At 43.6% G+C, this 99,058-nt stretch carries 72 protein-coding genes and 1 pseudogene (1 of these 73 only partly in view); 23 read left to right on the top strand and 50 right to left on the bottom strand.

Annotation, left to right across the window (positions count from 1 at the left end; genetic code table 11):
• Positions 1 to 522: 522 nt before the first annotated feature.
• Positions 523 to 705, bottom strand: a complete 183-nt coding sequence (locus J3P37_RS15380; protein WP_256012237.1) for a hypothetical protein — start codon at positions 703 to 705, stop codon at positions 523 to 525.
• A gap of 130 nt (positions 706 to 835) precedes the next feature.
• Between J3P37_RS15380 and J3P37_RS15375 the strand changes: the two genes are divergently transcribed.
• On the top strand, positions 836 to 1,423 hold the full coding sequence (locus J3P37_RS15375) for a YdeI/OmpD-associated family protein (RefSeq protein ID WP_256012236.1): 588 nt from the start codon (positions 836 to 838) through the stop codon (positions 1,421 to 1,423).
• Positions 1,424 to 1,426: 3 nt separating this feature from the next.
• Here the strand turns inward: J3P37_RS15375 and map are convergent, their stop codons facing one another.
• Complete coding sequence (gene map / locus J3P37_RS15370) at positions 1,427 to 2,194, bottom strand: type I methionyl aminopeptidase (protein ID WP_256012235.1); 768 nt, start codon at positions 2,192 to 2,194, stop codon at positions 1,427 to 1,429.
• 98 nt (positions 2,195 to 2,292) lie between these two features.
• Between map and J3P37_RS15365 the strand changes: the two genes are divergently transcribed.
• Entirely contained in the window at positions 2,293 to 3,123 is an 831-nt protein-coding gene (locus J3P37_RS15365) for a helix-turn-helix domain-containing protein (RefSeq protein ID WP_256012234.1), read from the top strand.
• Between the two features lie 100 nt (positions 3,124 to 3,223).
• Here J3P37_RS15365 and J3P37_RS15360 read toward each other — a convergent pair whose 3' ends face one another.
• The 3 genes from J3P37_RS15360 to J3P37_RS15350 all read right to left on the bottom strand — a co-directional run bounded on the left by J3P37_RS15360 (position 3,224) and on the right by J3P37_RS15350 (position 6,715).
• Positions 3,224 to 4,216, bottom strand: coding sequence for an alpha/beta fold hydrolase (locus J3P37_RS15360; protein ID WP_256012233.1), 993 nt, complete (start codon positions 4,214 to 4,216; stop codon positions 3,224 to 3,226).
• 9 nt (positions 4,217 to 4,225) lie between these two features.
• Positions 4,226 to 6,016, bottom strand: coding sequence for a mechanosensitive ion channel family protein (locus J3P37_RS15355; RefSeq protein WP_256012232.1), 1,791 nt, complete (start codon positions 6,014 to 6,016; stop codon positions 4,226 to 4,228).
• 132 nt (positions 6,017 to 6,148) lie between these two features.
• Positions 6,149 to 6,715, bottom strand: a complete 567-nt coding sequence (locus tag J3P37_RS15350; protein ID WP_256012231.1) for a dihydrofolate reductase family protein — start codon at positions 6,713 to 6,715, stop codon at positions 6,149 to 6,151.
• A gap of 234 nt (positions 6,716 to 6,949) precedes the next feature.
• Between J3P37_RS15350 and J3P37_RS15345 the strand changes: the two genes are divergently transcribed.
• Complete coding sequence (locus J3P37_RS15345; RefSeq protein ID WP_256012230.1) at positions 6,950 to 7,927, top strand: GlxA family transcriptional regulator; 978 nt, start codon at positions 6,950 to 6,952, stop codon at positions 7,925 to 7,927.
• A 14-nt stretch (positions 7,928 to 7,941) separates the two neighbouring features.
• On the opposite strand, the gene J3P37_RS15340 is transcribed toward J3P37_RS15345, so the two are convergent.
• The 12 genes from J3P37_RS15340 to J3P37_RS15285 all read right to left on the bottom strand — a co-directional run bounded on the left by J3P37_RS15340 (position 7,942) and on the right by J3P37_RS15285 (position 25,419).
• On the bottom strand, positions 7,942 to 9,120 hold the full coding sequence (locus J3P37_RS15340) for a hypothetical protein (protein ID WP_256012229.1): 1,179 nt from the start codon (positions 9,118 to 9,120) through the stop codon (positions 7,942 to 7,944).
• Positions 9,104 to 10,093 carry a DUF2157 domain-containing protein gene (locus J3P37_RS15335; RefSeq protein ID WP_256012228.1) on the bottom strand — a complete coding sequence of 330 codons (990 nt, stop codon included), beginning with the start codon at positions 10,091 to 10,093 and terminating at the stop codon, positions 9,104 to 9,106. Before J3P37_RS15335 ends, J3P37_RS15340 begins: the two co-directional genes overlap by 17 nt.
• An 82-nt stretch (positions 10,094 to 10,175) precedes the next feature.
• Positions 10,176 to 10,931, bottom strand: coding sequence for an OBAP family protein (locus J3P37_RS15330; protein ID WP_256012227.1), 756 nt, complete (start codon positions 10,929 to 10,931; stop codon positions 10,176 to 10,178).
• Between the two features lie 75 nt (positions 10,932 to 11,006).
• Complete coding sequence (locus J3P37_RS15325) at positions 11,007 to 12,056, bottom strand: SDR family NAD(P)-dependent oxidoreductase (RefSeq protein ID WP_256012226.1); 1,050 nt, start codon at positions 12,054 to 12,056, stop codon at positions 11,007 to 11,009.
• Between the two features lie 23 nt (positions 12,057 to 12,079).
• Positions 12,080 to 13,417, bottom strand: coding sequence for a nucleotide sugar dehydrogenase (locus J3P37_RS15320; RefSeq protein ID WP_256012225.1), 1,338 nt, complete (start codon positions 13,415 to 13,417; stop codon positions 12,080 to 12,082).
• A 265-nt stretch (positions 13,418 to 13,682) separates the two neighbouring features.
• Positions 13,683 to 14,438, bottom strand: a complete 756-nt coding sequence (locus tag J3P37_RS15315) for a hypothetical protein (RefSeq protein WP_256012224.1) — start codon at positions 14,436 to 14,438, stop codon at positions 13,683 to 13,685.
• 77 nt (positions 14,439 to 14,515) lie between these two features.
• Complete coding sequence (locus tag J3P37_RS15310; RefSeq protein WP_256012223.1) at positions 14,516 to 16,168, bottom strand: beta-N-acetylhexosaminidase; 1,653 nt, start codon at positions 16,166 to 16,168, stop codon at positions 14,516 to 14,518.
• A 4-nt stretch (positions 16,169 to 16,172) separates the two neighbouring features.
• Entirely contained in the window at positions 16,173 to 18,695 is a 2,523-nt protein-coding gene (locus J3P37_RS15305) for a family 20 glycosylhydrolase (RefSeq protein WP_256012222.1), read from the bottom strand.
• A gap of 26 nt (positions 18,696 to 18,721) precedes the next feature.
• On the bottom strand, positions 18,722 to 20,188 hold the full coding sequence (locus J3P37_RS15300) for a RagB/SusD family nutrient uptake outer membrane protein (protein WP_256012221.1): 1,467 nt from the start codon (positions 20,186 to 20,188) through the stop codon (positions 18,722 to 18,724).
• A gap of 10 nt (positions 20,189 to 20,198) precedes the next feature.
• Complete coding sequence (locus J3P37_RS15295) at positions 20,199 to 23,372, bottom strand: TonB-dependent receptor (RefSeq protein ID WP_256012220.1); 3,174 nt, start codon at positions 23,370 to 23,372, stop codon at positions 20,199 to 20,201.
• 200 nt (positions 23,373 to 23,572) lie between these two features.
• On the bottom strand, positions 23,573 to 24,700 hold the full coding sequence (locus tag J3P37_RS15290) for a FecR family protein (RefSeq protein ID WP_256012219.1): 1,128 nt from the start codon (positions 24,698 to 24,700) through the stop codon (positions 23,573 to 23,575).
• Between the two features lie 128 nt (positions 24,701 to 24,828).
• The gene (locus tag J3P37_RS15285; protein WP_256012218.1) at positions 24,829 to 25,419 is read right to left on the bottom strand and encodes an RNA polymerase sigma-70 factor; all 591 of its coding nucleotides are present in this window, start codon (positions 25,417 to 25,419) and stop codon (positions 24,829 to 24,831) included.
• 229 nt (positions 25,420 to 25,648) lie between these two features.
• Between J3P37_RS15285 and J3P37_RS15280 the strand changes: the two genes are divergently transcribed.
• Entirely contained in the window at positions 25,649 to 26,557 is a 909-nt protein-coding gene (locus J3P37_RS15280) for an NAD(P)/FAD-dependent oxidoreductase (RefSeq protein ID WP_256012217.1), read from the top strand.
• A 118-nt stretch (positions 26,558 to 26,675) separates the two neighbouring features.
• Here J3P37_RS15280 and J3P37_RS15275 read toward each other — a convergent pair whose 3' ends face one another.
• The 16 genes from J3P37_RS15275 to J3P37_RS23150 form a co-directional block, all read right to left on the bottom strand.
• The gene (locus tag J3P37_RS15275; protein WP_256012216.1) at positions 26,676 to 27,107 is read right to left on the bottom strand and encodes a response regulator; all 432 of its coding nucleotides are present in this window, start codon (positions 27,105 to 27,107) and stop codon (positions 26,676 to 26,678) included.
• Position 27,108: 1 nt separating this feature from the next.
• A complete protein-coding gene (locus J3P37_RS15270; protein WP_256012215.1) occupies positions 27,109 to 28,215 on the bottom strand; it encodes a sensor histidine kinase in 1,107 nt (368 codons plus the stop codon).
• A 246-nt stretch (positions 28,216 to 28,461) separates the two neighbouring features.
• Positions 28,462 to 29,463: an FAD:protein FMN transferase gene (locus J3P37_RS15265; protein WP_256012214.1), complete on the bottom strand. Its 1,002-nt coding sequence runs from the start codon at positions 29,461 to 29,463 to the stop codon at positions 28,462 to 28,464.
• Positions 29,464 to 29,695: 232 nt separating this feature from the next.
• Positions 29,696 to 30,739 (bottom strand): hypothetical protein, encoded by a 1,044-nt coding sequence (locus J3P37_RS15260; RefSeq protein ID WP_256012213.1) that lies wholly within the window; start codon positions 30,737 to 30,739, stop codon positions 29,696 to 29,698.
• A 39-nt stretch (positions 30,740 to 30,778) separates the two neighbouring features.
• Positions 30,779 to 31,627, bottom strand: a complete 849-nt coding sequence (locus tag J3P37_RS15255) for an endonuclease/exonuclease/phosphatase family protein (RefSeq protein ID WP_256012212.1) — start codon at positions 31,625 to 31,627, stop codon at positions 30,779 to 30,781.
• Between the two features lie 65 nt (positions 31,628 to 31,692).
• Positions 31,693 to 33,852, bottom strand: a complete 2,160-nt coding sequence (locus J3P37_RS15250) for a DUF5689 domain-containing protein (protein WP_256012211.1) — start codon at positions 33,850 to 33,852, stop codon at positions 31,693 to 31,695.
• Positions 33,853 to 33,936: 84 nt separating this feature from the next.
• Positions 33,937 to 36,375 (bottom strand): DUF5689 domain-containing protein, encoded by a 2,439-nt coding sequence (locus J3P37_RS15245; protein WP_256012210.1) that lies wholly within the window; start codon positions 36,373 to 36,375, stop codon positions 33,937 to 33,939.
• A 3-nt stretch (positions 36,376 to 36,378) separates the two neighbouring features.
• The gene (locus J3P37_RS15240; RefSeq protein ID WP_256012209.1) at positions 36,379 to 37,347 is read right to left on the bottom strand and encodes an endonuclease/exonuclease/phosphatase family protein; all 969 of its coding nucleotides are present in this window, start codon (positions 37,345 to 37,347) and stop codon (positions 36,379 to 36,381) included.
• Entirely contained in the window at positions 37,337 to 38,812 is a 1,476-nt protein-coding gene (locus J3P37_RS15235; RefSeq protein WP_256012208.1) for a RagB/SusD family nutrient uptake outer membrane protein, read from the bottom strand. The genes J3P37_RS15240 and J3P37_RS15235 overlap by 11 nt, the downstream gene beginning before the upstream one ends.
• A 38-nt stretch (positions 38,813 to 38,850) precedes the next feature.
• Positions 38,851 to 42,198, bottom strand: coding sequence for a SusC/RagA family TonB-linked outer membrane protein (locus tag J3P37_RS15230; RefSeq protein WP_256012207.1), 3,348 nt, complete (start codon positions 42,196 to 42,198; stop codon positions 38,851 to 38,853).
• A gap of 244 nt (positions 42,199 to 42,442) precedes the next feature.
• A complete protein-coding gene (locus J3P37_RS15225) occupies positions 42,443 to 43,426 on the bottom strand; it encodes a FecR family protein (protein WP_256012206.1) in 984 nt (327 codons plus the stop codon).
• Between the two features lie 98 nt (positions 43,427 to 43,524).
• Complete coding sequence (locus tag J3P37_RS15220; RefSeq protein WP_256012205.1) at positions 43,525 to 44,109, bottom strand: RNA polymerase sigma factor; 585 nt, start codon at positions 44,107 to 44,109, stop codon at positions 43,525 to 43,527.
• Positions 44,110 to 44,530: 421 nt separating this feature from the next.
• On the bottom strand, positions 44,531 to 45,085 hold the full coding sequence (locus J3P37_RS15215; protein ID WP_256012204.1) for a hypothetical protein: 555 nt from the start codon (positions 45,083 to 45,085) through the stop codon (positions 44,531 to 44,533).
• Positions 45,086 to 45,200: 115 nt separating this feature from the next.
• Entirely contained in the window at positions 45,201 to 47,099 is a 1,899-nt protein-coding gene (locus tag J3P37_RS15210) for a hypothetical protein (protein ID WP_256012203.1), read from the bottom strand.
• 23 nt (positions 47,100 to 47,122) lie between these two features.
• Positions 47,123 to 47,635: a DUF4221 family protein gene (locus J3P37_RS15205; protein ID WP_256012202.1), complete on the bottom strand. Its 513-nt coding sequence runs from the start codon at positions 47,633 to 47,635 to the stop codon at positions 47,123 to 47,125.
• A gap of 280 nt (positions 47,636 to 47,915) precedes the next feature.
• Positions 47,916 to 48,170, bottom strand: coding sequence for a Riean_0653 family protein (locus J3P37_RS23150; RefSeq protein WP_369414084.1), 255 nt, complete (start codon positions 48,168 to 48,170; stop codon positions 47,916 to 47,918).
• A gap of 363 nt (positions 48,171 to 48,533) precedes the next feature.
• On the opposite strand from J3P37_RS23150, the gene J3P37_RS15200 reads away from it, so the two are divergent.
• Entirely contained in the window at positions 48,534 to 50,009 is a 1,476-nt protein-coding gene (locus J3P37_RS15200; protein ID WP_256012201.1) for an aminotransferase-like domain-containing protein, read from the top strand.
• Positions 50,010 to 50,051: 42 nt separating this feature from the next.
• On the opposite strand, the gene J3P37_RS15195 is transcribed toward J3P37_RS15200, so the two are convergent.
• From J3P37_RS15195 to J3P37_RS15180, 4 genes are all read right to left on the bottom strand, one after another.
• Complete coding sequence (locus tag J3P37_RS15195; RefSeq protein ID WP_256012200.1) at positions 50,052 to 50,819, bottom strand: SDR family oxidoreductase; 768 nt, start codon at positions 50,817 to 50,819, stop codon at positions 50,052 to 50,054.
• Between the two features lie 130 nt (positions 50,820 to 50,949).
• Positions 50,950 to 51,828 carry a DUF6624 domain-containing protein gene (locus J3P37_RS15190; RefSeq protein ID WP_256012199.1) on the bottom strand — a complete coding sequence of 293 codons (879 nt, stop codon included), beginning with the start codon at positions 51,826 to 51,828 and terminating at the stop codon, positions 50,950 to 50,952.
• Positions 51,829 to 51,959: 131 nt separating this feature from the next.
• Entirely contained in the window at positions 51,960 to 54,191 is a 2,232-nt protein-coding gene (locus tag J3P37_RS15185; RefSeq protein WP_256012198.1) for a S41 family peptidase, read from the bottom strand.
• A gap of 134 nt (positions 54,192 to 54,325) precedes the next feature.
• The gene (locus J3P37_RS15180) at positions 54,326 to 54,559 is read right to left on the bottom strand and encodes a hypothetical protein (protein WP_256012197.1); all 234 of its coding nucleotides are present in this window, start codon (positions 54,557 to 54,559) and stop codon (positions 54,326 to 54,328) included.
• A gap of 607 nt (positions 54,560 to 55,166) precedes the next feature.
• On the opposite strand from J3P37_RS15180, the gene J3P37_RS15175 reads away from it, so the two are divergent.
• Together J3P37_RS15175 and J3P37_RS15170 are read left to right on the top strand one after the other, a co-directional pair.
• A complete protein-coding gene (locus J3P37_RS15175; RefSeq protein ID WP_256012196.1) occupies positions 55,167 to 55,328 on the top strand; it encodes a hypothetical protein in 162 nt (53 codons plus the stop codon).
• Between the two features lie 57 nt (positions 55,329 to 55,385).
• Positions 55,386 to 56,279: a glycerophosphodiester phosphodiesterase family protein gene (locus tag J3P37_RS15170; RefSeq protein ID WP_256012195.1), complete on the top strand. Its 894-nt coding sequence runs from the start codon at positions 55,386 to 55,388 to the stop codon at positions 56,277 to 56,279.
• Between the two features lie 194 nt (positions 56,280 to 56,473).
• Here J3P37_RS15170 and J3P37_RS15165 read toward each other — a convergent pair whose 3' ends face one another.
• From J3P37_RS15165 to J3P37_RS15135, 7 genes are all read right to left on the bottom strand, one after another.
• A complete protein-coding gene (locus J3P37_RS15165) occupies positions 56,474 to 57,412 on the bottom strand; it encodes a PorP/SprF family type IX secretion system membrane protein (RefSeq protein ID WP_256012194.1) in 939 nt (312 codons plus the stop codon).
• Between the two features lie 32 nt (positions 57,413 to 57,444).
• Positions 57,445 to 69,261, bottom strand: coding sequence for a YDG domain-containing protein (locus J3P37_RS15160; RefSeq protein WP_256012193.1), 11,817 nt, complete (start codon positions 69,259 to 69,261; stop codon positions 57,445 to 57,447).
• A 531-nt stretch (positions 69,262 to 69,792) separates the two neighbouring features.
• Entirely contained in the window at positions 69,793 to 71,274 is a 1,482-nt protein-coding gene (locus J3P37_RS15155; protein ID WP_256012192.1) for a PAS domain-containing protein, read from the bottom strand.
• Between the two features lie 5 nt (positions 71,275 to 71,279).
• Positions 71,280 to 71,618 carry an alpha/beta fold hydrolase gene (locus J3P37_RS15150; RefSeq protein ID WP_256012191.1) on the bottom strand — a complete coding sequence of 113 codons (339 nt, stop codon included), beginning with the start codon at positions 71,616 to 71,618 and terminating at the stop codon, positions 71,280 to 71,282.
• A gap of 215 nt (positions 71,619 to 71,833) precedes the next feature.
• Positions 71,834 to 73,081, bottom strand: coding sequence for a helix-turn-helix domain-containing protein (locus J3P37_RS15145; RefSeq protein ID WP_256012190.1), 1,248 nt, complete (start codon positions 73,079 to 73,081; stop codon positions 71,834 to 71,836).
• A 380-nt stretch (positions 73,082 to 73,461) separates the two neighbouring features.
• Positions 73,462 to 74,538 (bottom strand): spore photoproduct lyase family protein, encoded by a 1,077-nt coding sequence (locus J3P37_RS15140; RefSeq protein WP_256012189.1) that lies wholly within the window; start codon positions 74,536 to 74,538, stop codon positions 73,462 to 73,464.
• Positions 74,539 to 74,701: 163 nt separating this feature from the next.
• Positions 74,702 to 76,636, bottom strand: a complete 1,935-nt coding sequence (locus J3P37_RS15135; protein ID WP_256012188.1) for a T9SS type A sorting domain-containing protein — start codon at positions 76,634 to 76,636, stop codon at positions 74,702 to 74,704.
• A 194-nt stretch (positions 76,637 to 76,830) separates the two neighbouring features.
• Between J3P37_RS15135 and J3P37_RS15130 the strand changes: the two genes are divergently transcribed.
• Complete coding sequence (locus J3P37_RS15130) at positions 76,831 to 78,129, top strand: PQQ-dependent sugar dehydrogenase (RefSeq protein ID WP_256012187.1); 1,299 nt, start codon at positions 76,831 to 76,833, stop codon at positions 78,127 to 78,129.
• A gap of 101 nt (positions 78,130 to 78,230) precedes the next feature.
• On the opposite strand, the gene J3P37_RS15125 is transcribed toward J3P37_RS15130, so the two are convergent.
• A complete protein-coding gene (locus J3P37_RS15125; RefSeq protein WP_256012186.1) occupies positions 78,231 to 79,298 on the bottom strand; it encodes an SDR family oxidoreductase in 1,068 nt (355 codons plus the stop codon).
• Positions 79,299 to 79,605: 307 nt separating this feature from the next.
• Here J3P37_RS15125 and J3P37_RS23145 point away from each other — a divergent pair.
• The 6 genes and pseudogenes from J3P37_RS23145 to J3P37_RS15095 form a co-directional block, all read left to right on the top strand.
• Positions 79,606 to 79,779 (top strand): annotated as a pseudogene (locus J3P37_RS23145) (class I SAM-dependent methyltransferase); the annotation flags it as partial.
• Positions 79,780 to 79,803: 24 nt separating this feature from the next.
• Positions 79,804 to 80,196 (top strand): hypothetical protein, encoded by a 393-nt coding sequence (locus J3P37_RS15115; protein WP_256012185.1) that lies wholly within the window; start codon positions 79,804 to 79,806, stop codon positions 80,194 to 80,196.
• A gap of 218 nt (positions 80,197 to 80,414) precedes the next feature.
• Positions 80,415 to 81,254, top strand: a complete 840-nt coding sequence (locus tag J3P37_RS15110) for a universal stress protein (RefSeq protein ID WP_256012184.1) — start codon at positions 80,415 to 80,417, stop codon at positions 81,252 to 81,254.
• Between the two features lie 134 nt (positions 81,255 to 81,388).
• A complete protein-coding gene (gene dinB / locus J3P37_RS15105) occupies positions 81,389 to 82,558 on the top strand; it encodes a DNA polymerase IV (RefSeq protein ID WP_256012183.1) in 1,170 nt (389 codons plus the stop codon).
• 4 nt (positions 82,559 to 82,562) lie between these two features.
• Positions 82,563 to 85,514, top strand: a complete 2,952-nt coding sequence (locus J3P37_RS15100) for a DNA polymerase III subunit alpha (RefSeq protein ID WP_256012182.1) — start codon at positions 82,563 to 82,565, stop codon at positions 85,512 to 85,514.
• Between the two features lie 122 nt (positions 85,515 to 85,636).
• On the top strand, positions 85,637 to 86,599 hold the full coding sequence (locus J3P37_RS15095; RefSeq protein ID WP_256012181.1) for a TIGR03885 family FMN-dependent LLM class oxidoreductase: 963 nt from the start codon (positions 85,637 to 85,639) through the stop codon (positions 86,597 to 86,599).
• Positions 86,600 to 86,625: 26 nt separating this feature from the next.
• Here the strand turns inward: J3P37_RS15095 and J3P37_RS15090 are convergent, their stop codons facing one another.
• The gene (locus J3P37_RS15090) at positions 86,626 to 86,913 is read right to left on the bottom strand and encodes a hypothetical protein (RefSeq protein WP_256012180.1); all 288 of its coding nucleotides are present in this window, start codon (positions 86,911 to 86,913) and stop codon (positions 86,626 to 86,628) included.
• A 177-nt stretch (positions 86,914 to 87,090) separates the two neighbouring features.
• On the opposite strand from J3P37_RS15090, the gene J3P37_RS15085 reads away from it, so the two are divergent.
• The 4 genes from J3P37_RS15085 (at position 87,091) to J3P37_RS15070 (ending at position 91,192) form a co-directional block, all read left to right on the top strand.
• Positions 87,091 to 87,354 carry a hypothetical protein gene (locus J3P37_RS15085; RefSeq protein ID WP_256012179.1) on the top strand — a complete coding sequence of 88 codons (264 nt, stop codon included), beginning with the start codon at positions 87,091 to 87,093 and terminating at the stop codon, positions 87,352 to 87,354.
• A 68-nt stretch (positions 87,355 to 87,422) separates the two neighbouring features.
• Positions 87,423 to 87,899 carry a (2Fe-2S)-binding protein gene (locus tag J3P37_RS15080; RefSeq protein ID WP_256012178.1) on the top strand — a complete coding sequence of 159 codons (477 nt, stop codon included), beginning with the start codon at positions 87,423 to 87,425 and terminating at the stop codon, positions 87,897 to 87,899.
• Positions 87,886 to 88,905: an FAD binding domain-containing protein gene (locus J3P37_RS15075; RefSeq protein ID WP_256012177.1), complete on the top strand. Its 1,020-nt coding sequence runs from the start codon at positions 87,886 to 87,888 to the stop codon at positions 88,903 to 88,905. The genes J3P37_RS15080 and J3P37_RS15075 overlap by 14 nt, the downstream gene beginning before the upstream one ends.
• Before the next feature lie 49 nt (positions 88,906 to 88,954).
• The gene (locus tag J3P37_RS15070) at positions 88,955 to 91,192 is read left to right on the top strand and encodes a xanthine dehydrogenase family protein molybdopterin-binding subunit (protein WP_256012176.1); all 2,238 of its coding nucleotides are present in this window, start codon (positions 88,955 to 88,957) and stop codon (positions 91,190 to 91,192) included.
• Between the two features lie 40 nt (positions 91,193 to 91,232).
• On the opposite strand, the gene J3P37_RS15065 is transcribed toward J3P37_RS15070, so the two are convergent.
• From J3P37_RS15065 to J3P37_RS15055, 3 genes are all read right to left on the bottom strand, one after another.
• Positions 91,233 to 92,129 (bottom strand): polysaccharide deacetylase family protein, encoded by an 897-nt coding sequence (locus J3P37_RS15065; RefSeq protein WP_256012175.1) that lies wholly within the window; start codon positions 92,127 to 92,129, stop codon positions 91,233 to 91,235.
• A gap of 69 nt (positions 92,130 to 92,198) precedes the next feature.
• Entirely contained in the window at positions 92,199 to 93,023 is an 825-nt protein-coding gene (gene murI, locus J3P37_RS15060) for a glutamate racemase (protein ID WP_256012174.1), read from the bottom strand.
• A 108-nt stretch (positions 93,024 to 93,131) separates the two neighbouring features.
• A complete protein-coding gene (locus J3P37_RS15055) occupies positions 93,132 to 93,425 on the bottom strand; it encodes a DUF3817 domain-containing protein (protein WP_256012173.1) in 294 nt (97 codons plus the stop codon).
• A gap of 164 nt (positions 93,426 to 93,589) precedes the next feature.
• Here J3P37_RS15055 and J3P37_RS15050 point away from each other — a divergent pair, with 164 nt between their 5' ends.
• The 4 genes from J3P37_RS15050 to J3P37_RS15035 all read left to right on the top strand — a co-directional run bounded on the left by J3P37_RS15050 (position 93,590) and on the right by J3P37_RS15035 (position 98,124).
• The gene (locus tag J3P37_RS15050; RefSeq protein ID WP_256012172.1) at positions 93,590 to 93,958 is read left to right on the top strand and encodes a hypothetical protein; all 369 of its coding nucleotides are present in this window, start codon (positions 93,590 to 93,592) and stop codon (positions 93,956 to 93,958) included.
• 81 nt (positions 93,959 to 94,039) lie between these two features.
• A complete protein-coding gene (locus tag J3P37_RS15045) occupies positions 94,040 to 96,373 on the top strand; it encodes a TonB-dependent receptor (protein WP_256012171.1) in 2,334 nt (777 codons plus the stop codon).
• Positions 96,360 to 97,673 carry a hypothetical protein gene (locus tag J3P37_RS15040; RefSeq protein WP_256012170.1) on the top strand — a complete coding sequence of 438 codons (1,314 nt, stop codon included), beginning with the start codon at positions 96,360 to 96,362 and terminating at the stop codon, positions 97,671 to 97,673. The genes J3P37_RS15045 and J3P37_RS15040 overlap by 14 nt, the downstream gene beginning before the upstream one ends.
• Before the next feature lie 58 nt (positions 97,674 to 97,731).
• Positions 97,732 to 98,124 carry a hypothetical protein gene (locus J3P37_RS15035; protein ID WP_256012169.1) on the top strand — a complete coding sequence of 131 codons (393 nt, stop codon included), beginning with the start codon at positions 97,732 to 97,734 and terminating at the stop codon, positions 98,122 to 98,124.
• 27 nt (positions 98,125 to 98,151) lie between these two features.
• On the opposite strand, the gene J3P37_RS15030 is transcribed toward J3P37_RS15035, so the two are convergent.
• A complete protein-coding gene (locus J3P37_RS15030; protein ID WP_256012168.1) occupies positions 98,152 to 98,622 on the bottom strand; it encodes a free L-methionine (R)-S-oxide reductase MsrC in 471 nt (156 codons plus the stop codon).
• Between the two features lie 207 nt (positions 98,623 to 98,829).
• On the opposite strand from J3P37_RS15030, the gene J3P37_RS15025 reads away from it, so the two are divergent.
• A protein-coding gene (locus J3P37_RS15025; RefSeq protein WP_256012167.1) for a hypothetical protein crosses the window boundary here: on the top strand, positions 98,830 to 99,058 show its 5' portion. It continues 149 nt past the right edge of the window; only the first 229 of its 378 coding nucleotides appear in the window; the start codon lies at positions 98,830 to 98,832; its stop codon lies beyond the right edge, outside the window.

The raw sequence follows: 99,058 nt of genomic DNA, 5'->3' as shown, positions 1-99,058 counted from the left end.
GTATAGCTACTTTAGAAATAACAAATCAAGCTGTATAGCTCAATTACTATTAATCCCCTAACCTGTATAGCCTAATTAGGACGAGACAAAGAACCCCCATCGTATTTTATAGACCGTGACTAAACCGTATATGAACCGTACCAAGACCGTGAAAACGACAGTCTAAGTACGGCGGAAACACCCTCATAAATCAAGTTTGAACATAAGCGAATAAGACGATGATAGAGACCTGGGATTAAGTTAGGCTACAGCTAGTATTTTAATAATTGTAGATGGTAATGTATCGGAATGCTCTAAGAACAGGATGTCAGGACGAGTTAACATCTCTGTTGTAAAGATAGAAAATTCGTCAAAAAAATATGGCGACTGGCGGGTTATTTTTTTCAAAAAAAAGTCTCCGACTCACTAACGCGCCGTCTTTCTGACGCTCAGCTCTGGTGGTTGTCCGGTTTTACTGAATTACCGCTTAGATATTTATTCAAATCTGGCCAAAGTGCCGGAAACCTAAACCTGTTAAAATTCTTACAAATTTTCCCCTGCAGGCCCCTTTTGCTTATTTGAACTATCAGAATTTTCTTGCTGGTGCTGATCCGTCTTGATTTCGCGCGACAATTCAGTGTCATGACCGGTGTTTTCACCAATTTGGTCGCGATGCTCATTACCATCGTCGTTAGTTTTTTTTTGTGTATTTTCTTCGTCTATCATGGCTTGATGTTTTTTTAATAACAGAAATAAGATGTTTTGGTTTAGTCCTGCAGACATAAGGCTGTCATTGCAGGTTCTAAATTTGCAGGACAAACTGATGTATGGATCATTTTAATCAAATAAATTAGTGATGATAGATTCAAAAAAGGGCCAAGAAGGCTTCTGCCCTGCTACCCGGCAAGACTGGCGTGAATGGCTAGAAGAAAATCACGACAAGCAACAATCTGTATGGCTTATTTATTATAAAAGGAACTCTGAGGTTCGGTCAATAACTTATAATGAGGCTGTTGAAGAGGCCTTATGTTTTGGCTGGATAGACAGCACGAGAAAATCTTTGGATGATAACAGGTTTACTCAGTTCTTTTGTAAACGCAAGCCCAATAGTGTTTGGTCTAAAGTCAACAAGGAAAAAGTTCAGCGTTTGATCGAAGAAGGACTCATGACTGAAGCGGGCTGTAAAAGTATTGAAACAGCAAAGCAAAATGGCTCGTGGTCCATTTTAGATGAGGTTGAAGAATTAATAATCCCCAAAGATCTGGAAGCAGTATTCAATTCCCATCCAGGTTCAAGGGACTATTTTCTAAGCCTAAGCAGGTCTGTCAGAAAAGGTATCCTGCAGTGGTTAGTTCTCGCGAAACAGGAGCAAACGAGGCAAAGAAGAATTATGGAAATTGCGGAGCTGGCAGCTCAGAAGCTGAAACCTAAACAATTCAGGTAACACTTAGAAGTCCCATATGCCATTTTCCGTTGTTAATATTACAGGGCGACTCTCTGTAATCATAATAGTATGTTCATGCTGGGCAACATATCCTCCCCTGTTTCCCAGCATCGTGAAACCATCGGTTTGTTCAACGGCAAGTGTCGACGCTGTTGAAATGAAAGTTTCAACTGCCACTATGGTGTTTTTTCGGAACCTCCGCTGATCCAGTCGATCTTTATAATTGAGAATATCGTGGGGCTGCTCATGCAATCCACGCCCGATACCATGGCCTCCGAGATTTTTGATAACTGTAAAGCCATTGCGTTTTGCTTCCTTTTCTATAAACTCGCCGATAGCATTAATTTTTACGCCCCCGCTTATTCGCGCGATAGCTTCTTTAAGAATAAGCTGGGAAGTCGCTACCAGTTTTTTATGTCCGAATATATCTTCACCAACAACAAATGAACCTCCGTTATCGGACCAATATCCCTCCAATTCGGCCGAAACGTCAATATTCAGCAAGTCACCTTCTTTCAGGATCCGCTCAGAGGAGGGAATTCCATGTGCCACCTCTTCATTCAAACTGATACAGCTATGCCCGGGAAACTTATAGGTTAGATATGGTGCAGACCTCGCACCGAAACTCCCTAGAATTTGTCCCCCATATTCGTCCAGGTCTTTTGTTGACATTCCTGGTGCTGCAAAATTTCGCATCATTTTTAGGGTCGTGGCTACAGCTTCACTCGCCCGCTGCATTCCTTCAAGTTCCTTGTCGTTCGTAATGATCATCTTTATTTGTTACCTGACAAAACTATCGAAGCCTGAGTAGTTCCTATAGTATAATTTAGACATATTACAGCTCGATAACAAAATGTTATATTTGCGCCGTGCCTATCAGTTTTTTAAAGGATATAAAATCGAAGCAGAATCAGGAAATTGTTAAGCTCCTGTTTAGGAGCAATCTTGATGAGCATATACAAGGTCTGTATTTGTTCAATAGTAAGTTAGTACAGTCACGCCACTTGCTCTTTAACGACGGTTTTCCTGCATTGATTTTAATGCCCTCGGCAGAACACAGAAGCAATGTACAGATAGATGATGAGAATTTTCCGGTTGGAGCAGCATGGCTTTGCGGAGGCCTGATGAAAAGGGTTTTCTGGGAACCCGGAGCTACCTCTGGAGAAATACTGATCATCCAGTTTCAGCCATTCTCCTTTTTTGACCTCTTTAATCTAAACCCAGAGATATTTACTTCCAAACCTGTTCATGATTTCTGTGAAATCACAGGAAACGTATTTAAAAGCTTTATTACGGCTTTCTATAACTGCGTTGATCTTAAACAAAAAGTAAATCTTATCGAATCCTTTATTTCAAACCGGCGACCCAACCAGACATACCCACATTTATTAAAAGAAGGCATTCGGTACATCCAGGATAAGCAAGGAGACCTTAGTGTGAAAGAACTTAGCTTTGCCCTTGGATTAAATTTGAGCTATAAATGGTGGGAAAGGACTTTCAAAAGACACCTGGGAATGTCCCCTCAACGGTATATACAATCGCAACGTTTCCTCTACACTTATATCGAACTTGATACTAGTCCTAAAAAAGAGCTGATAGAAGTTGCGCTTAACAATGGATATTGTGATATGAACCATTTGGTGAAGAACTTTCGCGAGTACACCGGCGAGCCTCCCAGAACTTTTTTCAGGAAATATTAAACCAGACGGATCATCACCTGGTTCGGTGTACCGGTAGCTGTTTATAATGAATAGGATAGCTGTGCCAATGCTGTATGAATTTATGGGTAAGCAGGTAACATTAGTTGATTGTGCCCAAAAATTCAGATACAGCCTCGTTCAGTTCAGAATTTTTCTCCAACAAGTTCTGATGCCCTCCACTTAGTAGTTTCAACTCTGAACCTGCAATTTTTTCACTCAGGGCTTTGCTTGCATCCGGTCTTACTAACCTGTCGTCCTTAGCTCCTACTATAAGTGCGGGCACGTCTCTAATTGCGCTGGCATCCACTTCAAACTTAAAGAGCTCCAGAAGCCCCTCGGCCGTAATATGTGGCGGACAGCCAAGGCTGATGCGACTTAGAAATAAAAGCTGTGCAGCACTTTGCCTGCCGGTAAAAAAGACATACCTGAAAAACAGCGCATGCAAGCCCGTTAAATATGCCACAATATTAAACAGCCAGATCAACCTGCTATACTTTTTCGCCATACGCAGTGCGGGTGCGAGCACTGGCTTCTGAAGCGGATAGAGAAAGCTGCTTCCGAAACAAGTCTTTAAAGCATTGGTATAGGGGCTTTGTTGTATAATAATAGCGTGTAACAAGGTATCATTTCGATTTTCCTTGCAGTACTTCAGTATGACACTACCGCCCATACTATGCCCCCATAATACATAGTCTTCCATTTTCAAAAAGCCAAGCAACTCTTTCAGATCTCTCGACAAGGTGTCGACCGAAAGGTCAGATGCAGGGCCTGAATTACCATGTCCGGGCAGATCGATCAGGACCAAATGATATTTCCCCTCAAAAAACCGACGTTGATAAAACCATTGCTGTAAATCAGAATTTAACCCATGTATCAATACCAAAGGAGGAAGCTGATCACTACCCTCCCTCACTATGTGATAGCGGTTACCACTTGAGGCCTCGATAACCATGCTGTTTTCTGCAGAGAGCCGTTTGGGATTCTCAGCATCTTTTATACGAGACGACAGAAGCTGCGACACCACATATCGTCCGAACAATAGCGCTAATACAGCAGCCGACAGCATCCAATCTTGTCTATTACGTTTTGTCATCTGAATAAATTACGAGTTGTTTTTAAATACAGACCCTTCGGGGGGATATGGTATCGTATTTCTTAAGCTATCGATCCGTTCGGAACTAAAGTTTGGAAGCTGCATATCCCCTGCTTCGCGCCAGCGCTTAACCTGTTCTCCTGCCTCGGCTGTCCTCTCTGGTGATACGCCAGGGTCACGTGTTATATAAAGTCTTTGTGACGGCATGGCCAGGCCGGTACCGCTGGCAGTAATTACGTCCAACATCCGCAAATACAGATCCTCCTGGATCTCGAGATACTCGTCGTTATTTAATGTATTTATATATGCAAAAACTTCGAGCTTCAAAGCTTCAGTTCCAACTTCAATGAATCGTACACGTGCGGGTGATGGATCTACTTTTGGATGAGCATATAGAATACTGCGAAGCTCTACCAGTAAATAACGTATTTGATCAGTAGTAGTTTCGATTCGGAGGTTAAAGATTGGATGAAACCAAAAGCGGTCGCGATGCGCAAAGTTTTCTATTTTCTGAGAGGAGAATTCACCATTGGGGATCGTAACAATAGTGCGGTCAAGTGTCCTTATCCGGGTTGAGCGCATTCCGATCTGCTCAACCGTACCCATCACATCCCCAACCTTGCAAAAGTCGCCGACCCTTACAGGCTGGTCAGCAATCAGCGTTACACTCCCCACAAAATTCTCCATTGTTTTCTGTGCCCCCAGCGCCAGCGCGATACCACCAATTCCTAGTGCGGCTAATCCGGTGGTAACATCAAATCCAAAATTGTCAAGGATCAGAATAATACCGAGGATAATAAGGGCAACTTTCGCAGAGCGACGCAGAAAAAGAATTGCAGACACCCCGGCCTGGTTACCATGATGCACCAGCCTTCGCTCAAAAAATCGGGTACTAACCTCAAGCAGCTGCCAGAACAAAAGCATCACAGCAACAATAGCTACCATTACTGTTAGCGAGCTGAAGCGCTGGCGAAGTATAATAGAAATGCCCGCCTCCTGCATGGCTATAGTAAAAAGCCATATAGTAATGTATAAACGTATAGGTAAAGCAAATGCCTTTACAATTCCCAAGGTAGGTTCGGTTTTCGCTTTACGATAACCAAAAGGAATCAGTAAGAGGATGAAGTTGGTAATACCCCAGGCAATAAAGTAAGTTATGATCAAAAGACAGATTGCCCCAAACCAATGCGGCACTGGTACTCCTCCCCACTTCTTCCCTTCAAGCGACTTAGGCGATAATTTGTCGATGAGTGGTGCGATTGGTGCTTTTTCCACTAAAATTGGAACCCTTTGTATCGTTTCAGAAGAAAACAACCACAGAGGTCCGCCGTCCGGTCCCTCAGTCCTTTCAAGGATCAAATCGAATTCTTCGCTATTTATGGAAGCTGTTCCAATCTTTTCCAGATTTGGTCCGAGGTTATCATCCAGTATACCCGAGGCGTCATCACTGATCATAGGGTATGGAAGTATATTTCCATCCTTATCCAGTAATTGCTGCAGCGACCGGGCCAGGTTCTCTTTTTTCTGGTTTTTTTTCAGGGCAGAATCCAGCCGCAGGTACATTCCGGCTTTGACGTAATTTTCATCCGCAACGGCAGCAATGAAGCCTTCAATGGTCCCCCGAGGATTCCTTCTACCGAGCGAATCCGGAGCCCAAACAGGCTCCTGGGCCTGACCGGCATTCTGACTGGTATCATTAGGCAGTAATTCAGTTTGCGCAATCGTCTTTTCTGGCGAAAGTATCAAGAATGAAGCTAAAAGTATAAAAACGTATAAGGCAGTGTGTGAAATTCTTTTCATAGCTATTCCACTACTGAACCATTTAGAGATATGATGGTTTTGACATATCGTTAAAAAGCTTATCAGGTATTGCAACAATTGACGTATTAAAGCGTCTTGAGCACGCAAATGCCGGGGTTCTTTAAACTTTAGCTATCGATAGCTAAACCGGCTAACCCCACTGGTTAGAACCTCAACCTCTGCCGGTTTTAAGTTTATTTTAATGTCCTGAAGGTTCGGAAAAGCGGTACCTTTCCTTAGTATTACCGGATGCACCCAAAGATGGTACTGATCTATAAGATCATGCTTTATCAGGTAAGCAACCAGCGTGCTGCTGCCCAACACCACAATGTCCTTCCCTGGCTTCTGCTTTAATTCGACTATTCCTTTAATTAGCTCTCCTCCTAAAGGCCTGGAGTTTATCCAATTAAAACAACTTAATGTTTTCGAAACAACCACTTTGGTGTAACGGTTCATTATTTCTGAAAGGACAATATCCTCTCCGGATAAAGCGAAATCAATTGCTTTTGTGGTCCAGTATCCCGCCATGGCACTGTAAGTTTTTCTGCCTAGCAGAATCGTGTCAGCAGAACTTAGCAGTTTGGATAAAGCTTCGCACATTTCAAAATCCCAGTAAGGAAAGTGCCAATCTAACTCGCCATTAGGGCCGGCCATAAACCCGTCTTCCGTAATGTTCATAGATAAAATCACTTTCCTCATCACATCTTAATTTTAAAATTAAGTAAAGATAGCCGCATTGACAGGTCTGCATGCTGTGCAAATCTGACTTAAACAGGGTGCTTTTGCGACCTTTCTAAAAAATCATGGTGCGCTAAAAATATTAAAGCCGGAATGGAGGAGGATCTTTGCGCATGACAGCCTTATTGCCGTCAAAAACAAATCACCTGAATGAAAGAATATTTCTTTAAATTTGATTAATCTTCAGAGGTAATCATGAAACACGTAGCGATAATTATCCCGTTCGAAGCAGTTCCATCTGCCATTGTGGATCCGAGGTATATGTTCACAGCTGTTAACCAGTTTTTACTAAACGCAGGAAAAGAACCCGCGTTTGACGTCAAGCTTGTAGGAATATCAAAGCAGGTATTGCTCAATAACGGCGCCTTCTCTGTTAACACCGATATCACCATCGACGAATTGGAGAAAACCGACCTTGTGGTGATTCCCGCCTTGTCAGGCGATATGAAGAGTATGGTCGAATTAAATGCAGACTTCATTCCCTGGATTGTCAGGCAATATAAGAACGGTGCAGAGGTTGCGTCCTTATGCTTAGGAGCCTTCCTTCTGGCATCCACAGGTTTACTAAACGGAAAGTCGTGTTCAACACACTGGTTATTTGCAAACGAGTTCAGGTCAATGTTCCCTGAAGTAACCTTGACGGAAGGAACCATTATAACAGAGGAAGAAGGCCTCTATTCAAGTGGCGGCGCCAGCTCTTATTGGAATCTATTGCTTCATATAATTGAAAAATATGCCGGCCGTGAAATGTCGATTATGGCTGCTAAGTTTTTTGCGATTGAAATAGACCGCAAAAGCCAGTCGCCTTTTGTGATGTTCAATGGCCAGAAAAAACACGAAGATGAGCCTATAAAGCAGGCGCAGGAATTCATCGAGAAAAACTATACAGATAAATTATCTGTGGACGATCTGGCGGACAAGTTTGCCATGGGCAGGCGCCATTTCGAAAGACGCTTTAAAAAAGCAACAAGTAATTCGCCCGCCGAATATGTTCAAAGGGTTAAAATCGAAGCAGCAAAAAAACAGCTTGAAAATACAGCAAAAAACATAAATGAGGTGATGTATGAAGTAGGCTATTCCGATGCAAAAGCTTTCCGGATTGCTTTTAAAAAGATCACCGGCATGTCGCCAATAGATTATAAGCATAAATATAACAGGCAAGCTGCTGCGTAAATAATAGCATCATTTTAATAGCTACCCGAAGAGCCTCCACCACCGAAGTTTCCCCCGCCAAAAACATTGCTTTTTTCCGGCTGGGGATGCCCGCTACCGGAAAAGGATTCAGATATGATCAGAGACTCGGCGTTTAACCAATCTTCGTCGCCTGATTTCTGTGTTTCCCAGGACGTAAAACCGTTTCTAGGTTGTCGAAGATATTGACTGACCAGGTAAGAAAAGGCCAGTGTTATGGTACCGGCTATGATCAATGCCACTTCGACAGGAATCAAATGATAGTAGTTTCTGAAGGTGAGAACGGCAGCTGCTATCAGCAACAAACCTGTGCGCAGAAGAATCCTGTTCTTTTGTTTTATGCCGAATATGATATAGAGCAAGGGTATAGTCATCGTCCACATCCAAAAAAGCCAGTCTAATGGTATTGAAACAGACTCCGTACCACGAAGCATGTCTCCCAATTCTTTAACAACAAAGTAATTACCACATACATAAAGCGATATCAAACTTAATACCTGAAGCAAAGTTATACTGCCCGAATAAAAGTAAATAGCCGGGTTATGGATATTTTTTCTTAACAGCCAATACACCACAGCTGAAAAACTCATCATAACAAAAGGCATAGTATCCAGGCTGAAGGACCCGGTACTTTCCCAGGTAAAAAATATGAGGGCAAAACAGGACAAATATGCGAAAAGGGACATAAGCCTGTCGATGAAGCGAATGCTAAGGAAGGTGCTCAATATAAATAAAATGGCCGATACCGCATGATAATTTTCACCCGGGTTTCCAGTAAGGGAAGCCAGCGCCCAAATAAAAGCAAAAACTGATAAGGCCGCCGTGATCCATAGCAGGACATCGTCAATGCCAGACCGGAAATGGTGTTTTTGCCGGACCATCAATTCCAATACAATGTAGTGGAGCACAGCCAGGAAGACAAACCAACCGTAAGACTCCATTACATGTGCATCGGCAGCTATCAGGGTCAGAAAGCCGCACCCAAATAAGGAAATAATTACAGTGAGTATACCCAGTCCGATCCGGATAAAAATATTTGGTGAGTAAAAGTTCACCGGGTATTTTTTCTTAATGTCATTTAGCTCAGTATCCGAAATTAGGTTATCGCTATGCTTCTCTTCTACCTGTTCAACAAGAAATAAATTTGACAGCCAAACTTTATTGTAAATGATCATCACGTTGCATTTTTTTATTAGTGTTTATTAAAAACAGGATTACCCCAATTCCTGAAAGGATGAAATAGGAGAAGCCGAGAAATAACACAGCATCGTCTTTTAACATGAAAAGGCTTCGCATGGTAAAGCTGCTAATGCCGATATAACCGTAAATAACAGCAAGCATTGCAAAATAGAAGGATCCCCTGGTTAGAGCCTGACGATAGATCAGCCAACTGATGATCAGTAATAATACCAGCCAGACCAGGGCTGGGCCGTAATCATAAAAAAAGAATCCTGATAACAAAGCAATAAAGGTTAGGTGCACGCCAAAATGAAAATAACTAAAAGAGAAATGTCTCTTGATATCCAGCCTGATGGTACAATATCCGCTTGTCAGGAGTAAAACTCCGAGCCCCAGATAAGTATAGATCAATCTTTCGTCGGAGACATCTACACTTCTTATAAGATCTTTAGGAGTAAGCGCCACTCCCATCCATACAGCCAGGTTGGTAATTGCAAGGGTTAAAATTCCAATATGGTCAAAATAGTAAGCAATAAAGAAAAGTACAAGCATCGGTAAGAAGGTTGCTAAACCATACCTGTTGCCAAAAACTTCGTACTGGAATTGCAAGTATCCAACAAAACTTAGAAAACTAAGAGTTCCCAGCAAAAGTATATAGTCAAAAAAGGAACCTGGCGACTCTACTTTTTCAAAACTAAATGGTGCTTTTATTTTATCACACCAGGTGAAACAGCCCGCAGTAAGGGCAGCGATAAACAATAATACAACCTGGTGACTTATTGAATCAATGTTCTTGTATACGATTATACCGAGGCCTGTACTCAAAAGCAGTATTCCCAGATACAATACCGTTTTTAATTCCCAATGAACCGAAAACAATGGAGATTTCTGGCTGTCCCTGATTTTTTGGAAACTTCTGTCGCTCAATACACCTTCGTTATACAGTTTATCAAAGATGGAATTGATCATTGTTTAGGAAAGAAAAGATACATGAGGCAATATATCTTTTCTTGGGGAATTAAAAAAGTATTCGACACGCATGAAAGATACATCAATGCTTATGCAAAGCACTGTCCGGCTTATTAGTGATAGTGAACTGGCGAATTTCGCCTTTTTCCCAGGCATTTGCAAGTGGATCGACAGCCGGCATCGGGATATCTTCCCTTTGTTTCCTTTTTTCACTTACCGACACATTAAAGCGTTTATCTCTCTGTGTCAAAAGCTCTTGGTCTATTTGTCCGTCTTTTGTAAAGCCCATCATGATCATTGGCGAACCAAGGGGAAGCTTCCTGTGCTGATCAGTATGCCAGGTATGGATAGTTTTTCCATAAGTTGAAACCAGTTTTTCCATAAGTTCATGCTCGGCTACATCAGGTAAGCCAGGAGCAATCAGTTCACCAGACTTTACCTCATAGTGATGTGAATGCCAAAGTTTTTTCTCTTCCGGGGCTAAGGTTTTAAACAAACGCTCTGAAATAATATATTCAATGCCCATAATTTTGGCGTCCTCCTGGTTTCCGTCATAGATGATCGCCTGATGAACGTCTTCGTTTAATTGCGATACGTAATGGTGGGCTTCCATCTGTGCTCCCGGATTACCATTATAAAAGTGAAAGCCATTGAGATAGGCGCTTATCCTTTTTAACGGTGATTTTGATTGCAAAATGTGCGCACCAAGTTCAAGAGTTTTTGATTTAGCATCCTTTTTCTGACCGGGCGCATCGACATTTGAATCGGTGTTGTTTCCGCCACAGCTGTACAACAAAACAGTGCCCGTTAAAAGAAATACAGAAATAATTTGTTTCATAACAGCCCTTGGTTTATTCAGTTACCAACTGATAAGAGCTGCTATTGTTTTAGAACGAAACTTTTCTGGCTGTACCTATTTTAGATTTTGCCAATACCAGCTGGTGGCATCCTTCAATCCTTCTTTGACCGGATAAAGCGGATGGTATCCAAAAAGTAATTTTCCTTTCGAGATGTCTGCTAAAGAATGCGGGACATCACCCTTACGATTAACCGCGAAATGTGGTTGCAGTTGAGCGATGGCTGCATCATAAACAGAAAGGTTCTCTTTTAGATAATTGAACAATTGTAGCAGGCTTGTTTGCTCGCCACAGGCAACGTTAAAAATTTCACACACAGCATTAGCCTTTGGACGCGTTTTATTTATCGTCTCGTAATAAGCATCTTGCCTTTCCCGTAATTTTTCCGATGGTGTAATTGCAGCAAGCTGGTTCGCCAGAATCACATTGTCAATATAAGTAAAATCGCGGCTGTATGAACCATCCCCATTAATAACTGGTTCTTCATGTCTTATTAACTGGGATACAAATTTGGGTATTACAGCGGCATAGGCTCCAAAAGGATCCTGTTTCTTTCCAAATACATTGAAATATCGTAAGCCGATCGTTTCGATGCCATAAATTGCCGAGAAATTCTCAGCGAATAATTCATCAACATATTTTGTAATGGCATATGGGCTTAATGATTTACCGATAATGTGCTCTTGTTTTGGCAGGTCCGGATGATCACCATACGTAGAAGAACTAGCTGCATAAACAAATCGTTTTACTTTTGCTTCCGAGGCAGCATGCAGCATTTTCACAAATCCACCTATATTAACATCAGTAGTCGTCATAGGGTCCTGAATACTACGGGGAACCGAGCCAAGGGCTGCCTGATGAAGTACAATATCACAACCGTCCACTGCGTTTTTACAATCTTCGTAATTTCGGATATCGCCTTCAATGAGCTTAAAATTAGGTTCTGACAATAGTGCCTCAATATTCTCCTTTTTTCCTGTAGAAAAATTGTCGAGGCATATAACCTCATTGTTTTGAGCTACGAGGACTTCACAAAGATTTGAACCTATAAAACCGGCCCCACCGGTAACCAGTACCTTCGAATTATTTATTGTTTGATCTGTCAATTTAATGATCTTTACCTTATAAATTATAATCTCGCGTCAACCAGGTCTTTAGCCAAAATACCTTTTACATCATACACCACACAGGCATCGCTTTTCTTAATGGCAAGGTTTGCAAATTCTTTATGTGCCACAGCCAGTATTATTCCAGAATACTGGCTTAAATCCGGTTCTTGCAACCCTGGTAAGACCTCAAGGCCGTATTCATGCTTTACTTCAGATGCGTCTGCCCAGGGATCATGTATATCAACATCAATATCAAATGCTTTTAGCTCTTCTACAATTGATATAACCTTTGTGTTACGTATGTCTGGGCAATTCTCTTTAAAAGTAAATCCAAGTACGAGTACCTTCGATTCCATCACCTTGATGTTCTTTCTCATCATGTGCTTTATAAGCTCCATGGCGACATGCTTCCCCATGCTGTCATTAAGGCGACGGCCTGCGAGTATGATCTCAGGATGATAACCTACTTCCTGGGCCTTCTGTGCCAGGTAATAAGGATCTACACCGATACAATGCCCCCCTACCAAACCAGGTTTAAAAGTAAGGAAATTCCACTTTGTCGATGCGGCTTCCAGTACCTCCTTAGTATCTATGTTAAGCAAGTTGAAAATTTTTGCCAGCTCATTAACAAATGCAATATTGATATCTCTCTGGGAATTTTCTATAACCTTTGCGGCTTCGGCGACACGGATACTTGAAGCTTTAAATGTTCCTGCTGTAATAACAGAACGGTACAGCTGATCAATGTATTCGGCGGCTTCAGGCGTACTGCCTGAGGTTACTTTTAATATCTTGGTTACTGTATGCTCTTTATCACCCGGATTGATTCTCTCGGGTGAATATCCAACGTAAAAGTCTTCATTGAATTTGAGGCCAGAGATTTTTTCCAGGACAGGTACACATTCGTCTTCAGTAACGCCCGGATAAACCGTACTTTCGTAGATAACTACATCTCCTTGCTTTAACACAGCTCCTAAAGTCTCACTTGCTTTTAACATTGGAGTCAATACCGGTCTGTTATGCTTGTCAGTTGGAGTTGGCACCGTCACAATAAATATATTGCAGGATGCAATGGATGAAACATCTGCAGAAGGGAAAAAGCCGGTTTTCCGACTTTCTAATGCCTCTGAAGAAGCGACCAGAACATCTTTAAGATCTTCATCCTCAACTTCCAGGGTACTGTCATGGCCTTCAAGAAGTTCAGCTACTCTGACCTTATTTATATCAAAGCCGGTTACTCTATACTTTTTCGACATTGCGACTGCCAAAGGAAGTCCGACATAGCCCAGCCCAATGATCGCTATACGGGAGGCTTGCAAGGGTTTAAAAGTATTTGAAAAATTTGACTCTATACTCATTAAATATGTAATAACCAGATGTATTTTAAGATTTATATCCTGGGGCTACTTATACACGTTTAAGCCCGGACAAACACTTTTATAAAAAAGGCTGCAATGTATTGAAATTTGATGAAATAAATTTGGTTTTTAACAGAAAGGCAAGATGAGGGACTCTATTAAAACTGAAAAGCTTTCTTCCTTTTAGGGAAGAAGGCTTTCTTTAAATAAAGATTAACTAAAAGTCGTTATAACAGGCTCCCAGTTCTTATAGGTAAAGCATATATTATTGCTTAGTGAAAGAATAGGTGCCTTGTGCAAGACTATTATTCAGGGTAATACTTACTTTATAGTTAGCAGCCTCCTTAACCGCAACTATATCTTTTCCGCCAGCCAGGGTCAAAGTGCCAGTCAGACTATTCTCATCACTGCCGCCCCACTCGTACCAATCGGGGTTTACTGAGTAGAACTTCAGGTTGTTATTTGCCGGAAGGGCCAGAACTTTTTCAAATGTAAGCGGATGTTTGTAACTTAGCTGTACTTCCGTTCTCTGCTCCCAGTTCGTATAGTAAAAGAGCTTAATGTTGTAGTATTGCCAGCTTACCTGGGCTTTACTGAAATCGAGAGACAGCTTATAAGCCTGAGATCTCGCTACATTAAATTTACCCTTTCCCTGAACAACTTCCAGTAAAGGGTCTTCCCAAGCAACTTTATCATCGTTGGCATACTCATAAGCAGACAGTGGTTCCTTTATACAATAGGTGGTGCCACTACCATCCGCCTTAGTATTAAAAGAATAGTCTTTACTGTCCTCTAAAGGAACATAAACAGGTGTGCTGAACACACTGCCTTCTTTAATTAGTTCTACGCTGGAACCTGCAGAAAGAATTAAATAAAGGGATGCTGGTGCAACAGTTGGCGCTTTAGTCAACAGTTCTTTTTCCTGTTCTTCTTCCGGTTCTTCAGCCTTATCCTTTTTACAGGAAATTAATACAGAGTGCATCAGGAATAGCATCACTAGAAACTTTGTGGTTTTTTTCATAATTATATTGGATTGATTAACGATTTCTTATCAGTAAACAAATGCTCAAATACCATTTAGCATTCGTGTAACCTTCATTACTTTAGCGAACCAGGCATCCTGTATCTCAACCCTTCCCTATCCATCGCCTGGATATGCGAATTTAAACGCCTGGTAAAAGAGCTAAGATCTCTTCTATTATTTGCCCAAACAAACTCTGCGAAGGCTTGTAACCTGGGAAATACATAGTATTCTAGTGCAGCTTCGGAAGGTATATTCTCTGTAAACACCGAGGCCTGGTAGCCATCTATGTTGTTATTGAAGGCTGTACCGAACCTTTGACTGGGGTTAAAATTGTACAGCGTGGTTATGCTTTCATCTGTCGAAGAGCTGCTCAGGTAAAACCAGGTCCAGGGAGTCATCACAAACCTGTTCCCATTAGCCAGGGCATTCGTGGGAGTAACCCAATCTCTCCAATAGGTGATCACCGCATTAGCATTCACGCCAACCTCTGTAGCGTCGTCCCACACGATTGCTTTTCTGCCTTTGCTCGCAAGGTAAGACTGCAGCTCAGTGATGAACGTCTTTTGAATTTCTTTAACATTGCTGAGATTGTTATCCGCCATATATTGCTGGCAAACCGGCGACGATTCCCAGGTCGTTTTATCGACTTCGTCATTTCCGATATGAATATACTCAGAGGGAAAGATTGCCATCAATTCATCCAGTATAGCTAATGCGAACTGTTTAACGTTTGGTTTGCATGGGCAAATGGGATATGAAAACTCTTCCCCCCAACCTGCGGTTCCCGTTGCGGATAGCCATGGATACGCTTTAATTGCCGAGAACATATGTCCTGGCATGTCTACTTCCGGTATTACCTCGATATAATTTTTACCAGCGTAAGCCACAATTTCCTGTAGCTCAGCTTTGGTATAAGACGCTTTATAGATCTTCTCACCATCTTTGGTCGATACGAACCTGTTGTCTATCGCATAAATAGGGTTAGATTTCGCCCTTTCTACGTTTTCCAGATCATACTTATTAAAAACACGCCAGCTGCCTTGTTCTATCAGCTCCGGATAGCCCGGAATAGGAATACGCCATCCCTGGTCGTCTGTCAGATGCAAATGCAGTTTGTTTAGTTTATAAAGCGCCATCCAATCGATCAGTTTTTTCAAGTAATCCTTTGTATAGAAGTTCCTGGCAACATCGATGTGAAAAACCCTCCAGTCGTAAGAGGCCTTGTCTTGGATCAGCACTCCCTTCATTGTAATTTCAGCCGCACTCTTGTCTTGTCTGGCGTCCCACAGATACTGCCTGAACGTCTGTATGGCATGAAAGACTGATATTGCATCTTTACCGGAAATATCAATCTTATTCTTGTTGATTTTGATTTCGGAGGAGACTGCGTTTAAACTGCTGTTCTCGGAGATGGTAATTGTCTTAGGATCCGAGGCACTACCGTTATTCAAGGTAATGCCCAGTTTGTTTAAATCTTTATTTAGTAGTTCTACGCCAGCAGAATGCTGCCCGGCCGCCACTATTTTTACCGAGTTATCTAATACAAACTCATCCTCACTGAACAATACCGATTGAGGTAAAGGAATAATTGAATGCGTGGCCGACAAAGGAGGCTTGGTTGGCTCGCCGCCCTCGTCGCTTTTCGATTTCTTGCACGAAAAGCCAGGCATCGAAAATAATAGCGAAAGCAAGATCATAGCCTGCTTGTTAATCCTGATTGCTAACATAATCTTATTGGTTAAATTTTAATGAGACAGTATCCCCGCTTCTTCCACCGCCGGTTACTATATTGAACTTGTATGTTTTTGTCGTATCTGGTAAAAAGGGTCTGGAATATTTATTAGAACTTAATCCAGGCTGTGTACCATCAGTAGTGTAATAGATGTCAAACCCGGGATACTCTGTATTGCATAACACAAGTCCTTCCTGAATTTTAAGTCCCAAAGCCGGAAGCCTATAGGAGTAGCCGCCATTTAAGATGTCCAGTTTTGGAAGGTCAGCTGAACTCAATTGTTTCATAAAGCGTGCATAATCCATCGTTGCATCTTCATGATTGAACGTCGCACCAGATTCCCATGCCGGTTTTACTGCCCAGGCCCTTTCGGCTAATGCAATTAAGCGAGGCAATAACATGTATTCGAGCCTTTCCTGATCCTGGATCTTCTCTGTCCAAACCGCACCCTTGATTCCTATAAGGTTGCGTTTGCCCTCTTCAGTAAGCGCTTCTTTTTTATTAAAATATCCCTCAGCCAGTTTGTTTTCGGCATTGGTGTAAGAAATATTCAAGAAATAGTTTTCCGGAAGGAAAGAATAGGATTTTCTGAGGTTTGTGAAACCAGCCCATGTATGCCCGGGCTCATCAAAGGTATCCTTCCAGGCCAAATCAAAATAGAAATTATTTGCGCTGGTAAAAACTACTTTATAACCAGCGTTTGCAAGCTTGTATGCCAGGTCTTCCTGCCCCCCACCCGCCAAATTGTTCCATACATCCAACTGAATACCTGCATCAACTAATTGGGGATTAGTGGTCATGCCTTTTCCATTATTGACCATTCCCATCTCTTCCCACCCTGCCAGCTCCAAATCCTTAGCCTTACACAGATCTGCTATTTTCCTGATATAATATGGCCAAACCTCATGAACGGATTCAAGCTTTAAACTATCACAAAGCCGGGCAATTTCCGGAGACTTCTCCCATACGCCCCTGGGCACTTCGTCGCCACCAAGATGTACTTTTTTTAATGGAATACCGGCCTCCTCGCAGATGCTTTTTATATCATCAAGAACAGTGGAAATAAACCGGTAAACAGAAGGCAAAGCAACATTCATCACGTTGTCGTTCCAGCGTTGTGCCGATACATATTCGGATTTGTCCTTTATGTCGTGTAAAAGGTACTTTTCAGCTTCCTGCTTGTTCCCAAGTAACATATATTTATTATACCTGGCCTCCATTGATTTGATAGCTGCCCTCGCGTGCCCTGGTGTTTCCAGCTCTGTAATCACCTGTATGTGTCTCTCTGCTGCATATTTCAATACTTCTTTAAAGTCGCTGACGCTGTAATACGCTTTTTCAGTAGCATCAGCACCGGAGCCATATGAGGGTTGTAAAGATTTCCCATCCGGATACGACCCGCTTCTAACGCTTCCGACCTCTGTCAACTCCGGCAATGACGGAATTTCTAGTCTCCAGCCTTCATCATCGTTCAAGTGCCAATGGAGGGTATTTAATTTATACAGGGCCATCACATCAATGATGCGTTTTACAGATTCTTTGGTCTGAAAATTACGGGCCACGTCCAGCATCAGGCCCCGGTATCCAAACCTGGGTTTGTCTCTTATTGTGACAGAAGGAATCTCAAGCTTCTTAGAGTTTAGCTTCCAGTTTCCCGCTGTAGATAAAGACATAATTGTCTGCACTGCATAAAACGCACCTTTTGCTGTTCCGGCCTTAATCGAAATTCCATTTCTATTTACTAATAGCTCGTATTCCTCTTCTCCCAGAGCCGGGTTGTTAAGGATCTTTATATGCGAACCGTCTTTTCGGCTAGCTTTTTCAGGTAACTGGACGCCTGCAGTCTGATTTAAAAACTTTCTTAAATACGTCTCTTCTTTTCTAAAAACAGGATCAGCCCATAAAAGGGTCCGGGACGTAATAATGTATGATCCCTCTCCCTGCTGCAGAGCTAAAGGAGAGGGGGTAACTTGTTGCCTCGCCGCAGTCTCAGCCAATTGATTAGCGTCGTACTGCTCAGCCAGTCTGCTCAAAGCATATCCCATAGAGTTTTTGCCAGATTCTGAGGAGTATTTTACCTTATAGGCTTTTTTCTCCTCTGCACCATCGTAAGTAACATATAACCCGGAGGGTGCGTCTGTGAAATTCGGCAAGATGCCGTTCGTTGTAAAGCTAATTGTGATAGAGTCTTTTGCAGGGATTACAAGTTTTTTATCAATAAAGCTGAGTTGATACAGATCACCATTGCTGTGCCTTATTTTGAATCTTTCATCCACAGAGCCAATAGCTATAGCCCGCATAAAATTGAACCACAAGCTCCAGTTCTCACAGGAAATGGTTTCGTCAGATCGATTGTAAAGTGTTAAACTTGATACAGTGTCGGGTTTACCAGGATCCCCTTTTACTACCTGCCATCTTACTTCCATCTTTTCATGAACATCCTGGGCAAGGGAAGATAAAGAGAAAAGCATAGCCAACAACACCATCAGCTTGTGACGATTACTGGTAAAAGAATATAACATAAAACTATTTGTTATAATAACTAGGATCATGGATTCAGAGCCGGATTTCTGTTCAATTCGCTTTGCGGAATGGGCATCAGCGTCTTTTCCTGACTCATCCTATAGTTCATTTGGGTACTGCCACCGCCACAGGTCAATTTAAATTCCTGCAAACTATTCATCTTACTCACAGCCTTTCCTGCCCGCACCAGGTCATCCCAGCGATATCCTTCAAAGGCTAATTCCAAACGTCTTTCGTTTAAGATGATCTCCTTTAATGCCTCTTTATCAGTCGTAGTAATAGCCTGAAGATCAACCCGGTCTCTAACATAATTTAAAGGAGTAAGAGCATCAGAACCTCGGTTAAGCTCATTTAATGCTTCTGCTTTAAGCAAAAGGATATCATCATACCTTAAGATGTAAACATTGTCGCCACTTGCCCAGGCGTTTGCATGTCTGAATTTGTATGGAAAAGGTACAGAGCCTGAACTTGCACAAGGTTTCCAAAACTCGTCGGCCCACTCAACATTCTCAACCAAAACTGAAGCAGATTTCCTTTGGGTGTCACCAGCTGCATCGTAGGCAGCAAGCAGATCTTTTGAGGGAGTTACGTACTTTCTCCAGTCATCACCTGATAAAGAGGGCGGTAATAGTAACTGCGGCCCCCAGTTAGCTTCCGGCGTACCAGCAATGTATTGCACTAAAAGAATAGTTTCCGGATTATTATAATTCAGGCCATCGAATAACTGGTCGTAACTGCCATGCAGATCATAGCCCAGTTTACCTACTTCATTGCAGTATTCAAGCACCTTATTGTAGTCCCTGTCTGGCTTTTGCGCATATACTTTAGCCAGTAAAGCATAGACTGCTCCTCTAGTAACCTTCGATTTATTTAATGAAAGACTTCCATACTCAGTTGGAAGGATCAATGCAGCGTCAAGGTCTTCGATGATGAACTTATAGATATCTGCTACCGACGATTTAGGGACATTGGCTTCCGATGGGTTGATCTTGCCGAATTCTTTTACAATTGGAATTTCTCCAAAGGTTTTAACCAGTTCAAAGTAGAAGAGTGCCCTTAAAAATCTGGCTTCAGCTATAATTTTATTTCTTTTATTGTCAGTATCAAGCTTAATATCACTTACCTGTGGGGCTTTCTCTATTACCAGGTTTGCGTTAGCAATACCATTATAGAGTTGTCTCCAGGTTAGCAGGATCCTTGAATTCATGGACGATACAGCAAGATTATCATATTGATAGATCTCGGGGTCATCGCCGCCCGCATAAGCATTATCCGATCTGACGTCCGACATCACAAAGTTTTCCCAGATAAAGTAATCAGTGTACAGTGTCCTGTAGGTACCAATTAAAGCGGCCTCCAGATCGGCAGCACTTTTATAGGCATTCCCTGTAGTTAAATCTGACTGGGGTTCTAGATCAAGGAAGGAAGTACAGGAACTTATATTTATTGAAATGATCAAGGTAATGATCAGAATTTTCATTTTCGTTTTCATAACAATTAAATTAAAATGATACGTTTAAACCCAATATTACTTGACGGGGTTGAGGATAGCTGCCAAAGTCGATTCCGAAGGCGCCATTTCCGGTGAATGCGCTCGATTCAGGGTCATAACCCGTATAATCAGTTATCGTAAACAGATTTTCCCCTGTTACATATAGTCCTGCATTACTTAGCCCCAGTTTGCTTAAAAATCTTTTTGGAAGTGCATAACCCAGGGTTACGGACTTTAACCTCACATAAGAACCATCTTCTACAAAGCGAGATGAGATGTCGGAGTTAGATACGTCACCATAAATAGCTTTTGGAATATCTGTGACTTGGCCGGGAGCTTTCCACCTGTTTAACACGGTTACTGACTGGTTCCTGAAATCGTTCATGGCCTCAGTCTCTATCCTTGTGGCGTTAAAAACATCATTTCCCTGTACCCCCTGTATGAAAACAGTGAGACTCCAGTCTTTAAAACTTAAGTTATTATTCAGTCCATAGATGAATTTCGGATTAGGATCACCAATGACTGCCTTATCTGCATTATCAATAGTATTATCGTCATTAAGATCGTCGTAAACCATCATTCCGGTTTGTGGATCCACTCCTTTGGCAATATAACCGTAGAAAACACCCATAGGCAAGCCTTCTCTAATCAGGGAAGCTTCCTGGCGCAGGTCAATAAATCCGCCCAGAATATCCTGATCGCCCACAAAGCCAACTTTATTCCTGTTAAGAGAAAAATTAAGATCAGTGCTCCATTTCAAAACCTTTACTGTATTCCTTGAACTCACTAAAAATTCAAGTCCTTTATTTTCAAGACTTCCGATGTTTTGCAGGGCGCCCGAAAAGCCTGTTGAATATGGTACCGGTTTATCCAGCAAGAGATGCGTCGTTTTCTTTTTGTAAGCATCTACAGTTACGTTTAGCCTGTTGTCCAGCAAAGCAACATCCAAGCCGATATTATTCTGAATAGTAGATTCCCATTGTAGGTTTTTGTTTTCTGGAGTGGAAGGTGTTGTACCGGAAACAACCTGCCCGCCCTGCACATAGTTCACACCTGTACTCACCAGCCCAAATGAACCGTAAGGCGAAATTCCCTCGTTCCCTACACTTCCCCAGGAATACCGGATCTTGATATCATTTATCTTATCTATGTCTTTAAGAAAGTTTTCCTGGGAGATCCTCCATCCTACAGAGAAAGAAGGAAAATATCCCCATTTATGATCCGCTCCAAAAGGCGATGCGCCATCTGCCCTGAAATTACTCGACAATAAATATTTGTTATCATAGGTGTACCTTACTCTTGCCAGTACGGAAACGTTGTTTCGCTGAGTTCTTCTGCCACTTGGATTACTAAAAACTGAGCCTCCGTTCACTGTTTTTACCCCGGTATTACTAAAGCCTTTGGACTCCATTGCGCCCGATTCACCGTATTTTGACTGAGCAATAAAGCCCCCCAGAGCTTCGAAAGCGTGTACTTCTTTGAATATGGTTTTATATTCCAGGGTATTCTCAGACATCCAGTATTCGCTCTGGTCCGTATTAAACGTCGCAATGCCCCTATTTACACGGCCCCAATCTGTTTTAAACGGATCGAGGAAATAATTGTACTTGCTGTTATAGTTATCATACCCAAGCAAGGTCCTGAATTTTAAACCCTTGAGGATATTTACATTAACGTAGGCGTTCCCGTAAAAGCGGCTGTTATGGTAACCGTTCTCTGAGCCGTCTATGTACGCAACCGGATTATTAAAAGACAACCTTAAAGGATTAGCGGTGAATGTTCCATCTTCATTATAGATGCCAATAACAGGTGAGGCCGTCAGCACATTCATGATCACACCAGAATTGCCTGAACCTACATTATCAGCGATATTTCTGTCGAACCAGCGGGCATAACTTAAACTAGCTCCAATGGTAACCCGCTCATTAATCTTTTGATCTATATTGGTTCTGAAGGTTCCCCTTTTTACGTCATTTGATTTAACTACTCCCTGCTCCGCTGTATAAGCGCCGGAAACATAATACTTGGTTTGTTCGTTTCCTCCATCTACAGACAACTGGTAATTCTGCAGATTAGCCGTCCTGAACACTTCATCATGCCAATTGGTATTTGCGGTAAAGTTATTCCAGTTTGCCACCTGACCTAGTTCGTCCATTAAGGACAAATATTCTGTTCGGTTTAATACATCCAGCTTGTTTGCAGTAGTACTTATCCCGCTGTAAGCACTTAGATTCAATCTCGTTTTTCCAGTTTTACCCCTTTTTGTCGTTATTAAAACTACTCCGTTTGCACCCGATGCTCCATAAATCGCGGCTGATGCTGCATCCTTCAAGACAGTCATGCTTTCTATGTCATTCGGGTTTATATCATAGAGTAATTGCGTTGGAACTCCATCAATAACATATAAAGGCTCACTTCCGGCAGTAATAGAGTTTGTTCCCCGAACCCGTAAACTGAAACCACCCTGTGGTTTTCCTGATGGCCTGGTGACCTGAACCCCCGCAGCTTTTCCTTGTATTGAATAACCTAAATTTGTTGAGGGCCTGTCTTCAAAATCCTCTGAAGTGATAACGCTTACTGCACCAAGAATATCTTTCTTTTTTTGTGCACCATAACCTACCACCACAACGTCTTTCAACACTTCAACAGCTTCTTCCAGCACAATAGCTAAATTTTGCCCGGTACTCACTTTTAGGGTTTGGGTATTGAATCCAAGATGACTGATTATCAATTCATCCGATTGGTCTGGAATCTCGACAGAAAACGCTCCATTTCCTGAAGTCAATGTGGTTTTGCCGGTAGACTTAACTTTCACCGCCACGCTCGGCAAGGGTACTTTATTAAGGTCAGTGACGATTCCCTTAACAGCATTTATCTGGGCGGATACCTCACTTTTTCTCATTATGATAATATTCTTAGAATTGATCATAAACGTTAAAGGCAAACCACTCAGGCACTCCTGCAGGGCTTTTTCAACACTGGCTTCTTTTACATTCACATAAACTGAATACCCCTTTTTTATAATCGAGGCATCACAGATCACATTATACTGGGTTTGCTTCCTTATTTCCCGGAAAACTGATGCAAGTGGCACTCCGCTTTTTGACAGGGAAATCTTTTGTGCATACCCTTCGGCATTCACTTCAATGATAAACAGGGTCATTAAAAAAAACACTAGCCTCATAATTAGGAAATTACGCCTGTTAAATATTACAGAAAGTCCTGTAACGAAAGGAGAAAAAAACATATTTTTGTATGGTTTGGATTATACAATAGGATTGATTAACGACTATTACTAAGTATTTCTAAGCTAATTTTTATAATGCTGGGGACACTGGAACTGTCCTCAGCTTATTAAAAAAAGCTACATCATTTTCATTAAGATCAGCGCATTACCAGCACCCTCCTTCCTTCTATTTTAAATGTAGCTACTCCTGTAGCCTCAAGGGTTTTGAAAAGACTATTTATATCTTCATTCCTGGATACCGTACCCCAGATCTCTTTATCCTGAAAATCTCCTTTGTAAACGACGTCTACATCATACCATCTGGAAATCTTATTCATTGCCAGATATAAGTCCTCATTATTAAATACAAACAGGCCCTCTTTCCATGCAATTGCCTCCTCCACTTCTGTGGTGTACACATTTAGCTGACTGGAAGCTTTGTCTAAAGAAGCTTCCTGACCGGGTTTTAGAATAACTGTTTCCTGGGAGTTTTTATTAAGCACTCTGACCTTACCTTCCAGCAAGGCAGTTTTGACAAAACCATCTTCCTGGTAGGCGCTTATGTTAAATTTAGTACCTAACACCTGCACTTCCTGGTGAAGAGTACTAACTATAAACGGCCAGGTTCTATTAGAATAACTCGTTACTTCAAAATAAGCCTCACCTTTCAACTCAACCTTACGTGTGGCGTCATCAAAGGATGTAGGGAATTTCAATTCCGAATCGGAGTTTAACCAGGCTATAGTACCGTCGGGCAAAACCACCCGGTACTCACCACCTTTGGGAGTTCTCAGGATGTTGATTCCTGAAGTTTTTGATGCGCCTGCGGCATCTTTATTATAAACCAGTTCGCCTTCTGTAATAGATTTAATGGTAGGATTTAAAGCAAATACTTCGTTGGCCTTTAAATTCTTATCTAATTCTATTGTCTCACCATTCTCCATCACTAATACTGCCTTGCTTTCGCCGGGTCTGATGTTTGATGATGCGATCTGTTTAGGTTGCCTTAGTGTATTAATATAAAAATAAGCTCCAATACCAAGGATCACCACAATGGCAGCCGCTGAAATATAACGGTAAAGCGGGCGGAAGCTGCGGACTCTGGCTACAGGTTTGTCTGCAGAAATTGCAGCAGACACGAAATTTGTCCATTCCTCTAGAGACACATTTTCCCTGTCTCCCGACTCAATAAGTTCGGAGATAATCTCACTGAACTTTTCTTCAGGTTCATGTTCGATCAGTTCAAGCAACTCCTGCTGTTCCTCAAGACTTATCGTCTTGTTCATGAAACTTTGAAATAGATATCTTATTCTCTGCTTTTCCATTTTGCATGTATACAAAGGCCGGAATGATCAGGCTTTTTATGGTAAGAAGCAGCTGAAGAATGAAAGTACTATTGAATAATAAAATAAAATTAACTTAGTATTAGGGCAATAAAAACAAAAGAAGAATAACCGTAGGCTTTGAGATAATCACGAATGAATTTCAGAGCAGTGACTAACGTGTTTTTTACCGTGCTTTGGGAAATATTCAACTGCTCGCTGATTTCGAGAATGGTCAAACCTTCTGTCCGGCTAAGATTAAAGATCTTTCTCCTCTGCTCAGGCATGGAATTTACGGCCTGAGCCACAATATCTTTCAGCTCATTAGCATTTACGGTCTGTTCGATATCATTATAAGATATGCTTGCCTTGCTTTGGAAATGAAGCTGAGTTTTAGCCCTTGTCGTCTTCTTACGAATATAGGCCAGGCTCTCATTTGCCACAAATTTATAAAGCCAGCTTTTTATGTTATCAATTTCTGGCAGTTTGTCCCGGTGTAACCATACTCTCAGGAAAACATTTTGCAGAATTTCCTCTGCTTCGTCAGAATTATGGGTAAACTTTTTGGCAAAAGACATTAAAGCTGGACTGTATTTATAAAAAAGACTTGCAAAGGCCCTCTCATTTCCCTCTGAGGCACTTAAAAGAAGCAATATATAGTCATCTTCAGCTATTTGCCGCATAAAACAAGGTCTTTAAACACATTTACTCTATGATTTATTTGATATTCCCCCACTTGGTATACAATTCTAAAATAAATAAAAAGAATTAGCAAGTATAATGTCTGTGAACACCAAAATACTTACCTGGATTTGTTTTTAAGCTTATATTCAGGAAAAGCTCAACTAATGCAATATAGTTGCAATAACACTACAATTGTCTATATTTGTAATGTAAACATTAACCACCAGCATGGCACAGGATAACATTTTCGATGTAATAATAATTGGAGGCAGCTATGCAGGTCTTTCAGCGGGAATGGCGCTCGGCCGTTCGCTGCGAAACGTCTTAATAATTGACAGCGGTCAGCCGTGTAACAGCCAGACACCTTACTCCCACAACTTTTTAACCCAGGATGGAAGTACACCGGCAGACATTTCATCACTTGCAAGAGAGCAAGTTAGTAAATATAACACGGTAACTTTTCACAAAGGAATTGCAATAGAAGGTGCAAAGACCCATATGGGCTTTGAAATTGGGACACAGTGTGGAGAGCGGTTTAGCTCGAGGAAATTGATACTGGCCATAGGCATCAAAGACTTACTACCAGACATACCGGGTTTTTCTGAATGCTGGGGTATTTCAGTGGTGCATTGCCCGTATTGCCATGGCTATGAGATCAGGGATCTGGAAACGGGTATTCTCGCTGATGGTGATACGGCCATGCACTATGCTCCGCTGGTCAACAATCTAACGAAGTCGCTGACTGTTTTCACAAACGGGAGATCGGTATTAACGAGTGAACAAAGGCTGAAACTCGAAAACAGAAATATTAAAATACTTGAGACTGAGATCGACCGCCTTGAGCAAAGCAGTGGTCAGATTGAAAGGGTTATTTTTAAAGACGGAACCACTGTTCCGTTAATAGCCCTCTATGCCAGGGTTCCATTTATACAACATAGCGACATCGCTCAACAACTAGGCTGTGAGATGACAGAGCAGGGCTTTATAAGAACAAATGAGTTTCAGCAAACAACTGTAAGTGGGGTGTTTGCCTGCGGCGATATTACAACGCCTATGCGTTCTGTAGCCAACGCCGTAGCCTCAGGAAACTTTGCAGGTGCTGCAACTAATAGAGAACTATGTGAAGAGCAATTTTGAATGCCTGATCCGGCGATTTTTGCCCAGTCTTTTTGCGCTTTTTCATGAAGACACAGGCTCGGAGCCGGCCCTTTCATGCCAGCTTCCTTTTTAAGTTCACCGGACAGTCACCTCGTAGTTATTTAGTTGTAAAAAATTTTTCAGCTAGTTCTTCCAGCACCTCCGGTTTAAGCGGTTTGTTTAAAAAAGTGGTTATGTTTTTATTTGAAAATGCACGAGCTTCATCATCAGGATTTAACGACGTGGTTAGCATAACCACAACGATTTCTGCTTTTTGTTCATCTTTCAGTTTATCATATTCTTCCAGAAATTCCCAGCCATTCATTTCCGGCATATTGATGTCAAGGAAAATGATTCCCGGCCTTGGAATTTCGGGCGTATTCTGATACGCACTTAACTCACATAAAAAATCGAGTGCGTCCCTTCCTGAAGTGGTCGTTTGAACATGCACCTCGATCCCTGTAGTTTGCACTACTTTTCGATGAAGAAAATTAGTAGCTAAATCATCGTCTATCAGGAGAATACAATTAAGATCCTTATATTTTGTCATGTTAGTTTAATACGTCAGGAATTGTAAACCAGAACGTGCTGCCTTTTCCGGGTACAGAATCAAAGTCCAGCTGGCCTTTATGAACTTCTGCAATCTTTCTGCAATGGGCGAGCCCGATGCCGTTACCCTCATATTCGTTCCTATTGTGCAGCCGCTGAAAAATAAGAAATATTTTTTCCCGGTGCTCAGCCTTGATACCTATCCCATTGTCGGATACCATGATCTTCCACTGAGATTCCAGCCTGCAGGCCGAAATCTCAATCTTTGGTGGTACACCTTGTCTGCTGAATTTAATTCCATTTTTCAGCAGGTTCATAAGAAGCTGGGTAATGTCTGTTTTATAGCCTTTAACTACCGGAAGTTCAGAAACGCTTGTATCGGCATTTTTTTCCTTTATAACAGAGTGAAGATCCATCAGGAGCGATGAAACCAGGTCATTCAAATTAATATCTTCAAGACACTTATTTTGTCCGATCCTGGAGTAGTCGAGCAAAGATTTAATGAGCGACCTCATCCGTTGGGATGCACCTGTAATGAAGTCCATATACATCCTGCCTTCCTCATCCAGGACGCTTTCGTACTCTGTTTTTAACAGATCAATAAAGCTGATAACAGTTTGGAGAGGCTCCTGTAAATCATGGGAGGCAATATAAACAAACTGCTCCAACTCCTTGTTTTTAGTACTTAGTTGTGCTGAGTACTCCCGCAAAGCTGATTCAGCTCTCATCTTCTCTGTGAGATCCCGGGTCACTTTGGTAAAGCCTAATAAATGTCCGTGCTGATCATGAATGGCTGTTATACTTACGCTTCCCCAAAACAAATCCCCATTTTTTTTCACCCGCCATCCTTCATCAGCCGCTTTGCCTTCTTTAATTGCCGTTTGGATCAAACGTTCAGGCAGATGGACCTCTCTGTCTGAAGAGGTATAAAACAGCCGAAAATTGCATCCTATTATTTCCCGGGACTTATATCCTTTAACCTTCTCTGCTCCTTTGTTCCAGGTCATGATGTTTCCATCTACATCCAGAAAGAGAATCGCATAATCTTCAATCTCGTCGATCATACTCTCTAATTGCAATACTGGTTTAATACTATTTCCCTTGTTCATAGAATGGGCTATTAGTGAACAAAGTTCAAGCCAATAAAAAACTTAAGCTAAATTTAAAACAATTGATGATCAACGTAGAAAATGAAGAAAAAGTTTTCTCATGAAAACGCTCGTATGGGGAATTTTATACTCTTCAACAAGCGACTGAAAGCCGCATGCTCTTGGCTGCCAAACGATTGAAATTTCCTGCGTGCAAAAGCCCAGAGCTTTATGGCAGAATTTACTTAAACCGAATTTTCTAAAAATTCAATTTCTTATAAAAGTATAGAAGCCAGTGGTTGCTGTATCGGTAATTTGTTTCTTAGAATTATAATAGATGAAATAAGCCTCCAATTTATGATCCTTTGCAAATTGCATGGCCTTTTTTAAGCCCATTCCCATCAAAGCATTATCATATGCATCGGCTGAAATTGCATCGTCTGCAATTACAGTTACACTGATAAGTTCATTATCCAGTGGATAGCCGGTTTTAGGATCTATCAGGTGTGATAATTTCTTGTTGCCGTTTTTAACGTACTTTCTGTAATTGCCAGAAGTGGTTACTGCCCCTTTATTGATTTGGATTACTTTTTGAATAACTTGTTCGTCTGTACTCGATTTTGCCGGAGCTTCGATGCCAATAGACATTGGTTGATTTTCAGGAAACTTGCGTCCTTTTACACGGATCTCACCGCCAATTTCAACAAGGTAATTGTTTATCTTTTTGCGTTCCAGGTAATCAGCCAGCTTATCAACCGAATAGCCCTGTGCAATCCCATTTACATCGATCTTCACACAAGGATTGGTTTTAATAAGCCTTCCCTGGTCCAAATAGATCTTATCAGAGCCTACACAAGGAAGGATTGATTTGATAGTATCTGCATTAGGAAGGATAGAAACGCTCTTCGTTCCGAATCCCCAGGCACGAACCAGGGGAAAAACAGTAATGTCAAAGGCGCCTCCTGTTTCTTTATAAACTTCCAGAGATTTATTCACTACTGCTTTTAAATGTTTATCGGCCTCCCCACCCCTTTCTGAATTATTAATTGTATTGATAAGAGAGTAGCTTTTATAAATGGAGAGCGAGCTGTCAATCCCATTCAAAATATCATCCACTTCGCTTCTGCTAACCAAACTGTCTTCTGCATAATAGGTAATACTATAAGTAGTTCCCTGTGCATACCCGGTGATCCGCCAGCGACTTATTTCAGCTTTTTTGTTAAAACTGAGCAAGGCAATTATGATGATACTTAAAAGGTATTTTAACATGGTTAAAATTGAGTTTTTTTTCGAATATCTGACGTAAAACTTTGAATTATATTACTATTATTTTTGAAATTTCCGGAAGTTAATTTTGAATTATCAACTCAAGAACTTTGAAATATCTGGAGATGCGAAAGCCCGCTATTGATTAATTACCTGCAAAAAAGGGTGCCCAAATTTGGACACCCTTCTAAAACATATTTTAAGACACCAGTCAGATCAAAACAGAAGCCCGCGGCTACCTGATCAAGATATTCCCTTCTCCAAACTGGTGCACTACATGTATATTTACATTGTCAATAAAGATCCTGTTTGAAGCAGCTGACTGCCCATCTCCCCCCGTATTAAAGCGGATCTTTATAGTTGACGCATTCGGATCGATATCCGGCTTTTTGATGTAAAGCACATGCAGAGAATTATCCCACATCTTAGTATCTGCCATCGAAGACTGGTGATCTAAATAAACGGCCTCTACCACTGCTGATCTGCCGCCCGACACAAAGTCCCCTCCTTCTGTGATACTCACCGTCAGCTTATTCAAATCCTTTTCACCCGCGCGCGATACCTGTGCAACAGCGTTAAATGTCAAAAGCAGGATACTGTCCTTTACAATTCCTCCAATTCTTGGAGAAATCAGGTCGGCACCAGCCAGATCAGAACCCAATTTAACATGCTCATTACGCCCGAAAGCATATGCCAGGCCTCCGCCATCAGCCGTTGAGGTCCAGCCATACTGTTTCTGTGCGGTACTCCAGCTTTGGATAGCAACCTCCCTGCTAGCATCAAAAGGATCGAATGTCCCATACTTTAACCAGGAGAAAGTTTCGGCAAATCGAGCTGTATAACCCTGCGATAAGCGCACAAAGTGTCCCAGGTATTTCGATTTATTAGAAACTGACAACATCCCTGAACGCAAGTTATAGCTGCCTTGCAGTGGTGCAATGCTTAGAATAAGCCGTGAGGTTCCGGTGCCCGGAAGCTGTTCCAGACTTTCAACCTTAATCCACTCCTCTTTGTCGTCCGTTTCAAAAGCAACATTAAATTCCAGACCGGAATGTATATACAGGGTGTCTTTCCCTCCTTCCAGGGGCATCGCCAGTTGAGTTAGTACGCCGGTCTTCTCTGTGGTTTCTGTTACCAGGATCACGTCAGACCTTCCATCCAGCAATTCGTCCTTACTGCAGCTGCTAAGTATGGGTAAACATACCAGCAAAGCATACATGGTAACCTTATGGATTGTAAGGCTATGGTATTTAAAACTTATCTTAAAACTTTTCTTCATCTTATTATCATTAGCTAATGCGCTTCTCACTACAATTTTCTAAAGGCCCGTTATGATGAGATCTGCAAGAACCGGCAAATGATCGAAATCATTCACCCCGGTATGCGGAGCAGTAACATTCATGATCTTAATGTTCTTACTGGTGATGATGTTGTCGATGTTGGAATCAACTTTACCCTGTCTGCCTTCCAGTATCAATCCTCCTCCGGCGGTTCCGAACCATCCCTGGTAGCCGCCGTTGGCCATATTAAACCCAGCCTCCCTGAAAAGCATTTGCTCCTTATCCATGGCGTTTATATCGCCAAAACAAATGAAGTGTTCATATTTTTTTAGATCTGCAATTAGTTCATCCAGGGCTGGCTTGTGCCAGTCTTTTTGCCAGGGAATATGCGTGGAGATGACGGTAATGGTTTTCTTACCGACACGCAGATCACCAATAAGGGCGTAGTAATCGCCGTACGAATACTTTTTGCGCAGGTTTGTCAGCTTGTAATTGGTAGCGATGCCGTTGAATATCCATTTGTGTTCATTGCCAAAATAAATATTGTTGTAGTATGGCTTCAGCAGTTCGTCTTCTGCATTAAAGTTACTGTCGGCATCGAAGTACCGGTTCCATTCCTGAACACAAAGAAAATCCAGCCCTTGTGCCCCTATCCACTGACGCCATGCGGCTACCTGTTTTTCTGTAGTACTCTTTCTTTGCTCTTTGGAATACGCCGGGTCGCCATTAAATCGAAACCCGCCAGACCAGCCCTGGTTAAAATGTCCAACATTATAAGTACCCACCCTCATTCTCAGGGGAGCGTTATCTGGCAACTGAGCCACCACGTTCAATGTACACAGCACACTAAACACAATAAATAAGGAACAAAATATATTTCTTTTCATAAACTTTTTACTTAAAACTTTCTACTCTGAACTTAACACTATTACTTATATTTTACAACTCCCAATTATTTATTATACCGGATCGCCACATACCCCAACGCACTGCCCAGCGACCTTTCAATAGGTTCAGAAGCATAAGTAGTTCCGCTGCTGGCCTTGTTTTGATCTACGATCAGGCGGATGTATACCCGCGGTTTTCCCAACATATCAAGCGGAAGCGGTACATTCACATTTTTAAATGCCGGTAACTGGTGCATCAGGGTGTTCGACCAGTTTGACGCATCTGGCACAGTGTAAGAAGTTATCGTGTTCCAGTTGCCCTCCATATTGCCGTGTTCAGACCATTCCACTTTCCAGTACCTCGGTGTTCCGGCACCTGCCGAAGCCCAGTTCAGGGCAGTAAATTGCAGGGAAAGCTTATTGGTGCTGATACTGGCTGTTGAAACTTCTATGATCCATGCCTCACCACGGTTCCTTTCCGAATTCCACCAAACGCAGCTGCCGTTCAGGGCACTGCCTGACACGCCGCCTTTACCGTCGGAGTTGGTTGCTGTAGCCACATTTTGCTTGCTGCTGCCAATCATTACACCATTGCCATACTGATTAGTGTTGCCCAGGAAGCTTGCACCCACAGGTCCCAGGTAAGTATAGTCTGAAGTGGCTGTAACTGAAACGGGGGCAGAAAGGGTGATCCGTCCATTGTTACCTTCGGTAGGTAAAGCAGCACCTGATGATAAAATTGGATAACGGTATTCCGTTAACAGCGCTGAGAAACTATTTGAAAAATCATTTGCCAGTTTAATGTCGCTGCGACCTACATGCCTGATCTGGTAGCGGCCAATATTGCCGTACTCCTCCTCACTGGCTGCATCTTCATAGCTGAAACGTGTGAACTTCTCATGCACCACAATACCGGAAACCGTACCAGAACCGTAAGGAAGCATAGCTCCATCCCTGCGATAAGGAACATTCATATTAGTAAGAAGGAACATGCTGTTCCCCATAATATCGCGCATAAGTAAAGGGTACTTGGAGATACGGTTTGCATTGAACAAAGGCGAGTATCCTTCATTTACCGGGGTAAAGGAACCTTTTCTAACCGGAAACTCACAGTCTTTCAAGGTCACATAAGTATAAATATCATCATCTGTCAACTCCGACATATATTTTTCTTTAAGCGGCAGTGCTGAAGCCGTTCCCTGCTCCAGGTTCATCACCATCCCCGAAGTCACCCCGGTGATATTATAGGAATGGGGGTTGTTGTTCTGCCCAACCGTGGTGCCTTTAAGCAGCAGCTGTACCTTGCTGTAGCGGGTAAAAATGTTGTCGGCAGCAGTGGCTGTCTCTATCCTGAAACCATAGCGGCCGTCGAGACTTTCTATGTACACGGTTTTATCGTTACGGGAATAATCGATTGCCGTAGGGGTTGTCTGTACATTGTCTCCCATGTTCTTGTTCATGGCATCACTTACTACATACCCTTCAATAAAGATATCCGAAGTGATCTTGTCTCCGGCCCAAAGCCTGACTTCCGGAAATTCCGCTTTGCTGCCAAAAAGGTTCTGCGCATTTGCCTGAAGCAGGTAAAGCGTAGTTATATGATCCACACCCCAGCCGTCGGTATACGACAAACGCAGTTGGGCATTTCTTAATGCTACCTGGTCCGGGTTGGGTTTTACGGAAAAAGCAAATTGCTGATTCTCTGATTTGAACGTGAAGTCATTGTTCACCCAATCGCCTTCGCCCCCGTTCGGATAAATAACATCTACCCGGATATCTTTCAGCTCTAAATTGGTTTCGATAGCACTCAAAACCTCACCTCCGTCTCCCAGGACAGTGGTGTTTGTTTTGGGAAATGCGAGCTCAGGCACAAGCGTTCCCTCCTGTTTGATAACAATGGTATCATGCCTGTTGCTCCCCGGAGAGAACAGATCAAGCATGGCCCTGCGCGGAAAACCGGCATTGCCATCGTAGCTGACATCGAACTTTGCATCCCCCTGAAGTTCGGCTGCATTAACCTTCACCCAGTCAGCATTATCGACAACAGATACCTTGTATTTTTCGTTAGAAAGTACTTCCACAGCTACTGATCCGGCTTCCTTAGAAACCGTATATTCACCGTTCACGGCTCCCAGTTCTGACATACTTACCAGGTCGCCATCGTCTTTTTTACATGCCCCCAGTCCGAGCAGCAAAATAAAAAAAAGTCTTATATTGATTTTCATAATGATCTTTTCATTAATTAAAGTTGCACTGATTATAACTAAACTTTTGCTAGCGCACGCGTGCCGCGTGTGCTTTTCAACATACTACTGATTATAAGTGAACGATACTACTCCAAGACGGACAGTAACTGCAGCATTGTTAGCCGTAGCAGTGATCGTTCCCGACTCCGCTCCATTCGGCGAATTGGTGCCAAAGATATTTTGCTTTGCTTTCAACTTTACGTACACATTCTGCTGATCGAGCAATGAGGCCGGCAGAACAAAACTGTGGGTGCTAAGACCCAGCGCAGCGTAGTTCAGATTCAATCCCCAACCAGCAAGCGGACGAACTGCATAGTCTGAATTAGCAAGGCTCGTATAATTCTGCCCATCCAGGGAGTATTCAACACCCCAGTATACCGGCACATTAAGTGTTGCAGCAGAACCAGATCCTCCACCCTGCGAAAAGTTTATGCTGAGATTCCTGCCCGTAATCCCCGAAGTAGAAAAACGAAACACTAAGCCTTCGCCTGAATTTGTTGTGGTATTCCACCACCTCGTATTGTACTGTAAAGAGCTGCTTGGAACTGCTTTAGACGCCGGGTCTGTCTGGTACACCGGATGCGCACCAAGTGAAGGCGTCAGGCCGGGAACAGTACAGGAAAGCTCGCCGTTGCCTGTGACCGGAAGTACATTGCCAGCTGCATTTCTTACAATGCTAGCCGCAGCACTTACATCGGTTCCGTTTCTCAACCAGTTCCATAAAGCAATTACCTTTCCTTTGGCAGCCCCACCCAGTTCAATATCATCCTCATTCAGCGGGCGTACAGCATACCGTCCGATATCGCCGGATCCTGCACCAAAGCGGATTAGCTTAGAGTGTACAATAACGCCCGAAATAGTTCCCGAACCAGCAGGGAGGGCATTCCGGCTCCAGGGAGCCATAGTATTAACAAGCAGGTTCATCTTTCCGCCGTTATCATCGCGGATCACAGAAGGGATCGCATCCGTGTAGGGGGTGCTTGCTCCTGCCTGGTTCCAGTTAGATTTCATGGTATAACCGGCATTTACATTGGCGTAACTGCCATAAGGAACTGCGAATTCAGTATTCTGGAATGTTACCCAGGTGTACATATCAGCATCGCTGAGCGCATTTATAGTTTTGACCTTAGATACAAGGCCTGCGGCTGTTCCAGGAGTGGTCTTAACGATATTTCCCCCGGTAATCCCTTTAATGGTATACCGCTCAGGATTAGATTCTTTCACCATGGTTAAGCCGTTGAGTGCAATTGAAACTTTGCTGTAGCGGATAAAATTATTGTCAGCATCACTGCTTGTTTTCAATCTGAAGCCATAACTCCCGTCACTTGCCTGGATGTAAGCGGTGCGGTTGGTTTCAGTCAGGTCCATAGAATTAAACGTGATGTTCGGATTCGTCTCCATGTTCGGATTCGCCTTATCACTGATCACCACACCTTCTAAAGCTTTCAGGGGATCATTGAGGGCCAGTTCGCCGGAAGCTCCCGGGATCAGGCGGCGAAGCTCACTGAAAGTATAGTACTCAAAGTCCTCTGCCGACTGGAAGATACGATGGTTAAGGGTAGCGATTGCAGCCCCTTTACTCATAAGTCTGAGCTGAACAGTTGCCGCACGATCTAAGCCTGTATCGTTAGCCCGGAGATTTACGATCAGCATATTGTCGTTCGCTAAAGCTACCTGCTCAATCCATCCGGCACCCGACTCATACACCACATTTGTTTCTACATAAGCCAGACTCGCACCTGTGTTTCCTGAAAGGAGCACGGTATCTTTCACTGCCCGTTTAGTATATTTAGATTCTTCCTGTTCCTGTGTAAACGAGGCATTTTGCTGCGTTTGCTGAACATCGGCGTAGAAGGTCAGCGTTTCACCAAATCCATCTTTGAGGCTAAGTGTTATTCGGACAGCGCGGTCCCTTCCGCTGTTATTTTCACGGGTCTGAAAGGTAAAGGCAGTTCTGGTGATCACTGGCTCAGCTATCCACTTTTCAGAAGTCTCATCATCGTACAGGTAATCGATCTTAACATCGCTTACATTATATTTGAGGTCACCTACCAGCGAAAGACTTACAGGCAGGGAAGTCCGGGGAACCGTGTACTTCGTTTTAGAAAAGTGCAGTGCCACGTTCAGTCCTTCCTGTATGATCTTTATTTCCTGGGTTTCGGCACCTTTTGTCAGAATAAGTGTAGCGCTTCTTGGTACGCCGAAATTCCGTGCATACGTTACGGTAATGTCCGTATTGCCCTGGCCTTCAAGTTTACTGAGAGAAAGCCAGTCGGCCTCTTCGCTTAAGCGGGCAGTCCATTTTCCGGTAGAATATATCATTATATGCGTATTCCCTTCGGTTGCTGCCAGGTGCAGCTCATTAGAATTCACGGCAAGTGACAGATCCATTTCAAACTCGCGCTTACAGGCACTAAAAGCCCACAGGAACAAGAATAGCAGGCAGGCAATACCCCTGAACTTTATACAGCCGTATTTTTTATAGTAGTTATAAGTTTCCATACCTTAGTATTTGAATTTAGCTATGTTGCGGGTGTCAATATCCATTATCATAGGCGGATGATCCGAGTATTGCCTCGTAAAATCATCGTAAATAGGCTGTGCCGCGAATGTGCCCTGAAGCACAGCTGGTGTAGCATAAACAAAGTCAATCCTTCGTCCCGGATAGGTAAAAGGGTAAGTAAAAGAATTATTTACAGAATTAGGAGACGTTCCTTTTTGCTTGTAACCATGCAGAAAGTGAATGGCATCGGTAAAGCCGGCACTCTCAATAGCATCTGTTACTACATAACTGTTGGCGGTATTTCCTGCTTCATAGTCTTTTGCTGCGACAGCATTGAAATCACCGGCAAGGATCCAGTTTGATTCCTGCGGAAACTTGCGGATGGTACTGTCAAGTACCGTATTTATCTCCTGCAGACGGTAATCATTTCCCAATCCGTCACCCTGCTGATGCCAGTAGTTTTGTGGCCACAAATGAGTAACTACCAGGTTTAAGTTACGATTGCTAAGCTTGGCGAAGATCGCTCCATGAGAGACATTCAGGGTAACCCTCCTGCGTGATTCCAGGGGAAACCTGGAGGTGATAGCCACTGGATAATTATCCGTTGCCTTTAAATTGGTCAGCACGTAAGGGTGGTCAAACCTGGCCGCCAGGCCTTGCAGGGATTCCTGTGTGAAACCATTGGCTTCCTGCAAGAGCAAAATATCAGGATCGTAAGACTTTACCCAGGCAACAAAGTTGTCATAGTTTTTAGCCCTATCGTTCTTCATTCCTTCCAGTATATTATAGCTGATCACCCTGAGCGTGTCATCGTTTAATTCCCCTGTTTCAGGGGCAGCCACTGTTTCATCGGTTTTCTTGCAGCCTGTGATACCTGTAATACCAGTCAGCAAAAAAGCAACAAGTGCAAGAAGAGCGAAAGATCTAATATGAGCTCTGAAGTTTAGCAAGCTTGTTTTATTATTTTCCATATGCTTCATAAGCTTTATTGTCAAGGTTATAATCTGATTTTACCACTTCCATATCCGGGATTGGATAATACTCATGACATGGCAGAATCCTGTTCTTCACTGTAGCATAGTCGGTATAGTCGTAGGTCATCTGGTACCAGTTGCCCCAGCGAACCATATCATATTTCCGTTGATATTCACCCAGCAGCTCCCGTCCACGTTCCCTCTGGATCTCATCAAGAAGCGCTTCCCGGTTTCTGAAAGTATAAGACCCGGTACCTGCCCGCTGACGTACTTTATCCAAATATTCAACTGATCTGGTAGTATTGCCCAGTTCCAGATAATTCTCAGCCTGCATCAGCAAGGCATCAGCATAACGGAACACCCGCTGGTTATTACCGTCTGCAACGTTAAACATGTTAAAACTCCAGAATTTTGGTCCGGGCCATGGAACATTCGTTGCAGTTCTGAAAGCCTGACCATTGTATTCCCAGGCCATATTCAAAGTAGTTCTTAAGTCAGCACTGTTCCTGCGCTGAAGCGACTGGAAGAAATAGTTGGTGGGCCTTAGCGGCGTCCAGGTTGTAGCGTTCGCCCCCAGTTCCGGAATGTTCACACCATCGTAAGTGGAACCCGAATTTCTCGGCGGCATACAGATCGCTGCCGAATTGGTGGTAACCTGCAGACCGGTAGCATCATACAGGTACTGGATCTCAAATATCGACTCCCTGATATTTTTATTCTTCAGCATAATATCCGTCAAAGGATACTGGCTAAGGTCGCCATAGATGGCTTCCAGCTTATCCATAGCGTCCCTGGCCACATCCCAGCGTTTATTCCATTGCGCCAGCTTGCCGATCATCATCCAGCCCATGGCGGCTCCGCTTCTGTTACCGGCCACATCATTGGTACGCACCTGCGGCAGATGCGGCACATACCTGATCAGTTCCTCGATCAGGTAATTCCGGGTTCCCACGGCATCCATACGTCCCAGCTTTGAAACCCGTTCCAAAACCTCTACATTAACAATGTCTTCAGTATAAAAAGGTACATCACCAAAGGTGCAGGTAAGGAACCAGTAATAATAGGCCCTCATCACCATCCCTTCGGCCAGGAGCCTGTTCTTTACCTCCTCTTCTACAGGAGCACGTTTTATCGCCTCAATAATGGAATTGCAGTACATCACTCCGCGGTAGCCCTGCGTCCACATGGTTTGCCCGAAGCGTGGCTGGGCGGGAGAAATATCAAGCTGGGCATCCAGAGTTCCCGAAGCTATCCACATCAGATCGGTTATACCTTCTGTAGCTATGAGGTAAGTATAATTATAAATAGACCGTAAAGGAATATAGCAGGAATTTAGCCCTGTAACCAGCTGCGACTCGGTTTGATAGTAATTGCCTGTGTTCACAAAGGATGACGGAACCTCATCTAAAGAGCAGCCCGTAACCAGTCCGAACATCATGAATGTAAAAACTAAACGTTTCATTGATTTATCTTCAAGATTTATCTAATACTTCTTTTAAATTAATATCTGATCTGCACGCTGGCGGTGATCGTCCTTGGTTTAGGGTAAGCCCCTATGTCGAGCCTGCGCAAGGTAGAAGTACCGCTTTCCGATGATACATCCGGATCAAAACCATTGTACTTTTTCCATAGAAGGAGATTTTCTCCCGTCAGCACAAACTGTACATCCCTTAGCGTATTGCGGGTTAGTTTATGAATATCGAAGGTATAGCCGAGTGAAACAGTCTTCAGGCGCAGGAAAGAAGCATCGTATACCATCCTGTCTGAGGCAATGGCATCGGCACTTCCTGCACGGGGAAGATCAGAACCGGGATTTCGAACCGGGTGCCATGCATCCAGCATAAAGCGGTACTGGTTGGTATTGATCGAGCCGTTGCCCATCCATTGCTCAGAAATATTATAGATCTTACCGCCCAGCGAATAGGCAATAAATACCCCAAGCGACAATTTCTTATAACGGAAGTTATTCTGCAGACCACCGTACAGATACGGATCTGCATTCCCCAGATACACAAGATCCTGCTCATTAAACACTCCATCGTGATTGGTATCCAGGTAACGGGCGGAGCCAGGCGTATACTGCGGATTTGAGGCCGAAACGTAAGCTTTCGTTATTTTATTCCGGTTTATTTCCTCCTGAGATTTCCAGGTTCCGCCATATTTGAATCCCCATAAGGCATTCAGCGGATAATCCTGCACATAGCCGTACATCATATAGCTGTTGTTGCCATATGCGCCATACACGTTCACATAATCAAGCGTACCAATATCCTCTACCTTCTGCGCATTATGCGATACAGAAAAAGAACTGGACCAGCTGAAATTGCGTTTTTCAATATTTCTCGTTTCGATACTAAATTCAACTCCTTTATTGGAGGTCTTTCCCACATTTGCAAAACGGGTACTGTAACCGGTTTGTGTAGGAACCTGTACATCGAGCAAGAGATCGCTGGTATACGATACATAGCCCTCTAACACCATGTTCACACGGTTCTTGAACAAGGAGATATCGGTGGCTATGTTATACATATCGGTCTTTTCCCAGGATAGGTTCTGACTCGCCAAACGGGAAGGATAAAACGCCACGGGCTGAGAGCCATTGAACAGGTATCCTCCGGTAGTGGACGCCAGGGCAGAAAGTGAGCGGTACGAGCTGATACCGTCATTTCCGGTACGCCCGGCCGATAGTCTAAGTGAAAGATCATTGATCCAATCCACTTTCTTCATGAAGTTTTCATTGCTGATACTCCATTTCAAAGCCGCTGAAGGGAAAAATGCCCATTTCTGGTTAGCTGCAAAGTTGGAGGCACCGTCGCGGCGACCGGTAACCGTCAGATAGTATTTGCTCTTGTAGTTGTAGTTGGCTCTTGCCAGGAATGACATAGCTACCTTTTCTGTATTTGAAGAAGAGGCTGAATAATTCTCCTTGTCGGGAATAGCATTCATGTTATTCCAGGTCACATCATCAGACTGGTAACCCTCGCCCTGTAAGGTTAAGTTATCCGACCCTCTTTTCTGAGCGATAAAGCCAGCCGTCATATCCACATGATGCGTACGGTTCCAGTCTTTTAGCCAGGCAAGCGTGGTCTGACTCATCAGGTTAGATTCATTAAACTCGCCCCGGTAAGCCGTTCCGCCTTCATTTACCGATTTCGCAGGAAGTGTTCCCGGTTCATAGCGGAAGGTGCGGAGCTGGTACTGGTAATATGTTAACTGTGAGTTTAGTTTAAGTCCTTTTAATGGCTCAATATCAACGTATCCGGTATGCGTATTACCATTTCTTTTTGCATTGCGGATCACACCGTAGTCAAGCACGGCGCGCGGCGAATTAAAACGCTGCCCGGAGTACCAGAGGTCGTTAAAGTTATCCCTCAGCTGGATCAGCGGGTTCAGGTAAATGGCTGCGCTCCACCAGTTGGTTCCCCCGATCGTCACCAGGTTCTGATCGTCGTCGCGCCCGGTATAATTGTACTTATACCCGGTTTTCATCCAGGGAAACAGCTGGTAATCCAGGTTTAAACGACCTGTAAAACGCTTTACGCCGCTTTTGTCAATAATACCCTGCGTATTATCATAGGCAAAAGATGCGTAATAATTGGTTTTTTTGGCTCCCCCCGATAAAGATACGAGATGATTATGGTAGTGTGCCGTCCTGGAGATCTGCTCTACCCAGTCGGTTCCTTTGCCTCGCGATAGCGGGTCAGGGTATGGGTAAGCGGATTGGGGTGTTTCTGATCCGATCTCTCCGTAATTATCAGAAGTTGAAAAGAAAGCCACATCATTACGATACTGCGCAAATTCGGCGGCGTTCATAATATCCAGCCTTCTCGGCAACTGAGAAATTCCGGCAACGCTTTTTACGGTGATGTCATCTTTTCCTTTCCGGCCCTGTTTGGTGGTAATGATGATCACCCCGTTACTTCCCCTGGTACCGTAGATCGCGGTAGCCGAGGCATCTTTCAATACACTTACCGAAGCGATGTCTGCCATATTGATGTCGGCAAGGTTGCTGATACCGTCGATCACACCATCGACCACTATAAGCGGCTCGTTGGTGGCCGATATAGACCTTGTTCCGCGGATCCTGATGGAAGCCGGCGCCCCCGGTTCACCCGTAGAAGCCATAATATCCGCACCCGGAATCCGGCCCTGCAAGGCCAGGTCGACAGAAAGAACAGGCGTATCTTTGATCTTATCGATGTCTATACTGACCACAGAACCTGTCAGATCCTTCTTCTTAACTTCACCATAGCCAATTACCACCACCTCATTTAGAGCACTTCCCTGCGGCGTGAGAGAGAAAACGGCTTCTACCGTTTTTCCCGCCTGTACTTCAAGCTTCCGCTCCTGTGTCCCAAAAGAAATGAAGTGAACTTCCAGCGTATAAGTACCCGGATTTACAGCCACAGAATATCGCCCTTCTGAATCAGTGGTAAAACTCCTGCTGAGTTCTTTAATACGTAAACTGGCTCCGGCCAGCGGCTCCCCCTTGTTGTCGGTAACGCGGCCGGCGATACGGCCCGGCTGCTGTTTGCGGTTCAGGATAACCGTTCCGTTGCTCTCCGTGAATTCCACATTGTGCCTGCTAAAAAGGTCCTTCAGGACATCCTCCAGGCGCTCATTGTTAAATTCAGCTTTCGGAACCTTTATCTTTTCCAGTCCGAGTCCCTGGGTAAAGCCGAAATCGAGCTGTGCCCTGTCCTGAAGATCTAAAATTATCTCGTAGAGATTCTTCTGTGTATAACTTACTGTAATTCTTTTATTCAGGGCCTGTGCCTTGCCCGTAGAGGCTTGCAGGATATTGGCACTGATTGCCAGAATAAAATAAAGTAAACCTGATACTCTCATAAACCACTTCCAATGAAGTAAAAAGCGCATAACATTATAAAAACTAGTACCACCCTAAACCAGGAAAAAAGCATTTGTACAAAATATAATACCTGATAATGCCTGTTATTTTCCCTAGATTTGGGGGTATGGTGACATTAATTTGTTGCTAAAAAGAAGAATTGCAGGCTTAGGGTCCAATCTATTACTGCCAATTCTGATATATTGAGCAGGTGCCGCTCTTTGCGGCCCTGTTTATTGAGATCTAATAGAAAACTACCCTATCCCCCTCCTTCCTGTATTTTTTGCCAACAACTTCAGAAAACTGTTCCAGCGTTTGTTCCAGGGGACGCGTTGAGCGAACGGTATAGTTGAACCGGGTCGCAGGTTCTGCATCAGCATACCCTACATGTACACCGTAGGTGTTCAGCATTGCCTGCTGAAAGTCCCTGAACGTTGCATGGTTTAACTGGATAATACCCTCCCGCCAGGAGGAAACCGAGCCGGCGTTCATATTCTTTACAGAATACCCATGGGTTTCTTTATTATAAGCCAGCATTTTATTGGGTTTTAGGTTAGAAAGTACTTTATGTTGATCCGCTACCTGTACCAGGCCCGTATTCACGGCAACCCTTACATCAGGTAAAGCATCGTATGCACTAACGTTAAAAGAAGTTCCTAATACTTTTACCTTTAGGCCAGAAGCTGCAATGATAAAAGGCTTTTCCGGATTCCTTTTTACGTCAAAAAAAGCTTCACCGCTAAGGGACACTTCGCGCCGAACCTTGCCAAAGCTTGCGGAGATCTTCAATGTTGAATTAGAGTTTAAGAATACCGTGGTACTATCTGGCAGGATGACCCGTTTAACTTGCCTGATGCCTGTTTCAATCTGGTCAAAAGCCTTATGCTGAGCAGCTATATCCTGATCTGCATTTTTATTCAGTCTTCCCGTTGTCAGCCAGACAGCACCGCCGATTACAGCAGCAAACGACGCAGCAGCCATATAGCGGAAACCCTTTGTTCTGAACCAGGAAACTTTTTTAGGCTCCGGTATGGCTATCAGCTCCCGTATCCGGCTGTCAAGCTCTTCCCGTAATTCCTCTGAAGAAGCCTCATCTTCCAGACCCGGCACTCCGGTTGTTGATTCCCCGAAGGAAGCGTACCAACGCTGTAGCAGCTCCTCATCAGGTTTGGAAAGGTCGCCTTGGAGATACCCTTCCATTAATTGCTTAAACTTATTTTTATCCATTTATCAGCAGATCGCGCCAAACATCTGATGCGCTTCTATGGATAAGTAGAGGACCTCTGCGATCCGTCCCGATAAAATCGATTAAGAAATCTTAACTGTTAGGTTAACAGAATGTAAAGTACAAAAAAGAGTGTAGAGTAATCCTCCGGGGATTCTTTTGAAAGCGCTGTGCGTAATTGCTGCAGGCCCCTGGTGATGTTGTTCCGAACAGTTTTCTCAGCCAGATTGAGGTTCTCTGCTATTTCGTTCACCGAATAATCCCGGCTTCGTAATTTAAATATCTCGCGCATGGTGTCGGGCATCTGCTCAAATTCTTTGTCGAGCATTCTGCCCAGATCCTGTGCGGCAAGGTTATCCTTAATACTGGCTTCCACTTCAACCATACGATCGTAGAGGTAAGTAAAAGCACGGTCTTCCACATCGAGTTTCCGGAAGTGCGCAATAAGGCGGTATTGCAGGGCAGAACGTAAATAAGCTTCGATGGAAGTGTTTATCCGGATAGTTTCGCGCTGCTGCCAGCAGTAAACAAACAGGTCCTGCACAATGTCTTTTGCCAGGTCGGCATCACGCAAACGACGATAGGCAATAGCATACAGTCCCTTCCAGTACGTATTGAAAAGGATGGTATAATTGGTTTCCGAAAACTCAAAAGTTGCTGTCCCACTACCCGTTAGATTAACCATACCATGTAATACGTTATTGTGCGTGTGTAATACAGTGGCAAAGCTATGAAATATCGGGCCGAGGGGACTAAAGAGGTGTATTAAGTTTATATTAAATTAAAATTAGAAGCCTACGTTCAATATCACAATGACTCGTTTTTTCATTTGAGTCTTCCACGATTAAAACATACTGACTAAGATTCTGTGTGAACTAATCCTGGATCTGCAAATGCCGTTTCTTCGCTTTCTTTCCCCTTTTCCCCCATTTACGGTTATACCAGATTATGTATCCGGTTACAGGCAAAGACGCTCCCATCAGCGAAGCACATCGTGCGGTTTATCCCCACTCTGATCTGTAGAAGCATTTATTAAACTTTCAAAAAGTTTGAAAGTTTAATCTTTCGTCAATCAGGCGCATTAAGAAGCAATTGGTTGATGAAAATTATTTCTGTACTGTAAACTCAATATCTTTCTTCCCTAACAATCCTTCAGCACATAAGCCCTCTATCCTGCACACAAAACCTGATACCAGGTCAGAGCTATAAAAATCAATTACCGCTTCCCCCCTTTTGTCTGTAATTAAATCAGACTTCCAATACAGGGTATTTCTAAAATCAGGTAAAGGATCCAGGCGAGACGTATTATTTTCATAATCCGGATGAAAAAACTCCCTCGGTAAACTATACCCCCGTAATCTCGCCATATTTCTTTTTTTCAGGAGTTCCTCCTCGGTGAATTGCGGATAATGGTAGACCACTTGTTTGAAATCTCCTGATCCAAACGAATAGGGATGAGAGATAACCTGGCTACGTTTAGGTTCAATTAAGGTGGAATATTGTTTGCCTTCAATTGGCTTAGGGCCGCCAGATTCAGCGGGGCAATTTAACCACCCGCATGTTCCCACATAGTCTTTTATAAGATCGGCTTTGGTTAGACTATCCAGATAGCCCAAATACTTATCACGAAATTGCCGATTGCCCGTTTCTTTAATTGTCACTTCTTTTAAGGTAATGCCTCTTCCCCACATGGAGGTCACTGGAATTTCCTTGTTTGTTCTGTTTATATTATTTATTTCGTGTATTGGGTAGCTAATTTTCTTTGCTTGAATTTCATTATATTAGCTCAAAAGGGTCAACGATTTTAATATCAGTCTTGGTTTCCTCTGCAACCATGGCTCTTAAATAGAGGTAACCATTGTTGGCTGATGCCAGGTCATAGGGGGCAATGGTAAACGAGCCCAGGGAATCGAGCACGGTAAATCTTCCATATCCCTTATTGTCGGGGGCAAAAAGTTGTACAGGGAATTGTCCTGATGTTCCTTTTTTTTGCTTCACTACACTCACATTTCCGTGTATGCTATTTGTAAGAATGGATGGCGTGTCGGACATTTTCGGGGTGTTATGATTCCAGACGTATCTTCGCCATCCTTGTGTAAGCATCAGAACATCCAATGCTGCTACACGTTGCAAATTTTCGTCTTCGAAGTAATAAGCAGGATTGTATATATCTCCCTTAAGTTGATTGTCCAGGTAAAAATGTGTCAGAATATTTTTGCAGTTAGATGGGTCTTTATACAAGCGGTCAAAAATGCTTACGCCTAAATGTGCCACTACAGGATTATTAAGTTCGTCAGTAACTTTAATTTTAATGGATCCCTTTTCACGTAAACCTAGTACCGGTTTAAGTAATTTGGATGTGATATACAACTTGCTTTTCGTATTTACGTAGACCAATCTTTCCGCTAAGGGCATCATATCTTCTCCAAATAGTGTTACTTCGGCCACTCCCTGAGTAAATTCTTTTGCCGGCAATTCTATGGTTAGACTGTCTTTTAAGATAGCCTTAGCCATACTGTATACTTTGCCACGAATTTGTGCTCTTAAATAAATGGTTCCAGGAATGCTGGCTGAAGATTTGTAAAGTTTAAAAACCAGATCTTTTGTACTCTCTCCGATATAATGCAGCACAATACCTTTGGGTAATATTTCCCCTACAGGGTAGATTGAATCGGAGTAAGGCGCATCAAGTCGCAGGCGGTACTGTTTGCCTGCTATCGGTCTTAACTCAATTTTTCCCATTCCATCATGCAATGACTTGAAACGTGATAAAGTCTTGTTCTCTTCTAATAAGGTACCGCTAACTTCTACAGGAATACCTTTCACATCAACGGCTTTAAAGGCTAAAATATTGGGAAGCCCTGCAACAAGGTAACCACCTTCCGGAAAAACATAGAAATGAACTTTATTTCTGTTATAAGGTACTGGCATGATCCCGACAGCCGATTTACCTTCTTTTTGATTGAAAGCTTCTATCATGACCTGAGAGCCTGCGACCGGAATACCTGCCTTGAACGTTATTTTTGCCCTCCCCGCGTAGTCTGTTTGCAGTTTCAGAGTTTCCAAAAGCTGGCCGTCATTGTTCAGTACAGCATTTATATTTGTTAAAGGAAGCAGAGCTCCGGAGGAGGAAGATAATTTCAGTGCTAAAGATATCTGCTGACCATCTACATAGACCTTTTTGTCAAATTGTGCCTCGATTTTAAGTTGAGGGATAATGCTTTTTCTGATATTGATCCGCCTTAAATTTTTAAAATCATTTTGACCTTTGAAGAAGCTACTGGTGCTGAATGCTTTGAGATCGTAGTCCCCTTCCTCAAGCGTGTCGGGAAGGTATAAACGACCCTCCGAGAAGCCATCCATTATCACAAATTTTTCCTCTATCACCGCTCCAGGCTTATCTACCGGAGTAAGCTGGATATAAAGCGTGGTATCGATAGCAAATGGCTTCAAGCTCTGTGCATCTGCAAAATATGCCTTAAACCACAGGTCTTCTCCGGTTTCGTAAATATCTTTGTTAGGCTGGAGGTAAATTACAGCATTTTTTCGTGCTAACGACGTTTCTAAACTATCAATTAACTGTCTTGTTACCTTTGTGTCCAGTTGAGAGAATGAATCCACCGGAAACACAAACCAAAACAAAAAAGCCAAACATAAAAACTTATTTATCATCATTAATTTTACTGATTGAAACTTCACTACTTTAACTGCCTCTTATTGATTCTGCTTCTTTTTTCTAATGTAAATATCTTATAGATCAGATAGTCTTCATTTAAATTATCAGGGATATATTCAATATTTAATCCTTCTTCTGTAACAAATGCATTTTGCAGGTACCAATTCTTAATTGTTCCAATATTCGTTTCTCCCAAATAGTTTAAGCTTTCATCTAAAATAATTATGGAAACGGACTTATCTGTCCATTGGCTAGACTCCGTATAGTTATTAACCCGATGCCTTAAAAATCGATAATATACCTTCCTGAATTTATCATACTTTATAGCTGCATACTCGTCATTTTCTAAAACATGTTTTACAAAAGTTTTGACTGACATTTCACTAGGTTGGGTTTGAATTGACCGGATCGTATTGGCAAAATTACTTCCTCCATAAGTCACTTTGTAATCTGGCTGCTTTAGTTTAGCAGTATATAAGTCATGAGAAATCGGAAAGCTGAATACTAAAATTCCCTTTTCATCATTGTAATCCATAAACACTTCTGTAACTTTTCTCCACTCCAGTTATAGTTATTCCAATACAGTGAATCAGGATATGTATGATAAAAATTAACTTTGTCCGTCAGACAATCAGTATAGGAAACAAAGTTAAAATTACTTATAAGGCTATCTTTTAATGTGTCAAATGATTGGCCGACAAACAATAACTGGTCGTCAACTCTGATAATCGGATTTGAGTATTGGACTAAGCCTCAAGCTTTTTTATCTTTCCTATTTGATAAATAGAAAACGTATTTCTTCAGAATTGACGCGCTTATTGAATCTTTAAATCGAATCTTCCCTCAGTGGCATTAATGCTTTGACACCCCTGTTTATCAAGTTTAAATTCGAAAGTGCAAGAAATGAAATGATTGACCAGGTCTATCTTAGTAATATTCAACGAACCCGATACGATCCTATCCTCATAATAATAACACCTTGATTTCGAGTCATAGTAGATCACTCCGTTATTATCAAAAGTATATGTTCCTGTCTTATTGACCCCTGTCAACCCAATTCTTAACTCCATCTGATTTTCGGAGGATAAAAACCGAAAGTATGTGATCCAGATTGTGTAATGGCAGGCAGTTTTTCTTTATGTATAATCAAGGTACTGTCCTTTTTACATTTCATACCTGTCAAGGATAAAAAGCATACATAAAGAATTAACGGGAGTAGTTTGTTGAATTTCATGTATTTTAGGTTACTACAACAAAAATTATCTAAGAATTGCTAACATTGTCATTTCGAATATTGTGTTATTGTTAATTGATTAGTTTTCGGAAAACGAAAAACAGATACGGTTCCCCAACAGGGAAATCAGAAAAAATAAGGTTTTTTTCGTAAAATTACAGCGCAGCTGGCTGGCCTTACTTATCCAGAGTTTTTTACGATGACAGTCCAAACCTTACCATTTAAGAATCTTATAGACATAGATAGGAGCTCAGCTATTCCAGTTTTCCGCCAGGTAGCGAATGGGGTCATCGACTTAATCAGAAATGGTAAAATAAGACCAGGTTACCAATTACCGGCAAGTCGCGAAATGGCGACTATAATGAAACTTAATCGAACGACAGTAGTCGCAGCCTATGATGAACTGCGGGTACAAGGCTGGGTAGAAGTTGTTGGTAAAAGAGGAATGTTTATTTCCAGGCAGTTGCCGGTGATTAAACCCAAAGTGTTATACACAGATCATCTGGAGGACACACAGGCTTTTAATCAGACGAGTTTCTACCGGGAGATTGGCTTTAGCCGCCCACCCTCCCTTGATTTAAAACCTTACCAACTACTAATCAACGATGGCTATCCGGACCAGCGCATAGCACCTCTGGAGTCGATCCTTAATCGTTACAAAGCCTTATTGTATAGATCTTCTTTACATGGGATGCTTATGAAAGAGAGCTCCTCCGGAAGCTCGGCATTGAGAAGTGAGCTCGCCGTTTTTTTGTCTGCAACAAGAGCGCTGAATATTGAAAAAGAAAATGTACTAGTTACGCATGGTGCGCAGTTTGCCATTTTCATTGCTGCAAGCATGATATTGAAACTAGGCAGTACAGTGATTGTTGGAGATCTGAATTACATTCTGGCAGATAAGGTGTTCGAACAACTGGGCGCAAACTTGATTAAGGTGAAGGTTGATGAGAATGGTATAGATGTAGATGCAATTGAAACGATCTGCAACACCTCTCCACCAGATCTATTATACATTATTCCTCATCATCACCATCCAACTACAGTAACACTCAGCGCAGAAAGAAGACTTAAGCTGTTAGACTTGATCCGGCGTTATAAATTTCCCGTCATCGAAGATGATTACGATTACGACTTCCATTACGAAAACAGTCCGATCTTACCATTAGCAAGCGCCGACCACAAGGGCTATGTGCTTTACATCGGTTCAATATCAAAAACATTGGCACCAACTATCAGAATAGGCTATATGGTAGGTAATGCCGATTTTATATCGCAGGCATCGAAGTTTAAACAACTGGTAGAGATCCGTGGTGATGTAGTGTTTGAAGAATCCGTAGCCCATCTGTTCAATACAGGAGAAATGCAGAGGCATATCCGGAGGTCTGTAAAATTATACCATCAAAGGCGAAATCAGTTTTGCAATTTACTCAAGGCTTCCATGGGTGATATATCACATTTTACGACTCCGCAAGGCGGGATGGCTGTATGGGTTACCTTCGATAAGGACTATTCAATTCCCGACCTGGCAAAGCGCCTGGCTTCAAAAGGTATTTATATGAATGATGGTAGCCTTTATAAATATTCTGATAGTGTCAATGGCATGAGGCTTGGCTTTGCTTCGCTTAATGACGAAGAGATGTTGAAGTTCGCCCGGGCGCTGGGAGAAGTGAAATAGTGGCGGGTTATCAGACCCGCCAAAAAATTATGATATATTAGACTAGTACTTAGAATGAGAAATTGGCTTTTGAGTCTTCACCCAATCCTCGAAGTTAATAGCACCTTTGTAGTAATTTTCTAGTGGGACTAGAAGATCTTTTGGAATATCCAGATACATGTATTTATTCTCATCGTTAAAGACCATCACTTTACTGTCACCTGTTGTGTCCAAATATCTTTGTACAAACTGTGTCATTGAACCACGTTCTGGGCCGGCAATCTCAACAGTACCATTTTTTGGCTCTTCCAAAGCAAACTTTGACAGGTAATTCACAACATCTTCTGCTGCTATAGGCTGATAGTCAACAGTAGAGACCTTAACTTCGTTCTCGTTACCCTGAACAGCAATAATTGTGGTAACGTGCTCGTGAAATTGGGTAGAGCGAACAATGGTATAAGGAATACCTGAGCCTTTAATATTATCCTCTTGTTCTTTCTTTGCCTTTAGGTAACCGATATATTGAGCGCGATCTGTTCCCACGATTGACAAGACCAAATGATGTTTTATTCCAGCTTCTTTTTCATAAGCTCTTAAATTCTTGCCTGCTGAACGAAAAAAGTTCAAAGCGGTTTCATCATCAGGTGATGAAGAATTTGAGAGATCGATCACCACGTCGGTACCTTTCAGCGCTTCTTCCAGACCTTCGCCCGAAACAATATTAACACCGTGAGAGGGTGCACCAATGATAACTTCGTGACCTTCCCTACTTAATTTGGCGCTGACATCTTTACCTATCAGCCCGGTTCCTCCAATTACTAAAATCTTCATACGTAAAATTAATTTAAATATTATTCCTTTTGGTGGAACAAAGTAAGCAGTTTAGAGGATGGCTTTCATCATCCAACATTCACAAGGGTGGCAGTCCAGGGTAGTCGCGTTGCGATTTGTTCTGTAATAGTTACTTATCAGCAAAAGAATATTCAATTCCGAAAAGTTTACAATACTCTTCAATCGGCTGCAAGTCCATTTCCTTCCGTCGTAAATTTAAATTTTTTTCGTCCTCTATTGGAGCTAAGAAATATGAATTTGTTTTTGGATCAACAAAGACCTGAGAGCCATATAATTGTTTTCTACCGTTACTTATTGCAACCCTGTCTTCTAATAAAGCTAAGTTTGCCAAGATTGCGTTGCCTTTCATTGCTGCTGAACGCATAAGGGGTAAATATTTTTCTTGAACTTCTGCATTCGAATGCTGTATTACGAGAAAAATAGCTAACCCACCTTTGTTTCCCACTTCGTAAGGGCCAGGCCAACCAATGCTGTCGATAATCGGACGTACCTTAAGAAGGTTAAGAGAATCAAGCTCGTGCATCTTTTGGTAATACTCTTTCGTCTTTGGTGAACCTGCTCCAAATTCTTTTGTTACGCTGTCAAGATTGCTCCGGTAATTTTGATCCATTTCTAGTATTGAATCCAATAATGCAGATAACCTGTTTTTATTCAGCTCATTTACTCTGACATGTTCTGCCAACAATCCCCACTCTCTTTTTTTTCTTAAAGATTTAAAATCTGGATCCGATAGGATGTGTGTGTAATTTGAATATTTTCCATCCATTATTGCTTTAGACAAGTTTCGAATAGCTCTGTCACTGTTATTGTTCAAAGCCTGGCAGCAGGCGGAATTGTAGTAATCTGCAACACGAATAAATCTATCACCGAGATTAAATGCTCTATCATATTCTGCTGCGGCATCTTTGTAACACTTTATTTTATAAAGATTCGAAGCGTTTTTTATTATACTCAAATATTCTTTCATTTTCGGGATTTCTTGTCCCATTGATGTCAGAGCGGTAAGCAAAAGTATAATGACCGTTATAAATTTACACATAGCAAATGTTTATATTTTACCGAAATCTCTCCAATATCGATTCGTCCCGAATCATGTTCGCCAGACGTAAGTTTACCTTTTCACTCTTTCAAAATTAGCTCCTTCGCCTTCTCCAGCAATTCATCCCGACCGGCCTTAATTCCGGCTAATGTTGGCTTCACCCGCATATCAATTTTCACCCCAACTCTCTGCGTTTCTGTTCCGTCAGGATAATAAACACCTATGCCAGAGATCATTGTTTCCAATCCACCAGGTAGTTTAATAGCGGATACATTTCCATCTGCCCCTGCTGTGGTACTACCGATCACAGTGACATTCGGAGAGCTTTGAAAGGCCATGGTAGTGTATTCCGCCTGACTCTGAGTTCGTTCGTCAACTAGAACTACCACTTTTCCATTGAAGCCGGCGCGTTCTCCCCCATTGTCGAGTGGTTTAGAAACCTGAAAGTTGCCTGGATGTTCAAAACCGGTGCTGGTAAACATTACAAAGGGACGTGGCTCAGGCTTAATAAACTTCCCGAAAGTAAAGGGCATAAAGTCAGACGGATAGCAACGCATATCTACAATAATACCTTTTGCCCTGCCAAACAGCTTCTTAATTTCGGGCAATTGCTCATTTTTGTACTGTCCGGGAAATATGTAACCAATGTTGTCCGCAAGCATATAAAAAGAAGGTTTTTCCGGATGAGGAACATTGTCAATTCTGGTACTGAAGGCCTTAGAATTCAAACCTTGCACAGTAACTTCCAGTTTTCGCCCATCCCGAAGGACTTCCAGTTTAAAGTCGGCAATGTCTGCTCTAAGCAGCGTGTTAGTGAGATCGCGAAGCTGAGTGGAATAATTGGACGCTGGGGTAAATGGCAGATTTGTCTTTACTATTTCATTTACGCGTTTGCCATTAATTTTTGTGATCACGTCTCCTATCCGTAATTTCCGTTTAAGACCAAGGGTGTCTTTATAGAAAGCGACAATGGCAAGTTTATCCTCAACAAATTTAAGCTGAACCGGCACCCTGTACTTTCCGCGTAATTCTCCTAAAAATTTATTACCCCAGATGTTGGCATGAGTATCGTGGATGCGGGCGATGAGCTCCAGGCAGGTAACCGTGTAGCTTTTCTGATCCATTGCACCTATAAATTTGGGTACGAACTCTGAAAGCACCATGTGCCAGTCTTCACCGATGAGATGCTTATAAGGGAAATAATACTGAATCATATTCCAATACCTGAATAAAGAAAGCAGGCGAAAACCCGCATCAGGGGTCGTCATTTCCCGGTAGCTGTTTTCGTTTTTAAAGATGGGGTTGCCAACATATTTGGTGAAGTTTATATAATAGTGGTCTTCCCCGCGTGCAGCAAGCTTCACCTGTTTCAGAATGTCGCTCAGCTCTTGTCCTAATTCGCTTTGATCTTCTGTCCAGGAAAGATCAGCTTTAAGCTTTAGACTTGAATCTTGTTTTATGCTAGCAGCTGCTTTTAATGGTCCCAGGGTCTTTATATAATTGAGAAGGTATTGATTGCGTTCCGCTTTGTTTTTACTGTTAACCACGGCAGGTATCATCCTGAAAAGTTCATAATCCCAATTAAGGTTTCCGGTACCTACTTCGGGGTGATAGTATTTCAGGAATCCCCAAACCTTTCCCAAAACAACCAGGTCTGCAATCGTTTTTAAATTCTTTTGGATAGTGACGCCCGAACCTTTGTCATAAACATGATCTAGCTCTGCCTTGTATTGCTTTCGGGGTTTCATTGGCACTTCCGATAGATCTTTCCCATCAACTGTAAGTTTGAAATTATCCGCCCATACTTTACCGGAACCAGTATGAAGGGCTGCGATATATATCATTTCAGCTTCCGGACTAAGCGGGAGCTTGATCTGGTATTGCATCCATCCTATGGTTCCATGGATATTTCGCGACTGCATATTGTCAAACTGCAATGGCTTTCCTTTGCCGTCTATCCGCAACATTAATCCAGCTTTTCCTTCCTGAACATTTTCGAGTTTCAGGTAGCCGGTGAGCACCACTTCTTTGCCTTCAAAATCTACGGGAATAGCCAAAGCCGGACAGCCAAAACTCCCCTCTACATGCGCCCCCTGTGGCTCAATTACAACGGAGTACTTTCCGCTAACCTTGTGTACAGAATCAGAACTAACGGTATATCCCTCTCCCCAGGTAAACCATTTGTCAGGAAAATTACTCTTGTTCAATTGTTCCAGGTCCAGGTTAAAATGACTGATAGCTCTTTCACCTTGAGCGTGACAAGCTGATATAGCAAAGGCCAGAAATGCAGATAGCACTGAGGGAAGTTTCATGCTTAATAAGGTTATATTGAGAGTAAATATATAAACCTTTTTCTTCCTATCGAGTTGTTGAAGGCCTGCTAAAGTAAATTCAAAAAAAAAGACCGAACGTAGGGTTCAGTCTTCTTATATTCCGATTAACACTTCTAATCCTTCACGACGGTCCTTTTTTCAACAATCCTGTCTCTGCCTCTACCTCCTAGTAAGGCAAAAAGAAGGACGATCAAAAGTACTGCTCCGATTAAATACATCCATGGAAAGGAACCTCCACCAGAACCATCATTGACATTTAAATCTACGTTTGCGTCTACAGCCTTTTCTTGTGCAAATGCCATCACATTTATAAAGGCTAACATTAACGCCATATTCAACTTTTTCATAAGATATGTATTTCTTTTAACCTTGCAGAAACCTTGCCAATGTGAATTTACTACTCTCAGGACGAGAAATTTAAGGGCGAAGCTGTACTTCCTACTATACAAAACCCAAGAAAACATGTTTATTTTCCGTTAACACGTTCAGCGAATTTTATTGGCAATCGTCAGCATCCACCTGTGTCATGATCGACAATTTCCATATGTTAATACCTGAGCTATGGGCAATTTCTTTAATCGTGTCAAAACTATCGATCAACATTAACTGTATATTAAGGTCACGTTTAACAGCTGCGTAAAAATAGCTTTAACCTAAGATTAAGAAAGGATTTTGGAAGCAACTGGGAATCACCCGTACCAAACGCATCCAAACGCGTACCTGGTTCGGCAAAACAATAATGCAAAACGGGTGATTTATGTAATTTATTAAAGTTAACTATTAGTTATTCCCAAGGTTTGGCAGATCTTCCCTGGTATGGCTGAGGAGTGAGAGGCTGACAACTTTAACAATTTAATAATACCCCTTATAACTTTTATTTTCAGCAAAAACCCAACCTTTACAGACGAATACAACGATTAGCCCAACTTGAGTTAATACAAAGGTTATTCGGGGATGAAATCACTATCACATTTAAGCGACAAGGAACTTCTGTCTGTATTTCAGTCAGGTAATCATCATGCCTATGAAATCATTTACAACCGGTATTGGAAACTATTGTACCGGCATGAAAATGCGATGCTCCTTCGGATCATTTTCCTGTTCTGGCAACTTTAAAATTGATCATCACAAATAACAGATGGAGCTTCTTCATCTGTTATTATTTTTTTAATTATGAAAAATAAGCTCTTAATCTGGTTTTTCTTTTTCGCGGCACTTCGGGGTCTGGCGCAAGACAGGGCGGCCGAAATACGTAAAACACTGTTTGATAAAAACACCAGCAAGGTACTGGTTACCGCTCATCGTGGCGATTGGCGGTATGCTCCTGAGAACTCGCTTGCAGCGATTGAAAATGCTATAAAAATGGGCGTTGATATAGTGGAACTGGATGTACAAAAAACCAAAGACGGCAAGCTCATCCTCATGCATGATTATACGCTGGACCGTACTACCACTGGCAAGGGAAAGATCAGCGACTGGCCCCTTGACTCGATCAGGACGCTGCAGTTAAAAAATGGCGCTAACATTAAAACGAAGCACAGGGTTCCTACTCTGGAAGAAGCGCTTATCCTCTCCAAAGGAAAGATCATGATCAATCTCGACAAAGCCTATGGTTTTTTTGACCAGGTGTACGAATTGCTGGAAAAAACAGGTACCAGTCATCAGGTGATTATGAAAGGTTCAGCACCAGCGGCAAAAGTTAAGCAGGAGTTCGGTAAATACCTCGGAAAGATCATTTATATGCCGATTGTGAATCTGGATAAAAATGGTGCCATGGAAATGGTGAACGATCATTTAAAAGAACTGAATCCAGTGGCATTTGAGCTTCTTTTTGTTTCAGACTCTAATCCGCTTCCCCGGCAATTAGCGGCATCTCTAAGAGGAAAAAGCCTTATCTGGTATAACACGCTTTGGGATACCATGGCTGGTGGACACGATGATGATATGTCTCTTGAGAATCCTGATAAAGGTTACGGCTACCTGATTGAAACCCTTGGCTCAAGAATCATTCAGACGGACAGGCCTCAATACCTAATCGATTATCTTACAAGTAAAGAGCGACGGTAGGAAGTATTTCTGTGTAACAGTTAGTTGAGCAAAATCTCCTAAACGACTTTCTTACCGGCAGCATCTCCCGTTCTAAACCTCTTGATAAGGCTGTAGAGCGCATAGACGAGCTGCACGATAGCCTATAACTAAAGGCAGGCGCTGAATTAGGCGCCTGCCTTTCTTAAGTAAAACGGGAAAATCGGGTTCTGTTTTTATTTTTTCAGTTTCGACAAGTTCAGCTTAAGATTTAGCTCAAAGTTACCGTTGGTGTAACCAGCAAGGTCTGCTGTACCTGATGTGTACATACCGTTGATCCTGATGGCCGGACTTGCCTTTACGCCCATCCCTACTGAAAGGTTCTGAGTGGTATGGTACATCATCAGCACGTTCACCTGCTCCCGGGCAAGGGTAATATTCGTTCCGACATCTATGATATTGTCCAGTCCCCGGATATCCCGGTACCGAACTGTTGGTTCCAGCCCCAAACCATCTACCGCATTCGGGAAGTTGAGCTTGTAGCTCAGGGAAGCAAAGTACCCGGAGCGGTCTACCAGCTCGCTGCCCTGTGCTTCTTCCTGCTTGAAGAAAGACTTGAGGTTAGGAAGGGCAAACTGAGCCGTTAACCTGCTGCCTACATAGGCTGCTCCAAAGTCGCCATCGATAAAGGTTTCCCTTTGCTGAAAGCGGCTTACCGACATATCATTCTGATCTCCGTCCATCTGATCATTCATGATCCGTTCGTACATCATTCCCAGGGATACCCCGAAGCTAAGACGCTGGCCTTCGCTGTTTAATGGAAGATGATAAGCGTAGCTGGCTGCTAACCTGGTATTTTTGATCAGACCGGCCTCATCGTTGTAAAGGTTCAACCCTACCCCTGCTTTCTTTCCCGAACCATATACGGCCGTGATCGACTGCGTTTTGGGTGCCCCTGGTAATACGCTCCACTGCTGGCGCGCTGCCAGATCCAGCTGTACGCCTTCTTCCACTCCTGCCATTGCAGGATTAAGAATATAGGGGTTCTGGTAGTAAGTGGCGCCCAGCGGGTTTAGCTGTGCCTGGGCTTCATCGGCAGTTAAGCCGGCTAACAGAAGCAGAGAGAGGCTCCCTGCTTTGCTGATTAGCTTTTGTATGGTGTTTAAAGTTTTCATTCTTGTTGTATTTGCTTATTAATGCCCAGATCCTAATCTCTAACTATGGTAATAAATCCTTTAATCCTCTCTTTACCCGGACCAAAGTCTACTACGTAATAGTAGGTATCTTCCGCCAGTGGTGAGCCCTGGAAGGTTCCGTTGAACTCGTTGCTGTAATTGTTCTTGCTATACAGCAATCTGCCTGCTCTGTCAAAGATCTTCACCACGTTGTTCGGATACATATCGATGTTTCTGATCACGAAGTTGTCGTTCACGTCATCACCGTTTGGTGTGATGATGTTGGTGCCGTCTACTACTTTAAAGTCAGCCAGTACTTCGATCGTGATGCTTTGGGTACTTACGCAGCCGTTTGCATTGGTAACGGTTAAAGTATAAGTAGTTGTTTCAGATGGACGAACATTCAGAGTAGCCTCGTTCCTGGCTACGCTGATAATGCCATTGGCATCGGCCCAGCTGTAAATTAAGCCGTTGTTTGCTACCGATACATCTGCTTTCAGTACCGCTATCTCTCCTTTGGATAGTGTAGTGCCTTTGTCGGAACTGATGGCAATCACCGGAAGCTGATTTATCGTCAGCGTGAAGCTTTGAGTTTTCAAGTCTACTCCTCCGTTGGCCGTTCCTCCGTTGTCCTGGATCAGCACAGTTAACACTGCTGTACCGCTGGCATTTGGTGCCAGTCTGTAGCGCAGTTGTGCTGCTCTGTTGTGGTCTGCCTGCGTTACCGTTAAGCTTTCAAACAGACTGTTATTGCTGGAGCTTACTGATACTATAGTAGTTTGATTAGCATCCGGTCCGGGGGTAATGTTGCTTAACTCCACGGTTTGCTGTGCTTCAGTGTAGCAGATCGCCGAGTTAGCCAGGGCATCGATAGTCGGTGCTTCGTTAACATTGCTGATAGCAATCGTGAACTCTTTGTCTAAATGAAGCTGGCTGTTTTGAGCTATCGAACGTACCCTTACCTGATAGCTTGGTTTGTTCTCATAGTTCAGTCCTGCTTTCGTTCTGATCTCGTTACTTTCGCTTGCAATCTCAAACAGACCGTTATCTGTATCTCCTGTCCCTGCTACAAGTTCATATTTGAAGGTAGTCGTCGGATCATCAGAAGTAGAGCTTAGTGTTCCAGCCAGCGTTCCGGATGCTGCATTTTCATACACCGTAGCTGCTACCAGCGTAATGCTGGTTGGGAAGCCTGGTTTTACGGTCAGCACCCCATCCACATGGGTGATCTCGTAGTTGCCTGCTGTTGCCCCGCTTACCACAATCGGATATGGTCCCGCTGCCGACATAGCGTCAGCTGTCGTAGAGAAGCCCGGCTGGGTGTTTAACACTGCCGCTGTTTCATTATTTACAAAGCCGCTGAAGGCTGCTGTAAAGGATGGCAACGGCAAGCCCTGGAACTTCTCTTTGTTTTCGGCGGTGATCGTCAATGGAGCCTTGGTGATCGCGCCGGTGGTGCTGAACGTATTCAGGCTATAGTTATCCTTCGCTGATCCTTTCAAGGCCAGGCCAGTGATGTGGATACCCTTAGCTGTTCCCACATTCTTACTATCGTAAGCTGCTGCAGCGTAATCCACTGCAACATCGTCGCTACCTACTTTACCATCTGCGGTAGTAAAGGTATTGAAGTTGATAACAGCGTTAGTAGTACCGTCATAAACCTTAGTTACAGGACTTGCACTTGCAGTGATGACTTTAGCCGTAATATTTGCTGTAGTTGTACCTACACCGGTTAAGACATAGTTAGCTGCAGCGCTTCCGCTCAACGTCATGCCTGTTGCAGTTACCGTTTTTCCAGTGCCTGCATTAGCATTCGCAAATGTGGCGGTTCCACCGGTCAGGCTTAGTTTATTTTCGTCGCCTGCTACTGCTGTCACGGTTCTTGTTAAGATCGTAGCTGCGTCTGTCCCATCGTAAACTTTATTATCCGCCGTAAAGCTTCCCGCAATCTCTTTCACAGTAATGTTGGCAGTAGTGGTGCTTACACTCTTTAAGGTATAGTTACCTGCTGCTGCACCGTTTAATGTCATCCCTGTTGCTGTTACCGTTTTTCCTGTACCCGCATGAACATTGTCAAAGCTTGCTGTTCCACCATTGAGACTTAGTTTGTTTTCGTCGCCTGCTACAGGTGTTACTGTTCTGGTTAGGATGGTTGCTGCTGCTGTAGCATCGTACACTTTGTTATCTGCTGTAAAGCTTCCCACTACTTCTTTAGCCGTGATGCTGGCGGTAGTCGTATTGACGCTCTTTAAAGTGTAGTTTGTTGCCGCATCGCCGCTTAAGCTCATGCCTGTGGCGGTTACGGTTCTAGCAGTACCAGCATTTGCATTATCGAAACTTGCTGTTCCGCCCGTCAGACTCAGTTTGTTTTCGTCTCCTGCTACCGGGATTAGTGTTCTGGTTAAGATAGTAGCCGCCGCCGTACCATCGTATACCTTGTTGGCTGCCGTAAAGCTTCCGGTGATCTCCAATGCCGTGATATCAGCAGTCGTAGCATTTACACTCTTCAAAGTGTAGTTCGCAGCTGCATCTCCGCTCAGGCTCATGCCTGTTGCCGTTACCGTTTTGCCGGTTCCTGCATGGGCATTATTGAAGGTTGCCGTTCCAGCCGTCAGCTCCAGTTTACCCTCGTCTGTACTTAGCGGCGTAACTGTTCTTGTCAGGATGGTAGCTGCGTCAGTACCATCGTACACTTTATTCTCTGCCGTGAAGCTTCCGGTGATTTCTTTTGCAGTGATGTCGGCAGTCGTATTAGTTACTTCTTTCAAGGAATAGTTTGCTGCTGCTTCGCCGCTTAAGCTCATGCCTTGGGCAGTTACTTTTTTACCTGTTCCTGCACTGGCATTATCGAAAACTGCAGTTCCGCCTGTCAAGCTTAACTTGTCTTTATCCGCATCTAAGGGCGTGACTTTCCTGGTCAGAATAGTTGCATCAGCAGTACCATCATATACTTTGTTGTCTGCTGTAAAGCTTCCTGCAATTTCAAGAACAGTGATGTCGGCAGTCGTTGTATTCACACCGGTTAAGGTATAGTTCCCTGCCGCTACGCCGCTCAGGCTCATACCTGTTGCAGTTACTGCCTTAGCAGTACTCACACTGGCGTCATCAAAGGTCGCTGTTCCACCTGTCAGTTCCAGTTTACCTGCATCTGCTGGCAGAGGCGTCACCGATCTGTCGGTGATGGTAGCTTCCTTCGTTCCGTCGTATACTTTGTTCTTTGCCTTAAAGCTTCCGGCAATCTCAAGGGCAGTGATGTCGGCAGTAGTTGTATTGACACCGGTTAAGCTATAGTTCCCGGCTGCCTCTCCGCTCAGGCTCATACCTGTTGCTGTTACTGTCTTAGCAGTACTAACATTGGCATTATCGAAACTTGCAGTACCGCCTGTCAGTTCCAGTTTACCTGCATCTGCTGCTAAAGGTGTTACCGATCTGTCGGTGATAGTAGCTCCATTTGTTCCGTCGTATACTTTGTTTTTTGCCTTAAAGCTTCCTGCAATTTCAAGAGCAGTGATGTCAGCAGTAGTAGTGTTTACACCGGTTAAAGTATAGTTACCCGCTGCCTCGCCGCTCAGGCTCATACCTGTTGCTGTTACTGTCTTAGCAGTACTAACATTGGCATTATCGAAACTTGCAGTACCGCCTGTCAGTTCCAGTTTACCTGCATCTGCTGCTAAAGGTGTTACCGATCTGTCGGTGATAGTAGCTCCATTTGTTCCGTCGTATACTTTGTTTTTTGCCTTAAAGCTTCCTGCAATTTCAAGAGCAGTGATATCAGCAGTAGTTGTATTTACACCGGTTAAGGTATAGTTACCCGCCGCTTCTCCGCTCAGGCTCATGCCTGTAGCTGTTACTGTTTTAGCAGTTTCCGCATTGGCGTCAGCAAAGGTCGCTGTTCCTCCTGCCAGTTCCAGTTTACCTGCATCTGCTGCTAAAGGCGTCACTGACCTGTCGGTGATTGTCGCATCTTTCGTTCCGTCGTATACTTTGTTTTTTGCTTTAAAGCTTCCCGCGATTTCTTTCTTCTTGACCTCAAGCGTTTGTTCCACCTCATCAGCGGCACTATACGCTTCACTACCTGTCTGTTTAGCTATGATCTTAGCTGAACCGGCCCCTATTATGTTCACCGTTTTCCCTGAAACCGTTGCGACGTCTTTATTGTCGGAGATATATTCCACCTCCAGCCCGGAAGTAGATGTAGCTGAAAGGTCGAAACTTCCATCACCATAAGTAACAGCGGTTAAAGGATTGAAAGTTATCACCTGTCCTGATTTTGGCGTACCACTTTTCACTGCGCTTGCCACACTCTCATTTCCAGCCTTATCGTAGGCTTTTATGGTATAATAATAGGTTGTTCCATTATTTAGACTAAGGTGCTCATGGCTCAGTTCCAGGGCTGTTTTGTCAGCAAGTTCATTAAGTGAATTAGAAGCTGTTCCCCAATAGACTTTATAGCCTGCCAGGTCGCCTTCTGAATTAGCATCCCAGTTTAGTTTGATCGCTTTATCTTTTGTTGTCAATACAAAATTAGCAGGTGTTAAAGGCGCGGTTTTATCAATAATAAACTTAACCGTCGTGCTGTTTCCAGCAGCGTCAGTTACAACCAGACTATGGGGACCTTCAGTACTCAATGTACTTCCACTGGTAAAAGTCTCCGTTCCCAGTTGGCCCTTTCCTTCATTAAAACTGATCGCTCTGTCTGAAGTGTAAACTTCTCCTTCCGCTACACCCGTAATCACAGGTGCCGTATTATCTATTGTATATTTTTCATTTGCATCTGTCGGAGTGAAGCTGCTCAACACATTTCCGGCAATATCCTTTATGCCGCTTACTGAAGAGATAGAAAGGCTTACCTCTCCATCAAGAGAAGCCAGGTTTCCCCCCGATACCGGAAGGTCAAAAACTGTCCCCTCTGTAATTTCCTGAAGCGCACCTACTGATGCCGTAGTTCCGCTTACACTAAAATGTTCAGTCTTAACGCCGCTCAACTTCTCGGAAAACGTTACCCTGAAGGTTAATTCATCTGCATTGGTTTTTTCAGAAGAAGGTGTTTGACGTTTGATGCTTGTTACCTTTGGTGCTACTGCATCAATATAGAATGTATTGGTATTGCTTTCCGGGCTGGTATTGCCTGCCTCATCAGAAGCTGTTGCCTTCACGGTATTTGCTCCGTCAAGATAGGCCCCCAGTGGTGTAATGGTCCAGTTTCCACTACCGTCAGCAGTTTTTGTCGGAGTCCGTAAAACGTCGTTTACATAAATCTTTACTATTGAACCCGGTTCAGCTGTCCCTGTAAAGGTCGGATCATTATCATTCGTGTAGGTACCATCAGCAAGGGCAACGACTACCGGTGCAGCGGGAGCTTTTGTATCAAAAGTAAGAGAAGGCAAAAGTCCTGCGGTACCAGGGTTTCCCACAGCATCTGTATAGGCTGCCTCAGCTACGGTAATGCTTGCTGTTCCGTTATCGATATTAGCATCTGGTGTGAAGGTAGCTGTACGCGTTACTCCTGATCCGGACATTGCACCTAATATACCTCCCGAAACACTTACGTCAGTGTCCGTGAATGTCATTCCCGGGTCTTCGTCAAATGTAAAGGTGATTACTGCAGTTTCATCAGTTTTCAGTTTCGACTTATCGCTCTTGATAACCAGGGCTGGGGCAACATGGTCTACTGTATATTCCTCGCCTTTAGTAAAGCTCTCAGAAACGTTTGGCGTAACCCCGCTTGTTCCTACGAAATCAAGACGAAGTGTTCCTGCTCCTTTTACTGAAGTAACGGGAACCGTCCATACTTTTCCGGAACCGTCCGGTGTCCCTACGCTACCATCGGCAGTTCCAGTTTTTGTTAGTTCAAAGTCGCCAGCATCCACTCCCGTAACATCTGCAGCAAATGTAACGGTATACTCTACCGTTGTGGCATTTGTTGGGTTGATAGATGACTTGCGAGCAATGGAGGAAACAGCTGTGGAACTTAAAGGAGTCCCAACCTTTATGTTATTCAAGGCGATATATGAATCTACACCGTCCTTCTTATAAATGCGAACTTCATCGACGTTCTTAAACACAGCCGGCAGTGTAAGCGAGAGCTCCGAAGATGCCTGCGACAGGCCAACATAGTGGCTGGTTTTATTTCCGTTAAAGTCTAAAGAACCCTTCGGCTCTCCTCCCTCAAATGCTTCAATTTTAAACACGTCGCCTTCCCGGCTTCCCCAATCGTGGAAATCTACAGACTCCAGAGAAAAATTGTCGCCATTGTTCGACTTGATGCTCCAGCCATAAAAGCTGGCCATATCAGAACCGCCGTAGACGATAATTGGAGGATAGCTCTCCCAGTTCAGCTGCGTATTATCATGGAGCTTCAATTGCTTTTCAGTAAGAGTCACGCCGGAGCTATTAACTGGCCTTACCTGAAGGTTCAAGTCTTTAATAACCATAGAACCGCCATCTCCATCATTTGCTATATGGTCGGTAAAACCATCGGAATTTGAAAATTTAAGCGTTGGGGAGGCTGCAAGAGCAACTTCACCATTAGTAACATTACCTGACAGTACCTCTAATTTTTCATCATTTTCCCCTGCTGATTCCCAGCCACCGCTTGTAATGCTGCTGTAAGTAAAGCTTGGTGGTATCAGACTGGTAGGATTTGTATTGTAATAGAGAATTTCCTCATCGCCTGCAATACCTATCTCCCATCGATTTTCAACCTGATTAAACTTCAGTTCATAATATCCCCCGTCGAAGCCTGGGCCGCCAACATATATGTGTCGCCCGTCAGCCATCTCCCAGCTATAGAATGTAACAGGGTCTTGCTCATAGCTGTCTTTAAAACTAATAGCGCTAGCAGCAAGAGGCGTTATTTGTGAGCCGACCGCTGAATTCGGGCTCGTGCCACCCGCATTTACTGCTCTAATCCGATAATAATAGGTAGTACCCTCCGCTAAACCCGTTACGGTAAGGGAAGTACCCAGCGTTACTTCTTTATTTGTATAACCTGAAAGCAAAGCGCCTGGGGCGAAATCGTTGGAAGTCGCGATATCCAGCCTGAAAGAAGTTGCACCGTTGCTGCCCCAGTGTAGGGTAAAGCCGCCTGGATTTACTTCGTTTGTAGCATATAAATTTGGCGCGGCAGGTATAGTAATTTGAGACCCAGTGGTGGAATTGGTGCTGGTACCACTCGTATTAACGGCTCTTACTTTATAATAATAAGTCGTACCCGGATTTAAACCGCTTAGAACCTCCGAAGTACTGATAATAGTTTTATCATAATATCCAGAAACATGGGATTTAAAGTCGCTGTAAACAGAAACATCCAGTTTATAAGAATCAGCACCAGAAACAGCAGCCCAATTTATGGTTAAACTATTGTCAGTTACGGAAGTTGCTGCGCTTAAAGTTGGAGCAGAGGGGATAGCGAGATCCGTAACAAAGCTCTTAATATCTCCGGTTGTAGTACCCGCGGTATTCACTGCTTTTACGCGATAATAATAGGTAGTACCGCCAATTAGACCTGTAATAGCAGCAGAAACATTAGTACTGCCCGCACCTGCCGCAATTTTATCAGGACTTGCATTTACAGAAGCAGCACCCGAAAGATCTGCGTTTGTACCGTATTCAAACGTTATAGTCGTTTCAGCGCCCCCGTCACTTACGGCACCTGGTAAGGTAGCAGTAGTGGAGGTTTTGGTGGCGACTGCTGTAGTGGTTGCAATTGGAGCAGTAATAGCTACTCTTATATTATTAATCTCTAAATCCTCCAGATAAAGGAAAGGCATGTCGCCATCATTGAAGGTAATTTTTATAAAGGAAAGAGACTCATATGCAGAACCAGAACCTATTAAAGTAACATAGTCATTAGGAGCAACGGCGTAAGGCAGCTCACCGCTTAATTCCCCTCCCTTAGAAGTTGTAAAAGAATACGTAGCAAGAGGTAATGGCTCCCAATTACTAGTACCATCTGCTATTTTTAGTGACTTCAGGTCAAAAGTATACCCAGGTATTGAAATAGTAGCAACCAAACTTGCTCCATTAACCCCTGAGTTACTGATAGCATATTCAACTGAAGAACCTAAATCAAACCCTCCGCCATATACTTCACCTTCTTTGGATCCAGTGATTTTCAAGGTTAATGGATGAGTTTTCCCTGGCTCTGTCCAAGTCCAGTTTTCTCCAGAGCCAGCATTTGTTCCCTCGTTAAAAGTATAAACAGTAGTACCCGCCAAATGCGTCCTTTGAGTATTCAATAGAGAATTGTCACCAGCACCGCCATCATTAACGGCCCGAAGGCGGAAATAATAGAAAGTACCTGGAGTAAGACCAGTGAGTTCCTCAGTTAAACCGGTAATTGATTTAGAGCTATATCCTGAAATAAAAGTTGAAAAATCTTTAGAAGTCGAAACATCCAGTTGATAGGAAGCGGCATTCTTTACAGGAGTCCAGTTAAGTTTAAAACTATTTGATGTAACCAAAGATGGGCTAGGCCTGTCGGGCTTGCCGGGAGGTGTTACTGCTGGTGCAATTGGCTTTCGTGTTACCTCTGCCGATTTAGCACTTTCATTGCCTGCGTTATCAACAGCTGTAATTTTATAGTAATAAGTAGTGTTATTCGTTAACCCCGTGTGGCTATAAGTTACAGTTGGCTTTGTAATGGTTGCTAATAAAGTAGTCGGGTTAGTGGAGGTTCCGCTATACAGCCGGTACTCCTTCAAATCGCTTTCCGTATTTGCAGTCCAGCTTAAATCATTCCTGGCATTGCCTGCCGTTACTGAAAGACCGGAAGGAATAGCAGGATCATAAAAATCCAGGTTATTTTTAAGAACATAAAGCTTATCATCATAACCACTTGTCATTACCACATCTGCCTTACCATCTGCATCAACGTCGCCTATAGCAACACTTGCCACATCTCCAAATTGGCTGTCTCCTGTTGTAGTAGCAGCTTTAATCTCTTTTATGGCAAATGAAATGGTGCTGCCGCTGGTATTATTTCTTAATGCAAGTGCAGAATAGTTATAATTCGATGCAATTGCAAGATCAGGCTTTCCATCACCATCCAGATCTCCCTGAGCCAGCATGCCGGCACCGGTAGGGAGCGAGATTGCTGCCTGAGGCTCAAAATTTAAACCTATTGAACTTGTATTCTTGAAGATTTGTATTTGCTTTGACAAACCTGAACCGTCTTCTTCGAAACCAATGGCAATATCTGTTTTACCATCGGTATTGAAATCGGCAACAGCAATATTACGGGGATATAGTATATCTATTGCTTGTGAACTGCTGGAAAAAGAAAAGGAACCAGGTGTAGAATTATTTTTTATTAATAAAATGCGCCTGGAAGGGTCATTTCTTAGTACAGCCATATCAATTTTACCGTCATTATCAAAATCAGCCACCGCAACGTTTGTACAACTCCCGGTTGAATAGGTTTCTTTGGCAGCAAAACTGGTTACGCCGCCTGATGATGTGTTTTTGAAAATGGAAACAGAATTATCCCAGGGCGTTGTCACCACAATATCTATCTTCCCATCTCCATCAAGATCTGCCACTCTCGCTACTTCCGGAATGGTACCAAGATTTAAATTTAATTGAGCTTTGAAAGAAATCGTTGCACCGCTGGTATTGTTCTCGAATACACTTACCGAACCGCCACTATTATTAGCAAGAACGAAATCCATTTTCCCATCGCCATTAAAGTCGGCATAGGCTGCTGAAGTTGGGTTATCCCCGCTCGAAAACGTATTTGCTGCCGAAAAACTTATTGCAGAACTGGTGTTATTTGTAAATGCATTCAAATAACCGCCTACGCCATTAGCTCCGGTTGCATTTGCGGAAGCAATGTCTGGTTTTCCATCTCCATTTAAATCTATAATAGCAACCTCGCTTCCATTAACAAAACCGTAAGAGGTTGCCGGAAAACTGTTTCCGCTGGCCATTACGAAAGTTGGATTGAAAGGCTTTGTAGATTGTGCCACCAAGGAAGAAGCAGTGTTAAGCACTGTAATGGGCTGATAGGAAGCTCCGCCCGGCACCGTAACAGTTAGAGAGGTAGCCGTTGCAAATGTTACTGTTGCTTTTGTGGCCCCAAAATAAACAATGTTATTGGCGGCGGTAGTGTTAAAATTAGTACCGGTAATGGAGACCGTTGTTCCGACAGGGCCAGAAGCAGGCGAAAAAAAGGTTATAGTTGGGGCAGCGGGGGCAGTTTCTGTACCTATCAGGATGGACGTACCTATGGCCGTAGTCGGTGAACCAGATGTATTGCTGCCGCCGTAATTCGCTCTATTTGATAGTCTTGCTAGCCATGCTGCTCGGTCAACCTTTGTAGTTGGCCCAGTATATGTATAAAAGTCTCCTTTATTTGCATCATGGATCATAGAGACACTATTCCCAACTGCTAGCGAGCTCGGAAGAACAGACTGATAAAGAGTATTATCTGAAATAGACGTATCCCAATATGAAGGAGCAGGAGCCGATAAAGTATTATTAAAACCGGTAATGAATACCGGAGAGACACTGCTCCCTTGATAGAAAAACAATTGTTCCCCACTTATAACGAATGGGAGACTGGCGCTCCAATCTGCTAAGGTGGCACTATAGCCACCAACTACCACAACCTCACTAGATTTATTTTGATTAGTGGTTTGATTTGTTAATGTAACACTTCCTTTAACTGAGGTATTACCACTGCCAGTGATTTTGACTTTAAATACGGTTCCAGCAGGCACCTTAGCTACAGGTACCCACTTAAATGTTCCTTCACCTGCTGTAGCGGTCGAAGAGGTGGGAATCACAAACTTCGATCCTGTCCAACCTCTATCAGTGAAATAAATTTCAGACCCTGCAGGAATTTCGGCAAGCGTAACAAACCGAAATTCTTTATTTATGAGGTCTATTTCTGTAAAAAAGAGATCACCTTGATTGAGAGTAACCGCAGGGGCTGCAGTTACAGTTACCTGATTACCCGCCGTAGAATTATCACTCGTACCTCCGGAATTAACGGCTCTTACTCTATAATAATAAGTAGTACCCGCTGATAAACCTGTTACTGCCTGAGAGGTGGTAGATCCGCCTGTGATTTCTTTATTTTCGAAACCGGCAACTAATGAAGCGGTGGCAAATGTACTGGAAGTTGATACATCTAGCCTATAAGAACTTGCACCAGTAACGGCTCCCCAATTTACGGTAAAGCCGGTTGCGCTAATAGAAGTGGCAGCGCTTAGGGTTGGTGCTGCTGGGGAAGTAACAGGCGGCCCAAAAGTAAGATCATCAAAAAGATCAAAGAAACCCGAAGAGGAGGTAAACACCAGTTTATCTACATTATCAAAAACAGAATTAGTTAGGGATACTATACCGTTTGTGTTTTGCGCTGGAAGTCCGGTGGTTTGAGTGCCCGTAGAGGTGCCGTTTCTAAATCCTTCCAAAGAGGTATAAACCGTTCCGTAATTATGCGCCCAAAATGACTGGAAATCAAGCTCGCTGCCATCGACCGTTTCTATAGTAACAGTTTCAGTAGCATACGTGTAAGCTCCTGCAAACAAGGCTGCTGACCCCCCAGCCCCACTATTATTATCTTCGAACCAATTCGCCGCCGAATAGGTGATTTTGATATTACCTTCCTGATATATCTTCGACCCGTAAGTCACATTTTCACCAAAGTTTTTATTATTGAAGTTAATAACGGTCGTTTGAGCTTTACTACTATAGCTCAATGCAAAAACATTAAGAACTAGCAGTGCTAGAATTAGAGCAAAGCTCTGTTTCCGGGCTTTGCTAGTACCGGTTGTTGCCTTATTTGAAACAGAGGAAGAATTACACCATTTCTTTCTGATTAAATAATTGTATAAATATGACATAAAGAACTATTTACGATTGAATACTATGTTGTGATAAGAAACTAAATCCCGAAAAGAACTATACGCTCCGGGAACCCAATCCGGCACGGGAAGTGCCTTCGAAAAAATTGCTTTTAAGTAAAAGTTTACCATACAGATTTATTACTCATCAAAAAATACCATCCCAGGGTAGAATAAAAATTCCACTATTTGGGTTAAACTATATTTAATAAAAGAGGATCTCCACCCTCTAAACTCATCATTATTAGAAGCAAGGCCGCTCCTGAATTACCATCGTCCTACGAAAAAGAATAATAGATGTTACAACATTCTTATATATTCACTTTCCCAGACTTTAGGAATTATGCATACAAAAGTACAGGACAGGCTATTAAAAGGGGGATTTCCTGGTGCCCGGTTGTTCCGATTTCCGAATTCGGAACAATTTTTCCCTGGCGTAAATTAATTTTAGCCCGGTAGAAATGATTAAAGATCAGGGCCCAGGCATCAGGCCGGCACATAATCCGATTGATGGCAACGAAACATCCAAATCTATCCAGAAAACTTCGACTTACAGTTAATCTCTTTCACTATCTGGTCCAGCTCTTCGCCACAATCTTCCAGCATCGAAATCAAAAGGCCCAACTCCTTCGGATCGGAGGCTTTAAGAAGCTGGATCAAGCCAAGCATATTAGCTACAGGTTTGCGGACAAGGTGCGAGTTCATGTTGGCTATATCCATCAGTCGCTCATTGTGCCTCACTACCTCCTTCTCTATCATCTTCAGCGCCGTAATATCCTGCATACTACCTACCATACGTACGGCCCTTCCCTCAGCATCGCGAATGACGAAACCCCGGTCCTTAATATAGGCATAGGTCCCTTTTTTTAGGTTAAAAAAGCGGTACTCTTCCTCCCAGTTCGTCAGATGGCTGCTCCGAATTATTTTGTAAATAGACGCGATCGTCCGTTCCTGATCCTGGGGGTGGATCTTTGATTCCCAAAAGGTTCCGCGTGTTTCTTTTTCATATCCAAAATCCTCCAAGAAAGAATTGCTCCAGGAAATGGTATCCGATATCAGGTCCCAGTCCCATATTGCGTCGTTGGTAGCTTTTCCGGCCAGCACGTAACGCTCGGTGACCCGTTCGAGAGCCCGGTAATTCTCTTCCAGGGCCTTATTCTGCTGTTCCAATTGCTCCTCATAGGCGGCAATGCGGCTCACGTCGTCAAACACCCAGAGTATTCCGCGGAAGTCCCCGGAGCGGACTCGGCGACAATGCACTTTTAATACCATCGCAGGATCAGGAAAATACCAGTGCCAGTTCTCCCTGCCCCCACCCTGGAACACCGAGAGCATTTCATCCTCAATTTCCAGCGCGTTGCTGGCTCTGCTCCTTAGGGCGGCCATTGCTTGTCTTACCGCAAGCAAAGAGGGATTTTTCTCATTTATTCCGAGTAACCGACGTGCATGTCCGTTCAACCAGCAATAATGCTCGTTCTCCGCAATAAAAACGATATTCTGTGAGATGCTCTCCAGAATCCCTTTAAATCTCACCCGTATTTTTTCAAGCTGCCTTTCCTTCTGCCAGTTCTCAAAAAGTGCAGAGATACGGATACGGAGTACGCTAAGGAAGTCAGAAAATCCGGTGCCTAAATCGGGTTGAGTAGCGTAAGCCAGCAACAGAAAAGCATGAAGTCCATTTCCCTCCACTGGCAATAGTATAGCAGTCTCCTGCCGGATGCTCAACTTTGTCCGCAGTATGTTCAGTTGTTCTTCCGTCAATACCGATACCGTATCCTGGTTAAAAAAAGGCCTGAAAAAAACAGCGTTCTCCATTTGCTTTTGCCCCCTGGTATTGAGAACGCTTACCTTCAGATTATCGATCTTTTCCACCCACCATACTTCATCAGCCAAAGAAAAAACTTTAGCAGGATAAAGAAAGGCCACACTCTCCATCTGAAAGGGCACAGTAGTGCGGATCTTCTCATTGAGCAGAAGCAGCTCTACCCCATTTTTATACCAGTCGGTCTTCATTTGGCTCAGGAGTTCATGAAGACCGTGACTTCTTTAATAGTGGAATCGGGAGCGCTGATATGCGGAAAATGTCCTTCTGCGTCTACTATCCGGAAGCTGCTACCCTTTATCCTGCTGTTCAGATAATATGCTACCTCTTCCGGAACGGCATAAAAAACAGGATGTGTCGTCCCAACTCCGATATTATCATATAGCACCATGTCATTTCTCTGCCCGAAAGGCATTTTTACCGCATCCCAGGCAGTCTGGTCATTGCCGAAACCGTGCCCAAAAACAAAGGTTGAACCAAGCCCTGATTTCCCCTCCACTTGTACATTATTCCTTATATTTATCGTTCTGCTCATTGTGAATTTGAAAAATAATGCAGCAAGTACTATGATACTTTACTGTTTGAGAGCGCTAAAGCAGATCATCGATGAACGTGTGTCCTTCATTGAGGAACGAGGCAAATATTATAAAAAAAAACTACTGTCCCGGCTACGCTAATAATCAAAACGTTCCATTTTCGGAAAACTGAACGCAATATCTTTCGCTTCCGGTTTTTCGTCACGGCTGTTTATCAGCTTGCTATGGGAGGGTACTGCTGGTTCTTCAGATAATCGGAAGGACTGGTGCCGGTATGCTTTTTAAATGCGTTGAAAAAGGTAGTTCGTGAGGAGAAACCTGCCTCCCTCCCCAGGCCTTCCATGCTTAAATCCCTCCAATCGCCGGCATTAAATCTTCCGATAACATAACTTACCCGGAAACTATTAATATAATCGTTAAAGCGCATCTGGTAGTGGTGGTTAATTACGTGGGAAAGTGTTTTTGCCGGTATTCCCAGCATTACGCTCAACTGATTTACTGAAAGTTTCTGATTACGATAAAGCTCCTGCTGAAGAATGACTTCTTTTAGCGACAGAGCATATTCCTGCAGCAGCTTCTCACTTATCACGTATTCTTCTTCCTTCTCGCTGTTCATCACAGGCTCTTCGTCAGCAGGCGGAACAAACAATTCAGCCTCAGCCAGATGTGTTGCATCCAGGGGCTTACTGCCTGCAAGTTCGGCTTTGCTCTGCGAACCAAAACCATACAGCACTGTAGGCCAGAAAAACAAGGATGCGGCGAATATGAAAAAAAGAAAGACAATAAACAAAACCATGGTTCCATTGGCGTAAAGCACCTGGCTTTCGGTTGTGAGGGCGACGTAACCACGAAAGGTTATTACCGCAAAAGTCCCGTAAAGCAGCGTACTCAGGGATATGAACCAGAGCACCCACCGCACCTTTTTCGGCGGAATCTGCTCGCCTTTCTTCCTGGCAGCCAAGGCCAGCTGCCACAATACGGGGAGATATAGCAAACCTTGCAGCGGCCTGCATAAAAAGTGTGTTAACGGGGGTAAAAAACCACTTGCTACCTGAAAAGAGAGAGCAGGTTTGCTAACTATACTCTCCAGTAGCTGTATTTTCACTTCCATAGGAAGTAGAAAGTAAGGCAACAGATCGATATATCCCAACAATACCGGAAGCAAATGAAGGTAGTCGCGGGCGCTGAGCATATCCTCTCCTTTTAAAACAGACCTGCAATAGAAATAGGTAAAAGGAGGAACAATGTAATAGATGGGCGCCCCTAGGCGGAAAAGCCAGGGAACACTTAGAATATCACCTGACAACACCAGCAGGTAAAGCAGCGCATACCAGCCCAAAGCAAGTTGTACGCAGGCAAGAATCCGCGCTCTGAAGCGGTTTTGCCTCCTTCTGACTAATAAAAAGGCGCTTGTAAGAGTAAAAAACACCCCTCCGATAATGAAGCTTGAATATAGTTCCATTGAATGACCGAAAGAAAAATGCTTTAAAAGCCCCCTTTGTGAAGGCTAAAGGTAACACTGTTCCCCGCTATTTATACGCGCCACGAGAAGTAAAGTTATTAATCAGTTGGCTTCTTTTTTTGACGTGGGATAATTCCATAAAAAAGGCGAGACTGGTTAGTCTCGCCTGAAGCTTACTGTGCGGCTTCGGAATAGGTAGATGCTATACGTATCTTCTTAACAATATGTCCCTCTGCCCTGTGGGAGCCCGGTGGTTTCAGAAACTTCCAGCACAAGGTGTTAAATCAAGATTTTGGCAAAAGATTCGGTTTTTTTGCCTGGCACGTAAATAACCCCGAGTGGGCGGTCATCTTGACTTAAGAAAATTGCTTATTCATTATTCAAAAAGCATATCGGATCTTACAATAAGGGATAATCTCCGTGCATAAATTAACTAGTTCATCAACCAGTTCACGTTTCAGGTTGTTCTTATAACGAACATTTCGCTGTCCGGTCTGACTGTATTTAACTTGCTGGATATCCGGACGCCAAAGCACTTCCTCGGCTTTTGGATGCCAGTTCAAATTAACCTCATGCAACTGCTGGTTATGAGTAAGGAAGATAATTTCTGTGGCGAGCTGGCGTTTGGTTGGCTCATCAAGGGTATCATTCAACTCCTCGAGCAGCGTTTGCCAATCGCCTAGCCAGCCATCATAATAGATCACCGGCGCAAAAGATACGTTAACCTCATATCCTGCTTCATGAAATTCATTCATTACAGCGATCCGGTCACTTATTGGCGTAGTGCGGACGTCTACCAGTTTGGACATCTGGTGTGGCATGAGACTGAAACGTATTCGGGTTTTCCGTTGCGGGTCATAATCCAGGAGCTCCCGGTTTACGAATTTTGTGGCGAAAGTAAGTTTAGCATTGGGCAGTTTTGTAAATAGATGCACCATATCTTTCACATTGTCGCAGATAGCAGCATCAGCGCTGCAGTCGCCGTTCTCCCCTATCTCATATACCCAATATTCAGGGTCAATCTGGTCCGGTACGAACTTCTTCCCCTGCCTCCCGGCATGGCGCTCAATATAGCCCATGATCTTTTCGATATTTACGAAAATGGTAATGGGATTCGCATAGCCTTTTCTTCTTGGCACATAGCAGTATGAGCAAGACATGGTACATCCATTAGATTGTGATGGGGCTACCCAATGCGAACTACGGGTATTTGGCCGGGCGCTCAGACTATGCTTCGTTCCGAGTATGAGCACATTTTTTTTGTTCCATAGCCAGTCCTCTACCGCACCGGCAAAGCCAAACAATTCGGGTATTTGATTATGAGTTTGTACCTCTATAAGCCGGGCACCCGGGTATTTTGCCAGGATCTCACGCCCACGGGCATATTCACGGATATCCGGTTCATGGTAGATCTCATGGATAGTTAGCAGATTATCAATTGTTTTTTCATGCAGCATAAGCATGTCTAGCGACTATCGTACCATTTTTAAGCTGGCTGGTTCTACACACGCGTGAAAACAAGAGACGTGTTCAACAAACAATCAATAAAATAGCCCCGCAGTAAATACGGGGCTATTATGGGTAAATATAGACGATAAAAGAATGTTGTTAATTACAGGCCTAGTTCTTAACTATCCGGTCAGTAAACAGTTGACTGCCATTTTTCACCTGCAAGATGTAGACACCGGACGCAAATCCTGAAAGGTCGATTGTAAACGAATCAGTACTAGTACTGCCGTTGGTAGCCTGCCTTCCGTTAAGATCGGTTAAGCGATAGGTCGATTTTGCCATGGATGGAACCTTCACATTCACAATATCCGTAGTAGGATTAGGGTAAGTAGCAATATCAAGGTTTTTGAACTTATTAATCTTTACGGGTACCGGATCAGTATAAGAATATTCACCGTTATTATCTACCTGTTTCAAGCGATAATACAACTGATCTGACGATGTATTGGGCTGAATGTCGGTATAGGAATACAGACTTTTGTCGGATGTTGTTCCTTTACCTTTAATCATGGTGAGCGTTTCAAATAGGTTGCCATCTGCGCTTCGTTGCACTTCGAAATGCGAATTGTTCGTTTCGGAAGCTGTCTCCCATCTCAAATAAGAATTACCGTCTTTATAGATCGCAGTGAAATACTTGAGTTCGATAGGTAAAACACCCGACGGCGTAACCAACTGAGCATAAATATCCTCATCAGCACCACCATTGCGCATGTCTGTCCAGGCTACAACCATGTTATCATTGCTCAAAGTAATATTCGGATCATATTTTAAGCCAGGTGCGTCACTAACAACGATTCCCTGCGGAGTCCATAGAACTACACCATTTACCGAGACTTTTTGAGCTAACAGCGAATAACTTTCAACGTCCAGTTTTCCTGGAACTACAAATATAAAACTGCCGTCAGCAGCTCTCTCTACTGCATGTGAGGGATGGTCGACAATACCAGTGGCAAATAGTTCCACATCACTGCTCCATAACTTTGTTCCATCAACGGCAAATCGCTGTGCATAAAACCCGGTATCAGCAGCGTTCCGTGAATCAGACCATCCAACAATAACTCCACCGGCATTATCAGAAATAAGCCTGGCGGCACCCTGAGTGATCTGATCAATCTCGAGGCCATAACCGCTAAAGCTTAAAGCGCCCTGGCTGTTGATATGTTGCAAAAGTAATCTGTTTCCTGCATCCTCTTCCATTACAAGCAGAAAAATGCCTCCCTGACCATCACTTATAATCCATTGGTCTTCAACCTCGACTTCAGGAACCCATGTTGTTGATAGTACTTTTATGCCCTCGCCTGAAAAAACAGGTTGTACGCTCGAGTCATATTTTTGGAAATAATAATCGTTGGTATCAGTACTTTCATTTTCGACAGAATAAAAAACAGTCAGCTCGTTATTTCCAGTAAAAAGCTTTTTAAACCATGCCTCCGGATTGCTGCTAACGGTCAATGTTCCTCCTGCCAGCGAACCATCATTGCGTACAGCTTGTAGTTTCAAGCCCTCCTCGTAATATCCGACAAGAACACCTCCATCGCCAAAAGCGGCAATTGCCGAAATGTATTGACTCCCTCTGCTCATAACTACAGCCGCTCCATTTGCACCCCATAATTTATCACCGTTGCTGTTAATTCTTTGCGCATAAACATCATGTGAAGATTCGATTCGTTCGCCGGAGTTTGGATCTCTGTCAAATTGATCCCAACTAACAATTAGCCCACCATCAGCATCAGAAATCACCTGAGGGCTTTCTAACTGCTGGCTTGTGCTGCTAACGGTGATTCCGCCGCTGCCCCACAAAGGCATTCCCTGGGCATCAAGGCGCTGAACTTTGACCTGGTCAATTGTTGTCTGTGTATTTTGGTCGGTGAATCCTTCCTCCCAAACAATATAGGTCCCGCCTGTTCCGTCAGATAAAGACTTAATTGAACTTTGCTCCATTGTTCCCGTTGCAACCGGGGTGTTCACACCTGAATCGGAAGTCCATTGAGAATAGGCACTTACATACCCCAAAAGACATAATGTAAATGGTAAACTTTTAATCATAAATTTTTTTTTGCCTAAGTTAATACTTACCATGTTAATTGCAATAGAAATGTAGGTTAATTAAATGAAAGTCAGCGGATAAGTTTGTACTAGCAAAACAATTCAACAATTTGCCAACTTGTTATTGTAGGTACTAATAATGGCTAGTTAAACTTGTAAGTTTTAATAAAGTCTTTAAATGGCTGATACAATTTATGGAACGCATTACGTTAAAAAAGGGCTATAAAATATCCGGTATTGAAAATTCCAACTACAAAAGTGCTACCTATAAAAACGGAATTGGGACTCTGATCATCCTGACCTGTTGGTCACTGATGTTCATTTCCTGCTCAAAGAAAAGCACTGATCCTGAACCTGAAGATCCGGACACCGTTTTGCCATCGGTTGAAACAAGCCCTCCCAATACAAATTATAGTCCCGCTTTTCCCGGCCAGACTCGGATTAGCGGTACAAAAACTTCGGCAGCTTACAATGCGAAAGTACTTACCAGCTCATTGATCCGCCCCTGGGGAATCACCAGCCTTCCTGATGGTAGGTTTCTAGTCACTGAAAAAGCAGGTATTATACGTATGGTTACCAGTTTAGGAGATGTAGGAGAAGCCATCGGCGGAGTGCCTTCAGTCAACGCATCCGGACAAGGCGGCCTACTGGGCTTATGCCTCGATCCTGATTTCGCTGACAACAGAATGGTATACTGGTCTTTTTCTGAACCGGGTAACCTCACTGCTATAGCAAAAGGCAGGTTGGCAAATAACGAACGTACTTTTGAAGGTGTTACGATCATTTACAGGGCCAATCCCGCCTATGCCGGAGTAAACCATTATGGAGGCAGAGTGCTGTTCGACCGTTCGGGGCACCTGTTGGCGAGTACTGGGGAACGCTCCGACCTGGCAACCCGTGCTCAGGCACAATCGCTTAATTCGGGACTTGGAAAGATCCTTAGGATCACAAAAGACGGACAGCCTGCTCCTTCTAATCCTTTTTCCGGACAGGCAGGCGCTCTTTCCGAACTCTATTCCTATGGGCATCGAAACCCGCAAGGACTGGCTGTCCACCCTGTGACTGGCGATATATGGCAAGGGGAGCATGGTCCGAGAGGTGGCGACGAGCTTAACCGCCTTGAAGCGGGAGCAAACTACGGCTGGCCGGTCATCAGCTACGGCATCGAATACAGTGGTCAACGGGTAGGTGAAGGCATTCAACAACGTGATGGAATGATGCAGCCGGTATATTATTGGGATCCAGTAATTTCACCCAGCGGAATGACCTTTTACAAAGGCAACCGTATTGCCGAATGGCAGAACAATCTCTTTATTGCTTGCCTTAGCGGAATGCATATTGCTCGCCTTATTATTGATAACAACCGGGTAGTCGCCGAAGAAAGGTTACTTGTAAATGAACATCAGCGATTCAGAGATATCACTCAAGGCATTGATGGTGCGCTGTATGCAATTACAGATGGAGGAAGGCTCTATCGAATTGACCGGGGATAAGTCTCCAGTCTCATTGCAACATCACGCCGCTCAGCCGTTCAAGGCCTTAATAGCCAGCCAAATGAGATCAAGTAGTTTACTAGTGACCTTCTCCTCAAATGTTAGGGAATCAGTCGCTCTGCTCTAAGTTTTTCAAACAAGTCAAAAAACGATTCCCTGGTATCCTGGTAAGCAGTAAAGCCAAGCTTGCGGCTTTTAGACATATCCGTCATAACCTCGATCGGGCGTCCCAGATCCAGATCCGTGTGCCAGGCTGAAGCCAGACGTTTAATGACAGGCTCCTTCAGGTTATACTTGATAGCCATACCCTCCCAAACCGGCCCATCAGCGGCCATCTCTGCTTCCAGCGGATGGATGGTTCCATCAAAACCTGCAGCCTCAACACCAAACCACTCCGCCAGTTTATACCATAGCCAGTTCCACCTAAACACCTCTCCGTTAGTGATATTGAATGCCTGGTTATGGGCAGCATCGGTTGTGGCAGCCCATATCAATTGCTCAGCCAGTATGCGTGCGTCGGTAACATCCGAAAGCCCCTTCCATTGTGCTTCTGATCCCGGAAATTGAAAAGCCCTGCCTGTTTCTTTACAGATACTGGCATAAACGGCCAAAGTTGTGCCCATGTTCATCATATTGCCTACCGCCCTGCCGATAACGGTATGCGGCCGGTGAATGCTCCAGGTAAATCCATCGCGTTCAGCTGCTGCATACACCTCATCTTCCTGGGCATAATAAAAGTTCTCGATTTCCAACCGGGGATGCTCTTCGCGCACCGGCGTTAAGGGCAAATTTCCGGATTTTGCATAAGCTTCAAAGGGACCTAAATAATGTTTAAGTCCGGTAACTAAAGCCACATGCTGAACTGATCTTTTTGCCGAGAGCACATCCAAAAGATTGCGCACCATAAGGCTGTTTACGCGGATGTTCTCTGCTTCTGTTTCATTACGCATCCAGGTGGTAATGAATACATGGGTCGGCGAAATGCTTGCCAGAGCCTTGTTTAAACTTTCGAGACTTAACAGATCTGCCGGTACCGGCAAAAGTTTATTTAGTTCATTGCCAGGCTTGCGGGCCAATCCGTAAGTATTCCATTCTTTCGCAACAAGTCTTTCGGCAAGGTTGCTGCCAGTAATACCGCTTGAACCTACTACTAATGCTATCTTTTCCATATTTATTCAGCGTTTAAAAGAGAATATTGTTTGATGGAGTACTTAGACCTGTGATAAATAATTCATCGGTCGGTCGAACAAAAGACAGCTGGTTCAAATAATCAAAAATTAAGAGCAAGTTGATTACATTTGCGTATAGTAGATACTCATAAACAGGGTCCAAAATGAAAGATAACTTTTCATCCCAATCCGAAAAATATGCGAAGTACCGGCCTGCTTATCCATCTGCATTTTTTAATTACCTCAATTCGTTAATAGAAAACAGGCAAAATGCATGGGACTGCGGCACGGGTAATGGGCAGGTGGCATTCGAGTTATCCAAAACGTTCGGAAAAGTTTTGCTACTGATATCAGCCCTCAGCAGCTCGACAATGCGGCTCAGGCCAGCAACATCACCTATTCCCTTCAAGCGGCGGAACATACGGATTTTCCCAATCAACATTTTGACCTGATTATCGTTGCACAAGCTATTCACTGGTTTAATTTCGATAAATTTTATAGTGAGGTGTATCGAACTGCCAAAAAGAATGCGCTGTTCTGTGTAATTGGCTATGGGAAAATCGAAGTTTCCAGGGAAATAGATCTCTTAATTGTGAACTTTTACGAGAATATAATAGGAAGCTACTGGGACAATGAACGGAAGTACCTGGACGAAAATTATCAAACTATTCCTTTCCCGTTTAAGGAAATCCCAGCTCCTGAATTTCAGCATAAATTGAAATGGACGTTTGAGCACCTGACAGGCTATCTGGATACGTGGTCGGCAGTTAAACACTTCATTAAACAAAACGGCTACAACCCTATTGATCAATTGAAAAGAGACATTGCGCTGTATTGGGGTGATCATGAGGAGCGGGAAGTTCGGTTTCCCTTACTCTTACATCTGGGAATGGTTTGACCGGCCCAATCGATCCACTTCAGGGAAGCCGCCCGAAGGGAAAAACCGCAATATTTACAGTTACCATCCTCCAGACATATCTCATAACAATCTTACACTTAATTATTTTAATCATTCTTTTTGTTCAAATAATTCAGGAACTTTATAGTACGACACTCAAGTAATATAAACCTAAATACTTGTACTAACAGACTATCAAATTCTCAAACCTAACAGCCATGAAAAAAGTAATTGCAGCATTCGATGGTTTAAAATTTTCTGAGAGTACCCTGGAATATGCCATTGAGATTGTAAAAAATAGCAGCGGATTACTGGTAGGGATATCTCTTGAAGATTTCACTTATCATAGTTATAGTGTATTTGATATAGTAGGAAGTGAAGGTGTTTCCGCCGAAAAAGCAAAGCTTCTTCGGGATAAAGACCGCAAAACCAGGCGCGAGTCCGTACAGCATTTCCTAAACGCTTGCCACAAGGCAAATATCAAAACCAAAATTCACAGAGATAAAAGTCTGGCAATTCAGGAACTATTAAAAGAAACTATCTACAGCGATTTGCTGATCATCAGCCAGCAGGAAACATTGACACATATAAAAGAAGAACCTCCGACCAGGTTTATCCGCGATCTTCTGACAGACATACAGTGTCCGGTACTTATTGTGCCCAAAGTTTACAGTCGAACCGAATGTATAATTGTTTTATACAATGGTGCCCCCTCTTCCGTATACGCTGCAAAAATGTTCAGCTACATGCTACCGCATTTTAAAGATCTGCCAATTGAAGTAGTAACGGTGAAAACCGATAGCGAAGAGATGACGATTCCCGAGTCGGCATTGATCAGGGAATTTGTCGACTGCCATTTTCCTGATGCCAATATTAAAGTACTTCATGGAGATCCTGAAATTGAGATTGTGAAGCACCTGGAAGCTAAACAAAACTCGCTGGTTGTTTTGGGTGCTTACCAGCGCAATATGGTAGCCAGGTGGTTTAGACCCAGTATGGCCGATTCCTTAATGAGAAATATGCAGCTGCCGCTTTTCATAGCACATTATAAAACCTAAGATCATTTTCTTTTGCTTCCGTTCAAATCTGTTCGAACTACATTTGAACCAACTCCCTCTATTATAATCACATAAAAAATCTTCCTTCTTCTTACCATTTACTAATATTTTTAGCATTAAATTTGCTACTTGTAATGGTAAAAGAGATGGCAGACGACAAGCATATTATTCACATGGACCAGGATGCTTTCTTTGTATCCGTGGAGGTCCGGAAAGACTCAAGCCTTGTTGGGAAACCGGTGATCATCGGCGGAAGCTCCGACCGTGGTGTTGTTGCTTCCTGCAGTTATGAAGCCAGGAAGTTTGGAGTGCATTCGGCGATGTCATCACGGATGGCAAAAATGCTTTGCCCCCACGCTGTTTTCATTAAGGGTAATATGGATGAGTACTCTAAGGCTTCGCATGAGATCACGGATATTTTAAGGGAACGCGTTCCCTTAATAGAAAAGGCCAGCATTGACGAGCATTATATTGACATGTCGGGAATGGACCGTTTCCATGGTACCTTAAAGTACGCTCATGAGCTGAGACAGCAGGTGATTAAAGAAACGGGGCTACCTATCTCGTTCGGACTATCGGTAAATAAAACGGTCTCAAAAATGGCTACCAATGAATGTAAGCCAAACGGGGAACTGAACATTGAAAAACCGGAAGTACAAAATTTTCTAAATCCACTGTCTATTAAGAAAATACCCGGATTAGGAGAAAAAACATTCATTAAGCTGAGCGATATGGGGGTAAAACGGATCTTCACCCTGGCCCAGATCCATCCGGAACAAATGCATAGCATCTTGGGTAAGAACGGCTTAGTACTTCTTCAAAAAGCCAAAGGAATTGACAACAGCCCCGTAATACCGTACCACGAACAAAAAAGTATAGGCACGCAATGCACCTTTAAAGCCGACACCATAGATGTGGAAACCATTAACAACTTACTTACTTCCATGGTAATGGATCTGGCTTATGAACTGCGTCAGAAAAGGAAATTGACAGCCTGCATCACGGTCACTATCCGCTATTCCAATTTCGAAGACGTAACCAAACAGGCAACCATCCCCTATACTTCCCTGGACAGTACATTGATAAGAAAAACGAGGGAGCTATTCAGGCAGGTTTACCAGAAACGGATGCTGCTTCGCCTGGTTGGAGTACGTTTGTCTAGCCTGGTGAGCGGTTTTGAGCAAATTGACCTGTATTCGGAATCCCAGGAACAGTATAGCCTTTGTCAGGCTATGGATAGGATCAGAAAACGGTTTGGCGACAAGTCCATCGCCCTGGCTTCTACCATGAACTTAAACCTTTAAGGCGATGTACCTGAATGTTCATTCTCAATATAGCCTGCGCTATGGTACCCTGTCCATTAAGAAATTAACGGAAGAAGCAGAAGCCCGCGGAATTACTCAGATGGCCCTCACCGATATTAATAATTCCACCGGCATCATGGAGTTTATGCGTCAGTGCAGGAAAAAAGGGATAAAACCGCTTGGAGGACTAGAGTTTCGGAGAGATAAACAATTGCTTTACATCGGGATTGCCAGAAACAAAGAAGGCATGAAAGAGCTGAATGATTTCTTAACGGAACATAATCTGGAGCAGAAGGCACTGCCAGATCGGCCTGTTGCGTTTCAAAATGCTGTGGTAATCTATCCCTTCAACTATACTGGTATCCTCCGGAAGAATGAATTCCTGGGGATTCGCTTTGATGAACTGCATTTGCTTTATAAAAGGGATTTAACCGGGCTACGGGAAAAACTGCTCGCGCTGCAGCCAGTTTTTGTCGCTGATAAACTGGAGTATCGTCTGCATGAATACCTGCGAGCCATAGACTTAAATACGGTGCTGACCAAAGTTGAGGAACAGGATAAGTGCAGGAACACAGATCTGTTTTTATCGCCGGGCGAGCTGGAGGCGAAGTTCGCTAAATATGCCTTCATTCTGGATAACACCAGGAATCTGATGAACCGCTGCGTGATGGATTACCCCGAAGGAAAGATCAAGCTTAACCGTAAGACATTTACAGGCAGCAGGTCGGACGACAGGGAGCTACTGGAAAAGCTCGCCTGGGCAGGCATGAAATATCGCTATGGCGATAAAAATAGAGAAGCGCAAAAGAGGATCAAGCATGAGCTGAAAGTGATCGATGAGATGGAATTCTGTGCTTATTTCCTGATCACCTGGGATATTATCCGCTATTCCATGTCCCAGGGCTATTATCACGTTGGAAGAGGTTCTGGCGCCAATAGTATCGTAGCCTACTGCCTGAGGATCACTGATGTTGACCCCATTGACCTGGATCTTTACTTTGAACGTTTTTTAAATGCGCAGAGAAGTTCTCCTCCTGATTTCGATATTGATTACAGTTGGGATGAACGCGAAGATGTGCAGGATTATATTTTTAAGCGATACGGCCGTGAGCATACAGCGCTATTGGGCACAATGTCGACCTTTAAAGACAGGAGCATCATACGTGAGATCGGCAAAGTGATGGGATTGCCTAAGGCAGAGATCGATGGGTTTACCGACCGGACCAAAGAAGCGGTTAACCGGAACAACCCAACTTTCAAAAAGATCTTAGCCATCTATGAGCTGATGTCTGATATGCCTAATCAGCGTAGTATTCACGCGGGCGGTGTATTGATTTCGGAAGAGCCTATTACCTACTATACGGCTCTTGATCTTCCGCCCAAAGGCATGCCGGTAGTTCAATTGGATATGTATGAGGCTGAAGAGATTGGCTATGACAAGTATGATATTCTAAGCCAGCGCGGCATCGGTCACATTAAAAATGCGGTTAGGCTGGTGGAAGAAAACCTGCACCGTAAGATCGACATACACCAGGTGAAAAATTTCATGACTGACCCTAAAGTAAACGAGCAATTAAAGCAGGGCATCACAATCGGGTGTTTCTACATTGAATCGCCTGCCATGCGTCAGTTAATTAAAAAACTGGGCTGCGATAACTACCTGGTTTTAGTGGCTGCGAGCTCTATCATCCGTCCGGGTGTTGCCAGTTCAGGTATGATGCCTGCCTATATCAAATACCATCACGCGCCCGACAAGGTGAACTACCTCCACCCGGTAATGGAGGAACAACTTCGGGAAACTTATGGAGTGATGGTGTATCAGGAAGACGTGATAAAAATATGCATCCACTTCGCCGGAATGAATGGGTCGGACGCCGATATCCTGAGACGAGGCATGAGCGGAAAGTACCGCTCCAGGAAAGAATTTGACCGTTTAGTGGAGCGCTTTTTTAAGGGTGCCCGTAAACTAGGCAGAGAGGAAAACACGATTAAAGAAGTCTGGAGGCAGGTATCGAGTTTCGCAGGCTACAGTTTCTCTAAAGCGCACTCAGCCAGCTTTGCGGTAGAAAGTTATCAAAGTTTATACTTAAAAACTTATTTTCCGAGGGAGTTCATGGTAGCGGTACTGAATAACTATGGCGGTTTTTATACTCGCTGGCTATATCTGCATGAGCTAAAGAAGGCTGGAGCTATGGTTCACCTGCCTTGCGTAAACCATAGTGATTCTGCGGTATCTATATACGGCACAGACGCTTATCTGGGTTTCATTGGGATTCAGGGGCTGGAAAACAAGTTCATCAGCCTTATACCGGAGGAGCGGAAGCACAAGGGTAAGTACCTCCATCTAGACGATTTTGTCAGCCGCACGGGAATTGGCCTGGAACAGTGTATTATCCTGATCCGTGTGGGAGCTTTAAGGTTTACAGGAAGATCAAAAAAGGAATTGTTATGGGATGTTCATACGTTGTTTGCATCCTTTGGAAACAAGGCTCATCGCAGGAATGAAGCGGAGCTTTTTCATACAGAGGCAAAAAGTTACACCCTGCCGGAACTAACCTGTACTAAGCTGGAAGATGCGTATCATGAGTTGGAGCTGCTCGGCTTCCCGGTGTCTATGACAATGTTCGCGCTTTTGAAAACCAGCTTTCGGGGTGAGCTAATGGCTAAAGAGCTGGATACCGTGATCGGAAAGACGGTTAAGATGGTCGGGCAATACGTCTGTGAAAAGACGGTTCATACAAAGAACAACAAGAAAATGTGGTTTGGAACTTTCCTGGACAATGAGGGTGAATTCTTCGATACGGTTCATTTTCCGGGTACTACTCCGGGTTATCCTTTCCGCGGGGCAGGGTGTTATTTGATTGAAGGCAAGGTGGTAGCAGATTTTGGATTTGCTAGTTTGGAGGTAAGGAAGTTTGCAAAGCTCGATATTCAGGAGAATCCGGTAATGGGCTAATAAATCTTTGGTTTTTCATGCGATTTGTCAAAGCTGTTCACCAGATAATTAGCAATAACCTCCAAACAATAGAAACAACCATGAGTTAGAATCTGACAGAGCTACAATTAAAGCTCAAAAAGATGATTTCAATTGGATACCATGCCTCTCACGAACAGTTCAAACCAAGTGAGTTAATGAAGCTTGTTCAGTTAGCCGAAAAAGCCGGTTTTACATCGATTAATTCCTCTGACCATTTCCATCCTTGGAGCGAGAGACAAGGCCAGAGTGGCTATGCATTTTCATGGTTGGGTGCGGCTATGCAATGCACGTCCATACCTTTCGGTGTGGTTTGTGCACCAGGGCAGCGCAATCATCCTGCTATTGTTGCACAGGCAGCAGCCACCCTTGCTGAAATGTTTCCAAACCGTTTTTGGATATCTGTAGGGAGCGGTGAGGCTCTTAATGAACAGATCACTGGGGATAAGTGGCCTGACAAAACAGAAAGGAATGCCAGGCTATTAGAGTGCGTGAATGTAATGAGAGATCTGTTTGCCGGAAAGACTGTCAACCATGATGGGCTCATACGTGTTGAAAACGCACGCCTGTACACTTTACCTTCCACAGCTCCGCTGATAATCGGAGCTGCTGTGACAAAAGAAACTGCGGCCTGGGTTGGTTCCTGGGCGGATGGATTGATCACTGTATCTAAACCGGAAAATGAGCTTAAAGAAACGGTGGAAGCTTTTAGAAACAATGGAGGAGAAGGCAAGCCGATGTACCTGAAAACGCAGCTATCCTATTCACGCTATGAAGAAGCCGCCCTCTCTGGTGCTTATGACCAATGGCGAACAAATATTTTCCAGGGCACTGTCCTGGCCGACATGCCGACAACAGCTCACTATGATGCAATCGCAGAATTTGTCAGGCCGGAGGATGTTGCTAAGATGGTCCGCATATCCTCTGATCTAAATCAACATCTTGAATGGATTGAAAAAGATATCGAGCTTGGTTTTGATAAAATCATCCTTCATAATGTAAACCGGGAGCAAGAACTGTTTATCCGTGACTTTGGAGAAAATGTATTACCCAAGATCAGAATCTAAAAAAGTAGTCGACTCTGTTGTTTTTTCTACAAATCCATCATCATGAGGTCTATTTTATCAAACAATTCCCCTACCCCTAACGATGCCCAGATAATAAAAACACCCAGAAGCATTTTAACCAGTACGGGTACAGATACCGCAATATTTTTTCGAACGATCGCATCTACCGGAGGGAAATAAACCAAAGAAAGCAGCGTCAGGAAAATCCCGAAACCTGGATCATTACCCCAAAAGGTATTTATTGCCCCGGCTACTAAAACAGCCATGCCGAACAGCCAGCTGAATATTTCTCTAATAGTTAATTTGTAGTTCATATCAAACGATTTAATTTTTCTAATCCTGTAAAAGTTACTTTGCAACACAAAGTTAACAAAAAGCACTTTGTATTTCAAAGCAAGAGTTTAAAAATTTAAAAATATAGCGAGATCAACTTTTTAGAAACCCTTATCCATATTCTTAGTTATCATTTTTTAACCAGTAGTACAGACAATATGAATGCGCAACATAATCGCCGGAAATTTTTAGGCAACCTTTCATTGGGGCTTGGCCTTGCTGCCCTGGGTACTTCGGCAATGAGTTCATTAATTGCTTGTTCGGGTAGTACTAACGAAAAAAGACGATATGAGGCGGCTGAACAAAAGGGCCAAAAGAAGCTTGGAATAGCTTTAGTAGGATTGGGCAATTATGCTGAAGGTGAACTGGCGCCTGCATTGCAGGAAACTCAGCATTGTTACCTGGCCGGAATAGTGTTTTAATCGAAACGAATAGACCTCTTCTACATTGAGTAACACTCTTATAACATTTACATTAAAATATCGTCACCATGCCTATAGTCAAGCTTAACATAAACCAGCAAACCTATGAACTTGACGTTTTACCCTGGGTTTCGCTACTGGATGCCATAAGGGAACGCCTCCTTCTTACCGGCACCAAAAAAGGTTGTGATCATGGGCAATGTGGCGCCTGCACCGTGATCTGCGATGATAAGCGCATACTCAGCTGCATGACCCTGGCGGTGATGAAGAACGGTGCGGCTATCACCACGATAGAAGGCATTGCCGAGGGAGACGAACTGCATCCCCTGCAAAAAGCGTTCATTGAGCATGACGCTTTTCAATGCGGCTATTGCACTCCTGGCCAAATATGCAGTGCGATTGGTTTGCTTACAGAAGGCAAGGCCAAAACCCGCGAAGAGGTAAAGGAACTGATGAGCGGCAACCTTTGCCGCTGTGGAGCAAACGCCAATATCATTGATGCCATTATGGAAGTAAAAGAAGGAGGATCTCGTGAACAATTTTGATTATCAGCAGGCAGCGTCTATAGCTGACGGAATTCAGTTGGTATCCACTAATAACAAAGCTGCATTTGTAGCGGGCGGAACCAACCTGATCGACTTATGGAAATATCGCCTTATGGAACCAGAACTGCTGGTCGACCTGAATCAGGTGAAAGAACACCACTCTATCGAAGAAAAAGAAGATGGAAGCGTCCGATTGGGCGCATTTGTGTCCAATGCCGATACAGCTTATCACCCAATTATTGAAAAACGTTATCCCCTGCTTTCAAAAGCAATTCTGGCAGGGGCTTCGGCACAGATACGCAATATGGCAAGTAACGGGGGGAACTTACTTCAACGCACACGCTGTTACTATTTTTATGATCCAAATGTGCCCTGCAATAAACGTACGCCTGGCTCCGGCTGTTCTGCTATCGATGGGTATAACCGCATCCATGCTATACTAGGCGCCAGCGATAATTGTATTGCGGTCTTCCCCTCCGATATGTGTGTGGCTCTGGCTGCATTGGATGCCGTGGTAAATACATCCGGAACCGATGGCGAACGATCTATCCCCTTTTCAGAATTTCACCGGCTGCCCGGAGATATGCCTGAACAGGATAATAACCTGCGGCATGGAGAAATTATTACGTCTATTGACTTGCCAGAGAAAGGATTTTCCGGAAACTATTCTTACCTCAAGCTTCGCGACCGGCATTCTTACGCATTTGCCCTGGTATCTGTTGCTACCGGTTTAGAACTCAGTGGCGATATCATTACCGACGCACGTATCGCCCTGGGAGGGCTTGCCCATAAGCCCTGGCGCATCAATGAAGCAGAATTATTTTTAAAAGGGAAGCAAGCCAACGCGGAAAGCTTCGCGGGCGCAGCTGAAATACTATTACAGGGTGCAAAAGGCTTCAAATACAATAGTTTTAAAATAGAACTAGCAAAAAGAGCCATTATCCGAAATGGCTTAATGGCTCTCCATCCGGAACAACAGCTTCCCGGCGCCAGACCATCAGCATAGTTTTCAGACTTTCAACAACAGTACAACGTGTAGTAAAAGCAAATAAATTATGTCAGATCAGTCATCAGTTGGAAAACCTGTAAGTCGTTTGGAAGGCAGACTCAAAGTCACTGGCGCAGCTAAATACGCAGCCGAATATGATGCCCCCAATCTTTTATACGGCTACGTAATAAACAGCACCATCACCAAGGGGAAGATAACGAGCATAGATACAAGTGCCGCTACTGCGGTTGAAGGTGTTGTAGCGGTCTTCAGTCATGAAAACCGGCCGGAATTGCCCTGGCTCGATATAAAGTATGCAGATATGGATGCGCCGCCAGGCACCGTATTCAAGCCTCTGTACGACAACGAAATAAAGTATAACGGTCAGCCGATAGCATTGCTGGTGGCGAATGATTTTGAAACAGCGAGGTACGCCTCCACCCTTGTCCGTTTTGAGTATGAAGAAGAATTCTTCGAGACCTGCCTGGATAATAACCTGGAAAAGGGACGGGATGCAAAGAAAGGCATCGCAACCCTCCTGAAACCTCCTCCACCGGCGCCTACAGGCAATTTTGAAAAAGCCTTTGAAAACTCTGCAGTAAAGCATACTGCAGAGTACCTGCATAGTACGGAGCACCATAATCCCATGGAGCTATTTGCAACTACAACGGTTTATGAGGGAAACGGAAAACTCACCATATTCGACAAAACTCAGGGTACCATAAACAATCAACTCTATGTGGCCAATGCATTTGGATTATCTTATAAAAATGTCAGGGTAATAGCTCCTTTTGTGGGAGGTACTTTCGGATCAGGTTTAAGGCCGCAGCATCAGCTTTTCTTATGTGTAATGGCTGCATTGGAATTAAAAAGGAATGTCCGTGTTACACTCGACAGAAAGCAGATGTTTACTTTCGGCCACCGCCCGCAAACGTATCAGAAACTTAGATTCAGTACAGACGAAAACGGAAGCATCACGGCTATGAATCACCTTGCGATTGGCGAAACATCGCAATTTGAGGACTATGCAGAAAGTGTGGTTACCTGGAGCCACAAGCTTTATCCGGCGGCCAATACTCTTCTTGAATACAAGCTGGCTCCGCTCGACTTACCTTCGCCTCTTGATATGCGGGCACCGGGTGGCTGCACAGCAATGCATGCTATTGAGTGCATGATGGACGAACTTTCTTATAAACTGAAGATGGATCCTCTGGAACTTCGTTTAAGGAATTATTCTGAAATTGACCCTTCAACAGGTAAATCATTTACCAGTAAAGAATTGAAGCAATGCTATCTAAAGGCGGCAGAGCGTTTTGGATGGAAAGACCGAAATCCCGAACCCGGCAGCATGACTCGCGGCAATAAATTAGTGGGATACGGTATGGCTACAGGTATATGGGATGCCTACCAGTTCCCCTCCCGTATCGAAGCCATTATCACTAAAGAGGGGAAACTTATTATTAATAACGCTGTAACTGATATAGGAACCGGAACATTTACCGTGATGACACAGGTGGCCGCTGATGCTTTGGGCCTGCCCCTGGAGGACGTAACATTCAATTATGGTGATAGTCAGAAGCCTTTTTCAATGTTTCAGGGCGGTTCTGCTATTGCAGCGTCAACAGCATCAGCGATAATTATTGCGGCAAGAGCTTTGAAAAAAAAGCTATTGAAAAAGGCAAAAGCGATCTCTAACTCGCCGCTAAAGGCAGCAGCCGAAGACGATGTGATGTTTAAGAATGGCACTATCCGCTTGAAGAAGGACCCCATGAGCGTTGTGTCCTTTCAAGAGATTGTCGCCTCAAATAATGGCCGACCTGTCAGAACTGTCAATATGGGAATGCCTCATGCTTTCAAACTAAGGAAATACACCAAGGCCACTCATAGTGCTGCTTTTGTCGAAGTTGAAGTAGATAAAGAACTGAAAACTATCGCTGTTACAAGAGCTGTATCGGCTGTAGCCGCAGGAAAGATCCTCAATCCTAAAACAGCCCGGAGTCAGATAACCGGTTCTATGGTATGGGGTATCAGCAAAGCCTTGCATGAAGAAACTATCCTTGACGAAAAGCTTGGAAAGTATATCAATACAAATCTGGCAGAATACCACATACCCGTGCATGCGGACGTGAATGAACTGGATGTGATTTTTGCAGATGAGCCGGATGAACTTATAAACGAAGCTGGTGTAAAAGGAGTTGGTGAAATCGGCCTGGTTGCCATGCCTGCGGCTATTGCTAATGCTATTTTTCACGCCACAGGGAAACGGATCAATAAGTTACCTGTTCATTTTGATGAGCTGCTATAATTAAAATAAACAGCGCTCACTGAGCGAGCGCTGTTTTATTTCAGTTTCTTTTTCCGGAGAAACTATTCACCATACTGTTATGCAAGGTTTTTGCACTCCAATAGCCGCTGGCAATGATCCTCCGTATGGTAAACAGTGGATCATCCTGATCGCGGGTGGTTGCCAGAATAAATGCAGCTTTAAATCCCCTTTTCTTAAGCTCCGGGATAGCTTCCTTGTTCCATAATCCGAAAGGATAAGCAAAGTATTCGATATTCTTACCGGTAATTTCTTCCAGCGTTTTCGTCGGCTTTTCGATTTGTTTTTTCCAGTCGTCGCCTTTGTACTTTTTCACATTTTCATGGTTCCAGGTGTGGCTGCCAATCAGGTTGCCTTCATCAGACAATTGCTTTACCTGATCCCTGCTCATGTAGCGGGGTCTGCCTAAAGATACCGTCATGATAAAATAAGCAGCTTTAAATCCGTACTTTTTAAGTTCCGGCGCAGCAACTGTGAACTGATCCAGATCCGTATCGTCAAAGGTCAGCATTACAGGTTTAGAAGGTAAAGAATCGCCATATACCAGGTAATTATATACCTGCTCAGGCAATACCGAATGATAGCCGCTATCAGCAAGCATTTTCATATGCGCTTTAAAGGTAGCTACAGGGGTAATGTAATCCTTCGCGGTTTTGGAGTCTGAAGCTTTCCAATCGCGGATCTGATGATAACAAAGGATCGGAACCTGCTTGCGACTCAAAATGGTGGCTGCATCTGCTGGCCTACGTTCTGCCTTTGCGGCTGTTTCGGTGTTGGTTTGAGATGTACCGGCCACTTGCGTACTTGCCGAACTGCCTGTATTGTCTGCGTTGCTTTCATCACTTAACTTTTTATTTTCCTGACAGGAAGCTAACAACAATGCGGCGCAGACAAAAGGTATTAACCTGAAGTATTTCATATGACCGCAAATTAAGCGAATGAATCCATCAGGAACAACAGAATTATTATTTATTAGAAAAAAAGCGACCTAAATAGCTAGGTGTTTTGAGAACACTTCCTGGCCGAGAAAAACTTTAGCCTTTTGGTTAAACCCGTCGGTTGATTCGGTGGTATAAAATTCGGCATCCCCATTCTTTGAACATAAAATCTCGATCTCGGGATGTCTCTGCAAATAATCATAAAGGCTCTCTGCCACCAGCTCACCTTGAGATATAAGCGTTATATCAGCTGAGACAAACTGTCTGATCTTATTTATTAACAAAGGATAATGCGTACATGCCAGCACCAGGGTGTCGATATCCGGAGACTTCTGTAGCAGGCTATCCAGATTCTTCCTGATAAAGTAATCCGCACCTGGCGAGTCAAACTCATTGTTTTCCACCAGGGGAACCCACATGGGACAGGCTTCCTGCTCTACCTTGATGTCGGGGAAAAACTTTTCGATCTCTATTATATACGATTGAGATGCCACAGTTCCCTGAGTGCCAAGGATTCCAACCCGACGGGTTTTGCTGTATTCCCCCACTAGTTCCGCTGTGGGCCGGATCACCCCAAGGACGCGGCGCAGATCTGGCAATTGTGTGAGGTCGTTTTGCTGAATACTTCGCAGCGCTTTTGCGGAGGCCGTATTACAAGCCAGGATAACCAGCCTGCAACCCATGCTGAACAGATGCTGCACACACTCCCAGGTATAGCGATACACGGTTTCGAAAGAGCGGGTGCCATAAGGAACCCTGGCATTATCTCCAAGATATAGATAGTCATACTGAGGCAGCACCTTAGCTATCTCCCTGAAAACCGTTAAACCACCGTATCCTGAATCAAATATGCCTATGGGCCCTGCTTCTTTCATAAACGCGAATTTAATGATGAATTATTAACGAATCTAATGGTGAGTTATGAATTATGAGTGATGAACGGCCATTCATAATTTATAACTCATAATTCATCACTCCTCACCCTATTTATAGATCTTTTTCTCAGCATAGAAAGTGCCGAATGGCACAAGAGAAACAAGGAATGCCGCAGCTACCTTACCGAAGCTCCACTTATAATGAAGTGCCACTGGAATAAGCAGGAACACGTAAGCTACAAATAAAACGCCATGAGCCATTCCTACAATCTTATTGGGTTCAGGCATGGCGAATTGATATTTCAGGATCATGGTGACACCTAGAAGAAGGTAAGATAAACCTTCCAAAAACGCGATAATTCTAAACCGCCCAAGGGGTGTTTTAACTAATTGTGCTGGCATGTGTGTTTTATTTGCAATTGCCTGCAATCTTAATGAAAGTAAACGAGTTAATATGCCTTAAAAGCATCGAGTAATTAAATCTGAAATTCCAATGACACGGTTTGCCTACAATTCTGTTAAACACTTTGCTGGCTGATCATTAAATTTTACATTTGCAGCAAATTATGTTTCGTGCTTTAACCGCATATCTTTTAATTGTGACTGTTTTAACCGCCAACTTAAGCAGGTGTTTCCTGTTTGCCGGTTTTTCACTAAATCAAAAGTATATTGCAGCGAAGCTTTGCGAGAACCGGGATAAACCTGTCTTGAATTGTAAAGGGAAGTGCTACCTAGCCAAAAAGATTAAACAGGCCGAAGAGAAAGAAAAGAATCAGGAGCGGCAGTCGCAAAAAAACAACTTCCAGGAAGCGCTGATCACCAGAAAAGTTAACCTGATTGTTCCTGTGCCTCAAATAGTTCATACTTCTTTTTCCGATTTACCTTTTAGCCTTAGTAACCGTTCATCTGATTTTTTCCAGCCGCCCAGAGTCTAGTTTCACCATTACTCTGATTAACACCTAAGGTTCAAGGCTATTGTCTGAACTATGGTGATGGTTTAACTTAAAGACAAATCAATGAAACGCATCGCTATGGTCTGCATTTTATGTGCATTCCAGTCGTTATATGCGCAGCAACAGTGTAGCGGTCGGGTTATTGATGCTCAGACCAACCAAGCTGTTGCGGGCGCAACTATTAAAGCCCTGAAGAATTCTGAAACTTCAAGCACTGACAAACAAGGGCATTTCACTCTTACAAGCCGGGCTGATTCAATCAGCATCTCATGTATAGGGTATGTTTCAAAGGTCGTCGCTCCGGAAGGCATAAAAATTATTGTAAGCCTCACTCCTTCACTGAACAACCTGACGGAAATCGTAGTTTCCGCGAGCCGGGAGGAACAAAAAAGAAAAGACGTGCCTGCCGCTATAAGCAAGGTTGATGGCTTAACAATTAAGGATACCCGGGCAACAGCCCTGTATCAGCTGCTGAATAAGGTTTCGGGTGTTTACATGGTGAACCTCGGTAACGAGCAACATACCATGGCCATCAGGCAGCCGATCAGCTACAATGCTCTGTACCTCTATCTGGAAGATGGCTTACCTATCCGGCCCACCGGAATTTTTAACCACAATGCCCTGTACGAGATCAACATGAACAGTGTCAGGGATATTGAAGTATTTAAGGGCCCTTCTTCTTCCCTGTATGGCAGTAATTCGATCGGTGGCTCAGTTAACTTCATAAGCCCTGTTCCCGGAGCCGGAGCTTCTCCGGAAATCTCCGTTCAGGGCGATGGATATAATTACTACAGGGCGGATGCCAGCGGCGGATGGTCGCAGGGTAAACTGGACGTATATGCCGCCGCTTATACCGCCAGGCAAAGGGATAGCTGGCAGGATTATACGGATTTTGATAAGTACTCCGCCAGCATTAAAGCCAGCTACGCTTTTACTCCGGCAACAAGGCTCTTGCTTTCGGCAACTTACAATTACCTTAATACCCAGACTCCCGGCAGTCTTGATAGTGCCCGCTTTTACGGCCAGCGTTATGCAAGCAATCAACGATTTACATACCGGAGGGTAGCCGCTTTCAGGGCCAGCACCCGTCTCGATCATACCTGGAATGCTTCTAATGCGACGTTTGTGACTGCTTTCTTCCGGGATAACTCAACCGGGCAGCTTCCGGCTTACTATATTTCGGATGTACGTAATGAATCGAAGCAGTACCTGCGTTCGGTTGGACAGGAGAATGATCAGAGTTTTAACAGTTACGGTCTATTGATCCAACACCGTACGAACATTAATTTTTTAAACTCCAAACTGATCGGCGGCTTTTATTTGGACAACAGTCCGAGCACGTTCAATGCGAACTTCCTGAGCATCGATAAAGACTTGGCAAACAATTACTACACCGGTTATACAAAAACTGATTCTTTAATTGATGATTATCGCATAAAGCTTTTTAATACCGCAGCATTTGTGCAATATGAACTGAATCCAGTGTCGCCTTTGCGTATAGTTGCAGGGCTGCGCTACGATAACGTGAGATACAATTTCAGGAACTCCCTGCCGGCTGATCAAACCAAATACAAACAGCAACAAAAAGACAACTATAACATCATTGCTCCCAAGTTCGGCGCTACCTACGATCTGGGAAAAGGCCGGGGTGTATACGCCAATTTTAGTTTAGGATTTCAGCCGCCTGAAACCGGAACGCTGTATAACTCGCGCCAGGTGGACCGTCTCAAACAGGCTACTTTTTATAACTATGAGATAGGTGGCTGGCTACCTTTGCTAAACAGGAAGCTGGCTCTTGAACTCAGTGCTTACAACATGGATGGAAAAAATGAGATTATCAGCGTGCTCGGAGCTGACAATACCACTCAAAACCAGAATGCTGGCGCTACCCGGCATACCGGTATGGAATACAACCTGATCGTTATGCCTGCGGCCAGCTGGCAAGTGAGGATCGGCGGCACTTTGGCCAGACACACCTATCTGGATTACAGCGAGATCCTTTCCGGTAAAACAATAAGCTACGATGGCAACAGAATGGCTAATGCACCCTCCTGGATAGCAAACACAGAACTTACATGGAAACCTGCATTTATAGAAGGCTTTCGCTCTGCTGTGGAATGGCAACACCTGAACAGGTATTACATCAACAGTGCCAACTTCAAAAGTTACCAGGGTTACGATGTTTTCAATCTAAGATTAGGCTATGAGCTTAAAAGCGGATTTGCCCGTAGCGCCGGGATGTGGCTAAATGCTATAAATCTTACGGATAAACTATACGCCACCAATGTTACGGCAAACCAATACGGAGCAACGTATAATGCAGCGGCACCGCGGACATTCAGCCTCGGCATTTCCATCCATCTACAAAATAAACGCTATGCGAATGCAAACTTATAGAAAAACTTTTAAAGCCCTGGCCGGACTGTTCCTATGGCTTTCTGTTGCCTTCAGCTGCAAGCAACCCACGCGGGAAAACTCCGCCGAAAACGCGGTGGATACACAAAGCATCGAGTCCGCAGGACCTTATTTTAGCCGTGATAATCATAATAATCCGGTACTTTGCTGGACGGCTAAGAGCGGAAGCGACTCCTTAAACCGCTTGCAATATGCTGTGTACGATTCCGCTGCCGGCAGATTTTTAGCGCCTGTTGTTATCCCCGCTTCCGCCGGTTGCGCAGCTTCGGCCGAAAGCATGGGCAAGGTTGCCTTTAAGAACGATGGAACGGTGCTGGCTGTTTATTCTAAAAGATTTGTAAACGAGAAAAATCCCTATGCAGGGGCTATCTATTACAGCTTGTCTGCTGACAATGGAAAAACATGGTCGCCCTCATCTTTCCTCCACTCCGACACCTCTCATGCTCATGGAAGGGGCTTTTTTGACATCTCAAGGCTGAAAGGCGGTGAAATTGCGGCCATCTGGCTTGATGGCCGTTACGGAAAAGCAGAGAAAGGCTCAGCCCTCTTCCTTTCAAAAACCTCTGCAGGAACAGGTTTCGGCGCCGACAGCTGTCTCAATAAAAGCACCTGCGAATGCTGCCGCACCGACCTCTTTTGTGATAAAAATGGAGTGATCCATATCGCTTATCGCAGCATTACGTTTCCTGAAAAGCTTTTAGGCAAACAAGTACGGGATATTGTCTATATCTCCTCAGATAATAACGGACAGACTTTTAGCGCCGAACAGGCCCTAAGCAATGATCACTGGCAAATAGAAGGTTGTCCCCATTCTGGCCCGACCCTGGCGACAGGCCGCAACGGCATACATGCTGTTTGGTTTACTGCTGCGGAAGGGAAGCCAGGTATATACCATACCCGTGCTTTAAATGAAGGCTTTTCCAATCGCTCTCTAATCAGCAGCGAGGGTCGCCATCCCCAGATGGTCACCTTGCCAGAAGGCAGGCAGGCATTAGTTTTTGAAGAACCGGTTGAGGGACATGAAAAAGCGGAAGGACCTAAACATCAGCATAAGGGAGATCATTCCAGGATGCCACATACTCAGATGCCAGGAGTAAAATCCCGGATCAGCCTGAAGATCCTGCAGGATGCCGAGGAAGAGAAATCGATCGATGTAACCGACGGATCGCATAATGATCATCATGCGGTTATTTCAGTTTTAAATAATAAGTTGATTGTCGCCTGGGTCAGGGAGCTTAACAATAAACCGGCTGTCTATTACAGAGCCGTCCATTTAAAATAAGTCAATAACAACAATGAAGAGAATATTTTTACTTGCAATAATAACAGCAACCTGGTGTATGTCTTGTAGACAAAATGCGGATTACAAATCGATACGCGACGAAGTGGTCACGATACACGATGAAGTGATGCTCGATGCTGAACTTGCTTACAAAAACAAGCGAAAGCTGGACACCCTTGCTGAGAATCTAGATAGCCTGGTTAAACATTATCCGGGCATGGATATCATCAGGGAAAAGGACACCATTGCACAACTTCAGAATAAACTAAGTAAGGCGGACGACCTTATGAACGACTGGATGCATCAGTTTGAAGCGGACAAAGGGAATAAATCGGATGAGCAGGCGGCAAGCTATTTCACTAACGAAAAACTTAAGATATCCTCAATCGATTCAACTTATGCCAACCTGATAAAGTTGTCGGATGCGTTTTTATTAAAGTTTAAGCAATAAAATAGTATGATGACCTGGAGGATTTAGCTATTGGATCAGTCCCACTATTTCCTCCAGGTGTTTTTGATCTGTTGAGTCAAAATGCGCCAAATATTCACTGTCTACATCCAGAACCGCCCATACTTCGCCGGCCCGGATCAAGGGCACCACAATTTCCGACTTCGATAAAGAATTGCAGGAAATGTGCCCCGGAAAAGCTTCCACATCGGGGACGATAAGCGTTTTCGACTGTTCGCGCGCAGCGCCGCATACCCCTTTTCCCCTGGCTATCCTGGTGCAGGCCACAGGTCCCTGGAAAGGCCCTAAAACCAGTTCATCATTTTTAACCAGGTAAAACCCTACCCAGAAAAAATCAAACTGTTCTTTCAGCGCGGCTGCTATATTTGCCAGGTTAGCAACCAGATCTGTTTCACCCTCTACCAACGCTTTGATCTGCGGAAGCAATGAACGGTACTGTTCATCTTTGTTTCCTGATGCAATAAGTAAGTCTTCTGCCATGCACAAATATACCTCTGCCACAGGCAGAAAGAAGTAATTTCACGGTAAGTATTGTTTACGATGAAACCATTTGCATCAATTCTGCGTCATATTTATACCAGAAGGCAGCAAGGCGTCGTTTTATGGGACACACAAACACACATTTAAGATGAAACCATCATGAGCTCTCATGATCGCTTCATTGCCACTTAGAAACAAATTATGGTAATGAAAAAAATTCTTTTATCGCTGGCGCTCATTGCAGCATTGGGCTCAGCATCAGGACAGTCGCATTCCCGGAACGAGATCCGCAGGTATGATGAAAGGGAAGTATGCCGTGACAACAATGGTTCATACCATTGGCAAGTGCGCGAACGCAGGGTTTGGGTGCCTGCGAGACGCACAGGCGGCGCCATCTTCGGCAGGACCATTCCCGCTCACTATGAGATCCGCACAG

The sequence above is a fragment of the Desertivirga xinjiangensis genome (assembly GCF_024436435.1).
In the GTDB taxonomy this organism is placed as follows: domain Bacteria; phylum Bacteroidota; class Bacteroidia; order Sphingobacteriales; family Sphingobacteriaceae; genus Desertivirga; species Desertivirga xinjiangensis.
The sequence above is the reverse complement of the archived record's forward strand: the minus strand, read 5'-3'. Positions and strand labels throughout refer to the sequence as shown.

What these genes read in the sequence shown, in the direction of transcription:
- J3P37_RS15310 (WP_256012223.1), bottom strand. Translation starts at nt 16,168, where the DNA reads ATGTTAGCAATCAGGATTAACAAGCAGGCTATGATCTTGCTTTCGCTA.
- J3P37_RS15345 (WP_256012230.1), top strand. Translation starts at nt 6,950, where the DNA reads ATGAAACACGTAGCGATAATTATCCCGTTCGAAGCAGTTCCATCTGCC.
- J3P37_RS15265 (WP_256012214.1), bottom strand. Translation starts at nt 29,463, where the DNA reads ATGTTAAAATACCTTTTAAGTATCATCATAATTGCCTTGCTCAGTTTT.
- J3P37_RS15135 (WP_256012188.1), bottom strand. Translation starts at nt 76,636, where the DNA reads ATGATTAAAAGTTTACCATTTACATTATGTCTTTTGGGGTATGTAAGT.
- J3P37_RS15065 (WP_256012175.1), bottom strand. Translation starts at nt 92,129, where the DNA reads ATGAAATACTTCAGGTTAATACCTTTTGTCTGCGCCGCATTGTTGTTA.
- J3P37_RS15220 (WP_256012205.1), bottom strand. Translation starts at nt 44,109, where the DNA reads ATGGTTAATCTAACGGGTAGTGGGACAGCAACTTTTGAGTTTTCGGAA.
- J3P37_RS15035 (WP_256012169.1), top strand. Translation starts at nt 97,732, where the DNA reads ATGTCTTGTAGACAAAATGCGGATTACAAATCGATACGCGACGAAGTG.
- J3P37_RS15330 (WP_256012227.1), bottom strand. Translation starts at nt 10,931, where the DNA reads ATGAAACAAATTATTTCTGTATTTCTTTTAACGGGCACTGTTTTGTTG.
- J3P37_RS15200 (WP_256012201.1), top strand. Translation starts at nt 48,534, where the DNA reads ATGACAGTCCAAACCTTACCATTTAAGAATCTTATAGACATAGATAGG.
- J3P37_RS15160 (WP_256012193.1), bottom strand. Translation starts at nt 69,261, where the DNA reads ATGTCATATTTATACAATTATTTAATCAGAAAGAAATGGTGTAATTCT.
- J3P37_RS15305 (WP_256012222.1), bottom strand. Translation starts at nt 18,695, where the DNA reads ATGTTATATTCTTTTACCAGTAATCGTCACAAGCTGATGGTGTTGTTG.
- J3P37_RS15255 (WP_256012212.1), bottom strand. Translation starts at nt 31,627, where the DNA reads ATGAAAAGAAATATATTTTGTTCCTTATTTATTGTGTTTAGTGTGCTG.
- dinB (WP_256012183.1), top strand. Translation starts at nt 81,389, where the DNA reads ATGGTAAAAGAGATGGCAGACGACAAGCATATTATTCACATGGACCAG.
- J3P37_RS15245 (WP_256012210.1), bottom strand. Translation starts at nt 36,375, where the DNA reads ATGGAAACTTATAACTACTATAAAAAATACGGCTGTATAAAGTTCAGG.
- J3P37_RS15280 (WP_256012217.1), top strand. Translation starts at nt 25,649, where the DNA reads ATGGCACAGGATAACATTTTCGATGTAATAATAATTGGAGGCAGCTAT.
- J3P37_RS15340 (WP_256012229.1), bottom strand. Translation starts at nt 9,120, where the DNA reads ATGATCATTTACAATAAAGTTTGGCTGTCAAATTTATTTCTTGTTGAA.
- J3P37_RS15270 (WP_256012215.1), bottom strand. Translation starts at nt 28,215, where the DNA reads ATGAACAAGGGAAATAGTATTAAACCAGTATTGCAATTAGAGAGTATG.
- J3P37_RS15295 (WP_256012220.1), bottom strand. Translation starts at nt 23,372, where the DNA reads ATGAGGCTAGTGTTTTTTTTAATGACCCTGTTTATCATTGAAGTGAAT.
- J3P37_RS15030 (WP_256012168.1), bottom strand. Translation starts at nt 98,622, where the DNA reads ATGGCAGAAGACTTACTTATTGCATCAGGAAACAAAGATGAACAGTAC.
- J3P37_RS15080 (WP_256012178.1), top strand. Translation starts at nt 87,423, where the DNA reads ATGCCTATAGTCAAGCTTAACATAAACCAGCAAACCTATGAACTTGAC.
- J3P37_RS15070 (WP_256012176.1), top strand. Translation starts at nt 88,955, where the DNA reads ATGTCAGATCAGTCATCAGTTGGAAAACCTGTAAGTCGTTTGGAAGGC.
- J3P37_RS15130 (WP_256012187.1), top strand. Translation starts at nt 76,831, where the DNA reads ATGGAACGCATTACGTTAAAAAAGGGCTATAAAATATCCGGTATTGAA.
- J3P37_RS15275 (WP_256012216.1), bottom strand. Translation starts at nt 27,107, where the DNA reads ATGACAAAATATAAGGATCTTAATTGTATTCTCCTGATAGACGATGAT.
- J3P37_RS15230 (WP_256012207.1), bottom strand. Translation starts at nt 42,198, where the DNA reads ATGAGAGTATCAGGTTTACTTTATTTTATTCTGGCAATCAGTGCCAAT.
- J3P37_RS15045 (WP_256012171.1), top strand. Translation starts at nt 94,040, where the DNA reads ATGAAACGCATCGCTATGGTCTGCATTTTATGTGCATTCCAGTCGTTA.
- map (WP_256012235.1), bottom strand. Translation starts at nt 2,194, where the DNA reads ATGATCATTACGAACGACAAGGAACTTGAAGGAATGCAGCGGGCGAGT.
- J3P37_RS15355 (WP_256012232.1), bottom strand. Translation starts at nt 6,016, where the DNA reads ATGAAAAGAATTTCACACACTGCCTTATACGTTTTTATACTTTTAGCT.
- J3P37_RS15085 (WP_256012179.1), top strand. Translation starts at nt 87,091, where the DNA reads ATGAATGCGCAACATAATCGCCGGAAATTTTTAGGCAACCTTTCATTG.
- J3P37_RS15100 (WP_256012182.1), top strand. Translation starts at nt 82,563, where the DNA reads ATGTACCTGAATGTTCATTCTCAATATAGCCTGCGCTATGGTACCCTG.
- J3P37_RS15165 (WP_256012194.1), bottom strand. Translation starts at nt 57,412, where the DNA reads ATGAAAACTTTAAACACCATACAAAAGCTAATCAGCAAAGCAGGGAGC.
- J3P37_RS15040 (WP_256012170.1), top strand. Translation starts at nt 96,360, where the DNA reads ATGCAAACTTATAGAAAAACTTTTAAAGCCCTGGCCGGACTGTTCCTA.
- J3P37_RS15290 (WP_256012219.1), bottom strand. Translation starts at nt 24,700, where the DNA reads ATGAACAAGACGATAAGTCTTGAGGAACAGCAGGAGTTGCTTGAACTG.
- J3P37_RS15110 (WP_256012184.1), top strand. Translation starts at nt 80,415, where the DNA reads ATGAAAAAAGTAATTGCAGCATTCGATGGTTTAAAATTTTCTGAGAGT.
- J3P37_RS15190 (WP_256012199.1), bottom strand. Translation starts at nt 51,828, where the DNA reads ATGGGACAAGAAATCCCGAAAATGAAAGAATATTTGAGTATAATAAAA.
- J3P37_RS15170 (WP_256012195.1), top strand. Translation starts at nt 55,386, where the DNA reads ATGAAAAATAAGCTCTTAATCTGGTTTTTCTTTTTCGCGGCACTTCGG.
- J3P37_RS15050 (WP_256012172.1), top strand. Translation starts at nt 93,590, where the DNA reads ATGTTTCGTGCTTTAACCGCATATCTTTTAATTGTGACTGTTTTAACC.
- J3P37_RS15225 (WP_256012206.1), bottom strand. Translation starts at nt 43,426, where the DNA reads ATGGATAAAAATAAGTTTAAGCAATTAATGGAAGGGTATCTCCAAGGC.
- J3P37_RS15185 (WP_256012198.1), bottom strand. Translation starts at nt 54,191, where the DNA reads ATGAAACTTCCCTCAGTGCTATCTGCATTTCTGGCCTTTGCTATATCA.
- J3P37_RS15055 (WP_256012173.1), bottom strand. Translation starts at nt 93,425, where the DNA reads ATGCCAGCACAATTAGTTAAAACACCCCTTGGGCGGTTTAGAATTATC.
- J3P37_RS15285 (WP_256012218.1), bottom strand. Translation starts at nt 25,419, where the DNA reads ATGCGGCAAATAGCTGAAGATGACTATATATTGCTTCTTTTAAGTGCC.
- J3P37_RS15250 (WP_256012211.1), bottom strand. Translation starts at nt 33,852, where the DNA reads ATGAAAATCAATATAAGACTTTTTTTTATTTTGCTGCTCGGACTGGGG.
- J3P37_RS15205 (WP_256012202.1), bottom strand. Translation starts at nt 47,635, where the DNA reads ATGGATTACAATGATGAAAAGGGAATTTTAGTATTCAGCTTTCCGATT.
- J3P37_RS15145 (WP_256012190.1), bottom strand. Translation starts at nt 73,081, where the DNA reads ATGGAACTATATTCAAGCTTCATTATCGGAGGGGTGTTTTTTACTCTT.
- J3P37_RS15240 (WP_256012209.1), bottom strand. Translation starts at nt 37,347, where the DNA reads ATGGAAAATAATAAAACAAGCTTGCTAAACTTCAGAGCTCATATTAGA.
- J3P37_RS15235 (WP_256012208.1), bottom strand. Translation starts at nt 38,812, where the DNA reads ATGAAACGTTTAGTTTTTACATTCATGATGTTCGGACTGGTTACGGGC.
- J3P37_RS15335 (WP_256012228.1), bottom strand. Translation starts at nt 10,093, where the DNA reads ATGATCAATTCCATCTTTGATAAACTGTATAACGAAGGTGTATTGAGC.
- J3P37_RS23150 (WP_369414084.1), bottom strand. Translation starts at nt 48,170, where the DNA reads ATGGAGTTAAGAATTGGGTTGACAGGGGTCAATAAGACAGGAACATAT.
- J3P37_RS15095 (WP_256012181.1), top strand. Translation starts at nt 85,637, where the DNA reads ATGATTTCAATTGGATACCATGCCTCTCACGAACAGTTCAAACCAAGT.
- J3P37_RS15175 (WP_256012196.1), top strand. Translation starts at nt 55,167, where the DNA reads ATGAAATCACTATCACATTTAAGCGACAAGGAACTTCTGTCTGTATTT.
- J3P37_RS15300 (WP_256012221.1), bottom strand. Translation starts at nt 20,188, where the DNA reads ATGAAAACGAAAATGAAAATTCTGATCATTACCTTGATCATTTCAATA.
- J3P37_RS15180 (WP_256012197.1), bottom strand. Translation starts at nt 54,559, where the DNA reads ATGAAAAAGTTGAATATGGCGTTAATGTTAGCCTTTATAAATGTGATG.
- J3P37_RS15260 (WP_256012213.1), bottom strand. Translation starts at nt 30,739, where the DNA reads ATGAAGAAAAGTTTTAAGATAAGTTTTAAATACCATAGCCTTACAATC.
- J3P37_RS15350 (WP_256012231.1), bottom strand. Translation starts at nt 6,715, where the DNA reads ATGAGGAAAGTGATTTTATCTATGAACATTACGGAAGACGGGTTTATG.
- J3P37_RS15150 (WP_256012191.1), bottom strand. Translation starts at nt 71,618, where the DNA reads ATGAGCAGAACGATAAATATAAGGAATAATGTACAAGTGGAGGGGAAA.
- J3P37_RS15090 (WP_256012180.1), bottom strand. Translation starts at nt 86,913, where the DNA reads ATGAACTACAAATTAACTATTAGAGAAATATTCAGCTGGCTGTTCGGC.
- J3P37_RS15155 (WP_256012192.1), bottom strand. Translation starts at nt 71,274, where the DNA reads ATGAAGACCGACTGGTATAAAAATGGGGTAGAGCTGCTTCTGCTCAAT.
- J3P37_RS15380 (WP_256012237.1), bottom strand. Translation starts at nt 705, where the DNA reads ATGATAGACGAAGAAAATACACAAAAAAAAACTAACGACGATGGTAAT.
- J3P37_RS15375 (WP_256012236.1), top strand. Translation starts at nt 836, where the DNA reads ATGATAGATTCAAAAAAGGGCCAAGAAGGCTTCTGCCCTGCTACCCGG.
- J3P37_RS15315 (WP_256012224.1), bottom strand. Translation starts at nt 14,438, where the DNA reads ATGAAAAAAACCACAAAGTTTCTAGTGATGCTATTCCTGATGCACTCT.
- J3P37_RS15125 (WP_256012186.1), bottom strand. Translation starts at nt 79,298, where the DNA reads ATGGAAAAGATAGCATTAGTAGTAGGTTCAAGCGGTATTACTGGCAGC.
- J3P37_RS15360 (WP_256012233.1), bottom strand. Translation starts at nt 4,216, where the DNA reads ATGACAAAACGTAATAGACAAGATTGGATGCTGTCGGCTGCTGTATTA.
- J3P37_RS15195 (WP_256012200.1), bottom strand. Translation starts at nt 50,819, where the DNA reads ATGAAGATTTTAGTAATTGGAGGAACCGGGCTGATAGGTAAAGATGTC.
- J3P37_RS15320 (WP_256012225.1), bottom strand. Translation starts at nt 13,417, where the DNA reads ATGAGTATAGAGTCAAATTTTTCAAATACTTTTAAACCCTTGCAAGCC.
- J3P37_RS15140 (WP_256012189.1), bottom strand. Translation starts at nt 74,538, where the DNA reads ATGCTGCATGAAAAAACAATTGATAATCTGCTAACTATCCATGAGATC.
- murI (WP_256012174.1), bottom strand. Translation starts at nt 93,023, where the DNA reads ATGAAAGAAGCAGGGCCCATAGGCATATTTGATTCAGGATACGGTGGT.
- J3P37_RS15210 (WP_256012203.1), bottom strand. Translation starts at nt 47,099, where the DNA reads ATGATGATAAATAAGTTTTTATGTTTGGCTTTTTTGTTTTGGTTTGTG.